The sequence below is a fragment of the Pseudomonas peradeniyensis genome, from assembly GCF_014268935.2.
Taxonomy (GTDB): Bacteria; Pseudomonadota; Gammaproteobacteria; order Pseudomonadales; family Pseudomonadaceae; genus Aquipseudomonas; species Aquipseudomonas peradeniyensis.
Map to the genome: position 1 here is coordinate 956,527 of NZ_JABWRJ020000001.1, position 115,343 is coordinate 1,071,869.

Genomic DNA, 115,343 nt, shown 5'->3' on the forward strand with positions numbered 1-115,343 from the left:
AGTCGTTCGTGATCCGCCGTCTGCTGGGCCGCGATACCCTGCGCAAGCGCATCGCCCTGACCATCTTCACCGCGCTGCTCGCGTCGTTGGCGTTCAACGCCTTGTTCGTCCAGCTTGCCGGCAGCTGGGCGCGCCCGCCCATTGAGCGCACCGGCCTGCTCGACCAGATCGCCGTGACCACCCATATGATCGAGACCGCGCCGCCCGCGCTGCGTGGGCCACTGGCCGAGGCAGCGAGCACGCCGACGTTGCGGGTGAGGTGGAGCACCCGGCGCGAAGACTTCGGCTTGCCCGGTCCGGGCGTGCCGCTGAACTCCGGACAGGTGCCGGCGATGGCACAACTGCTGGGCCCTTCACGCCCGATCGCGGTGTACAACCCGGGCGACTGGCCTGACGGCAGTGCCGATGCGCACTACGTGGCGCTGGTCGGGCTGGACGATGACAGCTGGCTGCTGTTCGTGCCGCCGGAGCGCAGCTGGGGCATGAGTGCGACGGCGCGCCTGGCGGTGGTCATTGGCCTGGGGCTGGTGGCGACGTTGCTGGTGGCCTGGCTCGCCACCCGTCAGCTGGCCGCGCCGCTGCAACGCTTTGCCAGCGCGGCGCGGCGCTTCGGCGGTGATTTGCAGGCGCCACCCATTGCCATCGAGGGCCCCGAGGAGATCCGCCAGGCGATCATCGCCTTCAACACCATGCAGGCGCAGATCCAGCACTTTCTTCGCGAGCGCACCCACATGCTTGCGGCCATCTCCCACGATCTGCGCGCGCCGCTGACGCGCATGCGCCTGCGCAGCGAGTTCATGGAGGACCTGGACCACCAGCGCAAGCTGATCCGCGATGTCGACGAGATGCAGACGATGATCAACGAGGCCCTGGCGTTCTTCCGCGAGGGCACGCAACTGGAGCAGCGCACGGCCTATGATCTGTCGGAGCTGTTGCAGACCCTGGTCGACGACTACCGCGACCAGCATCTGGACATCGCCTTCAAGGGCCCGGCGCACCTGGTGCACGACGGCCGCCCGCTGGCGACCAAGCGGGTGATCGTCAACCTGGTGGAAAACGCCATGAAGTATGCCCGCGATCCGCAGATAACGCTGCGCCGCGCCGCTCACCTGATCGTCATCGAGGTGCGCGACAGTGGGCCAGGTATTCCCGAGGAGGCCTTGCAGCAGGTGTTCGAGCCGTTCTACCGGCTGGAGGGCTCGCGCAACCGCGATACCGGCGGCGTCGGCCTCGGCCTCTCGGCCGCCCGGGCCAGCGTGCGCGAGCAGGGCGGCGAGCTGACCTTGCGCAATCGCGTGGGCGGCGGGTTGGTGGCGCGGGTCGAACTGCCCGATGGGGGATGAGCGGGTCAGTACACCCAGACTTCGACCCGGCGGTTGCGCAGGCGCCCTTGCTCCAGGTCGTTGCCGGCCACCGGCAGTTCGTCGCCCATGCCTGCCACATCCCTGACCTGCACCCCGGCCCGGGCCAGCTCGCGGCGTACCGCCATGGCCCGCAGGCGCGACAGCAGCGCGGCGCGGCCCGGGGTTTCCTTGGGATCGCCGAAGCCCACCAGCACCACCTTGCCTTGTAGCTTGCCGGCCTGGCGCAGGTAGTCGCCGACCCGCTGCACATCGCGCAGGGCCTTGTTGTCGAGGCCGGCGCTGCCTTCCTGGAAGCGGAAGTTCACGCTCAGGCGCTGCGCCTCGCCGGCCAGTGCCCGGTAACGCGGCGGCATTTCGGTCTGGGCCGCGACCGGCTGTGGCTTTATCTGCTGGGAAACGAAGCCCTGTTCGGCGACGATGGCCTGGCCGGTGGGGCCCTGGGCGAACTCGGCGAGGGCCCTGGCTTGTGCCGTGGGGTGGGCGGGGAGGTAGAAGAACAGGCGCCGCGACAGCGGGTAGTCCTCGCTGGCCACCAGGGCGCGGCTGGGCGCAAGCGCCGGTGCATCGCCCTCGGCCACGGCCAGTGCCTTGGCTCGGTGGACCGTGGCCAGGCCGCTGAAGCCGATGGCCTGGCGGTCGGCCATGACCTGGGCGGCCAGTTCGTCGGCGGATTCGAAGCGCCGCGCCTGGGTGGCCAGTGTCGCTTGCTGAGGGACAAGCACCAGGGCCTTGAAGGTTTCGAAGGTACCGGAGCGATCATCGCGGGCATACAGGTGGATCGCCCCGCCGGGCACGCCCAGCTGTTCCCAGCGTTGCAGTTGACCGGAGAATACCTGGGCCAGTTGCTCGGTGGTCAGTTGCGTGAGCGGGTTGTCCGGGTGGACGATCACCGCCACGCCATCCAGGCCGATCACCTGTTCCGAGCCTGCGCCGCGCAGGTTGCCCAGGGCCTGCAACTGTTGCGCCTCGCTGTCGCTGATCGGCCGCGAGGCCGCGGCCAGGTCGGCCTCGCCCCGGGCCAGCGCGACAAAGCCGGTGCTGGTGCCGTGGGCGGCGATGGCGATGCGCACGGGCTGGCCGTCTGGACCGACGGCGTGGACTTCGGTCTCGTTGGCCGTGGCGCCGGGCCGGCGCTCGATGGCGCTTGCGCCCTGGGCCTGCAGCAGCCCCTGCACCAGGGCCGGGCCAAGGGCCGCGCCGATGGTGTTGGAGCCCTGGATACGCAGCTGCGCGGGCCCGGCGCAGGCCAGGCCCGGGAGCAGGCACAGCAGAAGGAGAAGCAGGCGAGGCATGCCGGAGACCTGTGGCACAGAGTTGCGCCGCAGATTACGACAGTTGCTTGACCGAAAGATGACAGCACCCCGGCAGGTGCTGCCAGCTTCTATCAACCCGGCTCAGCGTCCCTCCGGCACGATCCCGGCCGGCGCCTCGGCCGCCCGGCGGCGGGCCACGCAGTAATACAGCACGCTCGGCACCACCAGGCCGATCAGCCACGACACGTCCACGCCGCCCAGGTGCGCGACCATGGGCCCGGTGTACAGCTTGGTGTCGATGAACGGCATCTGCACCAGCACGCCGAAGGTGTACACGCCGATGCCCGGCCAGTTCCAGCGCCCGTAGCGGCCGTCAGGGTCGGCCAGCGCCGGGATGTCATAGCGCTCCTTGGTGATGAAGTAGTAGTCCACCAGGTTCACCGCGCTCCACGGCACGAAGAAGGTCAGCAGGAACAGGATGAACGACTTGAACGCGCTGAGGAACGAATGCTGGCCGAGCAGGGCGACCAGGGTCGCGGCGCCGACGATGCCGAGCACGAACACCAGGCGCTGGATCCGGCTGATCTGCAGGTGGCCACGAAAACCACTGATGATCGTGGCGATGCACATGAAGCTGCCGTAGCTGTTGAGGGTGGAGATGGTCACCTTGCCGAAGGCGATGCTGAAATACAGCAGTGCAGCCGTGGTGCCGGCACCGCCGAGGCCGACGATGTAGGCCACTTCGCGCCCGGAGAACTGGCCGCCGGCGATGGCCGCGGCGAACACGCCGAGGATCATCGAGGCCTGGGCGCCGATCACCGAGCCCAGGCCGGCGGCGAGGAAGGTCTTGAGCGGCGAAGTATGGCTGGGCAGATAGCGCGAGTAGTCGGCCACGTACGGGCCGAAGGCGATCTGCCAGGACGCCGCCAGCGACACCGCCAGCAGGAAGCTGGCCCAGCTGAAATGGCGGTTGTCGAGCAGCTGGCCGATGTCGGCGAGCATCAGGATACGGCTGAACAGGTAGACGAAGGCGATGATCCCCAGCACGCTGGCCACGCGACCGATCCAGTGGATCACCCGGTAGCCGGCCAGGGTCGCCAGCACGATCACCCCTGCGAAGATCAGAATGCCGGCGCTGTCGCTGATGCTCAGCAACTGGCCGATGGCCTGGCCGGACAGCACCGTGCCGGTGGCGGTGAAGCCCAGGTACATCAGGCACACCAGGGCCATGGGGATGGCCGCGCCATACACGCCGAACTGCACCCGGCTGGAAATCATCTGCGGCAGCCCCAGGCGCGGCCCCTGGGCGGCGTGCAGGGCCATCACCGCGCCGCCGACCAGTTGCCCGAGCAGCAGGCCGATCAACGACCAGAACACATCGCCGCCCAGCACCACGGCGAGGGCGCCGGTGACGATCGCGGTGATCTGCAGGTTGGCTCCCAGCCACAGGGTGAATTGGCTGTAGACGCGTCCATGGCGTTCAGACTCGGGGATGTAGTCGATCGAGCGGCGCTCGATCACGGGTTTGCTGGACATCGGGGAGGGCTCCGCTTCGTTGTTTTTGTGAAAGGCGGCGGCTATCGGCGGGACGCAGGGCGGATGGCCGAAACCCGATATGAGCATGTATATACAAGTCTGGTCAAGTGAAGCTTGCGCAGGGTTTTCATGGGTGATTTCAAGGCTGCCAAGGCGGGTAACCGAGGCTCGTCAGGCGGGCTGCGTTCTGCGTTGGTCACTGATCCGCGCACACCGGCGCAGCCGGTGCCACCCACCGCGCCCAGGGCCGAAATGCCCAAACGATCCGGGCGTTCAGAACGATTGAGCCGCCTGGTCAGCGCTGGGCGAACGCCAGGTTGATGCCAAGCCCGGCGAACGAGGCGGCGAAGCTGCGGCGCAGCCAGGCCTGCACCTGGGGCGAGTCGATCACGGCGCGGCGGAACAGGTGGGCGAGCAGGCCGTAGGTCACGAAGACGACGAAGGTCATGGCCATGAACACCGCGCTCAGGCCGAGCATCTGCGCGGTCGCGGAACCGGCCTGGGGGCTGATGAACTGCGGCAGGAAGGCGAGGAAGAACAGCGTCAGCTTGGGGTTGAGGATGTTCAGCAGGCAGGCCTTGAGCACCAGCTGGCCGGCGCTGGCTGGGGTGGCCTGGGTGTCCACGGCGAAGGCCGCGCGGTCGCGCCAGGTGGCATAGGCCAGGTACAGCAGATAGGCGACGCCGGCGAATTTCAGGCCCTGGAAGGCCAGGGCGCTGGTGTGCAGCAAGGCCGAGAGGCCCAGCACCGAGGCCAGCAGGTGCGGGACGATACCCAGGGTGCAGCCGGTGGCGGTCCACAGGCAGGCGCGGCGCCCGGCCACCAGGGCGCTGGAGACGGTGAGGATGACCCCGCTGCCGGGAATCAGCACGATGATCAGCGCGGTAACGAGAAACTCCAGGCTCGGCATGAATGACAGCTCCTTGCAGTCGGGGGTGGATGCACTATACGCCCGGCGACAGCGGCTGCAACATGCCCTCCGGGCGCAGCGTGGCGAAGCGCTCGCGCAGCCACAGGTGCAGCTGGGCCACCGCCGGGGTGAGCTGCTTGCGGTGCGGGCACACCAGGGTCACCGGGGTCAGCTCGCCGGGGTGTTCGGGCAGCAGGACCTCCAGCTCGCCGGCGGCGACATTGGCGCTGACATCCAGCCATGACTTGTAGACGATGCCTTCGCCTTCCAGCGCCCAGCGCCGCACCACGTCGGCGTCGTCGCTGAACAGCGGCCCGCGCACCTGCACGGTGCGGTTGCCCAGCCGCCATTTGTCGTAGACCCGGCTCTGCTGCAGGTACAGCAGGCAATCGTGTTGCTGCAGGTCGTCGGGGCTGCCCGGCCGGCCATGGCGGGCCAGGTAGTCGGGCGAGGCCACCAGCACCCGACGGTTCCACGGCGCCAGGGGCAGGGCGATGTAGTTGGCGTCCTCGTTCTGGCCGTAGCGGATGGCGACATCCACCGGGTCGCGGTAGAGGTCGGCCAACTGGTCGGAGAGAAAGAAGCGCAGGTTGAGCCCCGGGTGCTCGCGGCGAAACGCGCTGAGCCAGGGCCGCAGCAGGTTGCGCCCCATGTCTGACGGCGCCGCCACCTGCAGCACGCCGCGCAGGCAGCTGTGGCTGCCGTGCAGGTCCTCGCGGCCCTGGCGCAGGGCATCGAGTACGCGCTGGGCGGTGGGCAGGTACAGCTCGCCCTCGGCGGTCAGGCGCAGGCTGCGGGTGGTGCGGGCGAACAGGCGCACATCCAGTTCGCGTTCCAGGCGCTTGATCGCCGCCGCCACCTGGCCGGGCAGCAGGTCGGCCTCGTGGGCCGCGGCGGTGAAGCTGCCCAGGGCGCTGGCACGGGCGAACAGTTCGAGGTCGTTGATGCGCAGCATTTTCACTCCGGGGATGAAAGTGTTGCTGCATTGTGCTGGTTTTTCTTTGCCGCCGGGAAGATAAGATGCGGCTCATTCACGATCCCTTTGAGGAATTGCCGTAGATGGATACCGTTGCCCTCGCCAAACGCCGTTACACCACCAAAGCCTACGACGCCAGCCGCAGGATTCCCCAGGCCACCATCGATGCCTTGCTCGAGCAGCTGCGCCACAGCCCGTCCTCGGTCAACTCGCAGCCCTGGCACTTCGTCGTGGCCGACAGCGCCGAAGGCAAGGCGCGCCTGGCCAAGGCCACCGACGAGCGTTTCGCCTACAACAGCCCGAAGCTGCGCGACGCCTCCCATGTGATCGTGTTCGCCGCCCGCACCAACATGACCGAAGCCCACCTGCAGGCGGTGCTGGCGCAGGAGGCCGCCGACGGGCGCTTCCGTACCGAACAGGCCCGTGATGGCCAGGACCAGACCCGCCGCGGCTACGTCGACCTGCACCGCCATGACTTCAAGGACCTGCAGCACTGGATGGAGAAGCAGGTCTACCTGGCCCTGGGCACCGCACTGCTGGGCGCCGCCGCCCACGGCCTGGACGCCACGCCGATCGAAGGCTTCGACGCCAAGGCCCTGGACGCCGAACTGGGCCTGCGCGAGCAGGGCTTCACCAGCGTGGTGCTGCTGAGCCTGGGCTATCGCAGCGAGGAGGATTTCAATGCCGGCCTGAGCAAGTCGCGGTTGGCGGCGGCGGAGGTGTTTACTTTTCTGTGATTGACGGTAGGTAGGGCTGTACCTTGCAACTATCAGGTGAGCAGCCGTGTCCTGGCTGCCACGCCCTCCATGCCGAACGAGATCAGCCTGGCTCTACGGCTGACCGATACTGTCGACCCCATGGGGCGTATCCTTCTCGATATCGGGAGTTTAAATAGGGCTCTTGGGCCGACGTTTAGAGGCACGGGGTTTCCTCTCCGGCCGTTTGCCAGGGCGTATGGCCCAGAGGTAGGCGTTTTCCCGCAGCCTTTCCTGGATATGGGGAGGGTAATCGTCAACTGTGGTTAGTGCCGGGACGGGTTTTCCCGGCAGGCCGGCTTCACGGATGATCTTGGGCCAGCGAGGTTTCCAGCACAGCAGGAGACTCACCCAGTGGCCTGTTCCGATGATCAGGAAGGCAGGAGACAGCAAGAGCAGGCCGCATTTTAGGACGCGTGGGGAACTGCGGAAGTAGTGGGTCAGGCCTTCGAACTGAGGCGTGAAGGCTTGCCAGGGCCAAGGGAAGTGCGAGGTGATATGGGGGCGCGGTAGTCCTTCTGGACCTTCATCCATGAAGCGACGGATAAACTCCCATTCGGCTTGAAGCTCCGTGAAATTGTTCGAGGACTTGCCTACCCAGATCAGTTCGGTACGTAGTGTGCCGCTGAAGGCGGACGACCATGTGAGCGCCAACGGGAGACCCACACCACTTGCTATGGTAGATTTTTTATCCGCGCCGCTGGACGATACACCGTTCCACGGGAGCGTGACGATTCCACCACAGTAGGCAGGGCGGTGGAGGTAGACCTGCTGGGTGATGCGGTTGAAACGTATCAACAAGTGGCGTGACGTGAACATTTCAAAACGTGTGAAACGCAAACCATATTTCAGATAAAACCACAAGATACAAAGGGTTGTGCTAAGAAAGAAAAGTGCTAAATATAGCCTTTCACCATACGGTTCTCCCTGATAATCAGAAGCAAGGTCGATTAAAGTTTTTATCGAGTTGAAAGCAATTTCTAGTCCGCTGATTATCATAATTATTACTGTGAGAGATAATATGCTGATTAGTCCGCGCTTATCTTCCCACATGCCGCTGCGCATTTCGAGTACATTCTCGTTGAACACGTAGACTGGGCCCCGACTTTTTGGGGCGTCGCATGCTGATTTTTTTGCGGCTGCAATTTCTTCTTCTTCCTCGCTTTCATAAATTATTCTCTTTTTTATAGTCTTGTTCTGTTTCTCAAAGGCTTCGCGCTCTTCTTTTGGGTCAATGGCAGCAAGCCATGAAAGCCATTCAAAAAAATACACTATATAACCTCGCTCATGGCGCTGAATAAGGCTTCTAGCTCTTCAGTGTCCTTCATATATCCTTTGTCTGATGGTTTAAGGCGGAAGCAGCATTTGCTACACCACTTCTCCAATGCATCATCATCGATAATGAGTAAGGTTATAGTGGTGCCGAGTGCAATAGCGCCGCCTATCCAGCTTAAGCGGCTCAGAAACATCATGGCAGTACGGTTGGCTGCCAGCTTTGCAGAAAGTGTGGAAAGAGTAGTAAGTAATCTGCTGGTCTTTTCACTGGTTGCGCTGATTGATAGCCACTGGAAAAGCGCACTTGCCTGCGAAAATGCTATTCCTCCCTGCCCCAAAAGTAGGGTGATCGTAGATCCAGCTCGCAGCCAATAAGTCGTCGCCAGCAATGATTTAGATCGAACGTCGGCTTCTCTCGCATCTGAAACGTCCCACGTAATACTGATAACGCCACCCACCGCAGCCAACCCCGCCCCCCATAGCCGATAACGCCCCAGGCTGATGTCCGCTCCCCGCGCAATCGTGCTGTTCCGCCCGACGCCCAGCAGGGTCTGTTCGGTCCCCACCGCCAATAGCTCGAACCCCGCCGCCGCACTGGCCAATCCAGCGGCCACCACCTCGCTCCAGAAGCGCCGGTCCTTGTCATCCCGCTGCCCCTGCAACAGGAGCAGCCCCGCTTCCAGCAGGAGCAGGCCACTGGCCAGCCGAAGCCGATAGAACGAATGAGCGTGAGCGCCCTGCAACGTCTCCACATAGGCGCGATCAAGACGTCGGACCATGGGGGCCGCCACCCGTCCTCGCGAGGGGGTGTCACCCTCGAGTGCGTGTTCGCTCAGGCGCAGGTTGATGGCTTGCTCGCCCAGCGAGGCGATGAGGTAGGTGCCCAGGCGCCGGTACAGCAGGCGATCCATGTTGCCGGGGGCGCCGGCCTGCAGGCTCTGGCGCCCCAGTTGACCCAGCCAGGCCAAGGCCCCGGCGGTGTTGAGGGCGCTGTGCTGGGCCAGCTGGTCGAGGTGGCCGTCCACCCGGCTGAACTGCGAGGCGAGTTCCTTGGCGTACTTGAGCGAGGTGTCCACCTGCTGCCAGTGATCGTATTCCGGTGGCAGCGCTTGCAACGCCTGGCGTGTCTGCTCCAGCACCTCGGCAATGGCGCGCTGGTTGAAGACGAAGGAGCGCAGGGCCAGGTTGTCGGGCGTCAGCGTGTCGGCATGCCACCACTGGGCGAGCAGCCGCGCCCCGGCCGACACGCCCTCCATGCCGACCACGCTGAGCCCGGTCTGGTGAGCGAAGCACAGGCCGCTGCGCAGGTCGTTCTCGTCGTAGTAGGCCAGGGCCGCGAGCAGTTGCTCAGATTGCAGCCAGACGAGATGGTCGTCGGCCCGCACGTCGGCCAGGCGCTGCGCCTCGAGGCCGTGGGATTCGAACCAGGCAAGCTGGTCGTGCATGGCCTTGAGGTCGACGTGTGGCAGGTAACGCGCTTCGAACTGCCGGGCGAACTCGCCGTTGTTCGCCCGGGCCTCAAGGTCCTGGCGCCTGAGTGCGCCTGCGGTATCGAGAATGCCTTCCTTGGCCTGCGCCCACCAGGCGGCCATCTGCGGGTTGGCGCCCTGATCGGCACCGGCGAGGTGGGCGCGCATGGCCTCTTTGTGACGGTCGACCAGCGCGGCGACCTTGCGCTCACTGAATTGCTGATGCAGTTCGGTGAAGGCCTGGGCGACCAGCACCTTGCGCTCGTTGCTGGGGCCGGGTTTTCCCGCGACCGACTCCGAGGCTTGCAGCCAATCCTTCAGGTGCTCCATGCCCGCGTTGCGCCAGGCATTGAGTTGCTGGGTGATGCCGATGGCATCCTCCACCACCACCGCGATACCACGGGCCTCGGGTTTGCCGGCAACCGGGCCCAGCATGTACCGGGCCGCTGTCAGCGAATGGACGCTGGTTTCACTGAACAGCTGGTTGTCCAGCAGCTTGCGCAATGAGCTGTCGGTTTCCGCAGCGAAATCGGCGACCAGGTCCAGTTGGTCATGGCGCAGCACATAAGGCCTGGGCGTCGGGCAGCCAAGGCCGGTGAAGGCGGCGACATCCACGGCCGGCAGCCTGTCGCGTCGACGCAGCAGTTGCTGCTGGGCCGCTTCGGTCAGCGGGTCGGGGCTGTAGAACAGGCGCAGCTCAGCCAGGTCTTCGAGGTCATGGACGTTGAACGCCAAGGCCGTGTTGCGAATCATGTCGCGCAGGGTGTGGGCGTCTGTGGCGTCCGGCTCGGACTGCCCGGGGTCAACCAGCGACAATGAACCGTTTGCCGCAATGCGATAGGGCGGGTGCAGGCTGTGCTGCCCGCTGCGCTTGCGTTTCTCCATGACGTACAGGAAGCCTTGGCGCAGTGGCCGAATGGCATAGTCGGCATGCTGGAGCGTGGCAACGCTGTAGGGATGGCGCAGGTGATCGGGCAGGGTTGGCAAGCGCAGGCGTTGGCCGGTAGTGCCGCCAACTGCCGCATAGCGCAGGGGCAGGATGGTGAAGGTGCGCGTGCAATGGACGGCGGGCCCGCTGGCGAAGGGGGCCTCCAGGGCCTCGCAGTTCTGTCGAGTGATTTCGAGCAATTTGTTGAAGTCGAACATCCGATGTCCTCAGCGAAGCTGTTCATGCAGGTGTGTTAGTACCGAGCCCGTGGCTGTTGCAGCCAGCCACGGGCGACGTTACGCAGACCTGAAACACTAGCGAGGAACGGATTGTGGGTGGTCGACAGTGCTTCCCAAATCCACGTAGGACGTTTCTCTGATTTTCCTTTTCAGCGCTTATTGGCAGTATTCAGTTACACCTCACCGGCGAATCCGCGTGGGCAGGCGATCCGCCGCCGAGGCTCAGAGATCCAGCACCAACCGCGCCGAGCGCGCCCGCGAGACGCACAGCATCATGGTCTGTTGCGAGGCTTTCTCCTCGTCGCTCAGGTACTGGTCGAAATGCTCGGCCTCGCCTTCGAGGATCGCCGTCTCGCAGGTGCCGCACACGCCTTCGCGGCACAGGCACTCGACCTTGGCGGCCTTGGATTTCTCGATGGCCTGGAGAATGGTCATGCCTTCCTCGACTTCCAGTTCGGTGCCGGAGCGCGCCAGCACCACGGTGAACGCCGAGCCTGCGGCCGGCGCGGCGGCGGCGAACTGTTCCCAGTGCACGCGGGACTCGGCGATGCCGGCGGCGGCGGCGCTGGCGATCACCGCGTCGATCAGCGGCTTGGGCCCGCACACATAGAGATGGGCGTCATCGGTGAGCCCCGCGCACAGCGCGGCGAGGTCGAGCTTGCGCTCCAGGCTGTCGATGTAGAAGCGGGTGTTGCCGGCATGCGGGCCTTGCGCCAGGTCGCCCTGGAAGGCGCCGTGCTCGGGGGCGCGGAAGGCGTAGTGCAGCTCGTAGGGGGTAGTGCTGCCTTCGAGCTCGTGCAGCTGCGCCAGGAACGGGGTGATGCCGATGCCGCCGGCGATCAGCACATGGCGCCCGGCGCTTGGGTCGAGGGCGAACAGGTTGTTGGGGGTGGAAATGGTCAGCTCGCTGCCCACCTCGACCTGCTGGTGCATGAACGCCGAACCGCCCTTGGACTGCTCCTCCAGGCGCACGCCGATCTGGTAGCTGTGCAACTGGCGCGGGTCGCTCATCAGCGAGTAGGCATTGCTGAACTGGCTGCCGCAGGCCGACTGCATCTGCACGATAACGTGGCTGCCGCCGCTGAAGGCGGGCAGGGCGGCGCCGTCGGCGCGGGCCAGGGTGAAGCGCTTGATCTGCGGCGTGGCCTGTTCCACGCCGGTCACGCGCACCTTGAACATTTCGTATTGCTTGGCCATGGCGTACCTCGACAACGAAGCCCCGCGCCAGGCCCTGGCGCGGGGCGGGGAGCGTGTTCAGTCGTCCAGGTGGGCGACGGCGATCAGGTTATGGAAGTGGGCGATGCCGTGCTCGCTCACGCCGCTGCGCTGCGAATCGACCATGATCCGCCCTTGGCCACGGTAGCCGCGGGACTTCAGGCCCTTCTGCACGCTCTCGACCAGGCGCAGGTCCTCGGGACGGAACACCTCGCGGTACCAGTCGATCAGCTTGTGCTGCTCCTCGCTGAGATCCTTGTTGAGGAAGTAGATGTCGTAGTGCTGCAGGGTGGTTTCGGCATCGACCGGGAACTCGTAGATCACGGTCATGAAGTTGGCCCCTGGCGGTACGTTGAACATGGTGCACGGCCAGGCCCAGAAGCCGGCGAAGGACGGATCCTTGACCGTTTCATCGAACTTGAACGACTGCTCCGACGGCTTGGCCAGGCCGTACTGCAAGGTCCAGTTGCCGTGCAGGCTGTGGCTGTACTGGCCGACGTCCACCGAGTCGGAGAAGCCGGGGTGGGCCGGGGCGCAGTGGTAGCACTCGAGGTAGTTGTCGACGATCGACTTCCAGTTGGCCGGGGTGTCGCTGACGAAGCGCGCGGCCAGGTGCAGGTCGTCGATCACCGCGCAGGCCTCGCGCATGCGTTTTTGCATGCCGGGCAGCTGGTCTTCGACGGAACCTGCGTCGTTGTCCATGTTGATGAAGATGAAGCCGGCGTACTCTTCGACGCGCAACTGCACCAGGTTGGAGTTGTCCTTGTCGAAGTTGGCGACGTTCTCGCAGTTGCGCGCGTGGGCCAGCTCGCCGTCGAGCTTGAAGGTCCAGGCGTGGTACGGGCAGGTGATGACGTTCTTGGCCTTGCCGCTGCCTTCGAGCAGTTGGTGGCCGCGGTGCGGGCAGACGTTGTAGAACGCGCGCAGCACGTCGTCGCGGCCACGCACGACGATGATGCTTTCACCGATCACCTGGCGGGTGATGTAGGCGTTTTTTTCGGCGACTTCGCTGCGGTGGCCGACGCAGATCCAGCTGCGGGCGAAGATCGCTTCCTTTTCGTGTTCGAACACCACGGCCTGGGTGTAGAACGTGGCCGGAAGGGTGAAGGCCTCTTCGGGATTGGCGCAGAAGTCGGCGGGCAGGCGTTTGAAATCGTTCATGGCTCTATCTCGGTTCTTATTGGTTAACGCGTATCTAATGGTTAACAAGCTGGGCAAAAAAATTTGTCGCAGGTTTGGCAACGTGGGCGCGGCGCATCGCCGCTCCCACGACAAATCCAGACTCAGTGCACTGCCGCCGCGCTGCGCGGTGCCTGCAACGGCGGCTCTTCTCCGGCCAGGCGGGTAGCCTCTTCCTCGATACGGTACGCCGGCACCTGGCCGTAGTCGGCGGCCAGCCACTTGAAGAAGCCGTAGATCTTCACCAGCAGGATCACCATGAACGGGATCGCGGTGAGCACCACGGCGGTCTTCATGGTCGACAGCGAAGCCTTGGCGAACAGCATGGCCAGCGGCACCAGGGTCAGCACCACGCACCAGAACAGGCGCAGGGTCGGGCTCGGATCCTCGCCCTCGCGCAGGTTGCGGGTGCTGGTGGCGGCCACGGCGTAGGCGGCGGCGTCCATGTGCGAGGCGCAGAACACCGCCATGATGAACAGGTACGCGGCGAGGAACAGCGTGCCCCACGGCAGGGCCAGCAAGAGGTCGGTCACCGCCGCTTCGCCACCGAGGGTGCCGAGTAGCTTGGGCACGTCGATCTGGCCGTTGATGAACTGGTGCATGCTGTAGCTTTCCAGCGCGCCGAAGAAGAACCAGCAACCGAAGCTGCCACCCAGCAGCAGGGCGAACACCACTTCCTTGATCAGCCGGCCACGCGAGACGCGGGCGACGAACATGGCCACGCCCGGCGCGTAGGACACCCACCACAGCCAGTAGAACACCGTCCAGTTACGGGTGAAGGCGCCGTCGCCGGCCGGGTCGGTGAACAGGCTCATCTGCACGTAGTGCTGCAGCATCAGGCCGATGGAGTTGGCGGTGTTGTTCAGGGTGAACTGGGTCGGGCCGACCAGCAGGACGATGGCGGCGAACACCAGGGCGCCGATGCAGACCATCTTCGACAGGCGCTGCAGGCCACCGTCGATGCCGATGTACGAACTCAGCGAGAACAGCAGCGCCACCGCGCCGATCACCAGCAGTTGCACGGTGAAGGTGTTGGGGGTGCCGGCCAGGTCGGCAAGGCCACGGGTCAGGGTCGAGGCGGTGAGCGCCAGCGACACGGTCAGCGCGCCCATCATGGTCAGCAGGAAGATCAGGTCGACGGCGCGCCCGACGGGGCCGGTGGCCTTGAAGCCGGTGACCGCCTCGATGATCGAGGCCAGGTTCAGGCCGCTCTTCTTGCGCACATGGAAGTGGTAGGCCATGGCCAGCGAGGCCAGGGCGTAGATCGACCAGGCGCTGATGCCCCAGTGGAAGAACGAGTAGCTGACGCTGTACTCCAGGGCCTTGGCCGACATCGGCGCGATGTTCAGGCCCGGGGTCTGGTAGTAGTAGGCCCATTCCATCACGCCCCAGTACAGGGTCGAGGAACCCATGCCGGCGCAGATGAACATGAACACCCAGGTGGTGGTGGAGTACTCCGGCTTGCCGGCGCCCAGGCGGATGTTGCCGTACTTGCTGAAGGCCAGGTACAGCACGGCCAGGGAGCTGCCGAACACCAGCACCTGGACGCTGGTGCCGAAGGTGCGGGTGGCCACCTCGAACAGCTGGTTGGCCAGGCTTTCGGCCTGGGCGGGGAAGGCAGCAAGGCCGATCACGGTGAGCAGCACGGCCAACAGGCTCACGGCGATCAGGAACACGTCGATCTTTTTGTTATTGGGGGACATCAATTGTCTCCTGGAGCATTTTTTTTGTAGTAGGCGTCAGGCGTTGGGGAAGTCCGTATCGAGGCTGGGTTTTCCTTTCTGTTAACTATCAGATAACAAGTATCTTATGGTTTACAGATTCTGCATTGAATCGAAGTGGGTGGCAATAGGATCGTCGGACAATCCGGATGGTTGGGTGTTGTCTGGGCTGGCGCTATCGCGGGGCAAGCCCGCTCCCACGTACAGAAAGACGCATTGCTTCTTTGTGGGAGCGGGCTTGCCACGCGATGACCTGACGCCGACTCAGGCCCCGAGCAGCTCGGCGATGGCCTTGCCCACTTCCTGGGTCGAGCGGCTGCCGCCCATGTCGCGGGTGGTGTCGCCGTTGGCGATCACTGTCTCGATGGCCTTGAGGATGTCGTCGTGGGCCGCCTGGTAGCGGGCGTCGTTGCCGGCCTGGCCGAGGAACTCGAGCATCAGCGCGCCGGACCAGATCATCGCGATCGGGTTGGCGATGTTCTGGCCATGGATGTCCGGCGCCGAACCGTGCACCGGCTCGAACAGCGACGGGAACTTGCGCTCGGGGTTGAGGTTGGCCGACGGCGCGATGCCGATGGTGCCGGCGCAGGCCGGGCCGAGGTCGGAGAGGATGTCGCCGAACAGGTTGGAGGCCACCACCACGTCGAAGCGTTCAGGCTGCAGCACGAAACGGGCGCAGAGGATGTCGATGTGCTGCTTGTCCCAGCTGATCTCGGGGTAGTGGGCGGCCATGGCGGCGGTGCGCTCGTCCCAGTAGGGCATGCTCACGGCCATGCCGTTGGACTTGGTTGCCGAGGTGACGTGCTTGCGCTCGCGGGTCTGGGCCACGTCGAAGGCATACTTGAGGATGCGGTCCACGCCACGGCGGGTGAACACCGACTCCTGCAGCACGAACTCGTTGTCGGTGCCTTCGAACATGCGCCCGCCCAGGGAGGAGTATTCACCCTCGGTGTTCTCGCGGATCACCACGAAGTCGATGTCGCCGGGCTGCTTGTTCGCCAGCGGGCAGGGCACGCCGGGGAACAGGCGCACCGGGCGGATGTTCACGTACTGGTCGAAATCGCGGCGGAACTTGAGCAAGGATCCCCACAGCGAGATATGGTCCGGGACCTTGTCCGGCCAGCCGACGGCGCCAAAGTACAGGGCGTCGAAGCCCTTGAGCTGGTCGAACCAGTCGTCGGGCATCATCTTGCCGTGGGCCAGGTAGTAGTCGCAGCTGGCCCACTCGAAGAACTCGAACTCAAGGTTCAGGCCGTGCTTGCGGGCGGCGGCCTCGACCACGCGCAGGCCTTCGGGGAGGACTTCGTTACCGATGCCGTCACCGGGGATGGCGGCGATCTTGAAGGTCTTGGTCATGGGGCGCCTCTCGTGTTCAGGGAAGATGCGGCCATGCTATAAGGCTGTGCTTCGGAGATAATCCGGCAATCCATCAATTCTTGGTGCACGAATCGTGAATAATCTGCCGAACCTGGACGACCTCGACATCTTCCTGCAGGTGGCCCGCCGCGCCAGCTTCGCCGCGGTGGCCGACGAGCGCGGCATGTCGGCGGCGTTCGTCAGCAAGCGCATCCGCCTGTTGGAGGACAGCCTGGGCGTGCGTCTGCTGCACCGTACCACCCGGCGGGTGACGGTGAGCGAGGAGGGCGAGCGGGTGTACCAGTGGGCGCAGCAGATCTTCGAGACCCTGCAACGCATGGACGACGATCTCAACGTCGGCCAGCGCGAGCCGGTCGGACAGTTGCGCATCGCCAGCAGCCTGGGCCTGGGCCGGCGCTTCGTGGCGCCGGCGCTGTCGGAACTGGCGGCGCGCTACCCGCGCCTGGACATTCGCCTGGATGTGCACGATCGCCTGGTGGACCTGATCGCCGAAGGCGTCGACCTGGACATCCGCGTGGGTAACGTGATCGCCCCGCACCTGATCGCCAAGCCCCTGGCGCGCAACCGCCGGGTGCTGTGCGCGGCGCCTGCGTACCTGGCCGAGCATGGCTCGCCACGGGTGCTGGCGGACCTGGCCAGCCATGACTGCCTGGTGATCAAGGAGCGCGACCACCCGTTCGGGCTATGGCACCTGGAAGGGCCGCAGGGCGAGGAGAGCGTGCGGGTGACCGGCGGGCTGTCGAGCAACCATGGCGAGGTGGCGCACCAGTGGTGCCTGGACGGGCGCGGCATCCTGCTGCGCTCGTGGTGGGACGTGCACGACAGCATCGCCGAGGGGCGGCTGGTGCAGGTGCTGCCGGATTACCAGCAGGCGGCGGACATCTGGGCGGTGTACACGGCGCCCTTGGCCGGCTCGGCCAAGGTGCGGGTGGCGGTGGAGTTCTTCCGGCAGTACTTCGCCGAGCGCTATCGGTTGCCGGACTGATGAACGACCTGGTGCAGCGTGCCGAGCAATGCAGCACAATGACATCCGCTCTCGCTCAACCGGATGCTTGGATGCCTTCCCTGGACACCTCTTACCTCGACCCCTTGCGCAAGTCCATCGAACAGGCACCTGTCTGCCTGCCCCCGGCGCCATGGGTGCTCACCGGGCATTACTGTGTGGCCGGGCTGGAGGATGTCGGTTTTGATCGCGACAGGGACTTGCTGCTGGTCTGTTCGAGCAGCGGCCTGGGTGTGTTCGACTGCAGGACGGGCGAGAAACTGGCGCGTGAATACGACGCGACCCGGGCGACCGATCAGTACCATGAATGCACCGGGATCGGCCCGCTGTCGGGCTGCACCCTGCGCATGGCAGGTATCAGTGGTGGTGGGCTGCCCAATGCCACGGCCGACGGCTGGTGCGTCGAGGCGATTCCGGTGCGTTGGCCGGTGAGTCAACTGTTGCTTGTCGAGCCTGGCTCATGGCTGTTCGGCGCCGCCTACGGCAAACCGGCGAACTTTCACAAGCTTGCCGAAGAGCCCGAGCTGCGCGCATTCGGTTTTTCCTGGTCGGGCAGAAGCCTTGTGATCGCCGGCTCCGGCGAGTTGATGCTGTTCAGCCGGGCCTGACCCATGCAGACGAACCCGCCCGGCCAATCCGAAGCGCTCCCGCCATTGGTGCTGGAACGTCTTGCCTACGAACGCTTCCTGGCGGCGTGGGAGCAGGGGGCGTTCACTGGGCAACGTCTTGGGCAAGCGTTCTACAATCACTTTCGTCTGCATGCCATGGATGACCAGTTGCTGCTGGGCGACCTGTACGACTGTGACGGCACGCGTGCGCTCAAGCGTATCGCTCAGCTTTTCAGCCTGGTTTGAACGCGCTTGCTGCGAAGGGGCCGCAAGGCGGCCCCGAAGGTCTCAGTGGCCAAACGCTTTCAGGTTGCCCTTGCGACTGGCCTCATACGCTTCACGCGCCATCGGCCGTGCCTGCGGGTTGCCCAGGTCTTCCATGGCCAGTCGATGGGTCTCCGGCGCCAGGTACGCGGCAAACGCGCACACGCAGGTGACCAGGAATGCCAGCCCGCCGACCACCAGCCAGATATGCTCCGAGCCCGGTGGCGCCACGGCGGCGAACAGCGCCGGCAGCATGGCGGTGATCATGGTGCCGATGTTCTGCGCGATGGCCATGGCCGAGACGCGGTAGCGGGTGTGGAACAGCTCGGGGTAGAAGCTTGGGAACACCGCGTTGTAGCCCTGGTAGACCATGCCCCACATGAGGATCGAGGCGGCGAAGGCCAGCGGCACGTTCTGGATGCTGATCGCGTACAGGTAGGCGAAGGCCAGCAGACCCGAGCCCAGGCAGCCGGCGATCATGGTCGGGCGACGGCCGATCCGGTCGGACAGGTTGCCGACGAAGGGGATCACCAGCACCGCGACGATGTTGCCCACCACCGGGATCCACAGGTACACGCTCTTGTCGAAGCCGATGCCGTAGGCCGGCTGCACCGCGTAGGCCGCGCCGAAGATGGTGGCGACCACCGGGATCACGTTCATCAGCGCCATGAACATCACCAGCACCATGTGCTTCCAGCTGTGGCGGAAGGCTTCGCCGATCGGCGACTTGGCGACCTTGTCCTGTTTCTCCTCCTGGACGAAGGCCGGGGTCTCGTGCACCTCCTTGCGGATGATGAAACCGGCGATCAGCACCACCGCGCTCATCAGGAACGGGATGCGCCAGCCCCACTCGTTGAAGGCCTCGCTGGGCATGAAGTAGGCCAGCGGCAGGAACACCGCCGCCGCCATCACCTGGCCGGCCTGCACGCCCTGCAGGGTGTAGCTGGCGTAGTAGCCGCGGCGGCCGAACGGCGCGTGCTCCATGATCATCGAACTGGCCCCGGAAATCTCGCCGGCCACGGCGAAGCCCTGGACCAGGCGCAGCACCACCAGCAGCGCCGGGGCCAGCAGGCCGATGTCGTGGTAGGTGGGCAGCAGGCCCACGGCCATGGTCGACAGGCCCATCAGGAACATGCACAGCAGCAGCACGTTCTTGCGCCCGCGGGTGTCACCCCAGTGGCCGAGCACGCAGGCGCCGATCGGGCGCGCCAGGTAGCCCACGCCGTAGGTGGCCAGCGAGGCGATGATGGCCATCTTCGGGTCGCTGGAAGGGAAGAAGATCTGCGGGAAGATCAGCGCCGCGGCCTGGGCGTAGATGAAGAAGTCGTAGTACTCGAGGGCAGAGCCGATCCATCCGCTGGCGGTGGCTTTCTTGGCTTGGGAGCTTGAGCGGGCCATGTTGTCTCCGTTGTTCTTGTCAGGGGCCGGATGGTCAGCGCGCGCAGGGCACGGCAACGGGGCTGTAGGGAGAAGACGAACGCGGCGGTGCGGATCGCAGGGCGAGCAAGGTGTGCATAGGTCGGTACCCGTTTTCTTGAACTTATTATGTGGTGACGTTGGGCGTTGCAGCGCAGGGCCCGCCGAACGACCGGCGTGGCAGCGAGAAGGGCCGGCGGGGCCTGCGACTGGTGTTCATGGTTGTTCACGGGAGTGGGTGAATCAATTCGCCAGAACGGGTTTTGTTCGGTAATCGAACAAAAACTAACTGTTTCGTACAAAGTGCGTTGCCGGGGCGACTTTACCTGCGAATAATCGATCGTGCCAGGTGTTGTCCGTACCGGCCCCGCGATAGGGCCGGACCTGCCCAGGCCTCCCTCAATAACAAGGAACACCCGCCATGCACCGTTCGATCGCCACCGTTTCCTTGAGCGGCACCCTGCCGGAAAAACTAGAAGCCATCGCCGCCGCGGGTTTCGACGGCGTCGAGATCTTCGAGAACGACCTGCTGTACTACGCCGGCAGCCCTCGCGAGATCCGCCAGCTGTGCGCGGACCTGGGGCTGGCGATCACCCTGTTCCAGCCGTTTCGCGATTTCGAGGGCTGCCGCCGCGACCGCCTGCACAAGAACCTCGACCGTGCCGAACGCAAGTTCGACCTGATGCAGGAGCTGGGCACCGACCTGGTGCTGCTGTGCAGCAACGTCCAGCCCGACGCCCTGGGCGATGAGCAATTGCTGGTGGAAGACCTGCGCCTGCTCGCCGAACATGCCGGCGACCGGGGCCTGCGCATTGGCTACGAGGCCTTGGCCTGGGGCCGCCACGTCAACACCTGGCAGCAGGTGTGGAACCTGGTGCGCCAGGCCGATCATCCGGCGCTGGGGGTGATCCTCGACAGCTTCCACACCTTGTCTATCAAGGGCGATCCCAGCGGTATCCGCGATATTCCCGGCGAGAAGATCTTCTTCGTGCAGATGGCCGACGCACCGATCCTGGCCATGGACGTGCTGGAGTGGAGCCGGCATTTCCGCTGCTTCCCGGGGCAGGGCGAGATGGACCTGGCGGGTTTCCTTGCGCCGATCCTCGCCACCGGTTATCGCGGTCCGCTGTCGCTGGAGATCTTCAACGACGGTTTCCGTGCAGCGCCGCCCCGGCAAAACGCTGCCGACGGCTTGCGTTCACTGCTGTACCTGGAGGAGAAGACTCGCCTTCAGTTGGAGCGTGAGGCGCGGGCCGCCGAGCCTGGCGTGCTGTTCGCACCGCCTGCCGCAAGCCGCTACGACGGCGTGGAGTTCCTTGAGTTCGCCGTCGACGAGGCGGTCGGTGCGCGCCTGGGCGTATGGCTCAAGCGCCTGGGCTTCGCCGAGGCCGGCGAACACCGCAGCAAGGCGGTGCGCCTGCTGCGCCAGGGCGATATCAACATCGTGCTCAACGCCGAGCCTTACTCGTTCGGCCACAACTTCTTCGAGGCCCATGGCCCGTCGTTGTGCGCCACGGCGCTGCGGGTGAGTGACGGCCAAGCCGCGCTGCGGCGCGCCACCGCCTACCGTGGCCAGCCGTTCCGTGGCCTGGTCGGCCCCAACGAACGCGAGATTCCGGCGGTGCGCGCGCCCGACGGCAGCCTGCTGTACCTGGTGGAGCCGGACGTTGGCGGCCCGAGCCTCTACGACACCGATTTCCACCTGGACCAGAACGCCCGGGCCAGAGGCGGGCTCAAGCGCATCGACCACATGGCCCTGGCGCTGCCGGCCGAGGCGCTGGACAGCTGGGTGCTGTTCTACAAGAGCCTGTTCGACTTCACTGCCGACGACGAGGTGGTGCTGCCCGACCCCTATGGCCTGGTCAAGAGCCGTGCCCTGCGCAGCCAGTGCGGCAGCCTGCGCCTGCCGTTGAACATCTCGGAGAACCGCAATACCGCCATCGCCCATGCGCTGGACAGCTATCGTGGCTCGGGGGTGCACCATGTCGCCTTCGACTGCGACGATATCTTCCGCGAGGTGGCCAGGGCCAAGGAGGCGGGAGTACCGCTGCTGGAGATACCGCTGAACTACTACGACGACCTGGCGGCGCGCTTCGACTTCGATGACGAGTTCCTCAGCGAGCTGGCGTACTACAACGTGCTGTACGACCGCGATGCCCAGGGCGGCGAGCTGTTCCATGTGTACACCGAACCGTTCGAGGGGCGCTTCTTCTTCGAGATCCTGCAGCGCAAGGGGGGGGACGCCGGGTATGGCGCGGCCAACGTGGCGGTGCGCCTGGCGGCGATGGCCAAGGCGCGCAGCGGGGTGGGGCGCACGGCGGTGTTGTGAATCAGGGTCCCATCGCGGGGCAAGCCCGCTCCCACGCTGGTGATGCTCGCTGTTCTGTTCTTTGCACTACTGCGCAGCCTCTAGGGCTGGACAATCACGCACGAAGCGTGGGAGCGGGCTTGCCCCGCGATGGGGGCGGCAGCCGCTCACAACACCACGCTTCCCTGCACCGCCCGGCTCACGGATAATCGCCCGGATTCCTATAACGAGCCTGTGAGTCGGTATGAGTGATTCGGTAGCCAAGCCTGAAGTCGAAGGGCTGCGCAGATCGCGCAAGAACAACCCGGAAAAGACCCGCGAGAATATTCTCCAGGCCGCCATCACCGAGTTTGTCCAGCAGGGCCTGGCCGGCGCCCGGGTCGACGCCATCGCCGAGCGTACCGCCACCTCCAAGCGCATGATCTACTACTACTTCGGCAGCAAGGAGCAGCTCTACGTCGAATGCCTGGTCAAGCTCTACGGCGACATCCGCAAGACCGAGCACAGCCTGGACCTCGACTCGCTTTCACCTGAACAGGCGATCCAGCGCCTGGTGGAGTTCACCTTCGACCACCACGCCGACAACGTCGACTTCGTGCGCATCGTCTGTACCGAGAACATCCACTACGGCGAATACGTCAAGCAGTCGCCGGTGATCCGCGAGATGAGCAGCATGGTGCTCGACGCGCTGGGCAAGATTCTCGCCCGTGGCGTGGAGCAGGGCGTGTTCCGCCCGGGGATCGAGGTGATCGACCTGCACATGCTGATGAGCTCGTTCTGCTTCTACCGGGTGTCGAACCGCCACACCTTCGGCGACCTCTTCCAGATCGATCTGGCCGACGAGCAGGTCAAGCAGCGTCAAAAGCAGGTGATCTGCGAGGCGGTGATGCGCTACATCAAGGCCTGATCCCGCTCAACCGGCGAACACCACCCCGGTGCGCGCCGCGGCATTGCGGATATGCTCCTGCATCGCCCGTTGCGCGCCGGCCTGGGAACGGCGGGCGAGGGCGCGGAGGATCTTGCGGTGCTCCTGCCAGGTTTCCATTGCCCGCTCGGGGCGGATGAACGGCAGCTTCTGGCTTTCCAGGAAAATATCCTGGCTGGCGGTGATCACCTGCAGCATCGCGCGGTTGCCGCTGGCCTGCAGCAGTTGCTGGTGAAAGGCGAAGTCCAGGCGTGCGGCGGCCTCGAAGCGCCCGGCGCGCAACTCCACGGCCATTGCCTCGACGTTGGCCTGCAACGCGTCCAGGTCATCGGCGGTCAACGCCAGGGCCGCCTGGCCGGCGGCGAAGCCTTCCAGGGCGTAGCGCAGCTGGAAGGTGTCGGCGGCCGAGACCTGTTCGGCATAGGGCCAGGCGAAACCGCCCGGCGATGGTTGGCCGGTGACCGGAGCCTGGACGAACACGCCCTTGCCCGGTTGCACGCTGACCAGTCCCAGGGCGCTAAGCGACGACAACGCCTCGCGCAGCGACGCCCGACTCACGCCCAGGCGTTCGGCCAGGTCGCGCTGTGAGGGCAGGGCGTCGCCGGGCTGGTAGCCGTCCTGCTCGATCAGTTGGCGGATGGCCTGCAGGGCGATTTCCGGGACGGGGCGTGTGGCGGTGGCGAGCATGCTGTTCAGACCGGTCTGAGGGCGATGGCCTCCCTTTTACGGGCAATCGGTACGGCGTGGCAAGCCTTGCCTCGTCCTGGCGCAGGCCCTGCGGCCGTTGCGCGAAAGCGGGGCACGGAGCGCTTCGAGGTCACAACTGTTCAGACCAGTAAGACCTGATCGGCGCCTTGCGGCACGCCGCTCGCGGGTGTTTTGCCCAAGGCTGGCATGGCCCGTGCACTGGCATCGCCGCCCCTTTCCGGACTCCTGCGAGGCCTTTCGATGAAGACGTTCCGCTCCCTGTTCCTGGCCACCCTGTTCTGCGCCACCCCTCTGGCAATGCCCCTGGCCCAGGCCGACGCGCTGGCCGACATCACCGCCCGCGGCGTGCTCAAGGTTGCCGTGCCCCAGGACTTCCCGCCGTTCGGCTCGGTCGGCCCGGACCTCAAGCCCCGCGGCCTGGACATCGACACCGCGCAACTGCTGGCCGACAAGCTTGGCGTCAAGCTGGCCCTGACCCCGGTCAACAGCACCAACCGCATCCCGTTCCTTACCACCGGCAAGGTCGACCTGGTGATCTCGAGCCTGGGCAAGAACCCCGAGCGCGCCGCGGTGATCGACTTCTCGCGCCCCTATGCGCCGTTCTACCTGGCGGTGTTCGGCCCGGCCGAGGCACCGGTCGACGCTATCGACGCCCTTGCCGGCAAGACCATCAGCGTCACCCGCGGCGCCATCGAGGACATGGAGCTCAGCGCCGTGGCGCCCAAGGGCGCGATCATCAAGCGCTTCGAGGACAACAACTCGACCATCGCCGCCTATCTGTCCGGCCAGGTCGAGTTGATCGCCAGCGGCAGCGTGGTGATGGCCGCCATCGCCGCGAAGAATCCGGCCAAGGTGCCGGTGCTCAAGGTCAAGCTCAAGGACTCGCCGGTGTACGTGGGCCTGGCCAAGAACGAGCCGGCGCTTCTGCAGAAGGTCAACGCCACCCTCGAGGCCGCCAGGACCGACGGCAGCCTGAACCGCAACGCCGAGAAGTGGCTCAAGCAGCCACTGCCGGCCGACCTCTGAGCACTTGAGCGATGGCCTATCAATTCGACTTCGCCCCGGTGCTGGCGCAGGGCGACCTGTTGCTGCGGGGCATGCTGTTCACCCTGGAGCTGACCCTGGTCGGCACCGTGCTCGGGGTCGCCATCGGCGTGCTCGGCGCGGTGACCCGGGCCTGGCGCCTGCGGCCGTTCGACGCGCTGTTCGGGCTGTACGTGGAGCTGATCCGCAACACGCCGTTCATCGTCCAGCTGTTCTTCATCTTCTTCGGCCTGCCGGCACTGGGCGTGCGCCTGAGTGAGTGGCAGGCGGCGGTGCTGGCAATGGTGATCAACCTGGGCGCCTATTCGACCGAGATCATCCGCGCCGGTATCCAGGCGATTCCCAAGGGCCAGCTCGAAGCCGCGGCCGCGCTGGCGTTGAGCCGCTTCGAGGCGTTTCGCCACGTGGTGTTGCAACCGGCCCTGGCCAAGGTGTGGCCGGCGCTGTCGAGCCAGATCGTGATCGTCATGCTCGGTTCGGCAGTGTGTTCGCAGATCGCCACCGAGGAGCTATCGTTCGCCGCCAACTTCATCCAGTCGCGCAATTTCCGCGCCTTCGAGACCTACCTGTTGACCACGTTGCTGTACCTGCTGATGGCCATCGTCGTGCGCCAGCTGCTGGCCTGGATCGGCCAGCGCCTGCTGATGGGGAGACGCTGAATGGACTTCACCCTGTGGGATATCGTGCGCAACCTCATGACCGGGTTGCAGTGGACCTTGCTGTTGTCGCTGGTGGCGTTCGCCTGCGGCAGCGTCGCCGGGCTGTTGCTGCTGGTGGCGCGGATCAGTGACCGGCCACTGCTGCGCGGAGCCGCGCGCGCGTTCATCGAGCTGTTCCAGGGCACGCCGCTGCTGATGCAGCTGTTCATGGTGTTCTTCGGCATCGCCCTGTTCGGCATCGACGTGTCGGCGTGGATGGCCGCGGCCATCGCCCTGACCTTGTTCACCAGCGCCTTTCTCGCCGAGATCTGGCGCGGCTGCGTGGAGGCGATCCCGCGGGGCCAGTGGGAGGCCGCTGGCAGCCTGGCCATGAGCCGCCTGGAGCAGTTGCGCCATGTGATCCTGCCCCAGGCCCTGCGCATTGCCATCGCCCCGACCGTGGGCTTCTCGGTGCAGGTGGTCAAGGGCACCGCGGTCACCTCGATCATCGGTTTCACCGAGCTGACCAAGACCGGCGGCATGCTGGCCAACGCCACCTTCGAGCCATTCCTGATCTACGGCCTGGTGGCCGTGGGCTACTTCATCCTCTGTTACCCGCTCTCGCTGAGCGCCCGTTACCTGGAAAGGAGGCTGCATGCCCCTGCTTAGAGTGTCCGCGCTGCACAAGTACTACGGCGACAACCACGTGCTCAAGGGGGTCGACCTGAGCATCGAGGAGGGCGAGGTGGTGGCCATCATCGGTCGCAGCGGCTCGGGCAAGAGCACCTTCCTGCGCACCCTCAACGGCCTGGAGTCGATCAGCGACGGGGTGATCGAGGTGGATGGCGAGTACCTCGACGCCGGCCGTGCCGATCTGCGCGCGCTGCGCCAGAAGGTCGGCATGGTGTTCCAGCAGTTCAACCTGTTCCCGCACCTGACCGTGGGCGAGAACGTGATGCTGGCGCCCCAGGTGGTGAAGAAGGCCGGCAGGGCCGAGGCACGCCAGCTGGCCGAGCGGATGCTGGAGCGGGTAGGGCTGGGCGACAAGATCGACGCCTACCCCGACCGCCTTTCCGGCGGGCAGCAGCAGCGGGTGGCCATCGCCCGGGCGCTGGCCATGTCGCCCAAGGTGCTGCTGTGCGACGAGATCACCTCGGCGCTGGACCCGGAGCTGGTCAACGAAGTGCTGGGCGTGGTGCGCCAGCTGGCGAAGGAGGGCATGACCCTGGTCATGGTCACCCACGAGATGCGCTTTGCCCGCGAGGTGGGCGACAAGCTGGTGTTCATGCACCAGGGCAAGGTGCACGAGACCGGTCACCCACGCGAAGTGTTCGCTGCGCCGCGTACGGCGGAACTGGCCAACTTCATCGGTGCGGTGGCGGGGACCTGAGGGCTGCATCGCTTCATTGCGGAGCAGCCCAGATTGCGCAAGCGCGGCCTTGCTAGAAACTGGCGAAGTGCGCCTGCATGCGCTTGGCATCGGCCGGGCGCCCGCTAAACAGCTCGAAGGCCTTGACCGCCTGGAACACCGCCATGGTGCCGCCATCCAGGGTGCGGCAGCCCAGGGCCCGGGCATGGCGCAGCAGCTCGGTCTCCAGGGGGAAGTAGATGATCTCCGCCACCCACAGCCGTGGGTGCAGCAGCGCGGGCGGCAAGGGGGTGCCGGGCAGTTTGGCCATGCCCACGGGCGTGGTGTTGACCAGGCCATCGGCCTCGGCCACCGCGCCGGCCAGGTCTTCGCCGAGCACGGCGCGACCGGCGCCGAAACGCTGGGTGAGATTGTCTACCAGCGCCCGGGCACGGGCCTGGTCCACCTCGAACAACTGCAAGCGCTCGACGCCTTCGGCCAGCAGCGCATGGGCCACCGCCGCACCCGCGCCGCCCGCGCCCAGCTGCACCACCTGACGCCGCGCGACGCCGGGCAGGCCGCGTCGCAAGCCTTCGGCGAAGCCCAGGCAGTCGGTGTTGTGGCCCACCCGTCGACCCTCGCGCAGCACCACGGTGTTCACTGCGCCAATGCCGCGGGCTTCGTCCGACAGTTCGTCGAGCAGTGGCAGGATCGCCTGCTTGAACGGGAAGGTGATGTTGAGCCCGGTGAAACCGGTGCGTTCGGCGGCATCGAGCAGGGCGGGCAGGGCGCTGTCGTCCAGGCCCAGCTGGTCGGCGTCGATCAGCCGGTACAGGTAGCGCAGCGCCTGGGCGTCGCCTTCATGCTCGTGCAGCGCCGGGGTGCGCGAGGCCTGGATGCCACGGCCGATGAGGCCGGCGAGGATGCCCGCGCCGTTCATGCCGCGTGCTCGCGCAGGTGTTCGCTGAAGTAGCTCAGGGCCATGCGGTAGCCCTGGCTGCCGAGGCCGCAGATCACCCCCACGGCGATGCTGGAGACAAACGACAGGTGGCGGAACGGCTCGCGCCTGTGCACGTTGGACAGGTGTACCTCGATCACCGGCAGCTCGCTGGCCACCAGGGCGTCGCGGATGGCCACCGAGGTGTGGGTCCAGGCGGCGGGGTTGATCAGGATGCCGTGGCAGCGGCCACGGGCGGCATGGATCCAGTCGAGCAGCTCGCCTTCGTGGTTGGTCTGGCGGAACTCCAGTTCCAGGCCGAGCTCGGCGGCGCTGGTGGCGCACAGCCGGGCCAGGTCGGCGAGGGTTTCGTGGCCGTACTGGGTGGGTTCGCGGGTGCCCAGCAGGTTGAGGTTGGGGCCGTTGAGCACGAGGATTCGGGGTGTCATGACGGGGCGTCGCTTTGTTGTTTTTGGATGCTTCGATAATTGTACTATCTGGTTAGTTTGGTCAAATGGTGGACTGTATAAAGCGGGCGATTATCGGCTGCCTGTACCGGCCCTATCGCGGGGCAAGCCCGCTCCCACGCTGGTGATGCCTGCAACTCTGCTCCCTGTAGGAGATCACACAGCCCTTCCGGGCAGCGCTGTCGCGCAGGGAACAGGGTTCCAGCGTGGGAGCGGGCTTGCCCCGCGACAGGGCCGGTACAGGCGATAACCAGCATCCTGACCATACCCGATTAAATCAGTCGGCTAAGCTTGTTTCCGCAGACGCACGGAACGACCAATACGGGAGAGCACATGAACATCAGCAAAACGCCCAGGTGGGCAGTCGCGGCACTGGTCCTGGCCCTGGGGCTTCACGCCCATGCCGCCGACAGCAAGCGGGTCGATGTGCTGCTGGTGGGCGGCGGCATCATGAGTTCCACGCTGGCGGTCTGGCTCAACGAACTGGAGCCGGGCTGGTCGATGGAGATGGTCGAGCGCCTGGACAAGGTCGCCGAGGAAAGCTCCAACGGCTGGAACAACGCCGGTACCGGCCACTCGGCGCTGGCCGAGCTCAACTACACCCCGGAGAAGGACGGCAAGATCGACATCAGCAAGGCGGTGGAGATCAACGAGTCGTTCCAGATCACCCGCCAGTTCCTCGCCTGGCAGGTCAAGCAGGGGGTGCTGAAGAACCCGCGCTCGTTCATCAACACCACGCCGCACATGAGCTTTGTCTGGGGCGACGACAACATCCGCTTCCTCAGGAAACGCTACGAGGCGCTGCAGGCCAGTCCGCTGTTCAAACCCATGCAGTACTCCGAGGATCACGCGCAGATCGCCAAGTGGGTGCCGCTGATGATGGAGGGGCGCGACCCCAACCAGAAGCTCGCCGTCACCTGGACGCCGATCGGCACCGACGTCAACTTCGGCGAAATCACCCGCCAGTACGTGGGCTACCTGCAGACCCGGCCCAACTTCGACCTCAAGCTGTCCAGCGAGGTGGAAAACATCACCCGCAATGACGATGGCAGCTGGCACGTCGAGTACAAGAACCTCAAGGACGGCAGCACCTCGACCACCGACGCCAAGTTCCTGTTCATCGGCGCCGGCGGCGCGGCGCTGCCGTTGCTGCAGAAGTCCGGCATCGACGAGGCCAAGGACTATGCCGGCTTCCCGGTGGGCGGCTCGTTCCTGGTCACCGACAACCCGGCCATCGCCCAGCGCCACATGGCCAAGGCCTATGGCATCGCCGCCACCGGCGCGCCGCCGATGTCGGTGCCGCACCTGGACACCCGGGTGCTCGACGGCAAGCGCATGATCCTGTTCGGGCCGTTTGCCACCTTCTCCACCAAGTTCCTCAAGGAAGGTTCGCTGCTCGACCTGTTCGCCAGCATGTCGCTGCACAACACCTGGCCGATGGTGCGGGTCGGGGTGCGCGAGTTCGACCTGGTGCAGTACCTGATCGGCCAGCTGATGCAGTCCGACGATGACCGTTTCGCCGCGCTGCAGACCTACTTCCCCGAGGCCAAGAAGGCAGACTGGCGCCTGTGGCAGGCCGGCCAGCGGGTGCAGATCATCAAGAAGGACGAAAACCAGGGCGGGGTGCTGAAGCTGGGCACCGAGGTGGTGACGTCCAAGGATGGCAGCATCGCCGGGCTGCTCGGCGCCTCGCCGGGCGCCTCGACCGCGCCGCCGATCATGCTCGACCTGCTGAACAAGGTGTTCAAGGACAAGGTGGCCACGCCCGAGTGGCAGGCGAAGATCAAGCAGATCATCCCGTCCTACGGCATCCGCCTGAACGAGCACCCGGACAAGGTCCAGGAAGAGTGGGCCTACACCAGCGAGGTCCTGCAACTGGCGACGCCCAGCGAGGTTGCCGCGCCCTGAGCAAGCGCCAGCTCCCACAGGTTGGCGAGGTCCCTGTGGGAGCCGGCTTGCCGGCGATGCGCCGCGTCAGCGGCGCCCTTATTGTCGACACCGGCTGCATCTTTTTTTGCCCTCTGCGCAAACACCCGAGTGAGCAAGCGGCCATCCTCCGGACCGCTCCCGCCCGTATCGTCTGATTGAGCCCGCGACATCCCAGCGTGAGGCGCGCAAACCGCCCTCCGACACCCGAGCTTTTCCCCGCCGAACTCCCGATGTTTTTTCCTCTGCCTGTCACCACAAGCTGCGAATGTTGCCTCCGTGGACAGGCCGCCAGCCCCTCTGGATCAGGGTATGCGGCCTGTGCCCACAGCAATGCGCGACCCACTCAACGTATGAACACGACGATAGGAGATTGCTTCATGTTTAAGCGTACTGTGATCGCCGCCTCCCTGGTGGCTGCTACCCTGGCTTCGGCCCAATCCATGGCTGCTGTTGTCGGTGGCGGCGCCACCCTGCCGGAAAACCTCTACAACGGCACTTCGACCCTGCCACGCCTGCTGCCGGCCGATTTCAGCTACACCGGCGTGGGCAGCGGCGGTGGCAAGACGGCGTTCCTGACCAACGCACCGGCCTCGATCAACCAGCCGGCCGGCACCAACGTCGACTTCGCCGGCAGCGACTCTGTGCTGAGCGCTTCCGAGCTGTCGACCTACAACAGCAACAAGGCCGCCACCTGGGGCAAACTGGTACAGATCCCGTCCGTGGGCACTTCTGTCGCCATCCCCTACAAGAAGTCGGGCGTGACCAACCTGCAACTGACCGGCGCCCAGTTGTGCGCCGTGTTCTCCGGCACCACCACCACCTGGGGCCAGCTGCTGGGCAGCGCCGACACCACCCCGATCAAGGTGATCTACCGCTCCGGCAGCAGCGGCACCACCGAGTTGCTGTCGCGTTTCCTGGCTGACTCCTGCCCATCGTCCTTCGTGGTCAGCAGCACCTTCACCACCGCCAACGTCGGCAGCGAACCGGCCACCTGGCAAGCCGTTGCCGGCAGCGCCGATGTGGTCAACGCGGTCAACGCCACCGATGGCACCATCGGCTACGTCAGCCCTGACTATGTCGCCACCAACAACAACGCCGTGGTCGCTCGCGTCAGCAAGAACGCCATGGCCGCCGGCACCGCGCCGCTGCCGACCGCCGCCAACGCCCGTACCGCCCTGGGCACCGCCGTCGCCCCGAGCACCGCGGCCGATCGCGCCGACCCAAGCAAGTGGGTGCCGATCTTCAACGCCGGTGGCATCGTTCCGACCTCGGGCTACCCGATCGTCGGCTACACCAACCTGCTGGTCGGCCAGTGCTACCAGACCGCGGCTGACGCCACTGCCGTGCGCAGCTTCCTGAACGACCTGTACTCCGGCACCAAGGCCGCCACCATCGCCCAGCACTCCTTTGTCAGCCTGCCGGCCGCCTACGCCGCCGAGGTCAAGAAGGTGTTCCTGGACAACGGCTACAACGAAGGCACCGACATCGCCAACGCTTCGGTCTGCAACGGTATCGGCCGTCTGTAAGCGACACGCGAAAGCCCAAGCCCGCAACGGGCGGACAACCGACGGTGGCCGGCACGGCACTGTCGGTTTTCGCGTGTGCGCGTAACCCAGGCAGATGAACTTTGCATGACAAAGCTTCGGTCCGGGCCCGGGCCGACTGCCTTATGGCAAAGCGGCATCACGACCGCACCGACCTGCCTTCCATCACCCAGTACAAGGAACCCTGCGATGTCGCGCGGCCAGCACCAGCCAGACCTTCCAGCCACTGTCGTCCGGCGCCGCCGCCAGCCTGCGGGCCATGAGCCAATGCTGCTCAAGCCCCTGGCCCAGGCCATCGCGCTGCTGATGCTGGCGGGCACGGCCCAGGCCGCGCAGCCGTTCAGCTCGGCCTGGTTCGCGGCCAAGGGCGCCGCGCCTGCGGCGGGGGGCGGCGCGGGCGGCGGCAGCGTGCAACTGCCCGGCGCGCCACCGCCGCTGGCACAGCAGCAGCGCCTGAACCAGCAGTTCCAGCGTTCGGTGGGCAACCTCAACAATACCGTGGCCGCAATTGCCGCGCAGCAGGCCGCCCAGGCCGCCGGGCGCACCCTGGCCCAGGTGCAGCCGCAGACGGTGCCCAACGGCCTGGGCGAGGGCGGCCTGAAGGTCGACGAGAACCCGCTGACCAAGGGTTGGCAGAACGCCAAGGCACCGCAGCAGAGCCAGGTGGGCGGCAGGACGCAGGTGCTGATCGAGCAGACCGCCGACAAGGCGATCCTCAACTGGGAGACCTTCAACGTCGGCCGCGACACCACGGTCAAGTTCGACCAGCAGGCGCAGTGGGCGGTGCTCAACCGGGTCAACGATCCCAATGCCCGGCCGAGCCAGATCCAGGGCCAGATCGAGGCCCAGGGCACGGTGATGCTGGTCAACCGCAACGGTGTGGTATTCAACGGCAGCAGCCAGGTCAACGTGCGCAACCTGGTGGCGGCGGCGGCGCAGGTCAGCGACGAGCAGTTCCGCGAGCGTGGGCTTTATGTCGACAACAACGGTAGCCAGGCCACCTTCACCGAGGCCGCCGGCAAGCTCCAGGTCGAGCGCGGCGCGCAGTTGCAGACCCGCGCGCCGGCCACCTCCACCGAGGGGGGCGGCTACGTGCTGTTGCTGGGCAGCGAGGTGAGCAACGAAGGCCAGATCATCACGCCTCAGGGCCAGGCCACGCTTGCCGCCGGTGACGCCTTCTACATCCGTCGGGGCAAGGGCACCCAGGCCAACGCCTTCTCCACCACCCGCGGCAACGAGGTCGCCAGCAGCCTGAAGGCCGGCAGCAGCGCCGGCAGCGTGGTCAACGGCGGCTTGATCCAGGCGGCGGGCGGCGACATCACCCTGACCGGCCATGCCGTGCGCCAGGACGGCGTGGCCCTGGCCAGCACCGCGGTGGACCGGCGCGGCAGCATCCACCTGCTCAATTCGGCCAGTGACGCCAGCGGCACGGTCAGTTTCGGCAAGGGCAGCGTCACCGCCGTGCTGCTCGATGACAGCCAGGCCCTCGACAGTCAGCGGGAGGCTTCGCGGCAGGCGATGGATGGCGCCAGCGGCAACAATGCCACGGGCCGCTTCGACAACCTGAGCAAGGTCATCGATCGCCCCGAACAGTCGCGGGTGGAGGTGGTCAGTGGCGGCACCGTGCACTTCCAGGAAGGCGCCCTGACCCTGGCCACCGGTGGCCAGGTGGCGGTCAGCGCCGGGCTGCGCAGCCTGGTGGACGATGGCGCGCGCATCGACGTGGCCGGGGCCCTCGGGGTCAAGGTGGCCATGGAAAGCAATGTGATCAAGATCAACGTGCAGGGCAACGAGCAGCGCGACGCTGCCGGTAACCGTGACAAGGGCGGCCTGATCAACAGCGATGTGTGGGTCGATGTGCGGGAGCTGGTGCATGTCGGGAAGGGCGTCAACGGCTACGCCAGCGATCGTTGGTACACCGCCGGTGGCCTGCTCGAGGTCGGCGGCTACCTCGGCACCCGCAACCACAGTGTCGGCGAGTGGATGGCCCAGGGCGGCACGGTGACCTTCACCGGACAGGACCTGGTGACCCGTGCCGGCGCCGAGATCAACCTGTCCGGTGGCACCCTGGCGGTGCAGGACGGCTACGTCCGCCAGAGCTGGTTGCGCGGCGAGGACGGACGCCTGTACGAACTGTCGCGGGCCCCGGGTGACCTGCTCTACACCGGCCTGTACAAAGGCTACGAGGCGCACAGCGCGCGCTGGGACCAGACCCGCACCTTCTACAACCCGCTGATCGCCCCCGGCCAGCGCTTCGAGCAGGGCTACACCGTGGGGCGCGATGCCGGCAGCCTGGTGGTGGCGACCCACAGCGCGGTGCTCGATGGCCAACTGATCGGCCAGACCTGGCAGGACGAGCGCCAGGTCCAGGCGCCGGTGCGCGGACGCGACGGCTATAGCCAGGTCCACAGTGCCCGAGCCCAGGGCGCGCAGCTGGTAATCGGCCAACAGGTGCCCGGCTATCTCAACGATGCCAAGGCGCTGGGCTTCAGCCTGACACCGGTCATGCAGCAGGTGCTGGTGCGTCAAGGGGCCGGTGGGCAGAGCGCCGATGTCGGCCTGCAGGCACCGCTCGACGACAAACGTCGCGGGCAACTGCTGTTCGACAGTGACTGGCTCAACGGCTTGGCCCTGGGCGGCCTGACGGTCGCCGCCCAGCAGCGTATCCAGGTCGATGATGCCCTGCGTCTGGCCGACGGTGGCAGCCTGACGCTTTATGCCCCGCAGGTGCAGGTCAATGCCGACCTGACCGCCAGGGGCGGGGAGATGGTTCTGGGTGATGTGCTCAGGCAGCGGGTCCTCGCCAGCCTGCAGGACCTGCCGCTTGTTACTCCGACAGGGTTGCGCGCGCAGGTCGGCGTGGCCGCCGGCGTGCGCCTGGATGTCAGCGGCTTGCGCAGCGAGGATGCGAATCCCGGTGACCGAGCCTGGCGCAACGGCGGCAGCCTGAGCCTGCGCAGCAGCGGCGATGTGCTGCTGGACAGCGGCAGCGTGCTGGACGTGTCCGGCGGTGTGGTGCGCCGTGAAGCCAGCCGTCTGCTCGGCGGCAGTGGCGGCAACCTGACCTTGCAGAGCAGCGCGCTGAACAGTACCGGGACCGGCCGGATGCGCCTCGACGGTGAGCTGCGCGGCTACGGCAGCAGCGCTGCGGGCACCCTGACCGTGGCCGCCGACCGGGTGAGCATTGGCGGCGCCGCGGATGGCAAGGCCAGCGTGCATCTGGCCGAGGACTTCTTCAGCCGCGGCTTCGCCCATTACGCCATCACCGGCAATCACAGTTTGAGCGTGGCCGCTGGCAGCCGTATCGACGTCACCCGCCCCGTGGAGCGGCTCGACGCCAGCCAGCCGGTCAGCGGCCAGGCACAGATCTGGCTGGCGCCGCCGCTCGTGCAGAACGCCGTGGCCGGCACCCTGGAACCGCGTGCCGGCGCCAGCCTGGCCCTGGCGGCGGGCGATACCCGTTTCACCCAGACCGTCCGCGAAGCAGCGTTGCTCGAGGTCGGGCGCGGCGCGACGATCAGTGTCGACCCGCTGCAGTCCATCAGCCTGAGCAGCACCGCGCAATTGACCCTGGACGGCACCCTCAATGCCTGGGGCGGCAGCGTCAGCCTGCAACAGCAGTGGCTGCCGGTGATGGACTCCGGCGTTTCCGAAGGCGCGCACCAGCGTTCCATCCGCCTGGGCGACCAGGCTCTGATCGATGTGTCCGGTCGGGCGGTCACGGCCGTTGACCTGCAGGGGCGCCGCTATGGCCGGGTCGATGACGGCGGCAGCATCGTCATCGGCGGGCAGATCGATCACAACCTGGGCACCAGCAATGGCGCCTACCTGTTCCTGGACATGGCCGAGGGCGCCCGCCTGCGCGCCGATGGTGCCCAGGCCACGCTGGATATCCGTGGCCAGGGGCCGTTGGTCGTGGCCAGCAATGGCGGGCGCATCAGCCTGGCGTCGAGCCACGGGCTGCGCCTGAACGGCAGCTTCAGCGCCGCTTCCGGTGGTCGTGGCGCTGCGGGTGGCAGCCTGGAGGTGGCGCTGGATACCGGTCTTTACGTCAACGGCAGTCTGGTCGACGGGGTCAAGGCCCCCCGCGAGCTGGTCCTTGCCCAGGGCGCGGCCGGTGTCGAGAACGGTCCGCTGCGCTATGGCCAGGGGCGGCTCGACGTCGCCCGGATCGCCCAAGGGGGCTTCGACAGCCTGTCGCTGCTCAGCGACGGTGTGGTGGCGTTCGACGGCGACCTCGATCTGCGGATGGCCCGCAGCCTGCAGCTGTACACCGGCTCGCTGGTGCTGGCCCAGGGGAGCGCTGGCGACGCCCGTGTTCACCTGCAGGCGCCCTATGTGCGCCTCGCGGGCAGCAACCACCGCAGTGGTGAGCAGGCGACCCGACCGACCCTCAAGGGCGGCCTGTCGACCCAGGACAGCGCGGCGCTGTTGCAGGTCGACGCGCAGCTGCTGGACCTGCGCGATGCGCTGACCCTGGGCGCCCATGGCAGCCTTGCCTTGGCTACGGGCGGCACGCTGGATTTCGATCGGCGTGGCTTTGCCCTGGGCAGCCTGCGCAGCCAGGGCGACCTGCGCGTGCTGGGCAAGGTCGGCGAGGGCACCGACCGCACCTTGCTGCGCGGCAATGCCGACCTGGAGCTGCTCGCCGCGCAGATCTACCCGACCACCGGTGCCTTTGGCCAGATCGAGACGGGCGCCAACGCTACCCTGCGCATTGGCAGGAGTGGCCTGAACACGCCCGAGCAACCGTTTTCGGTATTCGGCCGGCTGGCGCTTATCGCCGGCAAGGTGGAGCAGGGCGGCGTGCTGCGGGCACCGCTGGGCGGGTTGTCGCTGGGGCAGGAAACGGGGGGCACCCAGTCCGTGACCCTGCTGCCGGGCAGCATCACCTCGGTCAGCGCGGCCGGGCTGGTCATGCCCTATGGCGCAACGGTGGACGGCTTGAGCTACCTGTTCGGTGGCGAGGCGGTGAAGCTGGTGGGGGCGGCAGGCGACAGCCTTTACGGGGTGTCGCTCAACGGCAAATCGATCGATGTCCGCCAGGACGCCTTGATCGACCTGTCCGGGGGCGGCACATTGACCGGGGCCGGATTCGTCTCTGGACGTGGCGGCTCCACCGATGCCCGCTACCACCCGCTGATGCAGCTCGATGGCGAGGGTCGCCTGGTCCTGCCCACGCTGGACAGCAACCCGGTCTATGCCATCGTGCCGAGCTTCACCGGCCCCTACGCACCGGTAACCGGCGAGGCCGGCGTGGCGGCGCCGGGGATCGGCCAGCAGATCACCCTGGACGGCAGCATCCCAGGCCTGGCGGCAGGCACCTACACCTTGCTGCCGGCCAGCTACGCCCTGCTGCCGGGCGCGTTCAGGGTCGAGCTCAATGGCCTGGCCATGGCCGGAGCAAGCACTGGCAGCCAGGCGATGCGCAACGGTTCCTGGACCACCACGGGCAGCCTGTCGGTGGCCAACACCGGTATCCGCCAGGCGCTGCCGAACCAGGTGATCCTGACCTCGGCCGACGTGCTGCGGCGCTATTCGCAGTACAACGAAATGTCCTATGCCGACTTCGCCCGCGCCGATGCCGTGGCCAAGGGCGTGCCGCGCGCGGCGATCGAGGCCGATGGCAAGTGGCTGAACCTGCGGGTGAATACCAACAACGATGCCAGCAGCACCTTGCGTGTCGCCGGCCGGGTGAACTTCGCCGCCGCCCAGGGCGGTCATGCCGGCAGCGCGGCGGTGTTCGGCGCCAGGGGCCTGGAGATCGTCGCCGAGGGCGGCAGCGGCCAGGCCAGCGGCGAAAACATCGCGGTGCTGTCGGCACGCGAGCTCAATGCCCTGCAGGCACCCAGGCTGACCCTGGGCGGGCGGGCCAATGTGCTCTACGGCCAGGGCGGCAACCAGATGACCTTCCTCGAAGGCACCAGCGATATCTGGGTGCGTTCGGGGGCCGAGCTGCGGGCTGGCGAGGTGTTCCTGACCAGCAACGATCCGCGCGGTGGCATCGTCGTCGAGCAGGGGGCCGGTATCGTCACCCTTGGCCGTGGCGCGGTGCCCTTCGGCGCCGATGACGGCTACTTCATCAACAGCAATGGCCGCGCCTTGCTGGCGGTGTCCAATGGCCGGCTGGAAGTGGTGTCCTCGCCGCTCACCACCAGCGGGGCGCCGGGCTCCATTGTCATTGGCGGCTGCAGCGCCGGCGGTTGCGAGGGCAATACCCGGCTGTACTCGGAAGGTTCGTTGTTCGCCGCCACCGACAAGACCTTCAGTCTCGATGATGGCGTGGCCTTCGGCACCCGTCACCTGGGCCTGTCGGTCGGGCGGATCAACGTCGGCAGCGCCGAGGCGCTGGCCCAGGCCCTGGCCAATGGTGTCCTGGGTCAGGGCCTGACCCTTAACCAGCAGGTGCTCGACCGCCTGCTGCAGGGCAGCCTGGCCGATGGCGTGCCCGCGCTGGAGACCCTGACGCTGGCGGCGTCCGACTCGCTGAACTTCTTTGGCACCACGGCGCTCGACACCTACGACCCGCTCACCGGCAAGAACCGTCTGCAGGCCCTGGTCCTCGGCGTGCCGGCCATCCATGGCAGTGGCCTGGCCGGCGACCAGGCGACCATCCGCACCGAGCGTCTGATCTGGAGTGGTGCCCGTAACGTCGCGGGCGCGCCGATCGCGGGTGGGGCCGGCAGTGGCGATGGCGTGCTGGCCATCCGCGTCAAGGACCTGGAATTCGGCTATGGCGCCAACAGCCAGCCCGACGGCAGTACCGAGATGGCGCGCCAGACCCTGGGTTTCAGCCGTGTTGAACTGCACGCCAGTCACCAGGTGACGGCCAACCACAAGGGCAGCCTGCTGGTTCATCACCGCCGTGGCGACTACCAGGCCGACGGCGGCTTTGCCTACAGCGGTGGCGACCTGCTGGTGGACACGCCGTTGTGGACCGGCACCGCCGGTTCGCTCAATCGCATCGAGGCCGGCGGCACCCTGCGTGTGCAGGGCGGTGCGGGCACGCTGGCCAGCGGCCGTGAGGCTCTGGGCGCCGAGTTGAGTCTCAAGGCGCGGCAACTGCAGGTCGACGGCACCTTCAGCCTGCCCAGCGGCCGCCTGACCCTGCAGGCCGTGGACGACCTGCGCCTGGGCGACGCCGCGCGGGTGGACCTGGCCGGGCGCACCCTGACCTTCAATGATGTGACCCAGTACAGCTGGGGTGGCGAGCTGGTGCTCGGCAGCCAGTTCGGCAACATTCACCAGGCCGCCGGCGCACTGATCGACCTCAGTGCCCGCAACAACCGCGCCGGCCGCCTGAGCGCCATCGCCCTGGGCGAGCAGGGCGGGGGCATCGAGCTGCTCGGCCGGATTCTTGGTGCGGCCAGCGGCCAGTATGATGCCGCCGGTACTCTGGTTCCCTACGCGGGCGGGGCGGTCGATATCCGTGCCCGGCGCCTGGACGACTTTACCGGCTTGAACCAGCGCCTGAACCGTGACCAGGTGTTCGGCGCGCGCAGCTTCCAGATCAAGCAGGGCGACCTGGTGATCGGCGATGAGCTCAAGGCACGGCAGATCAACGTGTCGCTGGACAACGGCCAGCTCAGGGTCGATGGCCATGTCGATGCCAGCGGCGAACAGGTCGGCAGCATCCGCCTGGCCGCCGGACGTGGCCTTACCCTCGGCGCCGGGGCGTTGCTCGATGCCCACGGCAGTGTGCTGCGGGTCGACAGCTACGGTGCGATCATCGACGCGCCGAACCGCGCCGTGGTCGAACTCAACAGTGGCCAGGGCCAGCTGACCCTGGCCAGCGGCGCGCGCATCGACCTGCGCCACGGCACCGCCTCCGGGCAGGGCGATGGTCGCCCACGGGGCACCCTGGAACTGATCGCCCCACGCCTGGGCAGCGATACCGCGGGCGATATTGCCATCGATGTGCGCGGCCCAGTGGACATCCTCGGCGCCCGCTCCATCGCGGTGGTCGGCAACCAGCGCTACACCGACGCGGCGCCAGGCGGCACCTCGGCCAGTGGCCGGCCGGTCCAGGTCATCGACCAGGACTACCTGAACCGCAAGCACGACCTGAGCGTGCAGTTCATCAACCACCTGCTGGGCAACCGCGACCTGCTCGATGTGCGCCTGGCCGGGCTCAACAACTCCCGCTACGCCCAGGCCCTGCACCTGCGGCCGGGCGTGGAGATCGCCACGGTCGATGCTCGTACCGACCTGGTGGTGCAGGGCGACCTGGACCTGTCCGGCCATCGCTACGCCAGCCTCAATCCGTTGACCCCGCAGACCTCGGTCTACGGTTCGGGCGAGGTGGGCAACCTGGTGCTGCGCGCCGGGGGCAACCTGGAGGTTTACGGCAGCATCAGCGACGGCTTCATGCCGGTGGACCTGGCCACCGACGACACACGCATGGACGGCAAGGGCTGGTTGCTGGTGCCCGGCAAGCAGCCCTTCGACAGCGACCTGGTGATCCCGCGCAGCGGTGTCGAACTGGCCGAGGGCACGCTGTTCCCCGAAGGCAGCCTGCTCAACTTCGACCTGCCGTTCGCCGCCACCACCTTGCCAGCCAACCAGCGCCTGCCCAGTGCCATGAGCCTGTCGGCGCCCTTGACCCTGCCTGCGGGCACGGTGCTCGAGGCCGCGGTGCGCGATGCCGCCGGCAACCTGTTGTATGCCGCCGGCACGCTGCTGCGCGAACCGGTCACCCTGGCCCTTGGCACGCGCCTGGACGCCGGCAGCCGTCTGCCGGTCAGCGTGGCGGTGCAGGGCGGCACCTGGAGCAAGGGCGTTGCCCTGCCCAGCGGCGGCCTGACCCAGCGCGGCGTGCTGGGCCTGGCCGTGGGTTCGCGGTTGCCGGCCGGCACCGACGTCAAGCTGGCCGAGGGCGTCGACCTGATCGAGCTGCGGCCTGCGGTCAATGGCCAGCAGGGGCGCAATTGGGCGCTGGCGCAGATGCTGGCGCAAGGTTCGCAGTCCTGGTCGATGCGCCTGGTGGCCGGCGCCGACCTGGACGCCGCCGACAGTCGCATCACGCGTCCCGACACCGATGCCGGCGTGCTGCGCCTGGCCGACCTGCACTACATCGCTCAGCAGAAACGCACGGGGGGCGACGGTTCGGGGACCGGCCTGGTCTGGGGGGAACGCAACACCTTCGGCATGGAACCGGGCAGCCCCGTGGCACCGGAGGACCTGGTGATGTGCGAGAACGAAGGCTGGTGCGAGCCTGCGGTCAAGGTCATCAAAGTCTGGGGCCCCGCCAACACCTTCGGCATGGAGCCGGGAACGCCGGTGGCGCCGGAAGACCTGGTGATGTGCGAGATCGACGGCTGGTGCATGGACAAGGTGCTGGGCGGCAAGAAGATCTGGGTCTGGGGGCCGGACAACACCTTCGGCATGGAGCCCGGCACCCCCGTGGCCGAGGCCGACATGGAGTTCTGCAGCATCCCCGGCTGGTGCCTGGAGATCGATGCGCCCACCGAACCCGAGCGAATAGAGGTCACGCCGCAGACCTTGATGTTCAGCGTGCTGCGTACCGGCACCGGCGATCTGGACCTGCTCAGCGCCGGCGACTGGCGCATGGACTCGCTGTTCGGCGTCTACACCGCCGGCACCCAGGCGCTGTCGTTGCTGCGTGACGGCAGCGACCCGCACCAGGCCGCCCGTGGCCGGCTGGCCGACGGCAGCCTGCTCGGCGGCGCCGGCACGGCCTATGAAGCGTTGACCAACAGCCTGTACCGCGCCTGGTATCCGGAGCAGGGTGGCAACCTGCGGATCGCCGCCGGCGGCGACCTGACGGGCAACCTGGTGGCGACCAGGACCGGCAGCGCCCTCGCCAGGCCGCAAGCGGCGTCGGCCGCGGTGGGCAACTGGTTGTGGCGCCAGGGGCAGCCCAGCGCCGATACCCCGGCGGCCTGGTGGGTCAACTTCGGCACCTTCGCCCAACAGCCCCAGGCCACGCTGGCCGAGCCCTGGCTGGTGGGCTTCACCGGCATCGGCACCCTGGGTGGCGGCAACCTGGATGTCGGCGTGGGCGGCTCGGCGGGCCTGTTGCAGTCGAGCAACACCGCCGGCGTCGAGGCCGAGCGCAGCCAGGGCTTGAACCTGGTGGTCGGCGGCAGTGGCCGGATGACCGAGGATGGCCGTCTGCTACAGACCGGTGGCGGCGACCTCGACCTGCGCGTGGCCGGCGCCATCAACCCGGGCTCCAGTGCCCTGGAAATGGCCCGCGTCACCCCCGACCTGGGCGGCACGCTGGTCAACCTGCGCGGCGCCCTGAATGTACAGGCGGGCAGCGTCGGCGTGGTCAGGCAGGTCTATGGCAGCAGTTTCGCCTTCAACGACAGCAGCGAGTCGCGTGCCTACGATCCCTTCACCTCGACCAAGGCGGCGGCGCTGGGTGGCCTGACGCTGATGCCGGGCGATGCCGCCGTGCGCCTGGACAGCCGCGGCGACCTGGTCGTGCAAGGTGTGGGCGACCCGGGCCGGGTGCCGCAGTTCAACATGACCGGCTTCCTTGGCGACAACGGCGTGCGCTATGCCGGGCAGGGCAGCAGCTGGTTCTCGTTGTGGCGCGAGACCACCGCCGTGGACCTGCTGGCCCTGGGCGGCAATGTCACGCCGGTCAACATCGACGACGCCCGCCCCGGGCGCAACCTGCCGCTCTACGGCGGGCGGCTGTTCTACCCGACGGCCCTGCGCGTGTCGGCGGCCAACGGCAGCCTGTACTACGGCAGTTCGGCCAGCGAGCGGGGCGTCGCGACGTCGGCGTACTCGCTGATGACCGCGCCGTCTGCGCGCAGCGCCCTGCAACTGATCGCGGGCGAGTCGATCTATGCCGGTGGCTATGTGATCAGCCAGGCTGGCACCGATACGTCAGCCATCGCCACGCCGCAGCGACCAGCCATGCTGGGCCAGGACTTCTCGTTCGTATACCGGGCCGGCAACCTGAGCGGGGACGTTGCCGGTAGCTTGGATACGGCGCCGTTGTTCACCTATGGACTCAACACCTACAGGGCCGGGCAGCGGCCGCAGGCGCCTGCGCGTTTCTATGCCTTGACGGGGGACATCCTCGGCTTGAACACCGGCGAGATCATCGAATACCAGCAGACCGGGCTGAAGCTGTACCAGGGCGCAGGGCCGGTGCGGGTGATGGCCGGGCGCGATATCGTCAATGCTGGCAAGGCGTTGGGGACCGAGCGCTTCGGGGCGACGGGCATGGTGGCGGGGGATCAGGGCAACATCCATTCCTCGGGCAACCTGATCATCCATGGTGACGCCCTGGATGTCTCGTTGATCAGCGCCGGCCGCGACATTCGCCTGAGCACCTTCAATGTCGCCGGTCCCGGTCAACTGGAGGTGGTCGCCGGGGGCAACCTGTTCCAGTCCGGCCAGGGCGTGGGCTCGGCTTACCAGGAGGCGGCGATCAACAGCATTGGCCGGGTCGATGGCAGCGTTGGTGGTAACGACGGCGCGGCTATCGCCATCGTCGTCGGCGCCGGCAAAGCCGGTCCGGACTATACCCGCCTGCTCGAGCGTTACCTGGGCACGGAGCAGGGCCAGCCAGACCAGCCGTTCAAGGTCTACGACCAGGAGCTTCAGGCCTGGCTGCGCGAACGCTTCGGTTTTACTGGCGACAACGCCGCAAGCCGCGCCTATTTCACCGCCTTGCCTGCCGAGCAGCAGCGGATCTTCGCCCGCCAGGTGTACTTCGCCGAACTGCGCGAGGGTGGCCGCGAATACAACGACGTCAACGGCCCGCGCACCGGCAGCTACCTGCGCGGTCGCCAGGCGATCGCCGCGCTGTTCCCGGAGCGGGACGTGGCCGGCAACCCGATCAGCTATGGCGGTAGCGCCACCTTCTACGGCGGTGCTGGCATCCACACCGACTTCGGCGGCGATATCCAGGTACTGACGCCGGGTGGCCAGCAAGTGTTTGGCATCGAAGGCGAGGCCCCGCCGACCACCGCCGGGGTGATCACCCAGGGCAGCGGCAACATCCAGCTGTATTCGCAAGGCAGCATCCTGCTCGGCCAGAGCCGGATCATGACCACCTTCGGCGGCTCGATTCTCGGCTGGTCGGCCCAGGGCGACATCAACGCCGGTCGCGGTTCGAAGACCACCGTGGTCTACACCCCGCCCAAGCGCACCTACGACCGCTGGGGCAACGTCGGCCTGGCGCCGAGCGTGCCGAGCACCGGCGCCGGCATCGCCACGCTCAATCCGATCGCCGAGGTGCCACCGGGGGATATCGACCTGATCGCGCCGCTGGGCACCATCGATGCCGGCGAGGCCGGGATCCGCGTGTCCGGCAACGTCAACATCGCCGCGCTGCAGGTGGTCAACGCCGCCAACATCCAGGTCCAGGGCGATGCCAAGGGCATGCCGGTGGTGGCCTCGGTGAACACCGGTGCGATCGCCTCGGCCAGTGCCGCGGCATCGTCGGCCAGCCAGGCTGCCGAAGAGGCGGGCCGCCAGCAGCAGGCTGCGTCCAGGCAGCGCCAGCCTTCGGTGATCACCGTGCAGGTGCTGGGTTTCGGCGGCGAGCGGCTGGTGCCGGGCCAGGACGGGGCGAGCCTCAATCCCCAGTACAACCGCCAGAGCCCGGTGCAGGTGCTGGGCGCGGGGGCGCTGGACGAACGGGCGAAGGCGCAGTTGACCGAGGAGGAGCGGGGTAACCTGTTGCTATGAGAGCAAAACCGCCCAACGGCAGGCTTTTCCTGTGGTTTCTTGATCCCGCTCATGGTTTCGGCGAGTGGCCCTCGTCGCGGCTTCGTGGCTGTGCTTTTCTTGCGCGGCATTTCAGACACGGAGTATCGAGCGCAATGCGAATCAGGGAAGAGACCTACTGGCAGTGGGCCGATGCGCAGTTGCACAGTCGCTGCCATGACGAGGAACTGAGCGATGGCACCAGCATCGATGTGCAGGTGCGCCTGTCCAGGGTCGGTGCCACGCAGCTGTTTCTCGGGCTGTATGCCCGAGGTGGCAAGGCCCTGCTGGAGGAGTACTACCCCTCGCGGCCGGGCGAGACCATGACCCGGGCGCTGGTGTGGGGCGTGGACCGCGCTCGCGCCCTGGCCACCGGCGCCTTGCCGCTGCCGGAACAGGTGCCGCGCAGGCGCCAGGCCTGAGCGTGACGGATGCGGCTGGGCGGGCCGCCGACGAGCAGGCGTCAGGCCGGGCTGTCGATACAGACGCGGTTGCGCCCCTTCTGTTTGGCCCGGTACAGCGCCTTGTCGGCGTTGGCCAGCGCATCTGCGGGATCGCTGCCGTCCCCAGGCCGCCAGCTGGCCACGCCCAGTGACAGGGTGATGCCGCCAATCGGCGCGAAAGGGGCGTGCTCGACGGTCAGGCGCAGGTGACCGGCGATCGCGGTCGCCACCTCCAGGCTCGCCCCCGGCAGCAGTATCAGGAACTCTTCGCCGCCGGTGCGGCACAGCAGGTCGCCCTCGCGACAGCTTCCACGCATCAAGCCTGCCAGCTGCTGCAGGACCTGGTCGCCGATATCGTGGCCATGGCCGTCGTTGATCCGCTTGAAGTGATCGATGTCCAGCACCACCACGGCGAAGCCGCGTTTTTCGGCCTGTAACAGGCGCAGCGCCTGTTGCAGGCCACGACGATTGAACAACCCGGTGAGCGGGTCGGTCTGGGCATCACGGTTGAGTCGGCCGATACGTTCCTGCAGCAGGTTGACGCCGAACAGCAGTGCGCGCTTGAGCTCGGCGGCCTCGGCATACCAGGCGCGGACCTGGTGGATGCGTTCGGTGGTCTGTTGCTGGCCCATGCCCCGGGCAACGTGGGTCAATTGTCGCAGCGGGTGGGCGATGACCTGAGTCAGCCAGTACAGCAGCAGGCAGCCGAGCAGGGCCAGCGGCGCGGAGATGGCCATCACATTGAGGACCAGTTGGCGCAGCGGGGCTACGGTGTTGCGCAGTGGCTGCTGGGCGACGATGGTCCAGCCGGCGCTGGGCACCGTGGCGAAGCCGGCCAGCATCTCGACGCCCTGGCTGTTGACCAGGCGCCGGGTGCCATGGTCGAGGTTCGGCAGGTCGTCCAGCAGCGGGTTGTCGCCGACCAGGGTGCCGACCCGTTTGCTGTCAGGGTGAAACAGCAGCCGGCGGTTGCGATCGACGACATAGAGGTACGAGCCGTTCTGGTAGAAGTGCGTGCCCAGCAGGCTGTTGAGCAGGTTGCGCTCGCGCAGGTAGAGGCTGCCGCCGATGTAGCCATGGTAGTGGCCGCTGGTGTCGAAGATCGGTTGCGAGAGCACCACGAGCAGGTTGTCGGCCGCCGACAGGAAAGGCGTGGAGACCAGCGTGCGGTGTTCGCGCAGTGCCTGCCGGGCGCCGGGTGAAGTCGCTTGGCTGCCGGCCAGGTGCTGCAGCGGGGCGGGCGAGAGCGAGCGCACGGTCCCTTGGGCATCGACCCGCAAGGTGGAGTTGAACAGGTTGCCCTGCTGTTGCAGGCGGTCGATTTCATCCTGTACCAGGCTGTCGTCGTTCGGGTGCAGGCCACTTTGCCGGGCGCTGTAGGCCAGTTGCTGCAAGGCACTGACCAAGGTGGTTTCGGTCACGGCCGCAAGCTTGGCGGCATACACCCGGTTGGACTCCAGGGCGCTGTCGATCAGCAGTTGCCGTTGTACCCGGTAGCTGGCGAAGTAACTGGCCAGCAGCATGACCAGGGCGGTGGTGGCGCAAAGGGCGAGTATGAGGGTGCGCAGGTCGGGGCGCGGTCCGTGCGGGGTGAAATATCGCAATCCTTGGCCTCGTCGGATACAACGGAAAACGCACCTTACGCGCTTGGCGCAAGGTGGACCATGCTTGAGCGCAATTGCAGGGTTGGAGCACAAGGAGGGCTTCGTTTTCCCACGGAGCTCGCGGAATTATCCGCCCTTGTTATCCAGGCTCAGGGTGCAGTCTGCTCCAGCGCCCGCAGGTCATCCTCGACCTGTTGCATGCGCTCCTGCACCAGTGCCTGGACCTTGGCGTCGCTGGCGCTTTCACGCATCAGCGTGGTGAGCTTCTCGCTCAGGCGCTTGCCTTCCTCGCTCTGGCCCAGTTCCCTGGCCTTGGCCGGGTCGCGGGTGGCCTGGGTGATGAGGTCGAACTCGGCGTCGCTGAAGTGTTCCTCGCTGTACAGCCTGAACAGGTCCTGGCGCTGGTCGTCGACGGTCAGGTGCTTGCGCAGCACGTCCTTGATCTTGTCCTCGGGCACCTGCGCATGGGTCATGGCCAAAAGGCCTGCCATGCGTTCGATGTTGTGGTCGTAGGCTTCCTGCAGGGGCAGGTTGGCGAGGATCTTTTCCTCGCGGCTGGGTTTCTGGTCGCAGGCGGCGAGGGCGCCGAGCAGCAACACGGGGAGCAGTAGACGAGGCAGGCGGGGCATGGTGGGGCCTTGGGCACGGTAAGGCTTGGGAGTGTACTGCAAACCCGTGGCGGAGGAATCAGCGTTGCAGCGGATTGCGCAGGCGCACCCAGAGGATCGCCGGCAGGGCCATCAGCAGCCATTTCAGGTAGCGGTTCACTTCGTAGTGTTCGCAGGCGACGCCGATGAGGGTGCAGACCACCACCACGGCCACGAACTGGATCATTCTTTCCATCAGCAGGTTTCCATCATTGCAGGGGCCGGAAGGGCCGCGGGGCGCACTGTAGCAGGTGGCGCAGGCAGCGCAGGTCGGCATGCCACACGGCGTAACACTTTTGCGCCGCCGTCGGGCGCCAGGTTGGCTATTGTGCGGCAATCCCGGCAGCCAAGGAAGGTAACCCCATGACCCTCTACAAAGGTGGCTGCCTGTGCGGCCGTATCCGTTTCGCCGCCAGCGGCGAGCCGCGTTTTCCGCATACCTGCTCGTGCGGGCAGTGCCAGCGTCACTCCGGCAGCCTGACCCTGTGCTGGGTGGAGTTCGACAAGGCGGCGGTCGCCTGGACCGGGGAGGCTGGATTGCCGGCGCTGTATCGCTCGTCCGAGGGCTCCAGCCGTGCGTTCTGTGCCACCTGCGGCAGTTCCCTCGGGGCCATTGACGATGCGCCGACGGTGGCCTTGCTGCTGGGTTGCTTCGATGCCAAGGGTGACCAGGCCCTGCGGCCGAGCTCGCATTCGTTTCGGGCTTGTCGGCCGCGTTGGTGGAAGGTTGGGTGATGGTTGGGGATTGGGGGGAGGCTGACAGGTGTTCGGCGAGGGCCTTGCTGCGCCTGTGAGATCGAGCGCCGCCCGCGCGGCGCATCGCGGATGAATCCGCTCCTACATTTGTTGCAACGTACCGAACCTGTCAGGCCATGGTTGTCTGCCTTGGTGCATGGCTTGAGACCGGTGAGGCGGGATGGTGGAAGGTTGGATAAGGGGTATCATGCACCCCACTTTTCCATGCCGCTCAAGGACGACCTGCATGCTGCAGCGCAACAGGATGGTGCCAGAACTGATTGTCAACGACCTTGATCGCAGCCTGGATTTCTGGGTTTCGCTGCTGGGGTTCGAGATCGCCTATCAGCGCCCGGAGCAGCGCTTTGCCTACCTCGACCTGCAGGGCGCGCAGGTCATGCTTGAAGAGTTCGACGCCGAGGACCACTGGCTCACCGGACCCTTGGAAAAACCCTTGGGGCGGGGGATCAATCTGCAGATCGACGTCGCGGCGGTCGCACCGCTGGTCGAACGGCTCGAGCGCCATCGCTGGCCGCTGTTCCAGGCGTGCGAGGACGTCTGGTATCGCGCCGACGCCATCGAGGTGGGGTTGCGTCAGTTGCTGGTCCAGGACCCGGATGGTTATCTGCTGAGGCTGGCGCAACGGATGGGCGAGCGTCCGGCACAGTCGAATCAGCGGTAGGGTCCGCGTCCTGCTCATTTGCGCTGTCGCGCTGGAAGCAGCCTTACCAGCATTACCAACGTGGGAGCGGGCTTGCCCCGCGATCACCGGCGTCGCCGGTGCCATGCAGTTGCAAAACACTAGCGAATACCTGTGGGAGCCGGCTTGCAGGCGATGCGCCGCGCCAGCGGTGCTCTACCGTCTCAGCCCCATGCAGATCCCAGGGCGCTGTGAGAAAAATCCAATCACCAAACCTCGAAGCAATCACTTCAAAGCGTCTGGCGACAGACCTGCCAGCCAGACACGTATCCCACTTCTAGCTGAAATCCTCTCGTCTGATCGGCTTTTCCAGTCGCCCTGGCCGATCAGGCGCAGGTGGATTGCTTGGCAGCAGCACCAGCCCATCCAGCACTTTGTTCAGCAAGGCTTCGACCATCTCCAGCGACAATTGCGATCCCCCCAGCAAGCGCCGGGCATCGCCCTGCACGTCTTCACGGGCGAGGGTGGTGGCCTGGTAGGCTTGTTGCACGAGTTGAATGGCGTGGACCAGCGCATCCTCGGCGAAGACGCCGGGGCGGACGGTGAAGAGCGGGGCGTGATGGTTGTTGCAGGTGCCGAAGGTGTAGTGGGCGCAGCAGGGTGGGTCGGGTATTCCCTTGGTCATAACAAGCTCCTTGATCAGTGGAGCCGCCACGCATCGCTGCTAAACGAAAGGGTGGCAGCTGTACGCGGGTTAGCAGACCAGGGATCAAGGAACCCGGCGCGCACGAAGGCGCCCCGCGCACAGCCGCCATAACACGTTCACACCGCGATGAGCATCGAGGTGTGAACGTGAAGAGGTGCTGTGTGCACCTTGATCTTTGAACGGGCTGCTAAACCCGGTCACTGGATTGACAGTGACCATCAAATCTTACAGTGCTAAAGAGATGAGTCAAGAGGCGATTTATCATTAAATTTTTGAGTGCGACCAACTATTATCTTTTACTGAGGTGTCTAGGGCCACTGCGGCATCATTGCGCCATAGGTCAAGATAGTGCTCACTGTCGCTTCGAACGGAGTTCAGCTTGTCGCGTTGACCAGAGTTTTCACAGCGTAGTTCGTAAGTTACTGAGGTTTTCCAAGATATTGATTCGAGGCTTGCGTAATTGACTTCAATTGCTAGGGTTGCATGTTTGTTTGCGTCAGTGAGGATGTCTAGTAGCTGCATTGTTTCGCTTGCGTCAAGGTTCCCTCTGAATGTGATTGACTCGGAAGAGGTTCCGTTTAGTGGTTGTTGCAAGTGTAAGCCTGCCAAAGGTTTCGAAGTGGATGAAGTCACTAAATTCGCTTTTGCGGATACGTTTAAGGCGGCGTCAGTGGTTTGATTGCTTATTTTTACGGTTATGAAATATGAGATGCTTTTGCTTTGGCCGATTTTGGGGTCGTGTAAAATGAAATCTTCTTGCTCAAGTGATGCAATTAGGAAAGGTTTACGAGACTCGCTTCTTGCGCGCAAATCTTGGGCGAGGGTGAAGGCAACAGCAAATAGTGCGAGCCCAGAAAATAGGGAGGTTGCAGCCCCAAACATGTCGCCTGTTGCACCGTAAAGTGAAATTTTTTCAGTGCATTGAGTCTGCTCTTCGGATTTGCATTCCTCTAAGCTTTCTGTGAGTTTTGTGCTTAGAAAGGGGACTGCGACAAGAGTTGAGGACCAAATCAAAATCGCGGCCAAAAAAACTAGCGCAATAGTTGCCAGGCTTCCACGTTGCTTGCTCATGCGCGAGTGCCTCCAAATATGGTGTCGGTAATAAGGCTGTCCCAAAACCCAGTGTCGCGCATGTATTCTTCAAAACCTTGTGTGGCTAGTGCGTATGGGTGAGTCAAATCGTTTAAGTTATACTCTTTTCCAAAGGCTTTATCTGTTCTTTCCGAGACGATCATGATTGAGTATATTGGGTCGTCATTCGAGATTCGGGTGGTCTTAAGATCTCGTATTGACCTGAAGGAGATTTTCTGGCCGCCAGTAAGTTCTTTGCCGGTGTTTGGATCCAGTACTCCGCGTTGTACGAGTAATCCACCTATTGCCTTTGTTAAGAGACCATTGCGCTTCGCTGGCTCTAAAAGTATGTCCCTATTTTCCGGGTATGGAAGCTCGAACGTGTTGCCAAGAGTTGTAATGGCTTCAAAGTCTGTGACGATTCTTGTGTTGGCAGCTTGCGCAAAGTGGTTTTCAAATGCGCGTGACACCCACCATTTTTTTATTTGTATAGGGTTGTAGTTTGGGGTGTTTAGCCATCCTGCAACTCCCAGTATCATTGACCAAGAGGGAACTAAGTCCTCATTGATTACACCAAGATTTTTGGAGGTGAACTCTAAAGCAGAGCAGTAAAGCTCTAAGGCCTCGTTCCATGTGTTGCTAATTAGTTCACGCCGTATGTTCAGCAAGTCGCCTTGCCGAACCCCAGCAGAAGAGTTTTTTCCATACCGGACGCGCACAAGTAACGCGATGAGTTTAAGGATCTCTATGGGGTCAGGATTTATCTGGTTCAAGATGTCGTAGGAGTCTTTGGCCCGATCCCACTCGTCTCGAAGCTTAAAGCCACTTGGGTATAGGGATGCAACCATTAAGTCTACGGCGTTAAGTCTTACGCCTGTTCGGTTGAGAGTTTCAAAAATTCGCGCAAGAGCTTCTAGTTCGATTTCTTTATCTAGCTCGGTTGCGAACATTTTGTAAACTTTTGACTGGAGGCCAGCAAGTCTCTTTTCTTTGGCGCTAACAATTTTTATTCGTAGTGAGCTTTCTTGAATGTTCTCGAGCCAAGTGTAGAAGTTTTCTTGGTCCCAAATGTCTTTTACTAACGCGACTCGGGAATTGGCTCTTGACTCGATTGTTGGGTAGTTTCTGAGGAATCGCTCTCTTTTTTCCCAGGCGATGTAGTCATCTTCGTTGTTAAGTAATGGGTCGAATTTTATATAATAGCATATATCGGAGACGTCACTAATGGCGTGGTACAGTGATGTTAGGCGCTGTTGTCCGTCAAGTATATATATGTCAAGGTCGTCTCCGCTGACCACGGGACCGCTATTGATTTCCCTTATGGCAAAGGTTTGAGGGCCTTTTAAGAGAAGTAATGAGCCTATTGGCCACTGTCTAGCAACACTGTCTAAAAGTTCAACAACTCTTGCGGGGTTCCAAACGAAATCTCGTTGAAAGTCAGGTAGCGCCATCTTGCTTGTGCGAACTTTTTGTAGTAGCGAATCAATTGTGTAGTGAACTGATTTGAATTCCATGTCTTGCTCGTTCTCTTCTGGCTTTGGTAGCTTTGACTTTGACGCTCTGTCGCACTACTGGCTGAATAAAATCTGAATTTTGTATTTTTGGTTTTTTAGTATCCGTTCCTACAGATTTTTCTACACGTGGTTAAGCTTTTATGGGCTACCACCGTAGGTGGACTTTGATGACTAAAGCAGTGAGTGCTCACATGAATCATTCTGAGTCGACCTTTATTTCCATAACAATAGCGTAATATTTTACTCGATGCATAGTAGCTTTAAATGGGTTGCAGTGCGCTGGCTAGATCGCCCCTACTTTATGCTGCACCTACTCCGATTTCTAGTACGACGATGTACATCAGCCAAGCTACGTTGGAAGCAGCGTGACCAGCTAGTATGAGTATGTCACGACCTTACACAAAGTCGCAGCACCCGCGCCCCGTCATACGGGTCGACCAGATAATGAGCCTGAACCCCAAACGTCCCCAATAACCGCTCCGGCGTCAGCACCACTTCAGGCTTCCCCAGGGCAACCAACCGCCCTTGGTCCAGGACAGCCAACCGGTCACAGGTCAACGCCTGGTTCAGATCATGCAAGGCCACCAGGGTAGTCACCGGCAGCGCTTGAACCTGTCGCAACAGGCTCAGCTGATGCTGGATATCAAGGTGATTGGTCGGCTCGTCCAGCAGCAGCACCTGCGGCCGCTGGGCCAGGGCACGGGCGATGTGCACGCGCTGGCGTTCGCCGCCGGACAGCTCGCCCCACAAGCGCCGACGCAGGTGGCCGGCATCGGCGTCGGCCAGCGCCTGTTCGACGATGGCACGGTCGTCCGCGCCGAACGGCGCCAGGGCCGACAGCCACGGCGTGCGGCCGAGGGCCACGGCGTCGTAGACGCTGATGGCGTCCAGGGTGTCGGCCTGCTGTTCGACCAGCGCCAGGCTTTGCGCAACGCGTCGACGCGGCATGCGCTCCAGCGCCTCGCCCAGCAAACGCACGCTGCCACTGCTGGGCGTGCGCAGGCCGGCGAGCAGCTTGAGCAGGGTGGACTTGCCCGAGCCGTTGGGGCCGACCACGCCCAGGGTTTCGCCGGGCATTACGCTCAGGTCGATGTCTTGCAGCACTTCGCGGTCGCCCAGGCGCAGGCTTAGGCCCTCGCAGGCGAGCGGGGCGTGGGCGAGGGCGGTCATCACGGTCATGGGCGCCCCCGGCGGCTGACCAGGATCAACGCGAACACCGGCGCGCCGATCAAGGCGGTGACCACGCCCACCGGGATCACCTGGCCGGCGATCAGGGTGCGCGAGAGGATGTCGGCGACGATCAGGAACAACGCGCCGCCCAGGGCGCTGGCCGGCAGCAGACGGCTGTGCCCGGGGCCGAGCAGCAGGCGCAGGGCATGAGGGATGACCAGGCCGACGAAACCGATGGCGCCGACGATCGAGACCATCACCGCGGTCACCAGCGCCGTGCAACTGATCAGCAACCATTGCGTGCGCCGCACCGGCACCCCCAGCGAGGCCGCCGAGTCGGCGCCGAAGGTGAAGGCGTCCAGCGCCCGGCGGTGCCACAGGCACACCGCCAGCCCGAGCAGGGCCACCGGCAGCGCCAGCCACACCGCCGGCCAGCGCACGCCGCTGAGGTTGCCCAGCAGCCAGAACAGGATGCCCCGGGCCTGCTCGGCGGTGGCCGACTTGGTGATGAGAAAGGCCGTCAGCGCGTTGAACAGCTGCGAGCCGGCGATGCCGGCGAGGATCACCTGCGAATTGTCGTGGCGACTGCCGCTGGCCCGCGACAGTACCAGCACCAGGGCGAACGCGGCCAGCGCGCCGATGAAGGCGCCGGCCGACAGCGACAGCACCGCGCCACCGAGGCCGAACAGACCCACCGCCACGGCACCGGTCGAGGCGCCCGCCGACAGGCCCAGCAGGTACGGCTCGGCCAGCGGGTTGCGCAGCAGCGCCTGGAGGATCACCCCGCAGGTCGCCAGCCCCGCGCCGCAGGCGGCGGCCACCAGGGTGCGCGGCAGGCGGTAGTTCCAGACGATGCCGGCGTCGATCGGGTCGAGCGCATGACCGGCCTGCCACAACTGGTTGGCCAGCACCTGCCAGACCACCTCGGCGCTGATCCGCGTCTCGCCGATGGCGATCCCGGCGAGCATGGCCAGGCACAGGGCGAACAGCGCGAAGGCACTGATGGGCAGCAAACGGCTCATGGTTGTGGCGCTTTTCCGCTGGCAAAGGCGCTGGACAGCACCTCCAGGCCACGGAACAGGCGGATGCCGGCCTGCATGGCGTCGGCGTCGAGGACGATGATCCGGCCTTGCTTGACCGCGTCCATGTTGCGGGTCACCGGGTCACTGCGCAGGAACTCGAGCTTTTTCCGGTAGTCGTCGGCGGGGTAGCGGCGGCGGTCCATGCGCGCGACGATCAGCCAGGTGGGGTTGGCCCTGGCCAGGGTCTCCCAGCCCACCGCCGGCCATTCTTCACTGGACTCGACCACGTTGCGCACGCCGAGGGTCTGCAGCATGAAGTCGGCCACGCCCTGGCGACCGGCAACATAGGGATCGACCTTGAGGTCGGCGCTGGAGAACCAGAACAGCGCGCTGGTGTGGCTCAGGTCCTGGCCGGCCAGGCGTTGCCGGGCCTGGTCCAGCTGGCCCTTGAGCTCGGCATTGAGGCGTTCGCCGCGATCCTGCACGTCGAAGATCTCGGCCAGTTGGCTGACGCTCTTGTAGATGGTGTCGATCCTGAACGGTTGCAGGCGGGTACCGTCGGCGCCCACCAGGTTGTCCTTGCCTTCGCAGTCCGAGGGCAGCAGGTAGGTGGGAATATCCAGTTCCGCGAACTGTTCGCGGGTGCCGACCGCGCCCTGGGCGCCGACCATCCATTCGAACTGCGCCGTCACCAGCTGCGGGCGCTTGCCGACCACCGCCTCGAAGCCCGGTTCGTTGTCGGCCAGGCGCTCGACCTTGTCGTTCTGCGCCTTGAACTCGGGCAGCACGTTGTTGAACCACAGCGAGGTGCCCGCCAGCCGCTCGCCCAGGCCCAGGGCATAGAGCAACTCGGTGCCGGCCTGGCCGATGGTCACCGCGCGCTGCGGGGCCTGGGCGAAGGTCTGCGGCAGGCCGCAGTTGTCGACGGTCAGCGGGTAGCGGGTGGCGTCGGCGTGGGCCAGGCCCGCCAGTGACAGGCCGGCGAGCAGGGTGGCGAGGCGGTACGGCATGGTGGGGCGATCTCCTGTCGGGTGGTGCACGGAATGGCCCACGGACAGGCATCGCCAGGCGTCGTGCGGCAAGCACGCGGCCAGGGGCGGATGACCATCCCGGACACCCCGCCGGTTGGTGAATGCGTGCCGGCAGGTCTCCTGACTGGTGCGTCCTGGCCGGCGCCGGCCTTCCCGGGTCGGCAGACCCAGTGGCATCGATGGCGCAGGCTCGGCACCTACAGTTGCGGGGGCAGTTCCCTTTGGCCCGCCCTCGGCGCGCCCGGGATTCCCTTTTGATTCCGTGTGGAAACCGGCGGGCGGCATGGTAGACCATCGGGCCATCGGCTGAAAACGCTTTTACAGGTACTTGAGCCAGGCGATGTCGCGCCGCCGCGCCTTGAGCCGGGCGAAGCCGCGCACCGGCAGGTACAGGGCGATCGCCAGCAGCACCGCGACCAGCCACACCGCGCCGATGCCGTCGAAGCCGAAATGGCTGCCCTGGTTCAGGCCGAACAGCGCCACGCAGGCCACATACAGCAGCTTGAGCACATACAGGTGCAGCAGGTAGAAGAACATCGGCGCTGCGCCGAACACCGCCAGCGGGCCGACCCAGCGGGCCTCGCCGGCACGCTCGAAAGCGCGCAGCAGCAACAGGCCGACGCCCAGGGTAATGGCCAGGAACAGCAGCGACGGCGGGTACTTGGTGATGTTGAAGAAGCTCATCAGCGTTTGCCCGACGCTGGGGTAGAAGGCCCACGGCGCCTCGCCGTAGCCGTTGAGCAGGCGCAACACGACAAAGCCGAGCAGCAGCATCACGCCGCCCAGCAGCAGGCGCTGCTGGCGCTCGCCGGCATCGCTGCCGCGGCTGAACCAGGGGCCGAGCCCATAGCCCAGGGCGATCACGCCGACCCACGGCAGCACCGGGTAGGAGGTGCGCAGGCGCAGGCTGTCGGACAGCTCCAGCCAGCTGCGCTCGTGCAGGATCGCCCAGGGCACATGCAGCGCCGAGTGCGGCGCGAAGTGCAGGCCATCGAGCAGGTTGTGGCCGACGACGATCAGCGCGCCCAGGGCGAGCAGCAGCGGGCGTGGCAGCCACACCAGCAGCGACAGGGCGATCATGCTCAGGCCGATGGCCCAGATCACCTGCAGGTAGATCACGCCCGGCGGCAACTGGAAGGTCCAGGCGAAGTTGACCAGGGTGAGCTCCAGCAGCACCAGGAACAGGCCGCGCTTGAACAGGAACGCTGCTACATCGCCCCGGCCCTGGTGCTTTTCGCCATAGAGCCAGGCCGACAGCCCGGTGAGCAGCACGAACACCGGCGCGCACAGGTGCGCCAGGGTGCGGCTGACGAACAGGCTGGGGTCGGTGGCGTCGATTGCGTCGATGGTCATCGGGTCGCTGACCTGGCGGTGCAGGAAGAAGGTTTCGCGCACGTGGTCCAGCAGCATGAACAGGATCACCAGGCCGCGCAGGGCGTCGATGCTGTGCAGGCGTTGGCTGGGGAGGGCGGTCGGGAGGCTGGTCATCGAGGCGGGTCGCAGGCAGGAATAACATTCAAATGAAATGTTATTTTATTTCATTTGTTTGTGCCTGGATACAGGCATGCGCTGGCACTCCACTTGAATCAGCCCTGAATCAGCGGCCCCAGCCGCTCGGCCAGGGCCTGGACCGTCGCGCTTACCTTGGGCAGATGCCCGCGGTTGCGGCGCCAGGCCAGGTTGATCGGCAACCCCTCCATCGCGTACTCCGGCAACACCTGCTGCAAGGTCCCGGCGTCGAGCTGGCGCTGCACCAGCCAGGTCGGCAGCTGGGCGATGCCGTGCCCGGCGCTGATGGCCAGGGCCTGCCCCTCGGCATCGCCGATGGCCAGGCGGCCCGGCATCGGCCGCAGCTGCGCCAGGCCCGGACGGGCGCCGGCGAAATGCAGGGCCGGCGTGCTGCCGTCGGCGCAGGCGTAGAGCACACAGCCCTGGGCCTGCAACTGCTGCAGGTCGCGGGGCATGCCGTGGCGGGCGAGGTAGGCGGGTGCTGCGCAGAACACCAGGCGCTGGCTGCCCAGGTAGCGGTGCTCGATGCCCGGCTGCCAAGTCTGTGGCCCACCGATGCGCACGACGATGTCGATGCCGTCCTCGGCCAGGTCGACGAAGCGGTCGGAGAGGGTGATGTGCGGTTGCAATCGCGGATGCAGGGCGGCGAAGTCGAGCACGGCGGGCAGCCCGTGCAGGCGACCGAAAGTGGCCGGCAGGTCGATGCGCAGCTTGCCGCAGGGGGTCTTGTGCTCATCGTTGAGGGCCAGTTCGGCCTCTTCGATTTCCGCTAGCACGCGGGTGCAGGTGCGGTAGTAGTCGGCGCCGCTGTCGGTCAGGGCCAGGCGTCGGGTGGTGCGCTCGAACAGGCGCACCTGCAGGCGTTTCTCCAGGCGGGCCACGCCCTTGCTCACGGCGGAGCTGGTGAGGCTCATGCGCTCGGCGGCGGCGATGAAGCTGCCGGCGTTGGCCACGCTGACGAAGAAGTCGATGTCTTTCAGGCGTTCCGAGGCGGACATGGCGGGGGCTCGCGATTACTGAATATGGTTCACTTGATAAGGGAATATCTACCAGTAATCGGAACAAGATTCCAGATTAAGCTGGCCTGCCATTCATCGAGGATCGCAGTAGATGTCCACCTCCAGCTTGACCCATGCCACCTTGACGCGGCCGGCACCGCGCGTGGGGCTGTCGATCGGCCTGTTCGCCGTCGGCGGCTTCGCGGTGCTGACCACCGAGTTCCTGATTCTTGGCCTGCTGCCCGCGCTGGCACGCGACCTTGGACTGTCGGTCGCGGGCGCGGGCCAGTTGGTCACCCTGTTCGCGGTGACCGTGATGCTGTTCGGGCCACCGCTCACCGCCTGGCTGTCGGCCCTGCCACGCAAGGGGCTGTTCATCGCCATCCTGCTGCTGTTCGCCGCCTCCAATGCGCTGTCGGCGCTGGCGCCGAACGTCTGGGTACTGGCCCTGGCGCGGTTCCTCGCCGCGCTGGCCTTGCCGGTGTACTGGGGCACCGCCAGCGAAAGCGCCGGGCAACTGGCCGGCCAGGGGCGCGAGGGCTGGGCGGTGGCGCGGGTCTACCTGGGGATCACCGCGGCATTTGTCTTCGGTATCCCGCTGGGCACCCTGGCCGCCGGGCTGGTCGGCTGGCGCGGCAGCTTCTGGTTGCTCGCCGGGCTGTGCCTGCTGGTGGCACTGCTGATGTGGGCCTGGCTGCCGCCTCTGCCGAAGGTTCCGGCCCGCGCCGCAGAGGAGCGGCAGACGGTGATTCTCAAGGACCGTCGTTTTATCGCCCATGTGCTGCTTTCGGCGCTGGTATTCACCGCCATGTTCACCGCTTACACCTACCTGGCCGAGATCCTCGAGCAGCTTGCCGCCGTGCCGGCCAACGCGGTCGGTTGGTGGCTGATGGGCTTCGGCCTGGTGGGCATGCTCGGCAACGCCCTGGCCGGACGGATCGTCGATCGCAGCCCGCTGCGGGCCACGCTGCTGCTGTTGGCGATGCTGGCCTTGGGCATGGGCCTGGTCACCCCGGTGATCGGCAACCCACTGCTGCTGGTGGGCGCCCTGGCACTGTGGGGCATCGCCTACACGGCGCTGTTCCCGGTGTGCCAGGTGCGGGTGATGCGGGCCGGCGCCAAGGCCCAGGCCCTGGCCGGGACCCTCAACGTGTCGGCGGCCAACGCGGGCATCGCCGCCGGTGCCGCGCTGGGGGGCGCGGCGATCCAGGGGCTTGGTCTGGCTGCGCTGGGGTATGTGGCCTGTGGGTTTGCGGTGGTGGCGTTGGTGGCCACGTTGGTGCTGCAGAGAAGCGAATGAGGCCTAATCAACCATCCAGCCGATCTCGCCCTCCACCAGGGTTCCGCCATGGCTGGTGGTATCACCTTGGCGTGCAACGGCCCGGCCTTCGATGGCATGGTTCGCCGACCCTGTTTCGATGACGGCCCCACAACTGATCCTGTCGCCTACGCAGGCGACAGCCCTGCCATTGATCAATGTGGCCGTATGGCCTGAAACAACCTCGCCTGCGCCATGCAGGGGGCAGTCATGTTTGTGCCCGACTAGAACGATGGGTTTCATCACGTATGCTCCTTGTTTTCGTTAGGTGTAGGGATTTAAGCAGCGCCTTGTTTGGCTCCGCATAGGGTGATTAGCACTTCGCGGGTATCGGATTGGATGAAGGTGAAGCCGCGCACTGCCGGGTTGTCGCAGTCATGGGAAGCGTCGTGCCACCATTGGTCCAGCAGGCAGAGGCATGGTGCGTTGAGTTCCATCTCGGTCAAGAACAACCCGCTTTTACGGCTTATCGATGCTGTCGACCTCATGGGGCGCATCCTTCTCGATATCGGGAGTTTGACTTTGGCTCTTGGGTCCACGTTTAGAGGCTCGGGGTTTCCTCTCCGGTCGTTTGCCTGGGCGTATGGCCCAGAGGTAGGCGTTTTCCCGCAGTTTCTCCTGGATATGGGGGGGGTAATCATCAACGGTGGTCACTGCCGGTACGGGTTTTCCCGGCAGGCCGGCTTCACGGATGATCTTAGGCCAGCGAGGTTTCCAGCACAGCAGGAGACTCAGCCAGTGGCCTGTTCCAATGATCAGGAAGGCAGGAGAGAGCAATAGCAGGCCGCATTTGATGACCCGTGAGGAACTGCGGAAGTAGTGGGTCAGGCCTTCGAACTGAGGCGTGAAGGCTTGCCAGGGCCAAGGGAAGTGCGAGGTGATGTGGGGGCGCGGTAGCCCCTCCGGTCCGTCATCCATGAAGCGACGGATAAACTCCCATTCGGCTTGAAGCTCCGCGAAATTGTTCGCGGACTTGCCTACCCAGATCAGTTCGGTACGCAGTGTACCGGTGAAGGCGGACGACCATGTGAGCGCCAACGGGAGACCCACACCACTTGCAATGGCAGACTTTTTATCAGCGCCGCTGGACGATACGCCGTTCCACGGGAGCGTGACGATTCCGCCGCAGTAGGTAGGGCGGTGGAGGTAGACCTGTTGTGTTGTACGGTTGAAGCGTATCAACAAGTGGCGGGAGGTGAACATTTCAAAACGTGTGAAACGCAGGCCATACATCAGATAAGGCACTGAGAGAGCTAACGATATGGCAAGAAAGAAAATTGTCATAAATAGTTGCTCGCCGTATGGCTTGCCATTAGGTATTAAGTGATTGAGTTTTTCTATGCCACCAACAGCTATCCATAAGTTAAACGCTGCTGAAAGTATAATGGCTAGGGAAAGTATGGATATCAGACCGCGCTTGTCCTCCCACATGCCGCTGCGCATTTCGAGCACGTGCTCGTTGTATACGTAGATAGGGCCCCGACTTTTTGGAGTATCGCATGCTGATTTTTTTGCGGCTGCAATTAATTCTTCTTCTTCGCTTTCATAAATTTCTCTCTTCTTGATAGTCTTGTTTTGTTTCTCAAAGGCTTCGCGCTCTTCTTTTGGATCAATGGCAGCAAGCCATGAAAGCCATTCAAAAAAATACACTATATAACCTCGCTCATGGCGCTGAATAAGGCTTCTAGCTCTTCAGTGTCCTTCACGTATCCTTTGCTGGATAGTTTAAGGCGGAAGCAGCATTTACTACACCACTTCTCCAGTGTATCGTCATCGATAATGAGCAAGGTTATAGTGGTGCCGAGTACAATAGCGCCGCCTATCCAACTCAAGCGACTCAGGAACATCATGGCCGCACGGTTGGCTGCCAGTTTTGCGGAAAGTATGGAGAGAGTAGAGAATAAGTTACTTATCTTTGCATTGGTTATGCTGATCGACAGCCACTGAAAAAGCGCACTCGCCTGTGAAAACGCTATTCCTCCCTGTCCCAAGAGTAGGGTGATAGTGGATAGCCCTCTAAGGCCGTAGGCTGCTGCAAGCGTTGATTTGGATCTGGCTTCTGCTTCCTTGGCGTCGGAGAAGTCCCAGGCAATGCTGACAAGCCCCCCCACCGTCGCCAATCCCGCCCCCCATAGCCGATAGCGCCCCAGGCTGATGTCCGCTCCCCGCGCAATCGCGCTGTTCCGCCCGACGCCCAGCAGGGTCTGTTCGGTCCCCACCGCCAGTAGCTCGAACCCCGCCGCCGCACTGGCCAATCCTGCGGCCACCACCTCGCTCCAGAAACGCCGGTCCTTGTCATCCCGCTGCCCCTGCAACAGGAGCAGCCCCGCTTCCAGCAGGAGCAGGCCACTGGCCAGCCGAAGCCGATAGAACGAATGAGCATGAGCGCCCTGCAACGTCTCCACATAGGCGCGATCAAGGCGTCGGACCATGGGGGCCGCCACCCGTCCTCTCGAGGGGGTGTCACCCTCGAGTGCGTGTTCACTCAGGCGCAGGTTAATGGCTTGCTCGCCCAGCGAGGCAATGAGGTAAGTGCCCAGGCGCCGGTACAGCAGGCGATCCATGTTGCCGGGGGCGCCGGCCTGCAGGCTCTGGCGCCCCAGTTGACCCAGCCAGGCCAAGGCGCCGGCGGTGTTGAGGGCGCTGTGCTGGGCCAGCTGGTCGAGATGGCCGTCCACCCGGCTGAACTGCGAGGCGAGTTCCTTGGCGTACTTGAGCGAGGTGTCCACCTGCTGCCAGTGATCGTATTCCGGTGGCAGCGCTTGCAACGCCTGGCGTGTCTGCTCCAGCACCTCGGCAATGGCGCGCTGGTTGAAGACGAAGGAGCGCAGGGCCAGGTTGTCGGGCGTCAGTGTGTCGGCATGCCACCACTGGGCGAGCAGCCGTGCCCCGGCCAACACGCCCTCCATGCCGACCACGCTGAGCCCGGTCTGGTGAGCGAAGCACAGGCCGCTGCGCAGGTCGTTCTCGTCGTAGTAGGCCAGGGCCGCGAGCAGTTGCTCAGATTGCAGCCAGACGAGATGGTCGTCGGCCCGCACGTCGGCCAGGCGCTGCGCCTCGAGGCCGTGGGATTCGAACCAGGCCAGCTGGTCATGCATGGCCTTGAGGTCGACGTGTGGCAGGTAACGTGCTTCGAACTGCCGGGCGAACTCGCCGTTGTTCGCCCGGGCCTCAAGGTCCTGGCGCCTGAGTGCGCCTGCGGTATCGAGAATGCCCTCCTTGGCCTGCGCCCACCAGGCGGCCATCTGCGGGTTGGCGCCCTGATCGGCACCGGCGAGGTGGGCGCGCATGGCCTCTTTGTGACGGTCGACCAGCGCGGCGACCTTGCGCTCACTGAATTGCTGATGCAGTTCGGTGAAGGCCTGGGCGACCAGCACCTTGCGCTCGTTGCTGGGGCCGGGTTTTCCCGCGACCGCCTCCGAGGCTTGCAGCCAATCCTTCAGGTGCTCCATGCCCGCGTTGCGCCAGGCATTGAGTTGCTGGGTGATGCCGATGGCATCCTCCACCACCACCGCGATACCACGGGCCTCGGGTTTGTCGGCACCCGGGCCCAGCATGTACCGGGCCGCCGTTAGCGAGTGGACGCTGGTTTCACTGAACAGCTGGTTGTCCAGCAGCTTGCGCAATGAGCTGTCGGTTTCCGCAGCGAAATCGGCGACCAGGTCCAGTTGGTCATGGCGCAGCACATAAGGCCTGGGTGTCGGGCAGCCAAGGCCGGTGAAGGCGGCGACATCCACGGCCGGCAGCCTGTCGCGTCGACGCAGCAGTTGCTGCTGGGCCGCTTCGGTCAACGGGTCGGGGCTGTAGAACAGGCGCAGCTCAGCCAGGTCTTCGAGGTCATGGACGTTGAACGCCAAGGCCGTGTTGCGAATCATGTCGCGCAGGGTGTGGGCGTCTGTGGCGTCCGGCTCGGACTGCCCGGGGGCAACCAGCGACAATGAACCGTTCGCCGCAATGCGATAGGGCGGGTGCAGGCTGTGCTGCCCGCTGCGCTTGCGTTTCTCCATGACGTACAGGAAGCCTTGGCGCAGTGGCCGAATGGCATAGTCGGCATGCTGGAGCGTGGCAACACTGTAGGGATGGCGCAGGTGTTCGGGCAGGGTGGGCAAGCGCAGGCGTTGGCCGGTAGTGCCGCCAACGGCCGCATAGCGCAGGGGCAGGATAGTGAAGGTGCGCGTGCAATGGACGGCGGGCCCGCTGGCGAAGGGGGCCTCCAGGGCCTCGCAGGCTTGCCGATTGATTTCGAGCAATTTGTTGAAGTCGAACATCCGATGTCCTCAGCGAAGCTGTTCATGCAGGTGGGTTAGTACCGAGCCCGTGGCTGTTGCAGCCAGCCACGGGCGACGTTACGCAGACCTGAAACACTAGCGAGGAACGGATTCTGGGTGGTCGACAGTGCTTCCCAAATCCGCGTAGGACGTTTCTCTGATTTTCCCTTTCAGGGCTATTTGGCAGCATTCGCTTACAGTTCTTGGGAGAACCTGCCTGAGGATGCCCGCATCGCCAGCCGTGCCGACTGGCGTGGTCCACGCCTGGCCCGGCTCAGGGCGCTGATCCACCAGGCCGGGCTGCTCAATGCCAGTCTCCAGGGCGACACCCGCCGGGCCATCGACCTGCATGAGGACGAGTGGCTCGACGAGCAGGCATTCATCGCGCTGGTGCTCAACCCGGGGCAGTCCTGAATCACCACCCAGGCCTTGCGAGGGAGCAGGTGAGCGTCACACCGCCCGGGTGTTGAGCAGGCGCACGCCCAGGCCGATGAACAGCGCGCCGGTGGCGCGCTTGAACCAGGCGGCCAGGGGCGAAGCCTTCAGGCGCAGGCCGAAGCGCCAGGCGGTGAAACAGTAGAAGGAATGCACCAGGCAGACGATCAGTGCGCCGCTCAGGTACATCGCCGCGAACTGGCCGAAGATCGGTCGGCCAGGCTCGAGGAACTGCGGCAGGAAGGCGCAGAAGAACACCAGGGTCTTGGGATTGCTCACCGAGACCAGGAAGGCCTCCACGGCGATCCGCCATTGCGTTTGGGGTGGCGTCGCGACCACCTGGGCCGCCGGGGCGGCGGGGCCTCCTTTACCCAGCAACTGGCGCAGGCCGAGGTAGATCAGGTAGCCGGCGCCGGCCAGCTTCAGCACCAGGAACGCCGTGGGCAGCGAGATCAGCAGGGCGCCCACGCCCATGGCCACGGCGGTGATCGTCAGCAGTTGCGCGGTGAGGTTGCCGAACAGGGTCATGCCCATGCCGGAGGGGCCGTAGCGCAGGGCGTTGCGCACGGTCAGCAGGACGTTGGGGCCGGGGATCAGCGAGGTGAGCAGGTAGGCGAAGGAGAAGGTCAACCAGAGGTGCAGGGCCATGGGAGCGCGTCCTTTGCGCGGGGAAAGTCGAACAATGCCAGCAATCGGGGCGGACCGCCATGGGGGCTTGCGGACACATGAGCTGTCGATCTGCTGGGGATAGCGTGGGAGCAGCGGTGCGCCGATGCGACGCACCCCGCGAACACCCGCGAAGCGGGTGCCGGGCATTGCGCAATCTTCATCGCGGGGCAAGCCCGCTCCCACGTTCTACGCCCCAGACTCAGACCCAGGCGTCAGCGTGGCAGGCGCCCGCTGACGAAGTGCGCCACATCGTTGAACCCGGGCGTCGAGGCATGGCCCGGTGTCACCAGCGAATCGATGAACGCTTCATCCTCCGCCGTGATCTTCACCTCCAGCGCGCCGGCATAGGTGTCCCACTGCGCCTCGGTGCGCGGTCCGACGATGGTCGAGCTGACCAGGCGGTTGTTCAGCACCCAGGCGATGGCGAACTCGACGATGCCCACGCCCTTGGCCTCGGTGTAGGCATGGATCTTCTGGGCGATGGCCAGCGACTCCTGGCGCCATTCCACCTCCATGATGCGCTTGTCCTGGCGGCCGGCGCGGCTGCCCTGGTCCGGGGTCGAGCCGGGCGCGTACTTGCCGCTGAGCACGCCGCGGGCCAGCGGGCTGAACGGCACCACGCCCAGGCCATGGTAGGCGGCGGCGGTCAGTTGCTCGGGTTCGGCCTGGCGGTTGACGATGTTGTACAGCGGCTGGCTGACCACAGGCTTGGCCACGCCGAGTTTCTCCGCCAGGTTGCAGATCTCGGCGATGCGCCAGCCACGGAAGTTGGACACGCCCCAGTAGCGGATCTTGCCCTGGGCCAGCAGGTCGCCGATGGCGCGCACGGTCTCTTCCAGGGGGACAGTGTGGTCCTCGCGGTGCAGGTAGTAGATGTCCAGGTAGTCGGTGCCCAGGCGCGTGAGGCTGGCCTCGATGGCGTTGAACAGGTGCTTGCGCGACAGGCCGCTGCGGTTCGGCACGCCATCGACCGGGCCGTAGCCGGCCTTGGAGGCGATGATCCAGTCGTGGCGGTTGCGCGCCACCGCCTCGCCGACGATCTCCTCGGAACGGCCGCCGTTGTAGACGTCGGCGGTGTCGACGAAGTTGATGCCCTGGTCCCAGGCCTTGTCGATGATGCGCAGCGAGTCTTCGGTGCCGGTCTGCTCACCGAACATCATGCTGCCCAGGGTGAGGGCCGAGACGTGCAGGCCGGAGCGGCCGAGGGGGCGGTAGATCATTGCGAGTCATCCTTTCCTTACAGTGTGGGTGAACTTGTTTTACACAGTTCACCCCGGTATTGAAAGCTCGCGGTGGCAAAGGCAGGGTGTGCGCTCAGCGCGTCGGCAGGCCAAGCAGTTCGCGCCTTATTTCCAGGGCAATGGTTGCATAACCCTTGCCGGTACCCCGGTTGCGCAACCCGTGGTCATGCTGGGCCGTCACGTCCTCCCAGCATTCGACCGACAGCAGTTGGCAGTAGCTGCTGTCGGTCTCGAGCTCGAAGTCTATGAAGCGTTCGGTATCGGTCAACAGGCTGCCCGTCAGGCTGGCCATGCCGGGGAAGTCGAACTCAAGGTCCAGCAGCAGGGAGCGTGTCCAGTCGATCCCGTGGCTTTCGGCGACGCGCAGCAGGGCAGGCGGTACCTCACGGGTGAGCCAGGGGCGTGCCGACTCTCTGATGCGATGGGCAGTGAGCAGGTTCTGTTCCTGCACATTGAGTTGTCGCTTCCTGAGCAGCCGCTGGATATCCAGGGAGCGCGAGTTCATCCGTCGTCTCCGCCGCGGCCCAGGGCCTGCAGAAAGTCCTGTTCGCCGTCTGCCTGCCACCAAGGGATGCGAACCTGGCCGCCTTGTTGCCGAAGTTGGCGCAGCAGCGACAGCAGGGCGTCGATTCGAGGCGCATCCCAGTCAGGCCCCATGCGATAGTCCAGTGTCAGGCCGTGCTCGCAGACCATCACGCCCAGGTCAGGGAGGGGCTGGCCATCGATGTCGATGCCCTTGGCCAGTACATGAAACGGATCGACAACACCGTCGCTGACGCGTGAGGCATCCTGTGGGCCGGTAAAGGGCGTTTCGCGCCCGCTTGCCTTGTCCCACAAGCTACCGCAGTCCACCCTCGCACCGAGGGTGAACAGGCGTGCGAATGCGCTCGGCATGTCCGCGCTCCGGGCAAAGTGGAGCTCGATTTCCGGCAGTGACCCGTCGTCATGGCTGAAGTAGCCTGCCAAGGGGTGTGCTTGTGGCGTCTCTGCAAGCGCCTGGGTACTGGCAAAGAGGTGGGCCTGGTGTTCGTGCCAGTCGAAGTGCACTGGGTCAATCTCCATGCGCTGGGGCGAGTCTGCGGCGTACTGTACGGCGAGGAGCGCGCGGTTGCCACTGCCCGGGCAACGCCAGGTCTCAATCCGGCCAGGCATCGATCAGGTCACGCGCCTCGCGGCTCGACAGTGGCCGTTTCAGCCGCTGCGACAGCACCGCCATGGCCCGTGCGTGGCCCTTGGCGATCACCGCCTCGACCTGGTCGTCCAGGCACTGCAGGGCGATGAAGTCGCCCTGTTCCGGCGCGCCGACATACTCGATGCGGTTCCAGCCGCTGGCATGCCCGAGCACTTCGTAGGTGCGCCCGTGCTGGTAGGTCCAGAAGAACGGCACGTCGTCGTAGCGGCGGCGCTCGCCGAGCATGTTGGCGGCGGCGATTACCCCATGCTGCTGGGCCAGGCGCCAGTGCTCGATGCGCACCGGGCGGCCGGCCAGGGGAAAGGTGGCGATATCACCGGCCGCCCACAGGCCGTCGGCGGCCTGCAAATGGGCATCCACCGTCAGCGAACGGTCCTCGGCCAGGGGCAGGTCGTGCAGGTAGCCGGTGGCCGGGCTGACGCCGGTGCCGAGCAGCACCAGCGGGGTTTGCAGGCGCTCGCCATTGGCCAGCAACACGGCCTCGACCCGCTCCCGGCCTTCGAAGCCGCTCACCTCGGTCGGCCCGTGGAATACCACGCCCTTGCGCTCGTGCAACTCGCGCAGTGTCTGGCCAATGCGCTCGCCCAGCTGCCGGGCCAGCGGGATGGCGTGGCGCGTGACCACGTGCACCTGCAGGCCGTACTTGCGCAGGGCGCTGGCGGCCTCCAGGCCGATGAAACCATCGCCGACGATCACCACCGGCTGGCCCGGTTCGGCCAGGTCGAGCAGTTGCGCGGCATCCGTGCGCGAGCGCAGCACGCAGATGCCGGGCAACTGCACGCCGGGGAGCTCGGGGCGCCTGGGTTTGCCGCCGGTGGCCAGCAGGGCGGCGTCGTATTTCAGCTTCTGGCCGTCGGCCAGGGTGATCACGCGCTTGCCGGCATCCACGGCGCGCACCTTGCCGTGCAGGCGCTGCAGCTGGCCGCGGCGCAGGGCGTCCGGGGCCAGCAGGGTCGGCACTTCGTCCACCGGCATCTGCCCGGCGATGACGAACTTGCTCAGGGCGGTGCGATCGTAGGCGTTCGGCTGTTCCTGGTCGATCCACAGCAGGCGCCCGGCAAAACCATGCTCGAGCAGGGTGGCGATGGCGGCCGAGCCGGCGGCGCCGGCGCCCACCACGACGAAGGTGCGGGCGTCGCTGTGGCGTGGCGGCGCTGTCTCGGGCAGCGGCTGGTCATCGACCCAGACCTGGCCGTCCTTGAGCTCTACGGCATGGCGGCGCAGGCCGGTCAGGGCCGGCGGCTCGCAGACCGCGCCCTCGTCCACGGCGAAGGCGGCCTTGTGCCAGGGGCAGACCAGCAGCCCGCCACAGACCGCGCCTTCCTCCAGGGGCGCGCCCTCATGCGGGCAGTTGGCCTGGTAGGCCTTCACCAACTCGCCCTGGCGCACCAGGACGATGTCCTCGGTGCCGGCCTGGACGCGCAGGGGGCGGTGTTCCTCGAGCTGGTCGAGGCTGGCCACGGCGTGCAGGGTCATGGCGGATCTCCTCAGGCGTTGTGTTTCATTTGACGCCTGCCATGGGCCAGGACTGCGACGAGCCGACGATCGGAGGTGGCCATTACAACTTTTCACAAAAAGTTCAAATGAGACTAAATTGACTCAAAACGAATGTGTAAGTACCATTCGCGCCAATTTTAGTTAACGGCTCGGGTGAGTTCATGAGCAATTTGCGTGCAATTGGGATGGTCAGCTGGCTGGCGGTAGCCGTGGCCCTGGCCGGCTGCGGAGCGGCCGACGAACAGCAGGCCGCCGCTGAAACGGCGTTTCCGGTGGAAATCGTGACCGTGGCCGCCGAGCCGCTGGCCCTGGCCTCGACCTTGCCAGGTCGGGTCGAGCCGATGCGGGTGGCCGAGGTGCGTGCCCGGGTGGCCGGCATCGTCCTGCACAAGCGTTTCGAGGAAGGTGCCGACGTCAAGGCCGGCGATGTGCTGTTCCAGATCGACCCGGCGCCGTTCAAGGCCGCACTGGCACGCGCCGAGGCCGACCTGGCCCGGGCCCAGGCCGTGCAGCAGGAAGCCCAGGCGCGGGTGAAACGCTATGAGCCGCTGGTGAAGATCGAGGCGGTGAGCCAGCAGGACTTCGACAGCGCCACGGCCGAACTGCGCAGCGCCCAGGCCGCCGTGCGTTCGGCCCAGGCCGACGTGCAGACCGCGCGCCTGAACCTGGGCTACGCCACGGTCACCGCGCCGATCTCCGGACGCATCGGTCGCGCCCTGGCTACCGAAGGCGCGCTGGTCGGGCAGGGCGATGCCACGCTGATGGCGCGCATCCAGCAGCTCGATCCGATCTACGTCGACTTCACCCAGTCCGCCGCCGACGCCCTGCGCCTGCGCCAGGCCCTCAAGGACGGCGCCCTCGGTGGCGGCGACGACAAGGCGCTGACCGCCCAGGTGGAAGGCACCGACTACCAGCGCCAGGGCGCGCTGATGTTCACCGACGTGGCGGTCGATCGCGGCACCGGCCAGGTCACCCTGCGCGGGCGCTTCGACAATACCGACGGCATTCTCCTGCCAGGTATGTACGTGCGCGTGCGCACCCCCCAGGGCACCGACCAGCAGGCCATCCTGGTGCCGCAACGGGCGGTGCAGCGCGGCAGCGACGGCGAGGCGCGGGTGATGGTGGTGGGCACCGGCAGCCTGGCCGAGGCGCGCAGCGTGCGCACCGGCGTGATGCACGGTTCGCGCTGGCAGATCGTCGAAGGTCTGCGCGGCGGTGACCAGGTCATCGTCGGCAGCCCGGCCGGCCTGGCCCCGGGCATGCCCGTGGTACCGGCGCAGGCGCAGCCGGTCGCGGCGAAATAAGGCGAGGGTAGCGAGATGTCCAAGTTCTTCATCAATCGGCCGAACTTCGCCTGGGTCGTGGCGCTGTTCATTTCCCTGGCCGGCCTGCTGGTGATCCCGGCGTTGCCGGTGGCCCAGTACCCCAGCGTGGCACCGCCACAGATTTCCATCACCGCCACCTACCCGGGCGCTTCGGCCAAGGTACTGGTGGAGTCGGTGACCAGCATCATCGAGGAGTCGCTCAACGGCGCCAAGGGCCTGCTGTACTACGAGTCCACCAACAACTCCAACGGCGTCGCCGAGGTGCTGGTGACCTTCGAGCCCGGCACCGAGCCGGACATGGCCCAGGTCGACGTGCAGAACCGCCTGAAGAAGGCCGAGGCGCGCATGCCCCAGGCGGTGCTGACCCAGGGCCTGAAGGTGGAGCAGGCCAGCTCCGGCTTCCTGCTGATCTACGCCCTGACCAGCAAGGCCGGCGACCGTGGCGACACCACGGCCCTGGCCGACTACGCCGCGCGCAACATCAACAACGAACTGCTGCGCGTGCCGGGCGTGGGCAAGCTGCAGTTCTTCGCCTCCGAAGCGGCCATGCGGGTCTGGGTCGATCCGCAGAAACTGGTGGGCTATGGCCTGTCCATCGACGACATCAACAACGCCATCCGTGGCCAGAACGTCCAGGTGCCGGCCGGCAGCTTCGGCAGCACGCCGGGGGCCAGCGAGCAGGAGCTGACCGCAACCCTGGCGGTACAGGGCACCCTCGATACGCCCGAGGCCTTCGCCGGTATCGTCCTGCGCGCCAACCCGGACGGCTCCAGCGTGCGCCTGGGCGATGTCGCGCGGCTGGCCATCGGCAGCGAGAACTACAACCTGTCCGCGCGCCTGGACGGCCACCCGGCCGTGGCCGGCGCGGTGCAACTGGCGCCCGGCGCCAACGCCATCCAGACCGCGACGCTGGTCAAGGAACGCCTGGCGGAGCTTGCGCAGTTCTTCCCCGAGGGCGTCGAGTACTCGGTGCCCTACGATACTTCGCGTTTCGTCGACGTGGCCATCGAGAAGGTGATCCACACCCTGATCGAAGCCATGGTGCTGGTGTTCCTGGTGATGTTCCTGTTCCTGCAGAACGTGCGCTACACCCTGATCCCGTCGATCGTGGTGCCGGTGTGTCTGCTGGGCACGCTGATGATCATGAAGCTGCTCGGCTTCTCGGTGAACATGATGACCATGTTCGGCATGGTCCTGGCCATCGGCATCCTGGTGGACGATGCCATCGTGGTGGTGGAGAACGTCGAGCGGCTGATGGCCGAGGAGGGCCTGTCGCCAGTGGACGCCACCATCAAGGCGATGGGGCAGGTGTCCGGGGCGATCATCGGCATCACCCTGGTGCTGGCGGCGGTGTTCCTGCCGCTGGCGTTCATGTCCGGTTCCGTGGGGGTGATCTACCAGCAGTTCTCGGTGTCGCTGGCGGTATCGATCCTGTTCTCCGGCTTCCTCGCCCTGACCTTCACCCCGGCGCTGTGCGCCACGCTGCTCAAGCCGGTGCCCCATGGCCACCATGAGAAGGGCGGTTTCTTCGGTGCCTTCAACCGCGCCTTCGCCCGGGTGACCGAGCGCTACTCGGTGATGAACAGCGCCCTGGTGGCCCGTGCCGGGCGCTGGATGTTGGCCTACGTCGGCATCCTGGTGGTGCTCGGCTATTCCTACCTGCGTCTGCCTGAGGCCTTCGTGCCGGCGGAAGACCTGGGCTACAGCATCGTCGACGTGCAACTGCCGCCGGGCGCCAGCCGGGTGCGTACCGACCACACCGCCGAGGCGCTGGAGCAATTCCTGATGTCCCGCGAGGCGACGGCCAGCTCGTTCATCGTCAGCGGCTTCAGCTTCTCGGGCCAGGGTGACAACGCAGCGCTGGCGTTCCCTACCTACAAGGACTGGTCCGTGCGTGGCCCCGAGCAATCGGCGGAGGCGGAAACCGCCGCCATCAACGCCCAGTTCGCGGCCAATGGCGACGGCACCATCACCGCGGTCATGCCGCCGCCGATCGACGGCCTGGGTAACTCCGGTGGTTTCGCCCTGCGCCTGATGGACCGTGGCGGCCTGGGCCGCGAAGCGCTGCTGGCGGCCCGCGACCAGCTGCTGGCCCGCGCCAACGGCAACCCGGTGATCCTCTACGCGATGATGGAAGGCCTGGCCGAGGCGCCGCAGCTGCGCGTGCAGATCGACCGCGAGAAGGCCCGCGCCCTGGGCGTGAGCTTCGAGACCATCAACAGCACCCTGGCCACCGCCTTCGGTTCGGCGGTGATCAACGACTTCACCAACGCCGGGCGCCAGCAGCGCGTGGTGGTGCAGGCCGAGCAGGGCGAGCGCATGACCCCGGAAAGCGTGCTGCGCCTGTATGCACCCAACGCCAGTGGCGAGCAGGTGCCGTTCAGTGCCTTCGTCACCACCAAATGGGAAGAGGGCCCGGTGCAGCTGGTGCGCTACAACGGCTATCCGTCGATCCGCATCGCCGGTGACGCCATGCCCGGCTACAGCACCGGCCAGGCGATGGCCGAGATGGAGCGTCTGGTCAGCGAGCTGCCGCCCGGCATCGGCTATGCCTGGACGGGCCTGTCGTACCAGGAGAAGGTCTCCAGCGGCCAGGCCACGGCCTTGTTCGCCCTGGCCATCCTGGTGGTGTTCCTGCTGCTGGTGGCGCTGTACGAAAGCTGGGCGATCCCGCTGACGGTGATGCTGATCGTACCGATCGGCGCCCTGGGCGCGGTGTGGGCGGTGATGCTTACCGGGCTGCCTAATGACGTGTACTTCAAGGTCGGCCTGATCACCATCATTGGCCTGGCGGCGAAGAACGCGATCCTGATCGTCGAGTTCGCCAAGGAACTGTGGGAGAAGGGCTACAGCCTGAGCGACGCCGCCATCGAGGCCGCGCGCCTGCGTTTCCGCCCGATCGTGATGACCTCCATGGCCTTCATCCTCGGCGTGGTGCCGCTGGCCATCGCCACCGGCGCCGGCGCGGCCAGTCAGCGCGCCATCGGTACCGGGGTGATCGGCGGCATGCTCAGCGCCACCTTGCTGGGCGTGGTGTTCGTGCCGATCTGTTTTGTATTCGTACTCAAGCTGCTCAAGCGCAAGCCGGCCCCCGTGCAACACGCTGTCGAGGTGACGAAGTGATGCCCATGCGCAATCTTGCAATCCCGTTCGCGCTGGCCGTCACGCTGGCCGGCTGTTCCCTGGCACCAACTTACCAGCGCCCCGAGGCGCCGGTGGCGACCGCGTGGGGCGATGCCGCCGGCCATCACGGCAAGGCGGTGGAGCAGCTGGACTGGCAGGCGTTCATCGTCGACCCGTCCCTGCGCCAGCTGGTGGGTACCGCGCTGGACAACAACCGTTCGCTGCGCCAGACCCTGCTGGATATCGAACAGGCCCGCGCGCAGTACCGTATCCAGCGTGCCGACCGGGTCCCGGGCTTGAATGCCGGGGCTTCGGGCAACCGCCAGCATTTGCCGGCGGACCTGTCGAGCAACGGTCGCGAGGGTGTCAGCAGTACTTACCAGGTGGGCCTGTCGCTGCCGGAGTATGAGGTCGATCTGTTCGGTCGGGTGAAGAGCCTGAGTGACGCGGCCCTGGAACAGTACCTGGCCACCGAGGAAGTTGGCCGTGCCGCGCGCATTGCCCTGATCGCCGAAGTGAGCCAGGCCTACCTGACCCTGGACGGCGCCGAGCGGCGCCTGGCGCTGACCCGCCAGACCCTGGGCAGCCGCGAGGATTCGCTGGCCCTGGTCGGCCAGCGGCGTGGCGCCGGCACGGCCACGGCGCTGGATCACCAGGAGGCGTTGGGGCTGGTCGAGCAGTCGCGGGCCGAGCTCGAAGGCATCGTGCGCGAGCAGCGCCAGGCCTACAACGCCCTGGTGCTGCTGCTGGGCAGCGCGGATGCGGCGAAGGCGATTCCGGCCGAGCGCGGCGAGGCACCGCTGGTCCTGCAGGACATCGCCCCGGGCGCGCCGTCGGCGCTGATCGAACGTCGCCCGGACATCCTCGCCGCCGAGCACCGGCTGCGGGCGCGCAATGCCGATATCGGCGCGGCGCGGGCGGCGTTCTTCCCGCGGATCAGCCTGACCGGCAGCTTCGGTACTTCCAGCGCGCAGATGTCCGGGCTGTTCGACGGTGGTTCGCGCAGCTGGAGCTTCATGCCGCAGCTGTCGCTGCCGTTGTTCGACGCCGGGCGCAACAGGGCCGGCCTGAGCCTGGCCGAGGCGCGCAAGGATTCGGCGGTGGCGGCCTACGAAGGCACGATCCAGACCGCCTTCCGCGAAGTCGCCGACGCCCTGGCCGCCACCGACACCCTGCGCCGCGAGGAAGCGGCGCGCCGGGCCCTGGCCGATACCAGCCGGGCGACCGTGGCGCTGGCCAAGGCGCGCTACGAGGGCGGGGTGGACAGCCACCTGCGTTACCTGGATGCGCAGCGCAGCGGCTATGTCAACGAAGCGGCCTTTATCGAGGCCAGCACCCAGCGCCAGCTGGCGTTGGTCGATCTGTTCCGTGCCCTGGGCGGTGGCTGGCCGGACAAGGGCTGAAAGACTCCTTTGGTTGGGGAATCCAACCGCTCGGCCCCGGGGGATTTTGCCCGGGGCTTTTTTTGCCTCTAAGAATTTGGGAGGCAGGGCCGACGTAATCGCGGGGCAAGCCCGCTCCCACGGAGCACGCGTATTTCTGCGGGAGTGGGCTTTCGTGGGAGCGGGCTTGCCCCGCGATCGAGGTGTTAATCCTGCAGCAGATCCGGGCTGTTGAAGTTACTCAATCGCGGATCGTCCTCGACACACTCCAGCCCCTGGACGCTCGCCTGCAGCAAGGCCTTCTGCAAACTCCGCTCACCCGACTGCCAGGCCTGCTCCAGCAGCGGCAGCAATCGCCGCGGCAACACACTGAACATCGGCTGCCAGTACCCACCTTGGCGCATCATGGCCGCGCTGTCGTGGGCCACCGCCAGGGCCAGCAGGTCCTCGATCAAGGCCCGGTCGATCCGCGGCGCATCGCAGGCCAGCAGCACCACCCATTCATGCCGCGCCACCTTGAGTCCGCTGATGACCCCGGCCAGTGGGCCGGGAAAGTCCGCTTCGGCATCGCCGACGAGCTGGTCGGCATACGCCGCATAGGCCGCCTGGTTGCGGTTGCAGGAAATCACCAGATCATCGCTGAGCGCCCGCACGGCACGTTGCACATGGGCCACCAGCGGCTCGCCGCGCCAGGCCACCAGGCCCTTGTCGCGGCCGCCCATGCGCTGGCCACGGCCGCCGGCGAGGATGAGGATGGAGCAGGGGGGGAGGGCGTCAGGCATGAAAAAGGGTTCCGGGCAGTCGATGCCGGGAACCCTCTCATTCAAAACCGTGGTTGTCCAGTTGCCATTGGGCTTCGCACAGATAGATAACGCACGCTTGCCTGGTAACCTGGAACATCCTCAATCGTAGGTCAGGAAAACGGTTCTCGGTTTGAAATCCGCTTTGCTGGAGTGCCACCGATTGACTCTCAATGAGGCCCTGACCTGCCGTTCGGCGTGATCGCCAATGACGCCCTGTTCATCAGGTCTTGAAAGAATATCGTCAAGTGCCACACAGTACTGCTCCTGAACGCCTTTCACTATCTGGAGCTCGAAACGGTTGCCTTCGAGATCTGCTGGGCGAGAACGCTTCATGCTGTCCTTGGTAAAAATAGAGTTGGCTTCCTCGCTGAGACCGACCATGACGCCCGCAGGCACTTGGTTGAACAGTACATAGTTAATCTGCCTGCCGTCACTGATGTGCTCGGTCTTTGTCATCCCATCAACTATTTCCATCTTTATAGAGTATCCACTGCCATCTTTTTCCTCGGCGAAGAGTACGTAGCTGTCAGCGGTGATACCCACTTGTCTGGTCATCTCGATCTCCAGGAAAGTCTTAATGTTTGACGGTGCGAATCAGCCGCCCTGATGGTCAACGTGCATCGAATCGCATTCAGGCTGATTTGGCTCTGGCGTGAATCTAGATCGTCAGCGCTTGATCGTCACCTGGCAAAATTGTCAGGTCGGTGGGGCCGGCATACGGCAAGGGACATCTATCAAAGGCAGAAATGAAAAGGGCCGGACATTGGAGGTCCGGCCCTTTTCATGCAGCGTACTCTCAAGTGTCACCGAGCACCGCACTGCTGTTCTTGCTGCGCGTGCGCCCTGCCAGGCGCATCACCACGACGAAGAACACCGGCACGAACACCACGGCGAAAGTGGCGCTGAGCATGCCGCCGATCACCCCGGTGCCGATCGCCTGCTGGCTGGCCGAGCTGGCGCCGCTGGCGATGGCCAGGGGCACCACGCCGAGGATGAACGCCAGCGAGGTCATCACGATCGGGCGCAGGCGCAGGCGTGCGGCCTGGATCGCCGCGTCCACCGCGTCGTGCCCCTGGTCCACCAGGTCCTTGGCGAACTCGATGATCAGGATGGCGTTCTTTGCCGACAGGCCGATCAAGGTGATCAGGCCGACCTTGAAGAACACGTCGTTGGGCATCCCGCGCAGGGTCACGGCCAGTACCGCGCCGAGCACGCCCAGGGGCACCACCAGCAGCACCGCGGTGGGGATCGACCAGCTTTCGTACAACGCCGCCAGGCACAGGAACACCACCAGCAGCGACAGTGCCATCAGCAGCGGCGCCTGGCTGCCGGACAGCCGCTCCTGCAGCGACAGGCCGGTCCACTCCAGGCCGGAGCCGGCCGGCAGCTGGGCGACCAGGCGCTCGACCTCGGCCATGGCCTCGCCCGAGCTGAAGCCGGCCGCCGGCTCTCCGGAGATCGACACCGCCGGGTAGCCGTTGTAGCGGGTCAGCTGCACCGGGCCGGACTGCCAGTGGGCCGTGACGAAGGCGCCCAGGGGCACCATCTTGCCGCTGTTGTTGCGCACGTGGATCTTCAGCAGGTCCTCGACCTGGCTGCGCCGGTCGCCCTCGGCCTGCACCACCACCCGCTGCATGCGGCCCTGGTTGGGGAAGTCGTTGACGTAGTTGGAACCCACCGCGGTGTCGAGCACCGCGCCGATGTCGGCGAACGACACGCCCAAGGCATTGGCCTGGCGTCGATCGATTTCCAGTTCCACCTGGGGGCTTTCGGCCAGCGAGGCTTCGCGCACGTTGACCAGCACCTTGCTCTTGCGCGCCGCCTCCAGCAACTGGTCGCGGGCTTCCATGAGCACGGTGTGGCCCATGCCGCCACGGTCCTGCAGGCGGAACTCGAAGCCGGTCGACTCGCCCAGGCCATCCACCGGCGGCGGCAGCACCGCGTAGGCGATGGCGTCCTTGAGCTGGGTGAAGGCCAGGGTCGCGCGGTCGGCGATGGACTGCGCGCTGTCGTCGCCACCGCGTTCGGACCAGTCCTTCAGGGTGGTGAAGGCCAGTGCCGCGTTCTGCCCGCTGCCGGAGAAGCTGAAGCCGAGGATCAGCGTGGTGTTGGCCACGCCCGGTTCTTCGGCGTTGTGCGCCTCGATCTGCTGCGCCACCTCGATGGTACGGGCCTGGCTGGCACCCGGCGGCAGCTGGATGTCGGTGATGGTGTAGCCCTGGTCCTCGGTGGGCAGGAAGGCGGTGGGCAACTGGCTGAAGCCGTAGCCGAGCACCGCCAGCAACGCGGCATACACCAGCAGGTAGCGGCCGCTGCGGGCCAGGGCGTGGGTCACCCAGCGCTGGTAGCCGTTGCTCATGCCCTCGAAGCGGCGGTTGAACCAGCCGAAGAAACCCTTGCGCTCTTGGTGCTCGCCCTTTTCCAGCGGCTTGAGCAGGGTGGCGCACAGGGCCGGGGTCAGGCTCAGGGCGAGGAACGCCGAGAACAGGATCGACACCGCCATCGACACCGAGAACTGCTGGTAGATCACGCCCACCGAGCCTTTCATGAAGGCCATCGGCAGGAACACCGCCACCAGCACCAGGGTGATGCCGACGATGGCGCCGCTGATCTGGCCCATGGCCTTGCGCGTGGCTTCCTTCGGCGGCAGGCCTTCCTCGGCCATGATCCGCTCGACGTTCTCGACCACGACGATGGCGTCGTCGACCAGGATACCGATCGCCAACACCATGCCGAACAGGGTCAGCACGTTGATCGAGAAGCCCAGCGCGTTCATCACCGCGAAGGTGCCCATCAAAGCCACCGGTACCACCAGGGTCGGGATCAGGGTGTAACGGAAGTTCTGCAGGAACAGGAACATCACCGCGAACACCAGCACCATGGCCTCGACCAGGGTGTTGATCACCTGCTTGATCGAGACCTTGACGAACGGCGAAGTGTCGTAGGGGATGTCGTACTTCACCCCGGCCGGGAAGTAGCGCGCCAGCTCGTCGAGCTTCTGCTTGACCAGGCCGGCGGTTTCCATGGCGTTGGCGCCGGGCGACAGCTTGACGCTGAAGGCGCTGGTGGCCTTGCCGTTCAGACGCGTGCCGTACTGGTACTCCTGGGCGCCGATCTCGACCCGGGCGACATCACCGACGGTGACGGTCGAGCCGTCGGTGTTGGCGCGCAGGACGATGGCGGCGAATTCCTCGGGGGTGCTCAACTGGCCCTTGACCACCACGTTGGCGGTGATCTCCTGGGTCGGCCGGCTGGGCAGGTCGCCGATGCTGCCGGGGGCGACCTGGGCGTTCTGCGCGGCGATGGCCTCGGCCACGTCGTTGGGCGTGAGGTTGAAGCCGACCAGCTTGGCCGGGTCGATCCAGATGCGCATGGCCCGCTCCGAGCCATACAGCTGCGCCTTGCCGACGCCCTTGATGCGGCGGATCTCGTTCATCACGTTGCGCGCGAGGATATCCGACAGGGCGATCTCGTCGAGGCTGCCGTCCTCGGAGGTGAGGGTGGCCAGCAGCAGGAAGCCGGTGGACACCTTTTCCACCTGCAGGCCTTGCTGGGTCACCGGGCGCGGCAGGCGCGACTCGATCACCTTGAGGCGGTTCTGCACGTCGACCTGGGCCATGTCCGGGTTGGTGCCGGGCTGGAAGCTGGCGGTAATGGTGGCGCTGCCCAGGCTGCTCTGCGACTCGAAGTAGAGCAGGTTGTCGGCACCATTGAGCTCCTGCTCGATGATGCTGACCACGCTCTCGTCCATGGTCGCCGCCGAGGCGCCCGGGTAGACGGCGTAGATTTCCACCTGCGGCGGTGCCACGTCGGGGTACTGGGCCACCGGCAGCTGCGGGATGGCCAGGGCGCCGACCAGGAGGATGAACAGGGCGACCACCCAGGCGAATACCGGGCGGTCGATGAAGAACTGCGGCATGGATCAGGCCCTCATTGGCCGGTGTGTTGGGCGACTGCGGAGGCGCCCGGTTGCTCGTCGACCTGGACCTGGTCGCCGGCCTTGACGTGTTGCAGGCCCTCGACCACCACGCGATCGCCGGGGGCCAGGCCCTCGCTGACGATCCAGCGATCACCCTGGGCGCTGCCCAGGACCACCTGGCGCTCGCTGATGCGCGCCTGCTGGTCGACCAGCAGCACCTTGGGCACGCCGGCGCTGTCACGCAGGATGGCGCGCTGCGGCACGCTGATGCCCTGGGGCTGCACGGCCTGGTCCAGGCGTACCCGCACATAGCTGCCCGGTAGCAGGTCGAGGTCGGGGTTGGGGAACTCGCTGCGCAGGGTGATCTGGTTGGTGCTCGGGTCGACGCTGATGTCCGAGAACAGCAGCTTGCCGGCCAGCGGGTAGGCGCTGCCGTCGTCCTGGATCAGCGTGGCCTTGACCTGGTCCTGGCCGACCTGGCGCAGTTCGCCGGCGCGCAAGGCACGGCGCAGGGCATTGAGCTCGCGGGTCGACTGGGTGACGTCGGCATGGATCGGGTTCAGCTGCTGGATGGTGGCCAGCGGCGTGGTCTCGCTCTGCCCGACCAGCGCGCCCTCGGTCACCAGGGCGCGGCCGATGCGCCCGGAAATCGGCGCGGTGACGGTGGCGTAGCCCAGGTTCAGGCGTGCCCGTTCCAGCGCCGCCTTGGCTTCGCCGACCGCGGCATCGGCCTGGAGGAAGGCGGCGCGGGCGTTGTCATACTCCTGGCGGCTGACCGCCTTGTCGTCGACCAGCTCGCGGTAGCGCTGTTCCTGCAGGCGGGCCTGGTACAGGGTCGCCTCGGCCTTGGCCAGGGTGGCGCGGGCGCTGTCGAAGTCGGCCTTGAACGGCGCCGGGTCGATCAGGAACAAGACGTCGCCCTGTTTCACGTCGCTGCCTTCGCGGTACACCCGCTTGAGCACCACGCCGGCCACCCGGGCGCGCACCTCGGCGGTACGCGGCGCGAGGATGCGGCCGCTCAGTTCAGTGCTGATCGCCAATGGCTGCACGGCCAGGGTCTCGACCCGGACCTGGGAAGGCGGGGCCTGTTCTTCCTGTTCGGCGGCGTCGTTGCAACCGGCCAGGGAAAGGGTCATCAGCGCCAGCAGCGCCAAGGGGCGCAGGCGCGAAGGGCAGGGAATGGACATACGGATCTTCCAGGTTTGATCCAGCGTATGCTAAAGCAGCCGTTCGGGTGGCGGCTGTTAAGCTATGTTGGGCGTATGTGAAAAAGTGTGAACAATCGGCGGTGGCCCGCGCGGGATTCTATATCCTGCCTTACTTCAATCTTTCGTCAAATCCCCTTATGCCGAACATTCTCCTGGTCGAAGACGACAGCGCGTTGTCCGAACTGATCGCCAGCTACCTGCAACGCAACGATTTCCATGTCCGGGTGATTGCCCGCGGCGACCATGTGCTGGACGAGTTCCGTCGACAGAAGCCGGACCTGGTAATTCTTGACCTGATGCTGCCGGGCCTCGACGGCCTGCAGGTGTGCCGCCTGCTGCGCCAGGAAACCCAAGGCCTGCCGATCCTCATGCTGACTGCCCGTGACGACAGCCACGACCAGGTGCTGGGGCTGGAAATGGGCGCCGACGACTACGTCACCAAACCGTGCGAACCCCGGGTGCTGCTGGCCAGGGTGCGCACCCTGCTGCGCCGCAGCAGCGTCAACGAGCCGCGCCTGGACAGCGACCTGATCCAGGTCGGCGGCCTGCGCATCGACCTGGCCGAGCGCACGGTCAGCTGGCGCGGCGAGGAGGTGGAACTGTCCAGCGGCGAGTACAACCTGCTGGTGGTGCTGGCGCGCAACGCCGGCGAGGTGATGAGCCGCGACCGTATCCTCCAGCAGTTGCGCGGCATCGAGTTCAACGGCACCGACCGTTCGGTGGATGTGGCCATCTCCAAGCTGCGCCGGCGCTTCGACGATAGCGCCGGCGAGGCGCGCAAGATCAAGACCGTGTGGGGCAAGGGGTATCTGTTCAGCCGGGTCGAGTGGGAGTACTGACAGGCCATGCTCAAGATCCTGGTGCGGCTGTACCTGGTGATCATCGTCGCCTATGCCGGGGCGATCGCGCTGATCCCCGACACCATCGTCGGGTTGTTCCATGAGCGCTTCATGGCCTACAACCTCGAGCAAGCCAAGGGGGTGCAGACCCTGATCGTGCGCCAGTTCCAGCAGGCGCCACGGGAGCAGTGGCCGGCAGTGGAAAAAGACCTGGCCGGAGTGTTCAAGCCGCTGCAAGTGCGCCTGCTGCGCATGGACGAGGCCGACCTGAGCGGCGAGGAGAAAGCCCGGCTCGAGCATGGTCTGTACGCGGTGCGCATGGCCGACTGGGGCTACTACGAAACGGTGCTGGCGCCGCTGGATTCGCAATGGCTGGTGCGCCTGCACTCGCCGGACGACCCGTTGGACATCAACGTGCTGTCCTGGGGCGTGACCGTGCTGATCGGCGCGGCCATGCTCGGCTGCCTGCTGCTGTGGGTATGGCCGCACTGGCGCGACCTCGAACGGCTCAAGGAAACCGCCCGGCGCCTGGGGCGCGGCGAGATGTCCGAGCGCACCTATATTTCACCACGCTCGAACATCGGTGAGCTGGCCGGGGTGTTCGACACCATGGCCAGCGACCTGGAGCGCCAGGTCAACCAGCAGCGCGAACTGCTCAACGCGGTCTCCCACGAGTTGCGCACACCGTTGACGCGCCTGGACTTCGGCCTGGTGCTGCTGTTCGACGAGGTGCCGCCGGCCAGCCGCAAGCGCCTGCTGGGGTTGGTGGGCCATGTACGCGAGCTGGACGAGTTGGTGCTCGAACTGCTGTCCTACAGCCGCCTGGACAGCGTCGACCAGGCCCGCGAGCGGGTCGAGGTGTCGTTGCTGGAACTGGTGGACAGCGTGCTCGGCAGTTTCGCCGAGGAGCTCGACAACCGTGGCATCCGCTGGGAGGTGCGCTGCGAAACCGACCTGCCGCGTTTCGTCCTCGACCCGCGGCTGACCGCCCGCGCCGTGCAGAACCTGGTGCGCAACGCCATGCGCTACTGCGATGAAAGCCTGCTGCTGCGCCTGCGCCGGGAAGAAGACGGCGCCTGCCTGGTGACCGTGGAGGACGATGGCATCGGCATTCCGACCGAGGAGCGTGAGCGGATCTTCCAGCCGTTCTATCGCCTGGACCGCAGCCGTGATCGCAATACCGGCGGGTTCGGGTTGGGGCTGGCGATCAGTCGGCGGGCCATCGAAGGGCAGGGCGGCACGTTGACCGTGGCGCAATCGGCGCTGGGCGGCGCGCAGTTCAGGATTCGCTTGCCAGCCGGTTGATGCAGCGCCTGGGCTGGCCTCATCGCGGGGCAAGCCCGCTCCCACGCTGGTGATGATGGTAGGTGCTGGAGGCTGGCGTGGGAGCGGGCTTGCCCCGCGATGGTCATTGTCCTGACAGCCTTGCCGACCAGGTCACGAAGCGGTCCTTGCCGGTGTGCTTGGCCTCGTACAACGCCTGGTCCGCCCTGATCAGCGCCAGGCTCAGGGTATCGCCGCTGTCGATCCGGGCCAGGCCGATGCTGATGGTCACCGGGTGCGCGCCAAGGTCCTCGCGTACCCGCCGGCACAGCGCGGCGACCTGCTGCTCGGCACCGGCCTCGTCCAGCCCCTGGAAGAAGACCGCGAATTCCTCGCCGCCCAACCGGGCGATCTCGTAGCCGGTCATTGCCGCCTTGATATGCGCCGCCACGCGCTTGAGCACCTCGTCGCCGATGTCATGGCCGAAGCGGTCGTTGACCTGCTTGAAGTTGTCGATGTCGATCATCGCCAGGAACTGCCCGGCATCCATCTGGCGCAGCTGCTTCTCGGCCTTGGCCATGAACGAGCGACGGTTGGGGATTTCGGTTAGGGCGTCGATGTAGGCCTGCTCCAGCAGCACCTTGGTCAGGTAGAAGTTGTGCAGCTTGGCCTGGCGGATGCGCAGGTAGCTGTAGACCACCAGGCCGCTGAGGAACACCGCGTAGCTGATCAGCATCGCGCCCTCGAGCTTCAGGGCCTCGATGCGGGTGTGGTAGAAGGGGTTGAGCATGAGCCAGGTGATGCCCAGGGCGCAGAAGAACGACCAGCGCCGCACCGGCAGCACCGACACGGTGTACAGCACCGTCGAGACGCCGAGCACCAGCCACACCGGGCGCAGAACGATCGGAATGCCTTCGATCACCAGGCGCATGGCCAGGGTGATCACCGCCACGAACAGCAGGTTGAGCACGTCGAAATGCTGGCTCTTGCGGGTGAAGCCCAGGACCACGCAGAGGCTGCACAGCAGGGCGATGAACAGCCCGGACAGCCAGGTGAAGCCCTGGCCGCCGAGGTAGCTGACGATCAGGTCGAAGATCAGCCAGATGGCGATGCCGATGCAGAAGATCAGCAGGCAGAAGCGGCGCATCGCCTCGAATTCGTGCTGGCGGAACTCGGCGCGCAGGGCGGCGGGGGCGACCTGTTGGCGGATGTGGGTTTCGAGGGTTTTGTACATGGAGGCGATGGTGGCCTTGAAATTGTTGTCTGTTATGCCTTCCAGGGCTGTGAGGTCTCTGTAGGAGATCACCCAGCCTTCGGGCTACGCTGTCGCGCAGGGAACCGTCCCCTGTGGGAGCGGCCTTGCGTCGCGAAAGGGCTGCGCAGCGGCCCCAGGTTTAAAGTCACCCTCAAAATTGCCGGGGCTGCTGCGCAGCCCTTTCGCGACGCAAGGCCGCTCCCACAGGGATCGCGATAGCTTTAGCAGTTGAGCAAGACAGTTGCTCCTACAACGAGCCTGGTTTCAGCACATCCTTGGCCCAGGGCCGGTAGCGCAAGGCGAACACAGCCTCGGCGTGGCAGCCTCCGCTCAGCTCCGGCTGCGCCGGTTCGGCGCGGAAGGGTTGCCCCGGCTGGCTGACCTGGCGAAACGCCTCGCGCACGATACCCACCCGGCAGGGCAGGGCCTGTTCGTAGCCCTTTCGCACCAGCGGCGCCAGGCGGCCGGTGCCGGCGCCGTCCTGCCACCAAACGTTCAGGCCAAGGCCTGCCAGCTGGTCCAGCCACGCGCCATTGACCCGAGGCGACAGCTGGCCGGCGCTGAAGGCGCTGATATGCAGGGGCTTGTCCAGTTGCCGATTGAACGCCTGCAATTGCGTGTGCAGCGCATCGCGCCTGGCCGCGTCGCGAAAGTGCAGGTCGTCCAGCTCCAGCGGCAGGTACCAGCCGGACACCGGCAGCGCCCAGTCGGTCTTGAGCTGCTGGTACTGGGTGAGGGAACGGCCCAGCTGCGCCTTGAAGTAACTGTTCAGGCCTTCGCCGTCGAGCTGTTCGAGCCGCTGGTAGTAGGCCGGGTCCATGTACAGCCCCAGCACCAGCTCCAGCCCCTGGGCCCGCGCCTCGCGCAGGCTGCCGGCAAGCCAGCCGTTGGCGCCGCCGAAGTCGCTGTCGCCGTAGGCGCTCCACTGCACGATCAGGGTCTTGCCACCCTGGGCCTTGGTGGCGCGCCACAGTTGTTGCCACTGGGCGGGGGTGACGTTGGCATCACGGTTGAGCGGCTGGTAGAACAGGCGCTGGTCGGCCTGGGCGGGCAGGCACAGGGCGAGCAGGCAGAGCGCCAGGAAGGTACGCATCAGAAGTTCATCTCCACACCCAGCAACACGCCGTTGGCGCGCTCGTAGAGGTTGCCGCCCAGTGCCTGCTGGTACTCGGCGCGTACTTTCAGCGAGCCACGGTAGGCGTTGTAGCGGTCGTCGTCGAACCACCACTGCCAGCGCACGCCGACCCCGGCGCGGGCGTCCTGGCGCCAGTCGTTGCTCGGGTCCTGGCTGGAGAACTCGAGGAAGCCGTAGGGCATGATCGTCTGCGGCGACTGGCTGGGCAGTTTCCAGGCATGGCCCTGCTGGAAGCGCGACAGCCAGGCATGATCGCCGGCGCGGGTCCACCAGGCGGCGTCCAGATAAAGGAAACGCTCGTCCCAGTCGTCCTCGTCGATGCGCCAGTCATTGCGGTACCGGCCCTGGTCGAGGAACGAGGCGGTGGCACGCAGCAGCAGGTCGTTGCTCGATTCGGCGTTGTGGCGCAGGTCGCCCCAGTTGCCGCCGACCTTGGCCGGGCTGAGCAGCTCGCCCAGGCTCAGGCCGCTGTAGTGCGTGCTGTCGATCTGGCGCTGGTGGTACAGCTCGGCGTACAGGTTGAGGTTGGCCTGGCCGAGCGGCTTGTAGCGCAGGCCGACGCCGGTGCCCATGCTCTGGGCATAGTCGGTGCGGCTCTGGCCACCGAACAGCACGCGTCCATACACCGACAGGGTGCTGCCGTTGCGGCTGGGCTCCTCGCCCAGGGCGTGGTCCCACATCGCCAGTTGCACGTTCTGCGATTGCGCCCGGCGTGAGCTGCCGGCGCGCGCGCCGTCGTCGAGGAACTTGTCGTTGGTCGAGGTGCCGGCCGGCGACCAGGTGCTGGCCAGGGTGATGCTGTCGCGGCGCGACAAGGTTTCATGGGCGCGGCGCTGGCGGTACTTGCGCGCCTCCAGGCTGCCGTACTCGTCGTCGCCGTCGACCAGGTTGCGCTCCACGTCCAGCACCCGGCGCAGTTCGCGGCGGGCCGAGGCGCTGTCCTCGGCTTCGTCGTAGCGCAGGGCCAGGGTCTCGCCCAGGCGGTAGTCCTCGGGGAAGTCGCGGGTGGCGCGTTCCAGGTAGGGGATGGACTGGCGTCGTTGCTGCTTGTCCGTCGAGCCGGCCAGGCGCATGCCGTAGTCGGCGCGGTAGCGCGGCTGGTCCGGCGCCAGGCGCACGGCCTCGGCCAGCCAGGCAGTGCTCTGGGCGTTGTCGCCGGCCTGTTGGGCGGTGCCGGCGGCGGCGTAGTAGTGATCGGCGCGCGGGGTATGGCGCAGGGCTTCGCGCTGGAACGCCAGGGCCTGCTGGGTGTCGCCCTGGCGCTGGGCAATGGCGGCGCCCAGCGCCCAGTCGTCGGCGTTGTGGTGCGCGGCCGCGTCCCAGTGGCGGCGGGCGGCGTTGGCGTCGCCGGCGTTCAAGGCGCCACGCGCCGCGGTCAGGCGAGCATTGTCGGTCCAGGCGTCGGCCGGCAGGCTGTTCCAGATCGGCAGCGCCGATTCGGAGTCGCCCGAGGCCTCCAGTGCGTAGGCCAGGGGCAGGCGGCTGGCGGTGTCGCCCAGGCGTTCGGCGGCCTGGTAGTAGACCACGGCTTCGCCGGGCTGGTCGGGCATGGCGCAGCGGCCCAGGGCGCGATACTGCCCGGCTTCGCTCGGGTTGGCCGGGATGGCCTTGCGTACGGCGTCACACTGGCCGGCCTCGGCCAGGCGGGCGAGCAGCTGGCCGCGGGTAGCGGCATCCACGCGTGGTACCAAGGCGAGCATGCGCGGGGTGTTCAGCGGGCCATCGTTGCGCGCATAGAGGTTGCCCAGGCGTTGCAGCAGCGAGGGCGTCAGCCGGCCCTGGCGGCGGTCGTAGGCGTTCTCCAGCAACTGCCGGGCGTGCTCGGTCTGGCCACGCTCGAGCAGCATGAACGTGGCCTGCTCCAGCGCCGCGAGATCGCCGGTCTGGCGGTAGCGTTGTTCCCACTGCGCCGCCGTGCGCGGTTGCGGTGGTTGCGCGGGCTCGCCGTACAGACGTTGCTTGAGGATGGCGTAGCTGCGTGGATTGTCGTTTGCCTGGCACTGGCCGAGCTGTTCGCGGGCCAGCTTCAGGTCCTTGTGCGACAGCCAGTCGACGGTCTCCAGGCACGGACGCTGCAGTTCGTTGCTTAGCTGGCGCACCAGCGCCGCGTCGTCGCCTTCGCGGGCCAGCTCCCAGAGTTGCTGGCGTTGTTCGGGATGTTGCAGTTGATCGGCCGGCAGGCTCTGCAGCCAACGCTCGGCCTGCTGGTTGTGGCCCATGGCGATGGCGCGGTTGGCCATGGCCAGGCGGGCGTGGGTCGCCGCCTCCTGGGACGGCGCGCTGGCCAGCAGCTTGTTCAGGCCTTTTTCATCGACCTGCTGGATGTAGGCGTTGGCCAGCCGCTGCCAGTCCTGCGCCGGCAGTTCGCCCTTGTCGGCCAGCGGTTGCAACTGGTCGATGGTCTCGCCCCAGTTGCGCAGTTGCTCGGCGAAGTTGGCCCGGGTCATGCGCAGCACCATGCCATCGTCGCGCACCGGCAACTGGTTGAGCCACTCCAGCGCCTTGCCCGCGCCACCGAACTTGGCCAGGCTGACGCTGTACGCCTGCCACAGGCGCACGCGCTGCTGGCCCTGGCTGTCGGCCAGCCAGGCCTCCACCTGGCTCGCCGCAGGCGGGTCCTGCTCGATCCAGGTCAGGCGCAGTTCGAGCAGGGCGTCGGCGTGCTCGGGGTTGTCGTCGAGGTCCTCGGCGATCGCCTCGGCCTCCTTGTAGCGACGCTGATGGGCCAGGGCCTCGGCCAGCAGGGCGCGGGCCTCGTTGTTGTTGGGCACGCGCCCCAGTACATGACGGGTCAGGCGCTCGACCTCCGCCCAGTTGTCCTTCTGCGCCTCCCGGTAGCCACGTTCCATGAAGGGGTAGCTGGTGAAACGCTGGAAGTCGGTCATCGGCTTGGTCGGCGCCGCCAGGGTGGTAGAGCACAGCAGCAGGCTGGCGAGGGTCAGGGAAAGACGGGGCGTCATGCCACCTCCCGGGTCAGTTCATAGGCGGCCTGCTGTTCGCTGGCCTGCTCGGCGAGGGCTTGCTGGAGCACCTCTTCGGTGATGATGCCGCGGGCGATCAGGTGTTCGCCCAGGCTCTGCTGCTCGGGGTTGAAGTCGATCAGCGCCTGGTTGAACAGGGTCGCCGGCACCATGCCGCGCACCTGCAGCAGGGTGCCGAGCATCACCTGGTGGATGCCGACCTGCTCCAGCAGGGTGGCGTCATCCTGATGGCGTTCGAGCACCGCGAGCATTTCGCGGGTCTCGGGCTTCTGCCAGGGGCTCGGGTAGTGGTAGCGCAGGCCCAGGGTGACCCGCCCCTGCGGCGCCAGGCGGGCGCGCACCGGGCGCTTGAGCTGGCGGCTGATCACGCCGAGCGAGACCTGGCTGACCGGGCTCTCGCTGGCCAGCACCAGGGTGTCGCCGTCTTCTTCCACCGGCAGTACGCCGTAGTGGGTGGCGAGCTTGCGCGGCAGCTTGGCGATCAACGCAGGTTCAATCTTGAACGGGTTCAGCGGCGCCCAGGGCAGGTCCAGCTGCTCGGCCAGGGTCTCGACCAGTTGCTCGCTGCTCAGCCAGCCGCGCAGCAGCAGCTCGCGGCCCAGGCGCCGGCGGACCGGGCTGGTGATGGCCTGCTCAAGCTGAGTCTCGGTTATCAAGCCTTTCTCAACCAGGCGCTGGCCCAGCGGTGTGCGCGCAGGCGCGGCGAGGGCGGGGAACTCGTGGGTGGTCTTGTCCCAGGCCACCCGCCGCGAATCGCCCATTTCCATCACCTGGCGCAGGGCGCGCAGGTTGGCGAAGAAGTTGACGAAGTTGCTCCACATCATCCGCGGCGCCGACAGCAGGCCCTCGAAGATGCCGTAGTAGCGGGTGACGAACCAGAAACGCTGGAACAGGCGGTTGAACAGCAGCAGGCCGTTGAGCCACAGCAGCGTGCTCAGCAGCGTGCTGTCGCTGAGGATCGACATGAAGCGCCAGGACTCCGGCGCGATCACCGTCACCAGCCACATCGCCAGCAGCACCAGCAACAGCAGGTTGACCAGGAAGCTCAGCAGGTAGGCGAACAGCCCGCGGCGGTCACGCCAGAGGAAGTAGTTGAGCGCGCCCTTGCGGCTCCAGCCGAGGTTGCTGGTGCCCTGGAACACGATGCCGACGATCCACCGCGATTTTTGCCGGATGGCGTGCTGCCAGTCCCGTGGGAAGTGTTCGCGCACGCAGATCACCTGGGCGAACTCGCGGCTCATGCCGGGGCGCCAGTCCTGCTTGAGGGCCAGCGCCGGGTCGGTGATGGAGTAGCGGGCGAAGATGCACTTCATGCCCTTCTGCTTGAGGCGAAAACCGATGTCGTAGTCCTCGGTCAGGCTCTGCACATCGAAGGCGATGCCGTCGCCGTCCTCGAGTAGTGCGCTGATCGCCCGGCGGCTGAAGCAGGTGCCGACCCCGGCGCTGGGCACCTGGCCGGTGAGCGCTTCGCGCACGATGACGTCCTTGCCATGGTTCTCGGCGAACTCGTCGACATAGTGGCCGGCGGTGAAGCCTTTCCATTCCGGTGCGTAGGGGTACACCGGAATCTGGATCATGTCCTTGTTCGGCAGCAGGTAGTTGAACAGGCGCAGTTCCATGGGCGAGATGACGTCCTCGGCGTCATGCAGGATGAAACCGGCGAACTCGATGCGCGCGTCCTGCTGGAAGCGCAGGATGGCGTCGATGATGTTGTTCAGGCAGTCGGCCTTGCTGGTCGGGCCGGGGCGGGCGCAGACCACCTTGTGCACGTTGGGGTAGTGCAGGCACACGGCATCGACGTCGGCCTGGGTCTGTGGGTCGTTGGGGTAGGTGCCGACGAAGATCTGGTAGTTCTCGTAGTCGATGGTCGAGGCCGCCAGGCGCGCCATTTCGCCGACCACGCCGACCTCGTTCCAGGCCGGCACCATGATCGCCAGGGGCTTTTCCGGCACCTCGAACAGGCGCTTCTCGTCGGCCTTCTCGAACTTGTCGTAGATCCGGAAGCGCCGGATCAGCTTGCGGCCCCAGTAGCACAGGTCGATGAACAGGTCGTCCAGGCCGAGCACGAACATCAGTGTCGCCAGGATGATGGCAAGGATCTTCAGGCCGAACAGGACATAGGTGAGGAAATCGATGAAGGCCAGGCTCATGCGTTGTCCCGCGCGGCGGATTGTTCGGCGAACCAGCGGCTCAGGCGTTCGGCGATGCGCTCGCTGGCGTGGCCGTCACCGAAGGGGGTGAACACCTGCGCCATGCGCGCGTAGGCGACCGGGTCGTCGAGCAGCTGGCTGGTCTCGTGGACGATGCGCTCGGTCAGGGTGCCGACCAGCTTGACCGTGCCGCCCTTGAGCACGGCGGGACGCTCGGTGACCTTGCGCAGCACCAGCACCGGCTTGCCCAGGGCGGGCGCCTCTTCCTGCACGCCGCCGGAGTCGGTGAGGATGATATGGGCGCGGTTCATCAGCCAGACGAAATGCGGGTAGTCCTGGGGCGCGACCAGGTGGATGTTGTCGCGGCCGGACAGCACGCTGTACACCGCGTGCTGCACCTGCGGGTTGAGGTGCACGGGGTAGAGGAACTGCACGTCCGGGTAGCGCAGGGCCAGCTCGGCCAGGGCCAGGCAGATGCGTTCGAAGCCGCTGCCGAAGTTCTCCCGGCGGTGGCCGGTGATCAGCACCATGCGCTGGTCGTCGCGCAGCACCTTGAGCGGGGACTCGGGCGCGGGGCGCCAGTTGTCACGGTGCAGCTTGTCGCGCATCCACAGCAGGGCGTCGATCACCGTGTTGCCGGTGACCTCGATATGCTCGGGCGGCACGCCTTCGCGGATCAGGTTGGCGTCGGAGTCGCGGGTGGGGGTGAAGTGCAGGTTGGCGAGCACGCCGGTCAAGCGCCGGTTGGCTTCCTCGGGCCAGGGCTGCTGCAGGTTGCCGGTGCGCAGGCCAGCCTCGACATGGCCGATGGGGATATGCCGGTGGAAGGCCGCCAGCGAGGCGATGAAGCTGGTGGTGGTGTCGCCGTGGACCAGGACGATATCGGGCTTGACCTGCTCGTAGGCGCGGTCGAGCTTGTCCAGCAGGTCGCGGGACAGGCCATTGAGGGTCTGGTTCTGGGTCATCACCTGCAGGTCCTGGTCGACGGTGAGGCCGAAGGCGGTGAGGACCTGTTCGAGCATTTCGCGGTGCTGGCCGGTGGAGCAGATATGCAAGTCGACCTCGGGCCAGTCGCGCAGGACGCGGGCCAGCGGGGCCATCTTGATCGCTTCAGGGCGGGTACCGAATACCATCATCACGGTGTAAGCCATCGTGTAGTTCCTCGTTCGATTCCCTGGACGAAGTTGTACGACGTGTCGCCGCTTGCCAGTCATAGATACAAGCAGTCGATCACGGGGTTGTCCAATGCGCGGCCTGCGCCGGACGGTGCGGTGCAGGCGCTGGCGGAAGAGCCACGGAGGCGGGGGTCGTGTCGGCACTGTCGAGGCCGAACGCCAGGGAGGGGTGGTGCGGAAACGTTTATGCTAGCTTTTCTTGATTGAACGGTCAGTCAATAAAGTATTTCCGGCTTTTTCTTACAGTCTTCTTCTTGTAGCTTTGTAGGTCTTTTCTTCAGGGAGCTGAACATGCAAGGCAAGGCGCGCAAGGTTGTCCAGGCCATCCTTTACGAGGCCATCGCCGTGGCCTGCGTGGCGCCGGCGCTGGAGCTGGCGTTCGGCGCCGGCATGGCCCAGTCGACGGTGCTGTCGATCCTCATGTCGGGCATCGCCATGAGCTGGAACATGGCCTACAACTGGGCGTTCGAGCGCTGGGAGGCGCGTCAGCACCAGCGCAGCCGCACCTTCCTGCGACGCCTGCTGCATGCCCTGGGCTTCGAGGGCGGGCTGGTGCTGATCCTGCTGCCGCTGGTGGCCTACTGGCTGGACATCGGGCTGTGGGCGGCGCTGGTGACCAACCTGGCGCTGTTCGTGTTCTTCTTCGTCTATGCGTTCGTGTTCCAGTGGGGGTTCGACAAGGTCTTCGATGTACCGGTGTCGGCGCAGGAAGTGGCCAAGGGGTGCTGACACCGGGGCTTTCTCCCACAAGCCACCGGGATTCCCCTCAGCCCTGCGCATCGCCAATAATCCCTGTTCACCCTAGCCAGACCCGCACCGATGCCGCGCCCGATCATCCTGCCGCTCGCCGAGAACTACCGCCATGGCGAGCACATCGCCCCGCACTGCCATGACCGTGCCCAACTGATCCACGCCATCAGCGGCGTGGTCACGGTCAGTGCCCGCGAAGGCAGCTGGGTGGTCCCCCCGGGGCGCGGGGTGTGGGTGCCGGCGGCGGTCGAGCACGAGCTGCGCATGGCCGGCGTGGTGCGTATGCGCACCTTGTTCGTCGAACCCGGCGCGCGCCCGGACCTGCCGCGCCAGTGCCAGGTGATCGAGATCTCGCCGCTGTTGCGCGAGCTGATCATCCGCGCCATGGACATCGCCCCCGACCACCCGGCCCAGGGACGCGAGGCGCGGATCATGCAGCTGATCCTCGACGAGCTGCGCGTGCTGCCGGTGTTCGCCTTGCATGTGCCCAGCCCGCACTCGACGCATCTGCAAGGCCTGTGCGACGCCCTGCGCCAGGCACCGTCCGAGGACTGGAGCCTGGCCCGCGCCGCCGCCCACAGCGGCCTCAACCCGCGCACCCTGACCCGCGCCTTCCAGCGCGAGACCGGCCTGAGCCTGGTGCAGTGGTTGCGGCGCATGCGCCTGCTGGCAAGCCTCGATGCCCTGGCCGCCGGACAATCGGTGCTGGAGGTGGCGCTGGACCTGGGTTACGACAGCCCCAGTGCCTTCAGTGCCATGTTCCGTCGCACCCTCGGGGTGTCGCCGTCGGTCTATTTCGGCAGGGCCGCCGAGCGCTGGTAGGCCAGCCCCGGCGACGCCTCCCAGCCGCCGCCCAGCGCGGTGAACAGGTTCACCTCGGCCAGCAACTGCGCCAGGCGGTCGCTGATCAGGCCCTGTTGGGCGCTGAACAGCGAGCGCTGGGCGTCGAGGAAGGTCAGGCTGCTGTCGATGCCGGTGCGGTAGCGGTTCTCGGCCAGGTCGTGGTAGCGCTGGCTGGCCTCCACCAGGTCGCGTTGGGCCTGCAACTGCTGCTGATAGGTGCTGCGCGCGGCCAGGCCATCGGCCACTTCCTGGAAGGCGGTCTGGATCGACTTCTCGTAGCGCGCCACTTGCATGTCCTTCTGCAGTTTCGCGTAGTCGAGGCTGGCTCGCAGGCTGCCGGCGTTGAACAGCGGCAGGTTGATCTGCGGCTGGAACAGCCAGGTGCCGCTGCCGGCGTCGAACAGGTCGGCCAGTTCGCGGCTGCTGCTGCCGGCGTTGGCGGTCAGGCTGATGCTCGGGAAGAACGCCGCCCGCGCCGCGCCGATATTGGCGTTGGCGGCCTGCAGCTGGTACTCGGCCTGGCGGATGTCCGGGCGGCGTTGCAGCAGGTCGGCGGGCAGACCGGCGGGCACCCGGGCGATCTGCTCGTCGGCCAGCGGCAGCGCCGGCAGGTGTTCGTCGACCTGCGCGCCGACCAGGCGCTGCAACTGGTTGAGGTCCTGGGCGGCCAGGCGGGTGTAGCGCGCCACGGCAGCGCGGGTGCTGTCGACGCGGGTGGTGGCCTGGATCTGGTCGAGCGCCGACAGGGTGCCGGTGCGGCGCTGGCGCTGGGTCAGGCGCAGGCTCTTCTCGTCGGCCAGCAGGGTCTGGCGCGACAGGGCCAGCAGTTCCTGGTCGGCGCGCCAGGTCAGGTAGGCGCCGGCGACACTGCTGAGCAGGCTGAGTTCGGCGCCACGTCGGGCCTCGTCGGTGGCCAGGTAGTTGAGCAGGGCCTGGTCGCTGAGGCTGCGCAATCGACCGAACAGGTCCAGTTCGTAGGCGCTGATGCCGACGGTGGCCGATTGCTGGCTGCTGATCATGCCTTCGCCACCGGTGCGCCGCCGTGGCAGGTACTGGCGCGTGCCCTGGGCGTTGGCGGCTATCTTCGGCAGCAGTTCGGCGCGCTGGATGCGGTACTGGGCGCGGTAGGCCTCGGCGTTGAGCACGGCCACGCGCAGGTCGCGGTTGTTGACCAGCGCGCTATCGAGCAACTGGCGCAGCACCGGGTCGTGGAACACCCCGCGCCAGTCGCCGGTCACGTCCGTGGCGGGTGGCCCGCCCCGGTAGGCGACGCCCGTGGGGTACTGCTCGGCGCTGGGCGAGAGTGGACGCTGGTAGTCGGGGGCGAGGCTGCAACCGGTCAGAACGAGAGCAAGCAAGGGCAGGGTGATTCGCGGCATGACAGGGTCTCTGGGATCAAGTGCCGGCCATCCAGCGGGCCAGGCCATGGCGTCCGCTGACGCCGAGCTTGGCGGTGGCGCGTTTCAGGTAGGTCTCGATCGAGCTGTTCTTCACATTCAGGCGCTGGGCCATCTGTGGCACGGTGCCTCCGGTAAGCAGGCCGATGCACACTTCCTGTTCGCGGCTGGACAGGCGGATCGCCTCCTGCTCCAGACGCTCGGTGAAGACCTGGCGCAGCGAACCGGCCTCATCCGCCTGCAGGCTTCCCGGTCGGCGCTGGGCCGCCTGCAGGAATAGCTGGGCATGGTGCTCGACCAGTGGCAACAGGGTGTCGGAAAGGCGCTTGAGCAGCGACAGTTCGGCCAGGGAGAACATCCGCTCGCTGCGCTGGCGATGGCAGCAGATGACCCAGCGCCGGTCGCCGCTGCGCGACACCAGGTTGCACTGGTGGACGGGGGCGTTTATCTGGATCAGCAAGGGGTCTTCCATGCGCATGATGCTTTGCAGCAGGGGATGGCGCAGCTGCGCCTGCGCGGGCGTCGCCTCGGGCAGGCCGGCGCTGCCAAGCACCTTGACCTGGCGGATGCTGGCCTGCTCGCTGTCGAGGGTCCATTCGCTGAGGTCGAGTCGATGGATCGGCACCTGGTCGTCGATCAGCTGGAACATCTGTTCGGCGAAGGTGGCATCGCCGGTGCTGGCAACCAGTGCGCCCAACTGCAGGTACAGGTGCGGGTCGTGGCGGTGTTCGAGGCTGTCGATCAGCTTCATGTCGTTGTCTTCCTTGATCCGGTAACGCGGTGGGTCTCGCGGTCGAGTCCTCTCTGTGCTGGGGCTTGGCGCTATTGAATAGCAGGCTCCGAGCCTGCGTCTGTAGCGGAAAGCGGGGACAGGAAATGCCAATTAATCCGACAAGAAAAGTCGGTATTTCTCCGGGCTCATGCACTCTGAACCGATGGATTGTCGGACAATTGGCGCCAGAAACCGGCCAGATCGCCGGCGATTGCCACGCCGGCTGACAGGGGTAGGCAGGTACCGGCTGCCGACTATCGTCAATTTCCTACAAAAGATTCAGCAGGCTCAGGCGGAGCGAAAAGGTACTGGCCAATGTCCGGGTTTGGGGGGCCATACAGGGCGTGGGGTGGGTGCTTGAATCCGCGGACGATCCCGTTTCAAGGAAGACCCGCCCATGTCCGTCGCCGATAGCTTCCCCCTGACCTGCGCCCAGCGCGACATCTGGCTGGACCAGATCAGCCACGGCGACTCGCCACTCTACAACGTCGGCGGCTATCTCGAATTCGACGGTGCCGTGGACAGTGGCCTGTTGCGGCGCGCGCTGGCGCATCTGGTCGCGCTTCACGACGGGTTGCGCACGGTGCTGGTGCGCGAGGCGGGGGACGATGGCGTGGCCCGCCAGCGCTTTGTGGCCGGTTTGCAGGTGCCGCTGGACGAGCACGATCTGCGCGGGCAGGCTGAACCCTTCGCCGCTGCGCAGCGCCTGGCCAAGGCCTTGCTGCAACAGCCCTTCGCCCTTGAAACCGGACCGTTGCTGCGCATGGCATTGCTGCATGTGGGTGCCGGGCGCAGCCTGCTGATGTTGCAGGCCCATCACCTGATCCTCGACGGTTGGGGCCTGGAGCAGTTGCTCCACCAGCTGGGCCAGTACTACGGTCTGCTCGAGCAGGGCCTGGCACTGCCGGACACGGCCCCGTCCTACCGGACGTTCATCGAGGATGACCTGGCCTACCAGGGATCGGCCCGCCAGCAGCGCGATCTTGCCTATTGGCAAGGCCGTTACCCGCAACTGCCCGATGCGCTGCTGCGCCCCAGGGAACAGGGCCTGCCGCCAGGTGCCACGCCCAGCCATGCGCTGGAGCGCAGTTTCGACGGCGACCTGCTGGCGCGCATGCGGCAACTGGCCGACGAGCTGCAGGGATCGGTCGCCCATGTGCTGCTGGCGGCCTTGCACGTGTGCTGTGCCCGGGCCTGGCAGCGGGACGACTGGGTGGTCGGCCTGCCGGTGCGTAACCGTGGCAATGCGCGGGCCAAGGCGACCCTGGGCATGTTCGTCCAGGTCAATGCCTTGCGCATGGACTTCGGCCGGCATTTGAGCTTCGCCGAGCTGGTGCGCGGCATCGGCGATGCCCTGCGGCGCGACCTGCGCCACCAGCGCCTGCCGCTCAGCGATCTCAACCGGGCGCTGGGGGTGTCTCGGGAGGCGCGGGGGCAATTGTTCGAGATAACCGTGTCCTACGAGGAAGAAGGCCACGACCTGCGCTATGGCAGCCTCGGCGCCCACAGCGTCAAGGTATGCAACGATCACGAGCCGACGCCGCTGTCGATCTACCTGCGCAGCAACCCGCACAATGGCAAGGCCTGGCTGCACCTGGTGTACAACCAGGCCTGGCTGGCCCCCGAAGAGGTCGAGGTGTTCACTGCGCGCCTGCTGCATGTGCTGGCCCAGGGGCTGGAGCGGCCGCAGGTGGCCATCGACGACTACGACCTGCTGTTGCCCGACGAGCACCAGCGCCTGCGGCTGTGGAATGCCACAGCCTGCGCCGCCCAAGGCCCGGCCCTGATCCATCGGCGCATCGAGGCCCAGGCCGCGCTGCGCGCCGAGGCGACGGCCGCCGTGCACGAGGGGCGCCACCTGAGTTATGCCGAGCTGAACAACCGCGCCAACCAGCTGGCCACGCAACTGCTGGCCCTGGGCGTGGTGCCGGAGCAGCGGGTGGCCGTGGTCGCCCGGCGTGGCCTGGATACCCTGGTCGGCCTGCTGGCGGTGCTCAAAGCAGGTGCGGCCTATGTGCCGATCGATCCGGCGCACCCGGGCGAGCGCGTGCGCTACCTGCTGGATGATTGCGCGCCGAAGGTGGTGCTGACCCAGTCCAGCCTGCGCGAGCGCCTGCCGGCCATCGATGTGCCGGTGATCGAGCTGGACCGCCTGCCACTGCCCGCGTCGGCGTTCGCTGACCTGGAGGTGCCGGGGCTGTCGGGTTCAAGCCTGGTCTATGTGATCTACACCTCAGGCTCCACCGGCCAGCCCAAGGGCGTGATGATCGAGCATCGTATGCTCGCCAACCTGGTCGACTGGCATTGCGAAGCCTTCGAGCTGCACCCTGGCAGCGCCACCTCCAGCCTGGCAGGCTTCGGCTTCGATGCCATGGCCTGGGAGATCTGGCCGACCCTGTGCGCCGGCGCCACCCTGCACCTGGCGCCGGTGGGCGAGGGCGGCGAGGACATCGACGCGCTGCTGCGCTGGTGGCGCGCCCAGCCCCTGCAGGTCAGCTTCCTGCCCACGCCGGTGGCCGAGCACGCCTTTGCCCAGGGCGAGCCGCATCCCACCCTGCGCACCTTGCTGGTCGGCGGTGATCGCCTGCGTCGGTTGGCCCGCGAGCGGGGCTGGCGGATCATCAACAACTACGGGCCGACCGAGGCCACGGTGGTGGCCAGCGCGGGCGAGGTGCGTCCGGGCCAGGTGCTGCATATCGGCGCGCCGGTGGCCAATACCCGCCTGCATGTGCTCGATGCCCAGGGCCGGCAACTGCCGATAGGCGCCGTCGGTGAGCTGTACATCGGCGGTGCGGGTGTCGCCCGCGGCTACCTGAATCGCCCCGACCTGACAGCCGAGCGCTTCCTCGACGACCCGTTCACCCCGCAGCACGGCGCCCGGATGTACCGCACGGGGGACCTGGTGCGCTGGTTGCCCGACGGCACCCTGGAGTACCTGGGACGTAGCGACGACCAGGTGAAGATCCGCGGCGTGCGGGTCGAGCTGGGCGAGATCGAGAGCGCGCTGGCCAGCCACCCGGCCGTGCGCGAGGCGCTGGTGCTGCTGCGCGACGGCCAGTTGGTGGCCTGGTACCTCGGCGAACAGGCATCGACCCCGTTGCAGTTGCACGAGTACCTGCGCAGCCGCCTGCCGGCCGTGTTGCTGCCGAGCGCCTATGTGGCGATGGCGGCCTGGCCGTTGACCACCAATGGCAAGCTCGACCGCCGCGCCTTGCCCGCGCCGGGCAGCGAGGCCACGGTACGGCGCGCCCACGAGCCGCCCCAGGGCGAGCTCGAGCAGCGCCTGGCCGCGCTGTGGGCCGAGTTGCTGGAGGTGGAGCAGGTCGGGCGGCATGATCATTTCTTCGAGCTGGGCGGCCATTCGCTGCTGGCGGTACGCCTGATCGAGCGCATGCGTCAGGCGGGGCTGCAGGTCGATGCCCAGGTCCTGTTCGGTCAGCCGACCTTGGCGAGCCTGGCCGCATCGCTTGGCGACGCCCCGGCGCAGATGGTGCCGGCCAGCCGCGTGATCCCGGGTAGCCAGCGGATCACGCCCGAGATGCTGGCCCTGACCCACCTCGACCAGGCCAGCATCGAGCGCATCGTCGACAGGGTTCCGGGCGGGGCGGCCAATGTGCAGGAAATCTACCCGCTGGCACCGTTGCAGGAGGGGATGCTGTATCACCACCTCACCGAAGACCGTGACCCGTACCAGCAACAGGCGCTGTTCGCCTTTGCCAGCCAGGCTGCGCTGGAGGCGTTCAACCGCGCCTTGGCCGGGGTCATCGAGCGTCACGACATCCTGCGTACCAGCCTGGCCTGGGAAGGCCTGGCGCAGCCGCAGCAAGTGGTGTGGCGCCAGGCCTGGTTGCCGCTGAGGGTGCTTGCGCCCGCTCCGGGCGACGCGGCCACCCGGCTGCGCGAAGAGGGACTGCGGCTGGACCTGCGCCAGGCGCCGATGATGGCCCTGGCCTGCGTCGAGGACAGCGCGCGGCAGCGCTGGCTGGGGCTGCTGCACTTCCACCATCTGGTCAACGACGCGGTCTCGGTGCAGGTGCTGCTGGCCGAGCTGGCGACGCTGATGGCGGGCGAGGGACACACGCTGCCAGCGCCCGTACCGTATCGCAACTACGTCGCCCTGAGCCGCGACGAGGCCAGGCAGGCGGGGCATGAAGCCTTCCTGCGCGAAGCCTTGGCCGGGGTGGAAGCACCACCCAGGCTGGCCGGCATGGGCGAGGAGAGCCAGGCCAAGGTCGAAACCTGCGCCCTGACCGTCCCTGAGGGCTTGGCCACGACCTTGCGCCAGCGCGTGCGTCAGCACGACGTCGGCCTGGGCAGCCTGATGCACCTGGCCTGGGCGCAGGTGCTGGGAGCCTTGGGCGGTCGCGACGAGGTGCTGTTCGGCACCGTGCTGCTGGGCCGGGTAATGGCGGGCGAGGGCGCCGAGCGGGCGCTGGGCATGTTCATCAACAGCCTGCCGTTGCGGGTGTCGCTGGCCGGTCGTGATGTGGGCCAGGCACTGAGCGCAATCCACGGCCAGCTGGCGGCACTGCTCGGGCACGAGGATGCGCCGCTGGTGCTGGCCCAGCGCTGCAGCGGCTTGCCCGCCGGGGTGGCACTGTTCGACAGCCTGCTCAACTACCGGCATGGCGCCGCGCACGACGCTGTGGCGCTGCCTGGCGTGACGTTGCTCGATGCCAGCGAGGTGCACAGTCACGCCCTGGTGCTGACCGTGGACGAGCAGGGCGACAGCCTGCGGCTGAGTGTGCGGGCACCTCGCGAACTGGGCGCCGAACGGGTGCTCGGGCATGTTTGCTGCGCCCTGCAGGCGCTGGCCAAAGCCCTGGTCAGCGAGCCTGCGGTGGCGCTCCAGTCGCTGTCGACCTTGCCGGAGACGGAGCGCGTCTATCTGCTGGAGACCCTCAATGCCACCGAGGTGGTGCTGGATCCCGCCTATGCGCACCTGCCGGCGCTGTTCGCCGCCCAGGTGCGACGCACGCCGGATGCCGTGGCGCTGCAGAGCGAAGAGACGCAGCTCACCTATCGCGAGCTCGACGCCCGGGCCAATCGCCTGGCCCATCACCTGATCGGCCTTGGCGTGCGGCCCGACAGCCGGGTCGCCGTGTGCCTGGAGCGCGGCGCCTCGCTGATTGTCGGCCTGCTCGGCGTGCTCAAGGCCGGTGGCGCCTATGTGCCGCTGGACCCCGGCTACCCCGACGAACGCCTGCACTACATGCTTGCCGACAGCGCTCCCCTGGCACTGCTGGTGCACGGAGCCACCCGCGGCCTGTTCGAGGGCCTGTCGACACCGCTGGTGGATCTGGATCACGGTGACTGGCAGGCGCACGACGACCATGCGCCGCAGCTGCCGGAACTGGGTGGCGGGCACCTGGCCTATGTCATGTACACCTCGGGCTCGACCGGTACGCCGAAAGGGGTGATGGTCGAGCACCGTGGGTTGTGCAACCTGATGCGCTGGGGCAGCGACCTGTGTCCGCCGCAGGCCGATGACGCGCTGCTGCAACGCGCACCGTTCAGCTTCGACGGCTCGGTGTGGGAGTTGTTCTGGCCGCTGTGCGCCGGTTTGCGCCTGGTGCTGGCACGCCCCGACGGGCACCGCGATCCGGCCTATCTGGTGCAGCTGATCCAGGCGCGTCGGGTGACCACCGTCAAGTTCGTCCCGGCCCTGCTGCAGGCGTTTCTCGACACCCCGGGCGTCGAGCGTTGCAGCAGCCTGCGCGATGTCTTCTGTGGCGGCGGCGAACTGACCCTGGCGCTGGCGCAACGGGTGCGCCAGGCCTTGCCCCAGGTGCGCCTGCACAATGTCTATGGCCCCACCGAGGCCACCGTGGACAGCACCGCCTGGACCCTGGAGCCGCAGCAGCCGTTGCCCGCCGTCGCCCCGCCGATCGGGCGGGCGATCGGCAATACCCGCCTGTACGTGCTCGATGCCCATGACCGTCCGGTGCCCGTGGGGTGTGCCGGCGAACTGCATATCGGCGGCATTGGCGTGGCCCGCGGCTACCTGGGCTTGCCGGCGTTGCAGGCCGAGCGCTTCATCGCCAGCCCGTTCGTGGCCGGCGACCGCCTGTACCGCACCGGCGACCTGGTGCGCTATCGTGCCGATGGCGAGTTGGAATTCCTCGGGCGCAACGACTTCCAGGTCAAGCTCAACGGCCTGCGCATCGAGCCGGGCGAGATCGAGGCGCTGCTGGCCGCCCACCCGGCCCTGGGCCAGGCCGTGGTGCTGGTGCGCGAGGAGCGCCTGGTGGCCTATGCCAGCTGTCGCGACGGCCATGCCGTGCCGACGCTGGAAGCGCTGCGTGCGTACCTGTCGGCGCGCCTGCCGGCCTATATGGTGCCCTCGGCCTACGTGCTCCTGGCCGAGCTGCCGCTTAGCCCCAACGGCAAGGTCGATCGCCGCGCCTTGCCGGCGCCGGGCGTGGAGGCGGTGATCAGCCGGGCCTTTGAGGCGCCCCAGGATGAGCTGGAGCAGGCGCTGGCGCAGATCTGGACGGAGGTACTGAAGATCGAGCAGGTCGGCCGCGACGACAACTTCTTCGAGTTGGGCGGGCATTCACTGCTGGCGGTCAGCCTGGTGGCGCGCATGCGCCAGGCCGGGCTGCATGCCGATGCGCGCCTGCTGTTCAGCCAGCCGACCCTGGCGGGCCTGGCAGCCAACACCCGGCGTGAGCAGGAACAGGTGGCGATTGCGCAGACCACCATTCCGGCGCTGAAGGGCAGGCGGCGGATCTGATGAGTGACGTTGAGCTGGCGAGGGGGCGTGGGAGCGGGCTTACCATGGCACCGGCTTCGCCGGTGATCGCGGGGCTAGCCCGCTCCCACGCTGGTAGATAGGCGGATTATTTCGGCGAAATGCGATAGACGCAGCGCCGATCCCCCGAGATCAGGTGCTCGCAACGCTCCACCAGCCCGTGCTCGCCGATCGCCGCCTGGAACACCTGCAGTTCGCTGCGGCAGAACCCCTGGCAGCGGGTGGCGGCAATGCAGATCGGGCAGTGGTTCTCGACGATCAGCCAGTCGTTGCCGTCGGCCTGCATCTCGGCCATGTAGCCGGCGCGCTCGCGCAACTGCACGAGGATGCGCACCTTGTCCTCCAGGCTTTGGCCATCGGCGCAGGCCTGCTGGTACTCACGGCTGTTGCTGTCTTCCATGCGGCTGATCAGGCGGTCGACCCCGTCGCTGCCGAACACCTGCTCGACGCTCTCGATCAGTTGCAGGGTCAGCACGCTGTGGGAATCGGGGAAGCGGCGCTGGGCGGTGGCGGTCAGTGCCCATTTCTGCGAAGGGCGCCCGGCGCCCTTGGCCGGCACGCTGATGCCGCTGACCAGGTCGGCGGCCTGCAGCTTCTGCACCTGCTGGCGGGTGGCTTCGAAGGTGATGGCGAGCAGCTGGGCCAGGTCGGCGGTCTTGAGCGGCCCGCGGGTCTTGAGCAGGAACAGGATGCGGTCGGCGGTGCAGTTGGTATCAACGGTGGTCGAGGTCATGGAGCGCTGGAAACCGGGCGTGAATGAACGGATCGGGCACTCTCCTGGGCCATCCTTTGCGCAGGCAAGTGGGCGAAGGATAGCCCGGATTCGCGGTGAATTGTGCAAGAGTAACGATTATCGATAATAAAATTTATATGCGATAAAAATATAAAAGGTATTAGTTGTATTTATTGGGTCCGCGTCTAGGCTGAATTGCGGAGCCTGTGCTTGCCGGTCCCAGGGAGGGGTGCGTGCAAGTCAATCGACACCTTGCTGGCAAATGCCGGGCATGGGCTCACCCACAATAACTCGACAGGGATGTGAGTGCATGAATGCCCAGAAACCCGTGACCATCTATGAACACGCCGACGAGCTGAACAGTCTGCAAGGCGTGGTCGACCTGGTGAAGCTCTCTGACCAGTACCGCCAGTCTGCCATCCTGCATTCGGCGCTGGCCCAGCGTGTGTTCGACCACACCCGCCAGCCGGTCAGCGCCCAGGCCCTGAGCGATGCGCTGGGTTGGGTGCCGAACAAGGGCCGCATCTTCCTCAACGCGCTGGTGGCCATGGGCCTGTTGAAGCGCACCGCCCAAGGTTTCGAGAACCTGCCGCTGAGCCAGCGTTTCCTGGTCAGCGACAGCGCCGAGTTCATCGGCCCGATCATCGATCACCAGCGCCTGCAGTGGCACAACTGGCCGCGCCTGGACGAAGTGCTGCGCAGCCGCACCTCGCTGGATTTCCAGCAGGAAAACCGCTTCAAGCACGACCTGGCGGCCCGTGACGCCTTCAACGATGCCATGGTCCGCTTCAGCCAGCCCATGGTCGATGTGCTGCGTGACCTGCCGCTGTTCGACAAGGCCCAGCGGGTGATCGACCTGGCCGGTGGCCACGGCACCTACCTGGCCGAGATCGCCAGCCGCAATCCGCAGGTCAAGGGTGAGGTCTGGGACCTGGAACCCACCCGCGAGGCGGCCGCGGCGACCTTCGCCAAGTACCGCCTCGACAGCCGCCTGGGCTTCCATGCCCGCAACCTGCTGGACCTGGCGCAGTACCAGGGCGAGCGGGCCGACGTGGTGATGCTCAACGACTGCCTGCACTACTTCACCCGCGAGCAGGTGCGCACCCTGATCGCCGGCGCCGCCGGCATGGTCGAGGGTGACGGCGCGCTGCTGGTGCTCAGCATGGCCCTGGAGGATGACGAGATCCATCCGGCGCTGTCGGCCGACTTCTCCCTGCACATGATGCTCAACACGGTCAATGGCGAGCTGCACCCGACCCGCTACCTGATCGACAGCATGGCGTCGGCGGGGCTCACCGTGGAGCAGGAGCCGATCGGCCGCTACACCTTGCTGATCGGACGGAGGGCTGCCTGATGCTGCGCTTGTTGGCATTGCATGCCGCGCCGCTCGGCGACGCGGCGGCCCAGGCCCTGGACAGCCTGGGCAGCGCCGCGGCGGCGGCGGGTTTCAGCCTGCAGGTCAGCCAGAAGCCGGCCGGACAAGGGCCGGTGGACGCGGTCTGCCTGCTGCTCGACAGCGCCACGCCAGCGGCGGCGCTGAACACGCTGCTCAACGAGGCCAGCGGGTTGTGCCGCAACACCGCGCTGGTGCTGGTCCGTGTGCAGGGCGCATTGGCGCAGTTACCGTCTGCCAGCAGCGTGATCGCCCAGTGGCAGCAGGCGAGCCAGGGCTTCCTCTATCCCTACTCGCTGGATATTGGTGCCGGGCAGGCGCCGGAGCTGGCGATCAAGGACTGGCTGGCGGGCTTCGCCAAGTTCGCGGCCGCGACCAAGCTGTGGCGCTCGCTCGACGGCCTGGGGCTGGACGAAGCGGCGCGGGCCGCGCAGCGCCCCGAGATGAACCACGTCAATATCCTCACCCGCGACCTGGAAGCCTCCAAGGCGTTCTACAGCGACATCCTCGGCGCCAACTACTGCTACAACCTCGGTCCGCGCAAGGCCGTGATGGAGCTCAACGGCTTCGACTTCTTCATCGAGCAGAGCGAGTCGTTCAGCTACCCGACCGGCTACCACATCGGTGTGCGGGCGTTGCCCGAGGATGTGCGGCGCATCGCCGAGCAGGTCACCGCCAGTGGCACCATCAAGCTGGTCAAGGGCAACGGCCCGGCGCCGGGCTACCACCATGGGCCGGACAACGTGCGCAGCGCCGTCTACTTCGAGGACCCGGATGGCCTGGTGATCGAAGTCTACAGCGCCGAAGTGGAGATGATCGAAAGCAACCCTCGGTTGCTCCTCGACCGCCTCTGATCCCACGTCGTCGCAGGCCTGCCGTTTGGCAGGCCTGTGCCCAGGCAGGTATTTGCATGAACAGCTACAAACAGTGGCATTGGCCACGGCTGCCCAGCCCGCTGCCCAAGGATGTCAGCGACCGGGCATTGATGGGTTACCCAGCGCACTACCAGGAGCATCCGTTGCAGGCGCAAGTCGCCACGGCGCTCGACGATCTGCTCCAGGCACCGCTGGATGTCTTGCTGACGCTGCTCGAGCAGCCACGCCAACCCCTGGCCCGGCGCATTGCCGCCGGTGAGGTGCTGGCATTGCGCGGCGACCCGCGCATCGACACCTTCGCCCCGCAGATGATCGACATCCCTGCGGCGCGGGTGCACATCGGCCTCGACCCGCGCGCGGTCGAGCAGGTGATGGACCAGTTCGACGGGCTCGGCCTGGACCGCAGCTGGATCGACAAGGAGACCCCGCGCCACGCAGTGGAGCTGGCGGCGTTCCGTATCGCCCGCTTCCCGGTGACGCACCAGGAGTACCGCCAGTTCCTGCTCGACAGCGGGCATGCCGGCATCCCCGACGGCTGGGCGTTCGGCCGCTACCCGCGGCACCATGCCAACCATCCGGTGTACAGCGTTTCGGCCAGTGACGCCGACGCCTACGCCCGGTGGCTCAGCGAACGCACCGGCCGACGCTTTGCCCTGCCCAGCGAGGCGCAGTGGGAGTACGCCGCCGCCGGCCCCGAGGGGCGCCAGTTCCCCTGGGGCGACGCCTACCAGGTCGAGCAGGCCAACACCGCCGAGCTGGGCTACCTGGACAGCACGCCGGTCGGCGTGTTCATCGACGCTGCCTCGCCCTTCGGGGTGCTGGACATGGCCGGCAACGTCGAGGAGTACGTGGCCGAGGACTACCGGCCATACCCCGGCGGCCCGCAGATCGAGGACGACCTGGTGCTCGATGTCGGCACCCACCGCGTGGCCCGCGGTGGCAGCTTCACCCGTTTCCGCGACCTGGCGCGCACCGCGCGCCGCCACGGGCGTTACCCGCGACCTATCTACGTCATGGGCTTTCGCCTGGTTGAAAACCACAACTGAGCTGTTCCGTCTTCCGTGCAAGAGGTCTGATTCCATGAACAAGGATGTTTCGCTTCACACCATCGTGCCGATTTCCATCCTCGGCGGCGACGTCGATGCCCATTTCTTCGGCTTCCACGGCTTCGAGCGTGACCAGGAGCACTTCGCCGTCGGCATCGGCCGCGAGCAGTGCGACGTGCCGCTGGTGCGGGTGCACTCCGAATGCATCACCGGCGATGTGTTCGGCTCGCAGCGCTGCGATTGCGGCCCGCAGCTGCAGGAGGCGCTGCGCACCCTCAAGGAGGTGGGCGGCTACCTGATCTACCTGCGCCAGGAAGGGCGCGGCATCGGCCTGTACTCCAAGTTCGAGGCCTACCTGCTGCAGGACAAGGGCCTGGACACCTATGAAGCCAACCTGCGCCTGAACCACCTGGCCGACTCGCGCTCGTTCGATCCGGCCGTGCAGATCCTGCGGGCCCTGGGCGTGGACCAGTGCCGGTTGCTGACCAACAACCCGGAGAAGGTCGCCCAGCTGCGCGCCGGTGGCATCGATGTGATCGAACAGGTACCCACCGGGGTGTTCCTGACCAATCACAACCGCAACTACCTGCAGGCGAAGGCCGTCAAGTCCAGCCATTCGATCAAGCTCTGACTCCAGCGAAAAAGGATCTTTCGATGAAACACATTGGCCCTATCAGCGGTATCGCCGCCCATGCCGCGCGCTTCGTCGCCACCGCCGGCTACGACAACCAGGTAATCCTGTGGAACGCCGCCACCGGCGAGCCGATCCACCGCGTGCACCACGACCACCTGGCCAACCAGTGCGCGTTCAGCAGTGACGGCAAGTACCTGGTCAGCGCCAGCAGCGACTACACCGCGCGCATCTGGGAAGTGCCGAGCATGCGCCTGAAAGCCGTGCTGCAAGGGCACAACGACGACGTCGAAATGGCGGTGTTCTCGCCCGACAGCCAGCGCGTGGCCACCTGCTCGCGTGACCACGTGCTGCGTATCTTCGACCTCGACGGCGTGCAGCTGCAGGCGTTCCATGGCCACCAGGCCGACGTCATCTCGGTGGTCTGGTCGCCGGACGGCCAGCGCCTGATCTCCAGCAGCGACGACGGTACCGTGCGCCAGTGGGACACCCGCAGCGGCCAGCAATGCGACGAGGTGGACATCGGCGGCGTGGAAACCGACACCATCGCCATCACCCGCGAAGGCGTGGTGTTCGCCGGGGACGACGAGGGGCGCATCTCGATCATCGCCCAGGGCCAGGTGCAGACCGTGCCGGCCCATGCGGCCGGGATCAAGCGCATCGTCTGGAACGACGACAAGCGCCTGCTGGTGAGCCTGAGCTACGACCGTTCGGCGATCCTCTGGACCTTCGACGCCGGGCGTAACCTGGTCAAGCGCCGCAGCACCGCGCTGCCGAGCATCGTCTGGCCGCGCAGCTGCGCCTTCGTCGGCGACGAACAACTGGTGTTCGCGACCTTCGGTTCGCGCTATGCCACCTGGAACTACGAGCAGGACCAGTGGCAGGTGTCGGGCATCGAGCCGGCGGTGAGCATCAACGCCGTGGTGCGCAGCGACGAGCGCCAGTACAGCATCGGCGACGCCGGCATCCTGCACCGTGACGACCAGCCGGTGACCAGTGTCGGCAGCCTGTGCAACTTCCTCCTGCCGTTCGGCCCGCTGCTGCTGACCGGCGGCCAGATGGGCCAGGTGTTCGACGGCCTGTCCGGGCGCATGCTGTACCAGCACCGTTCGCCGCTCAACTGCGGCGCCACCTTCGTCAGGAACGGCGAGGACCTGGCGCTGATCGGCACCTATACCGGCGAAGGCCTGGTGTTCGGCCATGACGGCCAGGGCGGGCTGCGCCTGGTGGCTTCGATCCCCATGCACGACAACGCGATCAAGGGCGTGGCCGCCGACGAGCGCCACCTGTTCAGCGTCTGTGCCTCGGCCGATGCCGCGTTGCACAGCATCGAGGATTTCAGCAGCGTGCGGCATATCGAGGGGGCGCATACGCGCATTTCCAATGGCTGCTGCCCGATCACCGGCGGCTTCGCCAGCATCGGTCGCGACCTCAAGCTGCGCCTGTGGCTGGAGACCGGCGACGAGGTGTTCGATTCGCCGCACCAGCACTCGATCAAGTGCATCGCCGCCTCCGGCGATGGCCGGGTGATCGCCACCGCGGCCTACAACGGTACCGTGGCACTGTTCGACCTGGCCTCGCGGCGCTGGCTGCCCATGCAGCGGCCGACCGCCAGCGGCATTTCCTGCCTGACCCACGACGCCGTCAGCGACGCCTTCCTGGCCAGTTCCTATGACGGGCGCATCTACGGTATCGACGCCCGCCTGGCGTCCTGAAGGAGCAGCACGATGAGCAAGCAAGCAAGTGACTTCATGGCCCAGGGCGATTACCGCAAGGCCCTCGACACTTCGTTCGTGCACCGCTACAGCCATGGCGAGGACGAGTGGTCATGGGATATCGGCATGATCCAGGCGGCCCAGGCTTTCCTTGAAAGGCTCGACCCGCGTGCCGACCAGCATGTGCTGGACATCGGCGTGGGCCGTGGCCGTGACGCCTCCACCTTCATCCTCGCCGGGCACCGGGTCACCGGGCTGGATATCGTCGAGAACTCCAGCTGGCCGTTGCTGCGCAAGCGCTGGGGCGATCGCCTGGACCTGGTGAACAAGGCCATGCAGGACTGGCAGCCGGCGCCGGGCACGCTGTTCGACGCAGCCCTGGACAATGGCTGCTTCCACCACCAGCACCCTGATGAGTGGGGCGCGTACCTGGGCCATGTGCGCCGCCTGCTGCGCCCTGGCGCGCTGGTGGGGCTGAACGTGTTCGGGGTCGACGCGGCCCATCCGCAGCCGGGTTGGCGCGAGATGGACAACCAGCGCCAGGGCTACTTCTTCACCGACGACGGCATCCGCCAGACCCTCGAGGCCCATGGCTTCACCTGGCAGGGACTGGAGGTGATCGAGCGCCAGCATGGCGAGGCTCGCTATCTGCTGGCGCTGGTCCGCACGTGAGTGCGATCGATCGCCATTACCTGGACATGGCCCTGGCGCTCGCCAGCCAGGGCCTGTACAGCACCATGCCCAATCCGCGGGTCGGCTGCGTGATCGTCAACGCCGGGCAGGTGGTAGGGCGCGGCTGGCACCAGCGCGCCGGCCAGGCCCACGCCGAAGTGCACGCCCTGCGCGAGGCGGGCACGGCGGCGCGGGGGGCGACCGCCTACGTGACCCTGGAGCCCTGCGGCCACCATGGGCGCACGCCGCCGTGCGCCGATGCCCTGGTGGCGGCGGGGGTGCGTCGGGTGGTCACGGCCAGCGGCGACGTCTCGCAGAGCATCGGCGCGGATCGCCTGCGCCAGGCCGGTATCGCGGTCGAGGCCTTGCCTTGCCCACGGGCGCGGGCACTCAATCGCGGGTTCTTCTCGCGCATCGAGCGCCAGCGCCCGTGGGTGCGGGTGTTGCGTCCGGCGGCGCTGGAGATCGGCGCGCTGGGCGAGGGTGTGATGCTCAGCCATTGCGACGAGCAGACGCCCCTGGCGCACTGGCGGGGCAGGGCCTCGGCGTTGCTGACCACTTGTGACTGGGTGAAGGCCTGCGACATCTCGCTGGTGGCGCAGGTCGCCGGGCAGCGAGCCGATCCGGTGGTGCCCTTGCGAGTACTGCTCGACCAGGGGCTGGACTGTCCGGCTTCGGCCAAGGTGCTCGATGGGCGGGCGCCAACGCTGGTGTTGCATGGCGCGCAGGCGAGGCGGGACGGTCGGTATGCCCGTGCGCGTTGCCAGGTGCTGGAGGATCCCGGTGTCCTGCAGGTGTTACAGGCGCTGCATGAGCTCGACTGCAACGAAGTCCAGGTCGAGGCAGATCCGGCGTGGTGCGAGACCCTGGCGCGCCAGGGGCTGGTGGATGAGTGGTTGGTGCAGGTTTGAGGCTATCGGTGGTCTTTCAAGGTGTTCGGCTTTAGTGTTGCAGCGCTCTTGAGATCGAGCGCCGCCAGCGCGGCGCATCGCGGATGAATCCGCTCCTACATTTGTTGCAACGTACCGAACCTGTCAGGCCATGGTTGCCAGCCTTGGCGCAAGGCTTGAGACAGGTGGGGTGGCGACAATGCCCACCGAGAAATCGCGTCGAGCGCACAAGGCTAACAACCATGGCCTATCAGGCATGGTCACGTTGCAACAAATGTAGGAGCGGATTCATCCGCGATGCGCCGCGCGGGCGGCGCTCGATCTCATAGGCGCTGCAAGGTGCGCGACGGGCGCTTCCTGTATCAGCGGCTGCAGATCAGTCCGACCTGCAGGCTGTTCTGCTCGAACAGATCCCAATATCCCGGCGGATGCGCCTTCTTGCGGATCCCGCTGATCAGCGGGGCGATCCAGCGCACGTTGTGCAGGCCGACATCGTGGGCGGCCTGTTCGTAGACCGACTTTTGCCAGCGGTAATAGGTGAAGTCCGCAGGCGGCGTGCTCATGAACTGCCCCCGGCAGCGCAGGCCGCCTTCCACCGGCTGTTCGTCCAGCACACGAATGCCGTACTCGGTGAAATTGCCCCGTGCCAGGTCGAAGGCGGGGTTCGCCGTGTAGGCGATCAGCTGTCCGTTCGGCTTGAGGTTAAGGGCGACGCTTTCAAACATGCGGCGCAGCTCCTCGACGCTGCCGGCGTAGTTGAACAGCCAGGCGGCGGTGACCTTGTCGAACTGGCCGATGCGGCCCATCTGCGCCACGTCGCGCACTTCGTAGGCGATGCCGTCGTTGGCCTGGCGCGCCTGGTAGATCATGCTCGGCGAGATGTCCACGCCGTGCACCCGCGCCGCGCCCCAGTCCTTCAGGCGGCGGCTGAAGAAACCGTGGCCGCAGGCCAGGTCGAGGATCTCTTCGCCGGTCACCTCGCCGGCCATGTAGCGAAACGTGTCGACCTCGACTCCGCGCTGGCTGGCGTGGCTGGTGAAGTCTTCGAACTGCTCGCTGATCCGCTCGTAGACTTCCTTGGATTCCTTCATGGGCGCTCCTTGTTTTCAGAGGTGAGGCGCAGCGCCAACGGCAGCGCCAGCAGTGGCGCGCAGGCGAACACGGCGAACAGCCAAAGCGCCGCCTGGCGCGCGCCTTGCTCGCCGCCGGGCTCGACCAGCCCGGCGCCGTTGGCGACCAGGCCGGCCAGGGCAGCGGCCAGGGCGGTGGCGTAGAGTTGCACGGTGGTGATCGAGGCCGAGGCGAGGTTCTCCTCGCCGGGGCGCGCGGCCTGCAGCACTCGGGTGAGCAGGTGCGGCCAGCCCAGGCCGATGCCCAGGCCCACGCCGGCCAGGGCCAGGGCGAACAGGGTCAGGCCCGGCGCGCTGGCGATCCAGGCCGGGGCCGGGGTCAGCAGGGCCAGGGCCAGCAGCGCCACGGCCACCACCAGCGGTCCGCCGCGGATCTGCCAGGCGCCGCCATCGCGGTCACGCCCGGCGCTGGCCAGGGCGCCGACCGTCCAGCCCGCGGCCATCACCGCCGTCAGGTAGCCGGCGGCCAGCGGGCCGAAGCCATGGATGCGTTGCAGGAAGTAGGGCACATAGATTTCAGTGGTGATGGCCGCCACCAGCAGGCACATCATGGCGAACAGCGCACCCATCGGTTGCTTGAGGCTGTAGGCGCCCGTGGGCAGCAGGTGGTGGCGCGCCCGCGGATCGAGGCGGGCGATCAGCGCGGCGATGGCCAGGCCCGCGACGATGCCGGCCAGGTTGACCCACAGGGTCTCGGCCAGGCTGGCTGCGCAGATCGCCAGTACCGAGGCCACCAGGCAGGCGATCAGCCCATAGGCCGGGCGCGCGCCATTGTCGTCCAGGGCCTGGCGCGTCGGCAGGCGCAGGCAGACGATCAGCGCCAGGGCGCCAGCCACCGGCAGCAGTGACCAGAACGCCCAGCGCCAGTGCCCGCCTTCGGCGAACACCCCGCCCACGGCCGGGCCGCACAGCGTGGCCACGCCCCACATCGCCGAGACCAGGGCCATGGCGCGGGGCCACAGGCGGCTGTCGAACACCAGGTGGATCAGTGCATAGCTCAGGGCGAACAGGATGCCGCCACCCAGGCCCTGCACGCTGCGCCCGAGCAGCAGCATCGGCATGCTCCCGGCCTGGGCACAGAGCATCGAGCCAAGGGCGAACACCAGCAGCGCCAGCAGGTAGGCGATCCGCGGTCCGCCACGGGCCAGCAGGCGGGTGGAGAGGGTGGAGCCGATGATCGAGGCGACCACGAACAGGGTGGTGTTCCAGGCGTAGAAGGCCAATCCGCCGATCTCGTCGATCACGGTCGGCAGCAGGGTGGTGACGATATAGACATTGATGGCGTGCAGGGCGACGCCGCCGGCCAGGGCGATCGAGCGCAGCGCGTTGCCGCCGCTGAGCAGTTCGCTCCAGCGCGCCGGCGGCTGTTCGGGAATGGCGGTCATGTACGCTCCTTGCGTGGTCCTGCGCTGGGAGTCTAGGAGCCGGAAAAGTATTATTCAAGGAGTTGCTTGCGTAATTTGGCCGCAGTGGATTTGTTAGGATCATGCTCTTTTGTCTTGTTCCAGGAGCGTCACCCATGATCATCAGCACCACCAGCCAGCTCGACGGCCGCCCGATTGCCGAGTACCTCGGCGTGGTCAGCGCCGAATCGGTGCAGGGGATCAACTTCGTGCGCGATTTCTTCGCACGCTTTCGCGACTTCTTCGGCGGCCGCTCACAAACCCTGGAGGGCGCGCTGAAGCTGGCCCGCGAGCAGGCCACCGAGGAACTCATGGCGCGGGCACGGCAGTTGCAAGCCGATGCGCTGGTAGGCGTGGACTTCGAGATCAGCATGCCGTCGGTACAGGGTGGCATGGTCGTGGTGTTCGCCACCGGCACGGCGGTGCGTCTGAAGTAAGGCCAGTTGCCACTGGTCGGGCGAGGAAATTTTGTCCGACTGGTCTGCAAATGACCGGCTAGTCTCAGTTCAACGGACCGCGCTTCACTAGGCAGGCTCATTGCCTGCCGGCACGGTCGCCATTGGAGGGAGACAGGGCATGAGCGAATCCTATTTCGAAGACCTGAACGATGCGTTTCCGATCAACAGCCAGGTGCGCTGCGGCCAGGCGGCCGTGCGCCTGGGCTTTGCCAACATGACCCTGGACGAGTCGGAGCAACTGCAACCGGCACACTTGCAGCGGGCCAAGAAGGGGCGTTTCACGCCGCGTGTCCCGTCGAAGAAGTGAATCCGCGCTGAATCCCCATCGCGGCGCCCACAGGTCCTGTGGGCGCCGTCGCGTTCAATGGGCCCCGGCGCCCTTGCTCAGGTCGCTCTTGGCCCACTCGGTATAGATGCAGGCATCCGCCACCGCCCAGCGCACCCTGACCGGCTGGCCCGGCTGCATGGGCATGCCCGCGGCTGACAGCGCCTTGACTGTCAGTGGCGTGCCGCCCTGGGTGGCGACATGGCAGGTCTGGCTCTCGCCGAGGAACAGCAGCTCGGTCACCGTGGCGCCGACTTCGTTCCAGCCTGCCGGCAGGGGTTCGCGCGTCGCCTGCTCCACGGTCAATGCCAGGGCCTTTTCCGGGCGCACCATGATCAGCGCCTCCTGCCCGGCGGCCAGCCCCGGTGTCGGGCGCACCGCTACTGCCTGCCCCTCGAAACGTCCCGCATCGTTGCCGTCGGCCGTGAAACGCAGGAAGTTGGAGTTGCCCAGGAACGAGGCGACGAATGCGTTCGGCGGGTTCTGGTAGAGGTCGTAGCCGCTGCCCAGGCCGACAATGCGACCATGGCTGAAGATGGCGATACGCTGCGACAGGCGCATCGCCTCCTCCTGGTCGTGGGTCACGTAGACGATGGTGATGCCCAGGCGTCGATGCAACTGGCGCAGCTCGTCCTGCAGGTCTTCACGCAGTTTCTTGTCCAGCGCGCCGAGCGGCTCGTCCATCAACAGGATGCGCGGTTCGTAGACCAGCGCCCGGGCGATCGCCACGCGTTGCTGCTGGCCGCCGGAAAGTTGGGCCGGGCGCCGGTGGGCGAAGGCCTCGAGCCGCACCAGCTTGAGCATGGCATCCACCCGCCGTGCGGTTTCGGCCGCGCCCTGCTTGCGGATCGCCAGGGGGAAGGCGATGTTGTCGCGCACGCTCAGGTGCGGGAACAGCGAGTAGCGCTGGAACACCATGCCGATGTCGCGCTTGTGCGGTGGCACGTTCACCAGCGACTGGCCGTCGACCAGGATCTCGCCGCTGCTCGGCGTCTCGAACCCGGCCAGCATCGACAGGGTGGTGGACTTGCCCGAGCCGCTGGAGCCGAGGAAGGTGAGGAACTCGCCGTCCTGGATCTCGAGGTCGATGTTGTCCACCGCGGCGAAGTCGCCGTAGTGCTTGTTCAGGTTGCGCAGGCTGACCAGGGGCCTGGCGCGCGTGTCGTCTTTCATCACTGCACTCATCGTTGTCGTCTCCGGGCGCTCAGGCGTTGGTTGCGTTGCGCCGACGCAGGGCGGCGGCAATGATCATGATCAACAGCGACAGGCCGATCAGCAGCGTCGAGGCGACGGCGATGACCGGGGTCAGGTCCTGGCGCAGGGTGGTCCACATCTTCACCGGCAGGGTCTGCAGTTCGGGGCTGGCCATCATCACGCTGAGCACCACCTCGTCCCACGACACCAGGAAGGCGAACAGGCCGCCGGCGATCATTCCCGGGCGGATTGCCGGAAAGGTCACCTTGACGATCGCCTGCAGGCGCGAGGCGCCGCAGATCACCGCGGCGTCCTCGATCGACTGGTCGAACAGCTTCAGCGAGTTGATGATCGAGATGATGGTGAAGGGCAGGGCGACGATCACGTGGCTGACCACGAAGGCCAGCAAGGTGCCGGTGTAGCCGAGCTTGAGGAACAGCGCGTACACCGCCACGGCGATGATCACCAGCGGCACGATCATCGGCAGGGTGAACAGCCCGTAGAGCAGATCCCGTCCCGGGAAGCGTCCGCGCACCAGGGCGAAGGCGCTGGGCAGGCCCAGGGCCACGGCGGTGAAGGTGGTCAGCACGGCGACCTTGAGGCTGGCCAGGGCCGCGTCCATCCACTCGGGGTTGGAAAAGAACTGGCCGTACCATTTGAGCGTCCAGCCCGGTGGCGGGAATACCAGCCACTGCGAAGAGCCGAACGACAGCAGCACGATGAACAGGATCGGCAGCAGCAGGAACGCCGCGATCGCCCCGGTGGTGAGGTACAGGCCCAGGCGCAGCGGGCGGCCCATGGCGTTGGGGGTCAGAAGCATGGCGGCTTACCTCGCATTGCCGACCGGGGATTCCGGTTGCAGCTTCAGGTAGAAGTAGAAGAGCACCAGGGTGATCGCCACCAGCAACGCGGCGGCGGCGCTGGCCAGGCCCCAGTTGAGGAACGACTGCACCTGCTGGACGATGAACTCGGGCAGCATCATGTTCTGCGCGCCGCCGAGCAGGGCCGGGGTCACGTAGTAGCCGAGCGACATGACGAACACCATCAGCGCGCCGGAGAACAGGCCCGAACGGCACAGCGGGAGGAACACCCTGACGAAGTTGGTCCATGGGCTGGCGCCGCAGATGGAACCGGCCTGCAGCACCATCGGGTCGATGGCCTGCATGGTCGCCTGCAGCGGCAGGACGATGAACGGGATCATGATGTAGCTCATGCCGATCACCACGCCAGTGAGGTTGTGCACCATTTCCAGTGGCGCGTCGATCACCCCGATCGCCATCAGCGCCTTGTTGATCACCCCCGAGGCCTGCAGCAGCACCAGCCATGAATAGGTGCGCGCCAGCAGGCTGGTCCACATCGAAAGCAGCACGATGTTCAGCAGCCAGCGGCCCCAGCCCTTGGGCACCAGGGTGATCGCCCAGGCCAGCGGGAAGCCCAGCAGCACGCTGATCAAGGTGACCAGGCCGGCCACCGAGAAGGTGTTGAACAGCACCCGGGCGTAGGCCGAGTTGGCGAACAGTTGCGCGTAGTTGCCCATGCCCGGCACCGGTTCGAGCACGCCGCGCAGGAGCAGGCCGATCAGCGGGGCGAAGAAGAACAGGCCAAGGAACAGCAAGGCCGGCAGCAGGTTGCGGCTGCCGCGCCAGCGTTGGCGCAGGGGCGGGCGGCGGGTGGTCGCGCCCGGCACGCCGCTGCCGGCGGCGGCACCTTGCGCAGTGTGCAGGGCGTTGATGGCGACTTTCATTTGACCAGCCACTCGTTCCAGCGGGCCGCGATGGCCTGGCCATTCTTCGCCCAGTAGGCGAAGTCCAGGGTCACCTGGTCCTGGGCATGGGCGGTGGGCAGGTTGGGGGCCAGTTCAGGCTTGAGCAGGCCGACGCTGTCGAGGTTGACCGGGGCATAGGCGGTGAGGTTGGCGAAGTCGGCCTGGCCCCTGGCGCTGCTGGCGTTGGCCAGGAACTTCATGGCCGCGTCCTTGTTCTTCGCGCCCTTGGGAATGACCAGGAAGTCGGCCATCACCAGGTTCTGCTTCCAGCTTACCCCGACCGGCGCGCCGTCCTGC

At 66.3% G+C, this 115,343-nt stretch carries 88 protein-coding genes and 1 riboswitch (2 of these 89 only partly in view); of the genes, 37 read left to right on the forward strand and 51 right to left on the reverse strand.

The window, feature by feature from the left end:
• Positions 1-12, forward strand: the final stretch of a protein-coding gene (locus HU751_RS04350; protein WP_186732514.1) for a response regulator. 735 nt of this gene lie to the left of the window's left edge; the window shows 12 of its 747 coding nt (coding positions 736-747); its start codon lies off the left edge, out of view; the stop codon is at positions 10-12.
• Complete coding sequence (locus HU751_RS04355) at positions 9-1,343, forward strand: ATP-binding protein (RefSeq protein ID WP_186732513.1); 1,335 nt, start codon at positions 9-11, stop codon at positions 1,341-1,343. Before HU751_RS04350 ends, HU751_RS04355 begins: the two co-directional genes overlap by 4 nt.
• A 5-nt stretch (positions 1,344-1,348) precedes the next feature.
• On the opposite strand, the gene HU751_RS04360 is transcribed toward HU751_RS04355, so the two are convergent.
• The 4 genes from HU751_RS04360 to HU751_RS04375 all read right to left on the reverse strand — a co-directional run bounded on the left by HU751_RS04360 (position 1,349) and on the right by HU751_RS04375 (position 6,018).
• Complete coding sequence (locus HU751_RS04360) at positions 1,349-2,656, reverse strand: phosphate ABC transporter substrate-binding/OmpA family protein (RefSeq protein WP_186732512.1); 1,308 nt, start codon at positions 2,654-2,656, stop codon at positions 1,349-1,351.
• A gap of 102 nt (positions 2,657-2,758) precedes the next feature.
• Positions 2,759-4,153: a purine-cytosine permease family protein gene (locus HU751_RS04365; protein WP_186732511.1), complete on the reverse strand. Its 1,395-nt coding sequence runs from the start codon at positions 4,151-4,153 to the stop codon at positions 2,759-2,761.
• Positions 4,154-4,448: 295 nt separating this feature from the next.
• Positions 4,449-5,063 carry a LysE family translocator gene (locus HU751_RS04370; RefSeq protein WP_186732510.1) on the reverse strand — a complete coding sequence of 205 codons (615 nt, stop codon included), beginning with the start codon at positions 5,061-5,063 and terminating at the stop codon, positions 4,449-4,451.
• A gap of 34 nt (positions 5,064-5,097) precedes the next feature.
• Entirely contained in the window at positions 5,098-6,018 is a 921-nt protein-coding gene (locus HU751_RS04375; protein WP_186732509.1) for a LysR family transcriptional regulator, read from the reverse strand.
• Positions 6,019-6,122: 104 nt separating this feature from the next.
• Here HU751_RS04375 and nfsB point away from each other — a divergent pair, with 104 nt between their 5' ends.
• Positions 6,123-6,776: an oxygen-insensitive NAD(P)H nitroreductase gene (gene nfsB, locus HU751_RS04380; protein WP_110733882.1), complete on the forward strand. Its 654-nt coding sequence runs from the start codon at positions 6,123-6,125 to the stop codon at positions 6,774-6,776.
• A gap of 150 nt (positions 6,777-6,926) precedes the next feature.
• Here the strand turns inward: nfsB and HU751_RS04385 are convergent, their stop codons facing one another.
• The 6 genes from HU751_RS04385 to HU751_RS04410 all read right to left on the reverse strand — a co-directional run bounded on the left by HU751_RS04385 (position 6,927) and on the right by HU751_RS04410 (position 16,176).
• A complete protein-coding gene (locus HU751_RS04385; RefSeq protein ID WP_186732508.1) occupies positions 6,927-8,066 on the reverse strand; it encodes a DUF6708 domain-containing protein in 1,140 nt (379 codons plus the stop codon).
• Entirely contained in the window at positions 8,066-10,684 is a 2,619-nt protein-coding gene (locus HU751_RS04390) for a T6SS effector BTH_I2691 family protein (RefSeq protein WP_217862531.1), read from the reverse strand. The genes HU751_RS04385 and HU751_RS04390 overlap by 1 nt, the downstream gene beginning before the upstream one ends.
• Before the next feature lie 243 nt (positions 10,685-10,927).
• Complete coding sequence (locus HU751_RS04395) at positions 10,928-11,902, reverse strand: PDR/VanB family oxidoreductase (RefSeq protein ID WP_186734836.1); 975 nt, start codon at positions 11,900-11,902, stop codon at positions 10,928-10,930.
• A gap of 57 nt (positions 11,903-11,959) precedes the next feature.
• Positions 11,960-13,081, reverse strand: a complete 1,122-nt coding sequence (locus HU751_RS04400) for an aromatic ring-hydroxylating oxygenase subunit alpha (protein WP_186734834.1) — start codon at positions 13,079-13,081, stop codon at positions 11,960-11,962.
• A gap of 122 nt (positions 13,082-13,203) precedes the next feature.
• Entirely contained in the window at positions 13,204-14,802 is a 1,599-nt protein-coding gene (locus HU751_RS04405) for a BCCT family transporter (protein WP_186734832.1), read from the reverse strand.
• Between the two features lie 282 nt (positions 14,803-15,084).
• A complete protein-coding gene (locus HU751_RS04410) occupies positions 15,085-16,176 on the reverse strand; it encodes a tartrate dehydrogenase (RefSeq protein WP_186734829.1) in 1,092 nt (363 codons plus the stop codon).
• A gap of 94 nt (positions 16,177-16,270) precedes the next feature.
• Here HU751_RS04410 and HU751_RS04415 point away from each other — a divergent pair, with 94 nt between their 5' ends.
• The 3 genes from HU751_RS04415 to HU751_RS04425 are packed head-to-tail and all read left to right on the forward strand — an operon-like array spanning position 16,271 to position 18,054.
• Positions 16,271-17,182: a LysR substrate-binding domain-containing protein gene (locus tag HU751_RS04415; RefSeq protein ID WP_186734827.1), complete on the forward strand. Its 912-nt coding sequence runs from the start codon at positions 16,271-16,273 to the stop codon at positions 17,180-17,182.
• On the forward strand, positions 17,182-17,808 hold the full coding sequence (locus tag HU751_RS04420; protein WP_225933220.1) for a hypothetical protein: 627 nt from the start codon (positions 17,182-17,184) through the stop codon (positions 17,806-17,808). Before HU751_RS04415 ends, HU751_RS04420 begins: the two co-directional genes overlap by 1 nt.
• 3 nt (positions 17,809-17,811) lie before the next feature.
• Entirely contained in the window at positions 17,812-18,054 is a 243-nt protein-coding gene (locus tag HU751_RS04425) for a hypothetical protein (RefSeq protein ID WP_186734825.1), read from the forward strand.
• A gap of 42 nt (positions 18,055-18,096) precedes the next feature.
• Here HU751_RS04425 and HU751_RS04430 read toward each other — a convergent pair whose 3' ends face one another.
• Complete coding sequence (locus HU751_RS04430) at positions 18,097-19,470, reverse strand: MFS transporter (protein ID WP_186734823.1); 1,374 nt, start codon at positions 19,468-19,470, stop codon at positions 18,097-18,099.
• A 439-nt stretch (positions 19,471-19,909) separates the two neighbouring features.
• Here HU751_RS04430 and quiC point away from each other — a divergent pair, with 439 nt between their 5' ends.
• Both quiC and HU751_RS04440 read left to right on the forward strand, forming a co-directional pair.
• Positions 19,910-21,817, forward strand: a complete 1,908-nt coding sequence (gene quiC / locus HU751_RS04435) for a 3-dehydroshikimate dehydratase QuiC (protein WP_186734821.1) — start codon at positions 19,910-19,912, stop codon at positions 21,815-21,817.
• A gap of 223 nt (positions 21,818-22,040) precedes the next feature.
• On the forward strand, positions 22,041-22,703 hold the full coding sequence (locus HU751_RS04440) for a TetR/AcrR family transcriptional regulator (protein ID WP_186734819.1): 663 nt from the start codon (positions 22,041-22,043) through the stop codon (positions 22,701-22,703).
• A gap of 6 nt (positions 22,704-22,709) precedes the next feature.
• Here the strand turns inward: HU751_RS04440 and HU751_RS04445 are convergent, their stop codons facing one another.
• Positions 22,710-23,408 carry a FadR/GntR family transcriptional regulator gene (locus HU751_RS04445; protein WP_186734817.1) on the reverse strand — a complete coding sequence of 233 codons (699 nt, stop codon included), beginning with the start codon at positions 23,406-23,408 and terminating at the stop codon, positions 22,710-22,712.
• A 261-nt stretch (positions 23,409-23,669) separates the two neighbouring features.
• On the opposite strand from HU751_RS04445, the gene HU751_RS04450 reads away from it, so the two are divergent.
• From HU751_RS04450 to HU751_RS04465, 4 genes are read left to right on the forward strand one after another with little or no spacing between them, the layout of a single operon-like run.
• A complete protein-coding gene (locus tag HU751_RS04450) occupies positions 23,670-24,455 on the forward strand; it encodes a transporter substrate-binding domain-containing protein (protein ID WP_186734815.1) in 786 nt (261 codons plus the stop codon).
• A gap of 11 nt (positions 24,456-24,466) precedes the next feature.
• Positions 24,467-25,132 carry an amino acid ABC transporter permease gene (locus HU751_RS04455; protein ID WP_186711954.1) on the forward strand — a complete coding sequence of 222 codons (666 nt, stop codon included), beginning with the start codon at positions 24,467-24,469 and terminating at the stop codon, positions 25,130-25,132.
• Positions 25,133-25,780 (forward strand): amino acid ABC transporter permease, encoded by a 648-nt coding sequence (locus HU751_RS04460; protein ID WP_186734813.1) that lies wholly within the window; start codon positions 25,133-25,135, stop codon positions 25,778-25,780.
• Positions 25,767-26,501 (forward strand): amino acid ABC transporter ATP-binding protein, encoded by a 735-nt coding sequence (locus HU751_RS04465; RefSeq protein WP_186734811.1) that lies wholly within the window; start codon positions 25,767-25,769, stop codon positions 26,499-26,501. The genes HU751_RS04460 and HU751_RS04465 overlap by 14 nt, the downstream gene beginning before the upstream one ends.
• 52 nt (positions 26,502-26,553) lie before the next feature.
• Here the strand turns inward: HU751_RS04465 and HU751_RS04470 are convergent, their stop codons facing one another.
• Positions 26,554-27,399, reverse strand: coding sequence for a shikimate dehydrogenase (locus tag HU751_RS04470; protein WP_186734809.1), 846 nt, complete (start codon positions 27,397-27,399; stop codon positions 26,554-26,556).
• The gene (aroQ, locus tag HU751_RS04475) at positions 27,396-27,845 is read right to left on the reverse strand and encodes a type II 3-dehydroquinate dehydratase (RefSeq protein WP_186734807.1); all 450 of its coding nucleotides are present in this window, start codon (positions 27,843-27,845) and stop codon (positions 27,396-27,398) included. The genes HU751_RS04470 and aroQ overlap by 4 nt, the downstream gene beginning before the upstream one ends.
• Before the next feature lie 351 nt (positions 27,846-28,196).
• Here aroQ and mqo point away from each other — a divergent pair, with 351 nt between their 5' ends.
• The 4 genes from mqo to HU751_RS04495 all read left to right on the forward strand — a co-directional run bounded on the left by mqo (position 28,197) and on the right by HU751_RS04495 (position 44,454).
• The gene (gene mqo / locus HU751_RS04480) at positions 28,197-29,771 is read left to right on the forward strand and encodes a malate dehydrogenase (quinone) (protein ID WP_186734805.1); all 1,575 of its coding nucleotides are present in this window, start codon (positions 28,197-28,199) and stop codon (positions 29,769-29,771) included.
• Positions 29,772-30,169: 398 nt separating this feature from the next.
• Complete coding sequence (locus HU751_RS04485) at positions 30,170-31,318, forward strand: substrate-binding domain-containing protein (RefSeq protein ID WP_186734803.1); 1,149 nt, start codon at positions 30,170-30,172, stop codon at positions 31,316-31,318.
• Between the two features lie 207 nt (positions 31,319-31,525).
• Complete coding sequence (locus tag HU751_RS04490) at positions 31,526-44,014, forward strand: putative filamentous hemagglutinin family protein (protein ID WP_186734801.1); 12,489 nt, start codon at positions 31,526-31,528, stop codon at positions 44,012-44,014.
• 134 nt (positions 44,015-44,148) lie between these two features.
• Positions 44,149-44,454 (forward strand): hypothetical protein, encoded by a 306-nt coding sequence (locus HU751_RS04495; protein WP_186734798.1) that lies wholly within the window; start codon positions 44,149-44,151, stop codon positions 44,452-44,454.
• Between the two features lie 41 nt (positions 44,455-44,495).
• On the opposite strand, the gene HU751_RS04500 is transcribed toward HU751_RS04495, so the two are convergent.
• The 3 genes from HU751_RS04500 to HU751_RS04510 all read right to left on the reverse strand — a co-directional run bounded on the left by HU751_RS04500 (position 44,496) and on the right by HU751_RS04510 (position 46,922).
• The gene (locus HU751_RS04500; protein WP_186734839.1) at positions 44,496-45,998 is read right to left on the reverse strand and encodes a sensor domain-containing diguanylate cyclase; all 1,503 of its coding nucleotides are present in this window, start codon (positions 45,996-45,998) and stop codon (positions 44,496-44,498) included.
• 230 nt (positions 45,999-46,228) lie between these two features.
• A complete protein-coding gene (locus tag HU751_RS04505; protein WP_186734796.1) occupies positions 46,229-46,708 on the reverse strand; it encodes a hypothetical protein in 480 nt (159 codons plus the stop codon).
• Between the two features lie 58 nt (positions 46,709-46,766).
• On the reverse strand, positions 46,767-46,922 hold the full coding sequence (locus tag HU751_RS04510) for a hypothetical protein (protein WP_155952705.1): 156 nt from the start codon (positions 46,920-46,922) through the stop codon (positions 46,767-46,769).
• Positions 46,923-47,089: 167 nt separating this feature from the next.
• On the opposite strand from HU751_RS04510, the gene HU751_RS04515 reads away from it, so the two are divergent.
• Both HU751_RS04515 and HU751_RS04520 read left to right on the forward strand, forming a co-directional pair.
• On the forward strand, positions 47,090-47,461 hold the full coding sequence (locus HU751_RS04515) for a GFA family protein (protein WP_186734794.1): 372 nt from the start codon (positions 47,090-47,092) through the stop codon (positions 47,459-47,461).
• 247 nt (positions 47,462-47,708) lie between these two features.
• A complete protein-coding gene (locus HU751_RS04520; protein ID WP_186734792.1) occupies positions 47,709-48,143 on the forward strand; it encodes a bleomycin resistance protein in 435 nt (144 codons plus the stop codon).
• Between the two features lie 295 nt (positions 48,144-48,438).
• Here the strand turns inward: HU751_RS04520 and HU751_RS04525 are convergent, their stop codons facing one another.
• The 8 genes from HU751_RS04525 to HU751_RS04560 form a co-directional block, all read right to left on the reverse strand.
• Entirely contained in the window at positions 48,439-48,786 is a 348-nt protein-coding gene (locus HU751_RS04525; protein ID WP_186734790.1) for a DUF6124 family protein, read from the reverse strand.
• 285 nt (positions 48,787-49,071) lie between these two features.
• The gene (locus HU751_RS04530) at positions 49,072-49,878 is read right to left on the reverse strand and encodes a hypothetical protein (protein WP_186734788.1); all 807 of its coding nucleotides are present in this window, start codon (positions 49,876-49,878) and stop codon (positions 49,072-49,074) included.
• Positions 49,875-51,392 (reverse strand): DUF262 domain-containing protein, encoded by a 1,518-nt coding sequence (locus tag HU751_RS04535; protein WP_186734786.1) that lies wholly within the window; start codon positions 51,390-51,392, stop codon positions 49,875-49,877. The genes HU751_RS04530 and HU751_RS04535 overlap by 4 nt, the downstream gene beginning before the upstream one ends.
• A gap of 387 nt (positions 51,393-51,779) precedes the next feature.
• Entirely contained in the window at positions 51,780-52,571 is a 792-nt protein-coding gene (locus HU751_RS04540) for an ABC transporter ATP-binding protein (protein ID WP_186734784.1), read from the reverse strand.
• Complete coding sequence (locus HU751_RS04545; RefSeq protein WP_186734782.1) at positions 52,568-53,584, reverse strand: FecCD family ABC transporter permease; 1,017 nt, start codon at positions 53,582-53,584, stop codon at positions 52,568-52,570. Before HU751_RS04545 ends, HU751_RS04540 begins: the two co-directional genes overlap by 4 nt.
• On the reverse strand, positions 53,581-54,594 hold the full coding sequence (locus tag HU751_RS04550) for an ABC transporter substrate-binding protein (RefSeq protein WP_186734780.1): 1,014 nt from the start codon (positions 54,592-54,594) through the stop codon (positions 53,581-53,583). The genes HU751_RS04545 and HU751_RS04550 overlap by 4 nt, the downstream gene beginning before the upstream one ends.
• A 114-nt stretch (positions 54,595-54,708) precedes the next feature.
• A riboswitch (cobalamin riboswitch) is annotated at positions 54,709-54,906 on the reverse strand.
• A 27-nt stretch (positions 54,907-54,933) separates the two neighbouring features.
• The gene (locus HU751_RS04555) at positions 54,934-56,103 is read right to left on the reverse strand and encodes an acetyltransferase domain-containing protein (protein ID WP_186734778.1); all 1,170 of its coding nucleotides are present in this window, start codon (positions 56,101-56,103) and stop codon (positions 54,934-54,936) included.
• Positions 56,104-56,201: 98 nt separating this feature from the next.
• Positions 56,202-57,122 (reverse strand): LysR family transcriptional regulator, encoded by a 921-nt coding sequence (locus tag HU751_RS04560; RefSeq protein WP_186734776.1) that lies wholly within the window; start codon positions 57,120-57,122, stop codon positions 56,202-56,204.
• Between the two features lie 112 nt (positions 57,123-57,234).
• Here HU751_RS04560 and HU751_RS04565 point away from each other — a divergent pair, with 112 nt between their 5' ends.
• Positions 57,235-58,422, forward strand: a complete 1,188-nt coding sequence (locus HU751_RS04565) for an MFS transporter (protein WP_186734774.1) — start codon at positions 57,235-57,237, stop codon at positions 58,420-58,422.
• A gap of 3 nt (positions 58,423-58,425) precedes the next feature.
• On the opposite strand, the gene HU751_RS04570 is transcribed toward HU751_RS04565, so the two are convergent.
• The 3 genes from HU751_RS04570 to HU751_RS04580 all read right to left on the reverse strand — a co-directional run bounded on the left by HU751_RS04570 (position 58,426) and on the right by HU751_RS04580 (position 62,708).
• Entirely contained in the window at positions 58,426-58,683 is a 258-nt protein-coding gene (locus HU751_RS04570) for a PAAR domain-containing protein (RefSeq protein WP_186734772.1), read from the reverse strand.
• A gap of 216 nt (positions 58,684-58,899) precedes the next feature.
• Entirely contained in the window at positions 58,900-60,090 is a 1,191-nt protein-coding gene (locus HU751_RS04575; RefSeq protein ID WP_186734770.1) for a DUF6708 domain-containing protein, read from the reverse strand.
• Positions 60,090-62,708, reverse strand: coding sequence for a T6SS effector BTH_I2691 family protein (locus HU751_RS04580; protein WP_217862532.1), 2,619 nt, complete (start codon positions 62,706-62,708; stop codon positions 60,090-60,092). The genes HU751_RS04575 and HU751_RS04580 overlap by 1 nt, the downstream gene beginning before the upstream one ends.
• Before the next feature lie 180 nt (positions 62,709-62,888).
• Here HU751_RS04580 and HU751_RS04585 point away from each other — a divergent pair, with 180 nt between their 5' ends.
• Positions 62,889-63,122, forward strand: a complete 234-nt coding sequence (locus tag HU751_RS04585) for a hypothetical protein (protein ID WP_186734908.1) — start codon at positions 62,889-62,891, stop codon at positions 63,120-63,122.
• A gap of 36 nt (positions 63,123-63,158) precedes the next feature.
• Here the strand turns inward: HU751_RS04585 and HU751_RS04590 are convergent, their stop codons facing one another.
• The 5 genes from HU751_RS04590 to HU751_RS04610 form a co-directional block, all read right to left on the reverse strand.
• Positions 63,159-63,791, reverse strand: coding sequence for a LysE family translocator (locus tag HU751_RS04590; RefSeq protein ID WP_186714032.1), 633 nt, complete (start codon positions 63,789-63,791; stop codon positions 63,159-63,161).
• Between the two features lie 233 nt (positions 63,792-64,024).
• The gene (locus tag HU751_RS04595) at positions 64,025-65,032 is read right to left on the reverse strand and encodes an aldo/keto reductase (protein ID WP_186734910.1); all 1,008 of its coding nucleotides are present in this window, start codon (positions 65,030-65,032) and stop codon (positions 64,025-64,027) included.
• Positions 65,033-65,126: 94 nt separating this feature from the next.
• Positions 65,127-65,558 (reverse strand): hypothetical protein, encoded by a 432-nt coding sequence (locus HU751_RS04600; protein ID WP_225933222.1) that lies wholly within the window; start codon positions 65,556-65,558, stop codon positions 65,127-65,129.
• On the reverse strand, positions 65,555-66,100 hold the full coding sequence (locus tag HU751_RS04605) for a hypothetical protein (protein WP_367616946.1): 546 nt from the start codon (positions 66,098-66,100) through the stop codon (positions 65,555-65,557). Before HU751_RS04605 ends, HU751_RS04600 begins: the two co-directional genes overlap by 4 nt.
• Before the next feature lie 88 nt (positions 66,101-66,188).
• A complete protein-coding gene (locus tag HU751_RS04610; protein WP_186734912.1) occupies positions 66,189-67,721 on the reverse strand; it encodes an FAD-dependent oxidoreductase in 1,533 nt (510 codons plus the stop codon).
• 182 nt (positions 67,722-67,903) lie between these two features.
• Here HU751_RS04610 and HU751_RS04615 point away from each other — a divergent pair, with 182 nt between their 5' ends.
• Genes HU751_RS04615 through HU751_RS04625 form a run of 3 tightly spaced genes read left to right on the forward strand, consistent with a single transcriptional unit; the run spans position 67,904 to position 73,593 of the window.
• On the forward strand, positions 67,904-69,046 hold the full coding sequence (locus HU751_RS04615; RefSeq protein ID WP_186734914.1) for a MexC family multidrug efflux RND transporter periplasmic adaptor subunit: 1,143 nt from the start codon (positions 67,904-67,906) through the stop codon (positions 69,044-69,046).
• Between the two features lie 15 nt (positions 69,047-69,061).
• Positions 69,062-72,190 (forward strand): multidrug efflux RND transporter permease subunit, encoded by a 3,129-nt coding sequence (locus HU751_RS04620; RefSeq protein ID WP_186734916.1) that lies wholly within the window; start codon positions 69,062-69,064, stop codon positions 72,188-72,190.
• Positions 72,190-73,593: an efflux transporter outer membrane subunit gene (locus tag HU751_RS04625; RefSeq protein ID WP_186734918.1), complete on the forward strand. Its 1,404-nt coding sequence runs from the start codon at positions 72,190-72,192 to the stop codon at positions 73,591-73,593. The genes HU751_RS04620 and HU751_RS04625 overlap by 1 nt, the downstream gene beginning before the upstream one ends.
• Positions 73,594-73,778: 185 nt before the next feature.
• On the opposite strand, the gene mobA is transcribed toward HU751_RS04625, so the two are convergent.
• The 4 genes from mobA to HU751_RS04645 all read right to left on the reverse strand — a co-directional run bounded on the left by mobA (position 73,779) and on the right by HU751_RS04645 (position 79,481).
• Entirely contained in the window at positions 73,779-74,354 is a 576-nt protein-coding gene (mobA, locus tag HU751_RS04630) for a molybdenum cofactor guanylyltransferase MobA (RefSeq protein ID WP_186734920.1), read from the reverse strand.
• A gap of 120 nt (positions 74,355-74,474) precedes the next feature.
• Positions 74,475-74,930 carry a hypothetical protein gene (locus HU751_RS04635; protein WP_186734922.1) on the reverse strand — a complete coding sequence of 152 codons (456 nt, stop codon included), beginning with the start codon at positions 74,928-74,930 and terminating at the stop codon, positions 74,475-74,477.
• Between the two features lie 241 nt (positions 74,931-75,171).
• Positions 75,172-78,294 (reverse strand): multidrug efflux RND transporter permease subunit, encoded by a 3,123-nt coding sequence (locus HU751_RS04640; RefSeq protein ID WP_186734924.1) that lies wholly within the window; start codon positions 78,292-78,294, stop codon positions 75,172-75,174.
• Between the two features lie 11 nt (positions 78,295-78,305).
• Entirely contained in the window at positions 78,306-79,481 is a 1,176-nt protein-coding gene (locus HU751_RS04645) for an efflux RND transporter periplasmic adaptor subunit (RefSeq protein WP_186734926.1), read from the reverse strand.
• Between the two features lie 158 nt (positions 79,482-79,639).
• Here HU751_RS04645 and HU751_RS04650 point away from each other — a divergent pair, with 158 nt between their 5' ends.
• Together HU751_RS04650 and HU751_RS04655 are read left to right on the forward strand one after the other, a co-directional pair.
• The gene (locus HU751_RS04650; RefSeq protein ID WP_050705882.1) at positions 79,640-80,341 is read left to right on the forward strand and encodes a response regulator; all 702 of its coding nucleotides are present in this window, start codon (positions 79,640-79,642) and stop codon (positions 80,339-80,341) included.
• Between the two features lie 6 nt (positions 80,342-80,347).
• Positions 80,348-81,646, forward strand: a complete 1,299-nt coding sequence (locus HU751_RS04655) for an ATP-binding protein (RefSeq protein ID WP_186734928.1) — start codon at positions 80,348-80,350, stop codon at positions 81,644-81,646.
• A 103-nt stretch (positions 81,647-81,749) separates the two neighbouring features.
• Here HU751_RS04655 and HU751_RS04660 read toward each other — a convergent pair whose 3' ends face one another.
• The 5 genes from HU751_RS04660 to wecB form a co-directional block, all read right to left on the reverse strand.
• On the reverse strand, positions 81,750-82,838 hold the full coding sequence (locus HU751_RS04660; protein ID WP_186734930.1) for a GGDEF domain-containing protein: 1,089 nt from the start codon (positions 82,836-82,838) through the stop codon (positions 81,750-81,752).
• Positions 82,839-83,106: 268 nt separating this feature from the next.
• A complete protein-coding gene (locus HU751_RS04665) occupies positions 83,107-83,952 on the reverse strand; it encodes a DUF4434 family protein (RefSeq protein ID WP_186734932.1) in 846 nt (281 codons plus the stop codon).
• On the reverse strand, positions 83,952-86,954 hold the full coding sequence (locus tag HU751_RS04670) for a phage receptor (protein WP_186734934.1): 3,003 nt from the start codon (positions 86,952-86,954) through the stop codon (positions 83,952-83,954). The genes HU751_RS04665 and HU751_RS04670 overlap by 1 nt, the downstream gene beginning before the upstream one ends.
• On the reverse strand, positions 86,951-89,125 hold the full coding sequence (gene nfrB / locus HU751_RS04675) for a cyclic di-3',5'-guanylate-activated glycosyltransferase NfrB (protein ID WP_186734936.1): 2,175 nt from the start codon (positions 89,123-89,125) through the stop codon (positions 86,951-86,953). The genes HU751_RS04670 and nfrB overlap by 4 nt, the downstream gene beginning before the upstream one ends.
• Positions 89,122-90,276: a non-hydrolyzing UDP-N-acetylglucosamine 2-epimerase gene (gene wecB / locus HU751_RS04680; RefSeq protein WP_186714018.1), complete on the reverse strand. Its 1,155-nt coding sequence runs from the start codon at positions 90,274-90,276 to the stop codon at positions 89,122-89,124. The genes nfrB and wecB overlap by 4 nt, the downstream gene beginning before the upstream one ends.
• A 315-nt stretch (positions 90,277-90,591) precedes the next feature.
• On the opposite strand from wecB, the gene HU751_RS04685 reads away from it, so the two are divergent.
• On the forward strand, positions 90,592-91,029 hold the full coding sequence (locus tag HU751_RS04685) for a PACE efflux transporter (RefSeq protein ID WP_050705876.1): 438 nt from the start codon (positions 90,592-90,594) through the stop codon (positions 91,027-91,029).
• 90 nt (positions 91,030-91,119) lie between these two features.
• Complete coding sequence (locus HU751_RS04690) at positions 91,120-91,872, forward strand: AraC family transcriptional regulator (RefSeq protein ID WP_050705875.1); 753 nt, start codon at positions 91,120-91,122, stop codon at positions 91,870-91,872.
• On the opposite strand, the gene HU751_RS04695 is transcribed toward HU751_RS04690, so the two are convergent.
• The gene (locus HU751_RS04695) at positions 91,842-93,272 is read right to left on the reverse strand and encodes an efflux transporter outer membrane subunit (protein WP_186734938.1); all 1,431 of its coding nucleotides are present in this window, start codon (positions 93,270-93,272) and stop codon (positions 91,842-91,844) included. The genes HU751_RS04690 and HU751_RS04695 overlap by 31 nt on opposite strands.
• A gap of 16 nt (positions 93,273-93,288) precedes the next feature.
• Positions 93,289-94,041: a helix-turn-helix transcriptional regulator gene (locus HU751_RS04700; protein ID WP_186734940.1), complete on the reverse strand. Its 753-nt coding sequence runs from the start codon at positions 94,039-94,041 to the stop codon at positions 93,289-93,291.
• Positions 94,042-94,459: 418 nt separating this feature from the next.
• Here HU751_RS04700 and HU751_RS04705 point away from each other — a divergent pair, with 418 nt between their 5' ends.
• A complete protein-coding gene (locus tag HU751_RS04705) occupies positions 94,460-100,798 on the forward strand; it encodes a non-ribosomal peptide synthetase (RefSeq protein ID WP_186734942.1) in 6,339 nt (2,112 codons plus the stop codon).
• 106 nt (positions 100,799-100,904) lie between these two features.
• On the opposite strand, the gene HU751_RS04710 is transcribed toward HU751_RS04705, so the two are convergent.
• The gene (locus HU751_RS04710) at positions 100,905-101,549 is read right to left on the reverse strand and encodes a helix-turn-helix transcriptional regulator (protein WP_186734944.1); all 645 of its coding nucleotides are present in this window, start codon (positions 101,547-101,549) and stop codon (positions 100,905-100,907) included.
• A gap of 310 nt (positions 101,550-101,859) precedes the next feature.
• Between HU751_RS04710 and HU751_RS04715 the strand changes: the two genes are divergently transcribed.
• From HU751_RS04715 to ribD, 7 genes are read left to right on the forward strand one after another with little or no spacing between them, the layout of a single operon-like run.
• A complete protein-coding gene (locus tag HU751_RS04715) occupies positions 101,860-102,903 on the forward strand; it encodes a methyltransferase (protein WP_186714012.1) in 1,044 nt (347 codons plus the stop codon).
• A complete protein-coding gene (locus HU751_RS04720) occupies positions 102,903-103,796 on the forward strand; it encodes a VOC family protein (RefSeq protein ID WP_186734946.1) in 894 nt (297 codons plus the stop codon). The genes HU751_RS04715 and HU751_RS04720 overlap by 1 nt, the downstream gene beginning before the upstream one ends.
• 56 nt (positions 103,797-103,852) lie before the next feature.
• Positions 103,853-104,863 (forward strand): formylglycine-generating enzyme family protein, encoded by a 1,011-nt coding sequence (locus tag HU751_RS04725; protein ID WP_186734948.1) that lies wholly within the window; start codon positions 103,853-103,855, stop codon positions 104,861-104,863.
• A 34-nt stretch (positions 104,864-104,897) separates the two neighbouring features.
• On the forward strand, positions 104,898-105,494 hold the full coding sequence (gene ribA / locus HU751_RS04730; protein ID WP_028691687.1) for a GTP cyclohydrolase II RibA: 597 nt from the start codon (positions 104,898-104,900) through the stop codon (positions 105,492-105,494).
• A 23-nt stretch (positions 105,495-105,517) separates the two neighbouring features.
• Positions 105,518-107,209 carry a WD40 repeat domain-containing protein gene (locus HU751_RS04735; RefSeq protein WP_186734950.1) on the forward strand — a complete coding sequence of 564 codons (1,692 nt, stop codon included), beginning with the start codon at positions 105,518-105,520 and terminating at the stop codon, positions 107,207-107,209.
• Between the two features lie 12 nt (positions 107,210-107,221).
• The gene (locus HU751_RS04740; RefSeq protein WP_186734952.1) at positions 107,222-107,881 is read left to right on the forward strand and encodes an SAM-dependent methyltransferase; all 660 of its coding nucleotides are present in this window, start codon (positions 107,222-107,224) and stop codon (positions 107,879-107,881) included.
• Positions 107,878-108,792, forward strand: coding sequence for a bifunctional diaminohydroxyphosphoribosylaminopyrimidine deaminase/5-amino-6-(5-phosphoribosylamino)uracil reductase RibD (gene ribD, locus HU751_RS04745; RefSeq protein WP_186734954.1), 915 nt, complete (start codon positions 107,878-107,880; stop codon positions 108,790-108,792). The genes HU751_RS04740 and ribD overlap by 4 nt, the downstream gene beginning before the upstream one ends.
• Before the next feature lie 341 nt (positions 108,793-109,133).
• Here ribD and HU751_RS04750 read toward each other — a convergent pair whose 3' ends face one another.
• Together HU751_RS04750 and HU751_RS04755 are read right to left on the reverse strand one after the other, a co-directional pair.
• A complete protein-coding gene (locus HU751_RS04750) occupies positions 109,134-109,862 on the reverse strand; it encodes a class I SAM-dependent methyltransferase (protein ID WP_186734005.1) in 729 nt (242 codons plus the stop codon).
• Complete coding sequence (locus HU751_RS04755; protein WP_186734006.1) at positions 109,859-111,286, reverse strand: MFS transporter; 1,428 nt, start codon at positions 111,284-111,286, stop codon at positions 109,859-109,861. The genes HU751_RS04750 and HU751_RS04755 overlap by 4 nt, the downstream gene beginning before the upstream one ends.
• Positions 111,287-111,420: 134 nt before the next feature.
• Here HU751_RS04755 and HU751_RS04760 point away from each other — a divergent pair, with 134 nt between their 5' ends.
• The gene (locus HU751_RS04760) at positions 111,421-111,741 is read left to right on the forward strand and encodes a heavy metal-binding domain-containing protein (RefSeq protein WP_050705861.1); all 321 of its coding nucleotides are present in this window, start codon (positions 111,421-111,423) and stop codon (positions 111,739-111,741) included.
• Between the two features lie 139 nt (positions 111,742-111,880).
• Positions 111,881-112,069, forward strand: a complete 189-nt coding sequence (locus HU751_RS04765) for a hypothetical protein (RefSeq protein WP_028691681.1) — start codon at positions 111,881-111,883, stop codon at positions 112,067-112,069.
• Between the two features lie 54 nt (positions 112,070-112,123).
• Here HU751_RS04765 and HU751_RS04770 read toward each other — a convergent pair whose 3' ends face one another.
• The 4 genes in view from HU751_RS04770 to HU751_RS04785 are tightly spaced (at most 19 nt apart) and all read right to left on the reverse strand, a layout consistent with a single transcriptional unit that may run on beyond the window.
• On the reverse strand, positions 112,124-113,272 hold the full coding sequence (locus HU751_RS04770; RefSeq protein WP_186734007.1) for an ABC transporter ATP-binding protein: 1,149 nt from the start codon (positions 113,270-113,272) through the stop codon (positions 112,124-112,126).
• A 19-nt stretch (positions 113,273-113,291) separates the two neighbouring features.
• Positions 113,292-114,101 (reverse strand): ABC transporter permease, encoded by an 810-nt coding sequence (locus HU751_RS04775; RefSeq protein ID WP_186734008.1) that lies wholly within the window; start codon positions 114,099-114,101, stop codon positions 113,292-113,294.
• 6 nt (positions 114,102-114,107) lie between these two features.
• Positions 114,108-115,025 carry an ABC transporter permease gene (locus tag HU751_RS04780; RefSeq protein WP_186734009.1) on the reverse strand — a complete coding sequence of 306 codons (918 nt, stop codon included), beginning with the start codon at positions 115,023-115,025 and terminating at the stop codon, positions 114,108-114,110.
• Positions 115,022-115,343, reverse strand: partial view of an ABC transporter substrate-binding protein gene (locus HU751_RS04785; RefSeq protein WP_186734010.1) — the final stretch only. Its footprint extends 704 nt past the window's final position; only the last 322 of its 1,026 coding nucleotides appear in the window; the start codon falls outside the window, past its right edge — the gene reads right to left on this strand; its stop codon occupies positions 115,022-115,024. Before HU751_RS04785 ends, HU751_RS04780 begins: the two co-directional genes overlap by 4 nt.

Coding starts and splice junctions, on each gene's coding strand:
- HU751_RS04360 (WP_186732512.1), bottom strand. CDS start 2,656: ATGCCTCGCCTGCTTCTCCTTCTGCTGTGCCTGCTCCCGGGCCTGGCC.
- HU751_RS04365 (WP_186732511.1), bottom strand. CDS start 4,153: ATGTCCAGCAAACCCGTGATCGAGCGCCGCTCGATCGACTACATCCCC.
- HU751_RS04370 (WP_186732510.1), bottom strand. CDS start 5,063: ATGCCGAGCCTGGAGTTTCTCGTTACCGCGCTGATCATCGTGCTGATT.
- HU751_RS04375 (WP_186732509.1), bottom strand. CDS start 6,018: ATGCTGCGCATCAACGACCTCGAACTGTTCGCCCGTGCCAGCGCCCTG.
- nfsB (WP_110733882.1), top strand. CDS start 6,123: ATGGATACCGTTGCCCTCGCCAAACGCCGTTACACCACCAAAGCCTAC.
- HU751_RS04390 (WP_217862531.1), bottom strand. CDS start 10,684: ATGTTCGACTTCAACAAATTGCTCGAAATCACTCGACAGAACTGCGAG.
- HU751_RS04395 (WP_186734836.1), bottom strand. CDS start 11,902: ATGGCCAAGCAATACGAAATGTTCAAGGTGCGCGTGACCGGCGTGGAA.
- HU751_RS04400 (WP_186734834.1), bottom strand. CDS start 13,081: ATGAACGATTTCAAACGCCTGCCCGCCGACTTCTGCGCCAATCCCGAA.
- HU751_RS04405 (WP_186734832.1), bottom strand. CDS start 14,802: ATGTCCCCCAATAACAAAAAGATCGACGTGTTCCTGATCGCCGTGAGC.
- HU751_RS04410 (WP_186734829.1), bottom strand. CDS start 16,176: ATGACCAAGACCTTCAAGATCGCCGCCATCCCCGGTGACGGCATCGGT.
- HU751_RS04420 (WP_225933220.1), top strand. CDS start 17,182: ATGAACGACCTGGTGCAGCGTGCCGAGCAATGCAGCACAATGACATCC.
- HU751_RS04425 (WP_186734825.1), top strand. CDS start 17,812: ATGCAGACGAACCCGCCCGGCCAATCCGAAGCGCTCCCGCCATTGGTG.
- HU751_RS04430 (WP_186734823.1), bottom strand. CDS start 19,470: ATGGCCCGCTCAAGCTCCCAAGCCAAGAAAGCCACCGCCAGCGGATGG.
- quiC (WP_186734821.1), top strand. CDS start 19,910: ATGCACCGTTCGATCGCCACCGTTTCCTTGAGCGGCACCCTGCCGGAA.
- HU751_RS04440 (WP_186734819.1), top strand. CDS start 22,041: ATGAGTGATTCGGTAGCCAAGCCTGAAGTCGAAGGGCTGCGCAGATCG.
- HU751_RS04445 (WP_186734817.1), bottom strand. CDS start 23,408: ATGCTCGCCACCGCCACACGCCCCGTCCCGGAAATCGCCCTGCAGGCC.
- HU751_RS04450 (WP_186734815.1), top strand. CDS start 23,670: ATGAAGACGTTCCGCTCCCTGTTCCTGGCCACCCTGTTCTGCGCCACC.
- HU751_RS04455 (WP_186711954.1), top strand. CDS start 24,467: ATGGCCTATCAATTCGACTTCGCCCCGGTGCTGGCGCAGGGCGACCTG.
- HU751_RS04460 (WP_186734813.1), top strand. CDS start 25,133: ATGGACTTCACCCTGTGGGATATCGTGCGCAACCTCATGACCGGGTTG.
- HU751_RS04465 (WP_186734811.1), top strand. CDS start 25,767: ATGCCCCTGCTTAGAGTGTCCGCGCTGCACAAGTACTACGGCGACAAC.
- HU751_RS04470 (WP_186734809.1), bottom strand. CDS start 27,399: ATGAACGGCGCGGGCATCCTCGCCGGCCTCATCGGCCGTGGCATCCAG.
- aroQ (WP_186734807.1), bottom strand. CDS start 27,845: ATGACACCCCGAATCCTCGTGCTCAACGGCCCCAACCTCAACCTGCTG.
- mqo (WP_186734805.1), top strand. CDS start 28,197: ATGAACATCAGCAAAACGCCCAGGTGGGCAGTCGCGGCACTGGTCCTG.
- HU751_RS04485 (WP_186734803.1), top strand. CDS start 30,170: ATGTTTAAGCGTACTGTGATCGCCGCCTCCCTGGTGGCTGCTACCCTG.
- HU751_RS04490 (WP_186734801.1), top strand. CDS start 31,526: ATGTCGCGCGGCCAGCACCAGCCAGACCTTCCAGCCACTGTCGTCCGG.
- HU751_RS04495 (WP_186734798.1), top strand. CDS start 44,149: ATGCGAATCAGGGAAGAGACCTACTGGCAGTGGGCCGATGCGCAGTTG.
- HU751_RS04500 (WP_186734839.1), bottom strand. CDS start 45,998: ATGCTGCTGGCCAGTTACTTCGCCAGCTACCGGGTACAACGGCAACTG.
- HU751_RS04505 (WP_186734796.1), bottom strand. CDS start 46,708: ATGCCCCGCCTGCCTCGTCTACTGCTCCCCGTGTTGCTGCTCGGCGCC.
- HU751_RS04510 (WP_155952705.1), bottom strand. CDS start 46,922: ATGGAAAGAATGATCCAGTTCGTGGCCGTGGTGGTGGTCTGCACCCTC.
- HU751_RS04515 (WP_186734794.1), top strand. CDS start 47,090: ATGACCCTCTACAAAGGTGGCTGCCTGTGCGGCCGTATCCGTTTCGCC.
- HU751_RS04520 (WP_186734792.1), top strand. CDS start 47,709: ATGCTGCAGCGCAACAGGATGGTGCCAGAACTGATTGTCAACGACCTT.
- HU751_RS04525 (WP_186734790.1), bottom strand. CDS start 48,786: ATGACCAAGGGAATACCCGACCCACCCTGCTGCGCCCACTACACCTTC.
- HU751_RS04530 (WP_186734788.1), bottom strand. CDS start 49,878: ATGAGCAAGCAACGTGGAAGCCTGGCAACTATTGCGCTAGTTTTTTTG.
- HU751_RS04535 (WP_186734786.1), bottom strand. CDS start 51,392: ATGGAATTCAAATCAGTTCACTACACAATTGATTCGCTACTACAAAAA.
- HU751_RS04540 (WP_186734784.1), bottom strand. CDS start 52,571: ATGACCGTGATGACCGCCCTCGCCCACGCCCCGCTCGCCTGCGAGGGC.
- HU751_RS04545 (WP_186734782.1), bottom strand. CDS start 53,584: ATGAGCCGTTTGCTGCCCATCAGTGCCTTCGCGCTGTTCGCCCTGTGC.
- HU751_RS04550 (WP_186734780.1), bottom strand. CDS start 54,594: ATGCCGTACCGCCTCGCCACCCTGCTCGCCGGCCTGTCACTGGCGGGC.
- HU751_RS04555 (WP_186734778.1), bottom strand. CDS start 56,103: ATGACCAGCCTCCCGACCGCCCTCCCCAGCCAACGCCTGCACAGCATC.
- HU751_RS04560 (WP_186734776.1), bottom strand. CDS start 57,122: ATGTCCGCCTCGGAACGCCTGAAAGACATCGACTTCTTCGTCAGCGTG.
- HU751_RS04565 (WP_186734774.1), top strand. CDS start 57,235: ATGTCCACCTCCAGCTTGACCCATGCCACCTTGACGCGGCCGGCACCG.
- HU751_RS04570 (WP_186734772.1), bottom strand. CDS start 58,683: ATGAAACCCATCGTTCTAGTCGGGCACAAACATGACTGCCCCCTGCAT.
- HU751_RS04580 (WP_217862532.1), bottom strand. CDS start 62,708: ATGTTCGACTTCAACAAATTGCTCGAAATCAATCGGCAAGCCTGCGAG.
- HU751_RS04590 (WP_186714032.1), bottom strand. CDS start 63,791: ATGGCCCTGCACCTCTGGTTGACCTTCTCCTTCGCCTACCTGCTCACC.
- HU751_RS04595 (WP_186734910.1), bottom strand. CDS start 65,032: ATGATCTACCGCCCCCTCGGCCGCTCCGGCCTGCACGTCTCGGCCCTC.
- HU751_RS04600 (WP_225933222.1), bottom strand. CDS start 65,558: ATGAACTCGCGCTCCCTGGATATCCAGCGGCTGCTCAGGAAGCGACAA.
- HU751_RS04610 (WP_186734912.1), bottom strand. CDS start 67,721: ATGACCCTGCACGCCGTGGCCAGCCTCGACCAGCTCGAGGAACACCGC.
- HU751_RS04615 (WP_186734914.1), top strand. CDS start 67,904: ATGAGCAATTTGCGTGCAATTGGGATGGTCAGCTGGCTGGCGGTAGCC.
- HU751_RS04620 (WP_186734916.1), top strand. CDS start 69,062: ATGTCCAAGTTCTTCATCAATCGGCCGAACTTCGCCTGGGTCGTGGCG.
- HU751_RS04625 (WP_186734918.1), top strand. CDS start 72,190: ATGCCCATGCGCAATCTTGCAATCCCGTTCGCGCTGGCCGTCACGCTG.
- mobA (WP_186734920.1), bottom strand. CDS start 74,354: ATGCCTGACGCCCTCCCCCCCTGCTCCATCCTCATCCTCGCCGGCGGC.
- HU751_RS04635 (WP_186734922.1), bottom strand. CDS start 74,930: ATGACCAGACAAGTGGGTATCACCGCTGACAGCTACGTACTCTTCGCC.
- HU751_RS04640 (WP_186734924.1), bottom strand. CDS start 78,294: ATGCCGCAGTTCTTCATCGACCGCCCGGTATTCGCCTGGGTGGTCGCC.
- HU751_RS04645 (WP_186734926.1), bottom strand. CDS start 79,481: ATGTCCATTCCCTGCCCTTCGCGCCTGCGCCCCTTGGCGCTGCTGGCG.
- HU751_RS04650 (WP_050705882.1), top strand. CDS start 79,640: ATGCCGAACATTCTCCTGGTCGAAGACGACAGCGCGTTGTCCGAACTG.
- HU751_RS04655 (WP_186734928.1), top strand. CDS start 80,348: ATGCTCAAGATCCTGGTGCGGCTGTACCTGGTGATCATCGTCGCCTAT.
- HU751_RS04660 (WP_186734930.1), bottom strand. CDS start 82,838: ATGTACAAAACCCTCGAAACCCACATCCGCCAACAGGTCGCCCCCGCC.
- HU751_RS04665 (WP_186734932.1), bottom strand. CDS start 83,952: ATGCGTACCTTCCTGGCGCTCTGCCTGCTCGCCCTGTGCCTGCCCGCC.
- HU751_RS04670 (WP_186734934.1), bottom strand. CDS start 86,954: ATGACGCCCCGTCTTTCCCTGACCCTCGCCAGCCTGCTGCTGTGCTCT.
- nfrB (WP_186734936.1), bottom strand. CDS start 89,125: ATGAGCCTGGCCTTCATCGATTTCCTCACCTATGTCCTGTTCGGCCTG.
- wecB (WP_186714018.1), bottom strand. CDS start 90,276: ATGGCTTACACCGTGATGATGGTATTCGGTACCCGCCCTGAAGCGATC.
- HU751_RS04685 (WP_050705876.1), top strand. CDS start 90,592: ATGCAAGGCAAGGCGCGCAAGGTTGTCCAGGCCATCCTTTACGAGGCC.
- HU751_RS04690 (WP_050705875.1), top strand. CDS start 91,120: ATGCCGCGCCCGATCATCCTGCCGCTCGCCGAGAACTACCGCCATGGC.
- HU751_RS04695 (WP_186734938.1), bottom strand. CDS start 93,272: ATGCCGCGAATCACCCTGCCCTTGCTTGCTCTCGTTCTGACCGGTTGC.
- HU751_RS04700 (WP_186734940.1), bottom strand. CDS start 94,041: ATGAAGCTGATCGACAGCCTCGAACACCGCCACGACCCGCACCTGTAC.
- HU751_RS04705 (WP_186734942.1), top strand. CDS start 94,460: ATGTCCGTCGCCGATAGCTTCCCCCTGACCTGCGCCCAGCGCGACATC.
- HU751_RS04710 (WP_186734944.1), bottom strand. CDS start 101,549: ATGACCTCGACCACCGTTGATACCAACTGCACCGCCGACCGCATCCTG.
- HU751_RS04715 (WP_186714012.1), top strand. CDS start 101,860: ATGAATGCCCAGAAACCCGTGACCATCTATGAACACGCCGACGAGCTG.
- HU751_RS04720 (WP_186734946.1), top strand. CDS start 102,903: ATGCTGCGCTTGTTGGCATTGCATGCCGCGCCGCTCGGCGACGCGGCG.
- HU751_RS04725 (WP_186734948.1), top strand. CDS start 103,853: ATGAACAGCTACAAACAGTGGCATTGGCCACGGCTGCCCAGCCCGCTG.
- ribA (WP_028691687.1), top strand. CDS start 104,898: ATGAACAAGGATGTTTCGCTTCACACCATCGTGCCGATTTCCATCCTC.
- HU751_RS04735 (WP_186734950.1), top strand. CDS start 105,518: ATGAAACACATTGGCCCTATCAGCGGTATCGCCGCCCATGCCGCGCGC.
- HU751_RS04740 (WP_186734952.1), top strand. CDS start 107,222: ATGAGCAAGCAAGCAAGTGACTTCATGGCCCAGGGCGATTACCGCAAG.
- HU751_RS04750 (WP_186734005.1), bottom strand. CDS start 109,862: ATGAAGGAATCCAAGGAAGTCTACGAGCGGATCAGCGAGCAGTTCGAA.
- HU751_RS04755 (WP_186734006.1), bottom strand. CDS start 111,286: ATGACCGCCATTCCCGAACAGCCGCCGGCGCGCTGGAGCGAACTGCTC.
- HU751_RS04760 (WP_050705861.1), top strand. CDS start 111,421: ATGATCATCAGCACCACCAGCCAGCTCGACGGCCGCCCGATTGCCGAG.
- HU751_RS04765 (WP_028691681.1), top strand. CDS start 111,881: ATGAGCGAATCCTATTTCGAAGACCTGAACGATGCGTTTCCGATCAAC.
- HU751_RS04770 (WP_186734007.1), bottom strand. CDS start 113,272: ATGAGTGCAGTGATGAAAGACGACACGCGCGCCAGGCCCCTGGTCAGC.
- HU751_RS04775 (WP_186734008.1), bottom strand. CDS start 114,101: ATGCTTCTGACCCCCAACGCCATGGGCCGCCCGCTGCGCCTGGGCCTG.
- HU751_RS04780 (WP_186734009.1), bottom strand. CDS start 115,025: ATGAAAGTCGCCATCAACGCCCTGCACACTGCGCAAGGTGCCGCCGCC.